The 111,505-nt window shown below is 62.8% G+C and carries 115 protein-coding genes, 1 tRNA gene, 1 other RNA gene and 1 pseudogene (2 of these 118 running past the window's edge); 41 read left to right on the top strand and 77 right to left on the bottom strand.

All coding sequences use genetic code 11. The features are described 5' to 3' along the window. The 5 genes from serA to glmM form a co-directional block, all read right to left on the bottom strand. Window positions 1-406: the 5' end (the start) of a phosphoglycerate dehydrogenase gene (gene serA / locus EJ075_RS12545; protein ID WP_126104547.1), read on the bottom strand. The gene continues 1,193 nt to the left of window position 1, outside the view; the window shows 406 of its 1,599 coding nt (coding positions 1-406); its start codon is at window positions 404-406; its stop codon lies beyond the left edge, outside the window. A gap of 178 nt (window positions 407-584) precedes the next feature. Continuing rightward, window positions 585-1,760 (bottom strand): phosphoserine transaminase, encoded by a 1,176-nt coding sequence (locus tag EJ075_RS12540; protein ID WP_126104546.1) that lies wholly within the window; start codon window positions 1,758-1,760, stop codon window positions 585-587. Window positions 1,761-1,961: 201 nt separating this feature from the next. Then, window positions 1,962-2,726: an outer membrane protein gene (locus EJ075_RS12535; RefSeq protein ID WP_126104545.1), complete on the bottom strand. Its 765-nt coding sequence runs from the start codon at window positions 2,724-2,726 to the stop codon at window positions 1,962-1,964. Between the two features lie 184 nt (window positions 2,727-2,910). Continuing rightward, the gene (locus EJ075_RS12530) at window positions 2,911-3,738 is read right to left on the bottom strand and encodes an outer membrane protein (RefSeq protein ID WP_126104544.1); all 828 of its coding nucleotides are present in this window, start codon (window positions 3,736-3,738) and stop codon (window positions 2,911-2,913) included. Between the two features lie 203 nt (window positions 3,739-3,941). Further along, on the bottom strand, window positions 3,942-5,294 hold the full coding sequence (gene glmM, locus EJ075_RS12525) for a phosphoglucosamine mutase (RefSeq protein ID WP_126104543.1): 1,353 nt from the start codon (window positions 5,292-5,294) through the stop codon (window positions 3,942-3,944). 541 nt (window positions 5,295-5,835) lie between these two features. Between glmM and EJ075_RS12520 the strand changes: the two genes are divergently transcribed. Beyond that, complete coding sequence (locus EJ075_RS12520) at window positions 5,836-6,816, top strand: hypothetical protein (RefSeq protein WP_126104542.1); 981 nt, start codon at window positions 5,836-5,838, stop codon at window positions 6,814-6,816. Window positions 6,817-7,320: 504 nt separating this feature from the next. On the opposite strand, the gene ftsH is transcribed toward EJ075_RS12520, so the two are convergent. From ftsH to ybgC, 9 genes are all read right to left on the bottom strand, one after another. Beyond that, window positions 7,321-9,249: an ATP-dependent zinc metalloprotease FtsH gene (ftsH, locus tag EJ075_RS12515; protein WP_065011263.1), complete on the bottom strand. Its 1,929-nt coding sequence runs from the start codon at window positions 9,247-9,249 to the stop codon at window positions 7,321-7,323. A gap of 123 nt (window positions 9,250-9,372) precedes the next feature. Next, window positions 9,373-10,746: a tRNA lysidine(34) synthetase TilS gene (gene tilS, locus EJ075_RS12510; protein WP_126107323.1), complete on the bottom strand. Its 1,374-nt coding sequence runs from the start codon at window positions 10,744-10,746 to the stop codon at window positions 9,373-9,375. 52 nt (window positions 10,747-10,798) lie between these two features. Beyond that, entirely contained in the window at window positions 10,799-11,884 is a 1,086-nt protein-coding gene (gene ybgF, locus EJ075_RS12505) for a tol-pal system protein YbgF (protein WP_126104541.1), read from the bottom strand. Between the two features lie 202 nt (window positions 11,885-12,086). Further along, on the bottom strand, window positions 12,087-12,593 hold the full coding sequence (gene pal, locus EJ075_RS12500; RefSeq protein ID WP_095487393.1) for a peptidoglycan-associated lipoprotein Pal: 507 nt from the start codon (window positions 12,591-12,593) through the stop codon (window positions 12,087-12,089). Window positions 12,594-12,861: 268 nt separating this feature from the next. Further along, window positions 12,862-14,172 carry a Tol-Pal system beta propeller repeat protein TolB gene (gene tolB, locus EJ075_RS12495; RefSeq protein WP_126104540.1) on the bottom strand — a complete coding sequence of 437 codons (1,311 nt, stop codon included), beginning with the start codon at window positions 14,170-14,172 and terminating at the stop codon, window positions 12,862-12,864. A gap of 40 nt (window positions 14,173-14,212) precedes the next feature. Continuing rightward, the gene (locus tag EJ075_RS12490) at window positions 14,213-15,370 is read right to left on the bottom strand and encodes an energy transducer TonB (protein WP_126104539.1); all 1,158 of its coding nucleotides are present in this window, start codon (window positions 15,368-15,370) and stop codon (window positions 14,213-14,215) included. A gap of 7 nt (window positions 15,371-15,377) precedes the next feature. Then, complete coding sequence (gene tolR / locus EJ075_RS12485) at window positions 15,378-15,836, bottom strand: protein TolR (protein ID WP_095487399.1); 459 nt, start codon at window positions 15,834-15,836, stop codon at window positions 15,378-15,380. A 9-nt stretch (window positions 15,837-15,845) separates the two neighbouring features. Continuing rightward, window positions 15,846-16,556 (bottom strand): protein TolQ, encoded by a 711-nt coding sequence (gene tolQ / locus EJ075_RS12480; protein ID WP_095487401.1) that lies wholly within the window; start codon window positions 16,554-16,556, stop codon window positions 15,846-15,848. Between the two features lie 293 nt (window positions 16,557-16,849). Then, window positions 16,850-17,320 (bottom strand): tol-pal system-associated acyl-CoA thioesterase, encoded by a 471-nt coding sequence (gene ybgC, locus EJ075_RS12475; RefSeq protein WP_126104538.1) that lies wholly within the window; start codon window positions 17,318-17,320, stop codon window positions 16,850-16,852. Window positions 17,321-17,453: 133 nt separating this feature from the next. Between ybgC and EJ075_RS12470 the strand changes: the two genes are divergently transcribed. Beyond that, a complete protein-coding gene (locus tag EJ075_RS12470) occupies window positions 17,454-18,704 on the top strand; it encodes a cellulase family glycosylhydrolase (RefSeq protein ID WP_126104537.1) in 1,251 nt (416 codons plus the stop codon). A gap of 6 nt (window positions 18,705-18,710) precedes the next feature. On the opposite strand, the gene EJ075_RS12465 is transcribed toward EJ075_RS12470, so the two are convergent. The 10 genes from EJ075_RS12465 to EJ075_RS12420 form a co-directional block, all read right to left on the bottom strand. Beyond that, window positions 18,711-19,619, bottom strand: coding sequence for a metallophosphoesterase (locus tag EJ075_RS12465; RefSeq protein WP_126104536.1), 909 nt, complete (start codon window positions 19,617-19,619; stop codon window positions 18,711-18,713). A gap of 123 nt (window positions 19,620-19,742) precedes the next feature. After that, complete coding sequence (gene ruvB, locus EJ075_RS12460) at window positions 19,743-20,780, bottom strand: Holliday junction branch migration DNA helicase RuvB (RefSeq protein WP_095487405.1); 1,038 nt, start codon at window positions 20,778-20,780, stop codon at window positions 19,743-19,745. Between the two features lie 43 nt (window positions 20,781-20,823). After that, window positions 20,824-21,444: a Holliday junction branch migration protein RuvA gene (ruvA, locus tag EJ075_RS12455; protein WP_095487407.1), complete on the bottom strand. Its 621-nt coding sequence runs from the start codon at window positions 21,442-21,444 to the stop codon at window positions 20,824-20,826. 27 nt (window positions 21,445-21,471) lie between these two features. Beyond that, complete coding sequence (locus tag EJ075_RS12450) at window positions 21,472-21,891, bottom strand: type II toxin-antitoxin system VapC family toxin (protein WP_095487409.1); 420 nt, start codon at window positions 21,889-21,891, stop codon at window positions 21,472-21,474. Beyond that, on the bottom strand, window positions 21,869-22,138 hold the full coding sequence (locus tag EJ075_RS12445; RefSeq protein WP_126104535.1) for an AbrB/MazE/SpoVT family DNA-binding domain-containing protein: 270 nt from the start codon (window positions 22,136-22,138) through the stop codon (window positions 21,869-21,871). Before EJ075_RS12445 ends, EJ075_RS12450 begins: the two co-directional genes overlap by 23 nt. A 159-nt stretch (window positions 22,139-22,297) precedes the next feature. Beyond that, entirely contained in the window at window positions 22,298-22,804 is a 507-nt protein-coding gene (ruvC, locus tag EJ075_RS12440) for a crossover junction endodeoxyribonuclease RuvC (RefSeq protein ID WP_126104534.1), read from the bottom strand. 288 nt (window positions 22,805-23,092) lie between these two features. Beyond that, on the bottom strand, window positions 23,093-23,623 hold the full coding sequence (locus EJ075_RS12435; protein WP_095487415.1) for a DUF1465 family protein: 531 nt from the start codon (window positions 23,621-23,623) through the stop codon (window positions 23,093-23,095). A gap of 389 nt (window positions 23,624-24,012) precedes the next feature. Further along, a complete protein-coding gene (locus EJ075_RS12430; RefSeq protein ID WP_126104533.1) occupies window positions 24,013-24,417 on the bottom strand; it encodes a hypothetical protein in 405 nt (134 codons plus the stop codon). Window positions 24,418-24,672: 255 nt separating this feature from the next. Beyond that, window positions 24,673-25,443 (bottom strand): sulfite exporter TauE/SafE family protein, encoded by a 771-nt coding sequence (locus EJ075_RS12425; protein WP_126104532.1) that lies wholly within the window; start codon window positions 25,441-25,443, stop codon window positions 24,673-24,675. A gap of 97 nt (window positions 25,444-25,540) precedes the next feature. Next, on the bottom strand, window positions 25,541-25,990 hold the full coding sequence (locus EJ075_RS12420; protein WP_095487421.1) for an Lrp/AsnC family transcriptional regulator: 450 nt from the start codon (window positions 25,988-25,990) through the stop codon (window positions 25,541-25,543). A gap of 133 nt (window positions 25,991-26,123) precedes the next feature. Here EJ075_RS12420 and EJ075_RS12415 point away from each other — a divergent pair, with 133 nt between their 5' ends. The 11 genes from EJ075_RS12415 (at window position 26,124) to EJ075_RS12365 (ending at window position 36,627) form a co-directional block, all read left to right on the top strand. Further along, window positions 26,124-27,053 (top strand): DMT family transporter, encoded by a 930-nt coding sequence (locus tag EJ075_RS12415; protein WP_126104531.1) that lies wholly within the window; start codon window positions 26,124-26,126, stop codon window positions 27,051-27,053. A gap of 134 nt (window positions 27,054-27,187) precedes the next feature. Then, window positions 27,188-27,835, top strand: a complete 648-nt coding sequence (locus EJ075_RS12410; RefSeq protein WP_126104530.1) for a thiamine phosphate synthase — start codon at window positions 27,188-27,190, stop codon at window positions 27,833-27,835. A gap of 61 nt (window positions 27,836-27,896) precedes the next feature. Further along, window positions 27,897-28,868 carry a tetratricopeptide repeat protein gene (locus EJ075_RS12405; protein ID WP_126107322.1) on the top strand — a complete coding sequence of 324 codons (972 nt, stop codon included), beginning with the start codon at window positions 27,897-27,899 and terminating at the stop codon, window positions 28,866-28,868. A 113-nt stretch (window positions 28,869-28,981) separates the two neighbouring features. Further along, window positions 28,982-29,548 (top strand): elongation factor P, encoded by a 567-nt coding sequence (gene efp, locus EJ075_RS12400; protein WP_095487427.1) that lies wholly within the window; start codon window positions 28,982-28,984, stop codon window positions 29,546-29,548. A 40-nt stretch (window positions 29,549-29,588) separates the two neighbouring features. Then, on the top strand, window positions 29,589-30,389 hold the full coding sequence (locus EJ075_RS12395) for an inositol monophosphatase family protein (RefSeq protein WP_095487429.1): 801 nt from the start codon (window positions 29,589-29,591) through the stop codon (window positions 30,387-30,389). Window positions 30,390-30,534: 145 nt separating this feature from the next. Then, a complete protein-coding gene (locus EJ075_RS12390; protein WP_126104529.1) occupies window positions 30,535-31,227 on the top strand; it encodes a hemolysin III family protein in 693 nt (230 codons plus the stop codon). A 105-nt stretch (window positions 31,228-31,332) separates the two neighbouring features. Then, on the top strand, window positions 31,333-32,358 hold the full coding sequence (locus tag EJ075_RS12385) for a MotA/TolQ/ExbB proton channel family protein (RefSeq protein ID WP_095487693.1): 1,026 nt from the start codon (window positions 31,333-31,335) through the stop codon (window positions 32,356-32,358). A gap of 1 nt (window position 32,359) precedes the next feature. Continuing rightward, window positions 32,360-33,391 (top strand): peptidoglycan -binding protein, encoded by a 1,032-nt coding sequence (locus tag EJ075_RS12380; protein ID WP_095487431.1) that lies wholly within the window; start codon window positions 32,360-32,362, stop codon window positions 33,389-33,391. 357 nt (window positions 33,392-33,748) lie between these two features. Then, a complete protein-coding gene (locus EJ075_RS12375; protein ID WP_348627368.1) occupies window positions 33,749-34,045 on the top strand; it encodes a hypothetical protein in 297 nt (98 codons plus the stop codon). 399 nt (window positions 34,046-34,444) lie between these two features. Then, complete coding sequence (locus tag EJ075_RS12370) at window positions 34,445-34,867, top strand: hypothetical protein (protein ID WP_126104527.1); 423 nt, start codon at window positions 34,445-34,447, stop codon at window positions 34,865-34,867. Between the two features lie 272 nt (window positions 34,868-35,139). Then, complete coding sequence (locus tag EJ075_RS12365; protein WP_126104526.1) at window positions 35,140-36,627, top strand: carboxypeptidase M32; 1,488 nt, start codon at window positions 35,140-35,142, stop codon at window positions 36,625-36,627. Between the two features lie 23 nt (window positions 36,628-36,650). Here the strand turns inward: EJ075_RS12365 and EJ075_RS12360 are convergent, their stop codons facing one another. Then, window positions 36,651-38,453, bottom strand: a complete 1,803-nt coding sequence (locus EJ075_RS12360) for an ABC transporter transmembrane domain-containing protein (RefSeq protein ID WP_126104525.1) — start codon at window positions 38,451-38,453, stop codon at window positions 36,651-36,653. Between the two features lie 200 nt (window positions 38,454-38,653). Here EJ075_RS12360 and rpmE point away from each other — a divergent pair, with 200 nt between their 5' ends. After that, window positions 38,654-38,875, top strand: a complete 222-nt coding sequence (gene rpmE / locus EJ075_RS12355; protein WP_006327661.1) for a 50S ribosomal protein L31 — start codon at window positions 38,654-38,656, stop codon at window positions 38,873-38,875. A 68-nt stretch (window positions 38,876-38,943) separates the two neighbouring features. Here the strand turns inward: rpmE and EJ075_RS12350 are convergent, their stop codons facing one another. Then, complete coding sequence (locus EJ075_RS12350) at window positions 38,944-39,585, bottom strand: TetR/AcrR family transcriptional regulator (RefSeq protein ID WP_126104524.1); 642 nt, start codon at window positions 39,583-39,585, stop codon at window positions 38,944-38,946. 124 nt (window positions 39,586-39,709) lie between these two features. Here EJ075_RS12350 and EJ075_RS12345 point away from each other — a divergent pair, with 124 nt between their 5' ends. Both EJ075_RS12345 and EJ075_RS12340 read left to right on the top strand, forming a co-directional pair. Next, window positions 39,710-40,543, top strand: coding sequence for an NAD(P)H-binding protein (locus EJ075_RS12345; RefSeq protein ID WP_126104523.1), 834 nt, complete (start codon window positions 39,710-39,712; stop codon window positions 40,541-40,543). A gap of 1 nt (window position 40,544) precedes the next feature. Next, a complete protein-coding gene (locus EJ075_RS12340; RefSeq protein WP_126104522.1) occupies window positions 40,545-41,024 on the top strand; it encodes an anthrone oxygenase family protein in 480 nt (159 codons plus the stop codon). Window positions 41,025-41,054: 30 nt separating this feature from the next. Here the strand turns inward: EJ075_RS12340 and EJ075_RS12335 are convergent, their stop codons facing one another. From EJ075_RS12335 to EJ075_RS12325, 3 genes are all read right to left on the bottom strand, one after another. Beyond that, window positions 41,055-41,366 (bottom strand): SelT/SelW/SelH family protein, encoded by a 312-nt coding sequence (locus tag EJ075_RS12335; RefSeq protein WP_126104521.1) that lies wholly within the window; start codon window positions 41,364-41,366, stop codon window positions 41,055-41,057. An 84-nt stretch (window positions 41,367-41,450) separates the two neighbouring features. Further along, window positions 41,451-42,200, bottom strand: coding sequence for a YebC/PmpR family DNA-binding transcriptional regulator (locus EJ075_RS12330; protein ID WP_126104520.1), 750 nt, complete (start codon window positions 42,198-42,200; stop codon window positions 41,451-41,453). Between the two features lie 225 nt (window positions 42,201-42,425). Beyond that, a complete protein-coding gene (locus EJ075_RS12325; RefSeq protein WP_095487445.1) occupies window positions 42,426-42,749 on the bottom strand; it encodes a metalloregulator ArsR/SmtB family transcription factor in 324 nt (107 codons plus the stop codon). 51 nt (window positions 42,750-42,800) lie between these two features. Between EJ075_RS12325 and EJ075_RS12320 the strand changes: the two genes are divergently transcribed. From EJ075_RS12320 to EJ075_RS12310, 3 genes are read left to right on the top strand one after another with little or no spacing between them, the layout of a single operon-like run. Further along, window positions 42,801-43,283 carry an SRPBCC domain-containing protein gene (locus EJ075_RS12320; protein ID WP_126104519.1) on the top strand — a complete coding sequence of 161 codons (483 nt, stop codon included), beginning with the start codon at window positions 42,801-42,803 and terminating at the stop codon, window positions 43,281-43,283. Window positions 43,284-43,299: 16 nt separating this feature from the next. After that, the gene (locus tag EJ075_RS12315) at window positions 43,300-43,662 is read left to right on the top strand and encodes a hypothetical protein (RefSeq protein WP_126104518.1); all 363 of its coding nucleotides are present in this window, start codon (window positions 43,300-43,302) and stop codon (window positions 43,660-43,662) included. Between the two features lie 28 nt (window positions 43,663-43,690). Continuing rightward, window positions 43,691-44,164 (top strand): SRPBCC family protein, encoded by a 474-nt coding sequence (locus EJ075_RS12310; RefSeq protein ID WP_126104517.1) that lies wholly within the window; start codon window positions 43,691-43,693, stop codon window positions 44,162-44,164. Window positions 44,165-44,253: 89 nt separating this feature from the next. Here the strand turns inward: EJ075_RS12310 and EJ075_RS12305 are convergent, their stop codons facing one another. Further along, window positions 44,254-45,147, bottom strand: a complete 894-nt coding sequence (locus tag EJ075_RS12305) for a LysR family transcriptional regulator (protein ID WP_164547275.1) — start codon at window positions 45,145-45,147, stop codon at window positions 44,254-44,256. 101 nt (window positions 45,148-45,248) lie between these two features. On the opposite strand from EJ075_RS12305, the gene EJ075_RS12300 reads away from it, so the two are divergent. Further along, window positions 45,249-46,106, top strand: coding sequence for an oxidoreductase (locus tag EJ075_RS12300; RefSeq protein WP_126104515.1), 858 nt, complete (start codon window positions 45,249-45,251; stop codon window positions 46,104-46,106). A 56-nt stretch (window positions 46,107-46,162) separates the two neighbouring features. Here the strand turns inward: EJ075_RS12300 and EJ075_RS12295 are convergent, their stop codons facing one another. The 4 genes from EJ075_RS12295 to ssrS form a co-directional block, all read right to left on the bottom strand. Continuing rightward, window positions 46,163-46,927, bottom strand: coding sequence for a TerC family protein (locus EJ075_RS12295; protein WP_095487453.1), 765 nt, complete (start codon window positions 46,925-46,927; stop codon window positions 46,163-46,165). 71 nt (window positions 46,928-46,998) lie between these two features. Beyond that, a complete protein-coding gene (locus EJ075_RS12290) occupies window positions 46,999-47,823 on the bottom strand; it encodes a YmdB family metallophosphoesterase (RefSeq protein ID WP_126104514.1) in 825 nt (274 codons plus the stop codon). Window positions 47,824-47,905: 82 nt separating this feature from the next. After that, a complete protein-coding gene (locus tag EJ075_RS12285) occupies window positions 47,906-48,493 on the bottom strand; it encodes a 5-formyltetrahydrofolate cyclo-ligase (RefSeq protein ID WP_126104513.1) in 588 nt (195 codons plus the stop codon). 97 nt (window positions 48,494-48,590) lie between these two features. Further along, window positions 48,591-48,746: non-coding RNA, 6S RNA (gene ssrS / locus EJ075_RS12280), on the bottom strand. A 182-nt stretch (window positions 48,747-48,928) separates the two neighbouring features. Here ssrS and EJ075_RS12275 point away from each other — a divergent pair. Continuing rightward, complete coding sequence (locus EJ075_RS12275; RefSeq protein WP_126104512.1) at window positions 48,929-49,768, top strand: MoxR family ATPase; 840 nt, start codon at window positions 48,929-48,931, stop codon at window positions 49,766-49,768. A 59-nt stretch (window positions 49,769-49,827) separates the two neighbouring features. On the opposite strand, the gene EJ075_RS12270 is transcribed toward EJ075_RS12275, so the two are convergent. Then, complete coding sequence (locus EJ075_RS12270; protein ID WP_126104511.1) at window positions 49,828-51,396, bottom strand: MFS transporter; 1,569 nt, start codon at window positions 51,394-51,396, stop codon at window positions 49,828-49,830. Window positions 51,397-51,535: 139 nt separating this feature from the next. Between EJ075_RS12270 and EJ075_RS12265 the strand changes: the two genes are divergently transcribed. From EJ075_RS12265 to msrB, 7 genes are all read left to right on the top strand, one after another. Continuing rightward, window positions 51,536-52,399 carry a LysR family transcriptional regulator gene (locus EJ075_RS12265; RefSeq protein WP_126104510.1) on the top strand — a complete coding sequence of 288 codons (864 nt, stop codon included), beginning with the start codon at window positions 51,536-51,538 and terminating at the stop codon, window positions 52,397-52,399. Window positions 52,400-52,465: 66 nt separating this feature from the next. Next, the gene (locus EJ075_RS12260) at window positions 52,466-52,912 is read left to right on the top strand and encodes a GNAT family N-acetyltransferase (protein ID WP_126104509.1); all 447 of its coding nucleotides are present in this window, start codon (window positions 52,466-52,468) and stop codon (window positions 52,910-52,912) included. A 62-nt stretch (window positions 52,913-52,974) separates the two neighbouring features. Beyond that, entirely contained in the window at window positions 52,975-53,169 is a 195-nt protein-coding gene (locus EJ075_RS12255; protein ID WP_126104508.1) for a type II toxin-antitoxin system HicA family toxin, read from the top strand. A gap of 9 nt (window positions 53,170-53,178) precedes the next feature. Continuing rightward, complete coding sequence (locus EJ075_RS12250; RefSeq protein ID WP_206437544.1) at window positions 53,179-53,583, top strand: type II toxin-antitoxin system HicB family antitoxin; 405 nt, start codon at window positions 53,179-53,181, stop codon at window positions 53,581-53,583. 9 nt (window positions 53,584-53,592) lie between these two features. Further along, entirely contained in the window at window positions 53,593-54,783 is a 1,191-nt protein-coding gene (locus EJ075_RS12245) for a VWA domain-containing protein (protein ID WP_126104507.1), read from the top strand. 32 nt (window positions 54,784-54,815) lie between these two features. Then, entirely contained in the window at window positions 54,816-55,613 is a 798-nt protein-coding gene (locus tag EJ075_RS12240) for an MBL fold metallo-hydrolase (protein WP_126104506.1), read from the top strand. Between the two features lie 108 nt (window positions 55,614-55,721). Then, window positions 55,722-56,126: a peptide-methionine (R)-S-oxide reductase MsrB gene (gene msrB / locus EJ075_RS12235; protein ID WP_126104505.1), complete on the top strand. Its 405-nt coding sequence runs from the start codon at window positions 55,722-55,724 to the stop codon at window positions 56,124-56,126. Between the two features lie 30 nt (window positions 56,127-56,156). Here the strand turns inward: msrB and EJ075_RS12230 are convergent, their stop codons facing one another. Then, window positions 56,157-56,495 carry a hypothetical protein gene (locus EJ075_RS12230; protein ID WP_126104504.1) on the bottom strand — a complete coding sequence of 113 codons (339 nt, stop codon included), beginning with the start codon at window positions 56,493-56,495 and terminating at the stop codon, window positions 56,157-56,159. Between the two features lie 216 nt (window positions 56,496-56,711). On the opposite strand from EJ075_RS12230, the gene EJ075_RS12225 reads away from it, so the two are divergent. Beyond that, window positions 56,712-57,221, top strand: coding sequence for an arsenate reductase ArsC (locus EJ075_RS12225; RefSeq protein ID WP_126104503.1), 510 nt, complete (start codon window positions 56,712-56,714; stop codon window positions 57,219-57,221). A gap of 26 nt (window positions 57,222-57,247) precedes the next feature. Here EJ075_RS12225 and EJ075_RS12220 read toward each other — a convergent pair whose 3' ends face one another. The 12 genes from EJ075_RS12220 to EJ075_RS12165 form a co-directional block, all read right to left on the bottom strand. Then, complete coding sequence (locus tag EJ075_RS12220) at window positions 57,248-57,703, bottom strand: hypothetical protein (RefSeq protein ID WP_095487471.1); 456 nt, start codon at window positions 57,701-57,703, stop codon at window positions 57,248-57,250. A 51-nt stretch (window positions 57,704-57,754) separates the two neighbouring features. Next, window positions 57,755-58,015, bottom strand: coding sequence for a DUF2312 domain-containing protein (locus tag EJ075_RS12215; protein ID WP_023800031.1), 261 nt, complete (start codon window positions 58,013-58,015; stop codon window positions 57,755-57,757). A 160-nt stretch (window positions 58,016-58,175) separates the two neighbouring features. Further along, on the bottom strand, window positions 58,176-61,634 hold the full coding sequence (pyc, locus tag EJ075_RS12210) for a pyruvate carboxylase (RefSeq protein ID WP_126104502.1): 3,459 nt from the start codon (window positions 61,632-61,634) through the stop codon (window positions 58,176-58,178). Between the two features lie 236 nt (window positions 61,635-61,870). Beyond that, on the bottom strand, window positions 61,871-62,989 hold the full coding sequence (locus tag EJ075_RS12205) for a branched-chain amino acid ABC transporter substrate-binding protein (protein WP_095487475.1): 1,119 nt from the start codon (window positions 62,987-62,989) through the stop codon (window positions 61,871-61,873). A 139-nt stretch (window positions 62,990-63,128) separates the two neighbouring features. Next, window positions 63,129-63,476, bottom strand: coding sequence for a DUF6867 family protein (locus EJ075_RS12200; RefSeq protein WP_126104501.1), 348 nt, complete (start codon window positions 63,474-63,476; stop codon window positions 63,129-63,131). A 17-nt stretch (window positions 63,477-63,493) separates the two neighbouring features. Then, window positions 63,494-64,222, bottom strand: a complete 729-nt coding sequence (locus EJ075_RS12195) for an ABC transporter ATP-binding protein (protein WP_126107320.1) — start codon at window positions 64,220-64,222, stop codon at window positions 63,494-63,496. Further along, on the bottom strand, window positions 64,222-65,682 hold the full coding sequence (locus EJ075_RS12190) for an ABC transporter ATP-binding protein (RefSeq protein WP_126104500.1): 1,461 nt from the start codon (window positions 65,680-65,682) through the stop codon (window positions 64,222-64,224). The genes EJ075_RS12195 and EJ075_RS12190 overlap by 1 nt, the downstream gene beginning before the upstream one ends. Beyond that, a complete protein-coding gene (livM, locus tag EJ075_RS12185) occupies window positions 65,682-67,277 on the bottom strand; it encodes a high-affinity branched-chain amino acid ABC transporter permease LivM (RefSeq protein WP_095487483.1) in 1,596 nt (531 codons plus the stop codon). Before livM ends, EJ075_RS12190 begins: the two co-directional genes overlap by 1 nt. A 4-nt stretch (window positions 67,278-67,281) precedes the next feature. Continuing rightward, entirely contained in the window at window positions 67,282-68,184 is a 903-nt protein-coding gene (locus tag EJ075_RS12180; RefSeq protein WP_095487485.1) for a branched-chain amino acid ABC transporter permease LivH, read from the bottom strand. Window positions 68,185-68,520: 336 nt separating this feature from the next. Continuing rightward, the gene (locus EJ075_RS12175) at window positions 68,521-69,522 is read right to left on the bottom strand and encodes a 4-hydroxyproline epimerase (protein ID WP_126104499.1); all 1,002 of its coding nucleotides are present in this window, start codon (window positions 69,520-69,522) and stop codon (window positions 68,521-68,523) included. 12 nt (window positions 69,523-69,534) lie between these two features. Further along, a complete protein-coding gene (locus EJ075_RS12170; RefSeq protein WP_126104498.1) occupies window positions 69,535-70,872 on the bottom strand; it encodes an FAD-binding oxidoreductase in 1,338 nt (445 codons plus the stop codon). A gap of 48 nt (window positions 70,873-70,920) precedes the next feature. Then, window positions 70,921-71,814: a dihydrodipicolinate synthase family protein gene (locus EJ075_RS12165; protein ID WP_126104497.1), complete on the bottom strand. Its 894-nt coding sequence runs from the start codon at window positions 71,812-71,814 to the stop codon at window positions 70,921-70,923. Between the two features lie 69 nt (window positions 71,815-71,883). On the opposite strand from EJ075_RS12165, the gene EJ075_RS12160 reads away from it, so the two are divergent. Beyond that, window positions 71,884-72,576, top strand: coding sequence for a GntR family transcriptional regulator (locus EJ075_RS12160; protein WP_245458143.1), 693 nt, complete (start codon window positions 71,884-71,886; stop codon window positions 72,574-72,576). A 31-nt stretch (window positions 72,577-72,607) separates the two neighbouring features. Here EJ075_RS12160 and EJ075_RS12155 read toward each other — a convergent pair whose 3' ends face one another. From EJ075_RS12155 to EJ075_RS12145, 3 genes are all read right to left on the bottom strand, one after another. Next, window positions 72,608-72,922: a hypothetical protein gene (locus EJ075_RS12155; protein WP_095487493.1), complete on the bottom strand. Its 315-nt coding sequence runs from the start codon at window positions 72,920-72,922 to the stop codon at window positions 72,608-72,610. A 294-nt stretch (window positions 72,923-73,216) separates the two neighbouring features. Next, on the bottom strand, window positions 73,217-73,516 hold the full coding sequence (locus EJ075_RS12150) for a hypothetical protein (protein WP_095487495.1): 300 nt from the start codon (window positions 73,514-73,516) through the stop codon (window positions 73,217-73,219). A gap of 223 nt (window positions 73,517-73,739) precedes the next feature. Then, window positions 73,740-75,236, bottom strand: a complete 1,497-nt coding sequence (locus tag EJ075_RS12145) for a CoA-acylating methylmalonate-semialdehyde dehydrogenase (protein ID WP_095487497.1) — start codon at window positions 75,234-75,236, stop codon at window positions 73,740-73,742. 380 nt (window positions 75,237-75,616) lie between these two features. On the opposite strand from EJ075_RS12145, the gene EJ075_RS12140 reads away from it, so the two are divergent. Further along, window positions 75,617-76,498, top strand: coding sequence for a LysR family transcriptional regulator (locus tag EJ075_RS12140; protein WP_095487499.1), 882 nt, complete (start codon window positions 75,617-75,619; stop codon window positions 76,496-76,498). 109 nt (window positions 76,499-76,607) lie between these two features. On the opposite strand, the gene EJ075_RS12135 is transcribed toward EJ075_RS12140, so the two are convergent. The 8 genes from EJ075_RS12135 to rsfS form a co-directional block, all read right to left on the bottom strand. Continuing rightward, window positions 76,608-77,864 carry a D-amino acid dehydrogenase gene (locus EJ075_RS12135; protein ID WP_095487501.1) on the bottom strand — a complete coding sequence of 419 codons (1,257 nt, stop codon included), beginning with the start codon at window positions 77,862-77,864 and terminating at the stop codon, window positions 76,608-76,610. A 165-nt stretch (window positions 77,865-78,029) separates the two neighbouring features. After that, a complete protein-coding gene (gene alr, locus EJ075_RS12130; protein WP_126104495.1) occupies window positions 78,030-79,172 on the bottom strand; it encodes an alanine racemase in 1,143 nt (380 codons plus the stop codon). Window positions 79,173-79,261: 89 nt separating this feature from the next. Further along, on the bottom strand, window positions 79,262-79,783 hold the full coding sequence (locus EJ075_RS12125) for an RNA pyrophosphohydrolase (RefSeq protein WP_095487505.1): 522 nt from the start codon (window positions 79,781-79,783) through the stop codon (window positions 79,262-79,264). A gap of 2 nt (window positions 79,784-79,785) precedes the next feature. Continuing rightward, entirely contained in the window at window positions 79,786-80,955 is a 1,170-nt protein-coding gene (locus EJ075_RS12120; protein ID WP_126104494.1) for a divergent polysaccharide deacetylase family protein, read from the bottom strand. A gap of 112 nt (window positions 80,956-81,067) precedes the next feature. Further along, the gene (locus EJ075_RS12115) at window positions 81,068-82,393 is read right to left on the bottom strand and encodes a S41 family peptidase (RefSeq protein ID WP_126104493.1); all 1,326 of its coding nucleotides are present in this window, start codon (window positions 82,391-82,393) and stop codon (window positions 81,068-81,070) included. A gap of 1 nt (window position 82,394) precedes the next feature. Then, the gene (locus tag EJ075_RS12110) at window positions 82,395-83,756 is read right to left on the bottom strand and encodes a murein hydrolase activator EnvC (RefSeq protein WP_126104492.1); all 1,362 of its coding nucleotides are present in this window, start codon (window positions 83,754-83,756) and stop codon (window positions 82,395-82,397) included. Between the two features lie 148 nt (window positions 83,757-83,904). Then, on the bottom strand, window positions 83,905-84,387 hold the full coding sequence (rlmH, locus tag EJ075_RS12105; RefSeq protein WP_095487512.1) for a 23S rRNA (pseudouridine(1915)-N(3))-methyltransferase RlmH: 483 nt from the start codon (window positions 84,385-84,387) through the stop codon (window positions 83,905-83,907). An 83-nt stretch (window positions 84,388-84,470) separates the two neighbouring features. Then, window positions 84,471-84,848 (bottom strand): ribosome silencing factor, encoded by a 378-nt coding sequence (rsfS, locus tag EJ075_RS12100; RefSeq protein ID WP_095487705.1) that lies wholly within the window; start codon window positions 84,846-84,848, stop codon window positions 84,471-84,473. Between the two features lie 238 nt (window positions 84,849-85,086). On the opposite strand from rsfS, the gene EJ075_RS12095 reads away from it, so the two are divergent. Then, complete coding sequence (locus EJ075_RS12095) at window positions 85,087-85,941, top strand: mechanosensitive ion channel family protein (RefSeq protein WP_095487707.1); 855 nt, start codon at window positions 85,087-85,089, stop codon at window positions 85,939-85,941. A 20-nt stretch (window positions 85,942-85,961) separates the two neighbouring features. Here the strand turns inward: EJ075_RS12095 and EJ075_RS12090 are convergent, their stop codons facing one another. The 3 genes from EJ075_RS12090 to EJ075_RS12075 all read right to left on the bottom strand — a co-directional run bounded on the left by EJ075_RS12090 (window position 85,962) and on the right by EJ075_RS12075 (window position 89,475). Continuing rightward, window positions 85,962-87,257 carry an MFS transporter gene (locus EJ075_RS12090; RefSeq protein WP_095487514.1) on the bottom strand — a complete coding sequence of 432 codons (1,296 nt, stop codon included), beginning with the start codon at window positions 87,255-87,257 and terminating at the stop codon, window positions 85,962-85,964. Between the two features lie 100 nt (window positions 87,258-87,357). Continuing rightward, window positions 87,358-87,945: a nicotinate-nucleotide adenylyltransferase gene (locus tag EJ075_RS12085; protein WP_095487709.1), complete on the bottom strand. Its 588-nt coding sequence runs from the start codon at window positions 87,943-87,945 to the stop codon at window positions 87,358-87,360. Window positions 87,946-88,194: 249 nt separating this feature from the next. Further along, the gene (locus tag EJ075_RS12075) at window positions 88,195-89,475 is read right to left on the bottom strand and encodes a glutamate-5-semialdehyde dehydrogenase (protein ID WP_126104491.1); all 1,281 of its coding nucleotides are present in this window, start codon (window positions 89,473-89,475) and stop codon (window positions 88,195-88,197) included. A 76-nt stretch (window positions 89,476-89,551) separates the two neighbouring features. Here EJ075_RS12075 and EJ075_RS12070 point away from each other — a divergent pair, with 76 nt between their 5' ends. Next, window positions 89,552-90,040, top strand: coding sequence for a hypothetical protein (locus tag EJ075_RS12070; RefSeq protein WP_095487517.1), 489 nt, complete (start codon window positions 89,552-89,554; stop codon window positions 90,038-90,040). A gap of 7 nt (window positions 90,041-90,047) precedes the next feature. Here EJ075_RS12070 and proB read toward each other — a convergent pair whose 3' ends face one another. Continuing rightward, the gene (gene proB / locus EJ075_RS12065; protein ID WP_126104490.1) at window positions 90,048-91,193 is read right to left on the bottom strand and encodes a glutamate 5-kinase; all 1,146 of its coding nucleotides are present in this window, start codon (window positions 91,191-91,193) and stop codon (window positions 90,048-90,050) included. A 2-nt stretch (window positions 91,194-91,195) separates the two neighbouring features. Then, complete coding sequence (obgE, locus tag EJ075_RS12060) at window positions 91,196-92,227, bottom strand: GTPase ObgE (protein WP_126104489.1); 1,032 nt, start codon at window positions 92,225-92,227, stop codon at window positions 91,196-91,198. 114 nt (window positions 92,228-92,341) lie between these two features. On the opposite strand from obgE, the gene EJ075_RS12055 reads away from it, so the two are divergent. Continuing rightward, on the top strand, window positions 92,342-93,211 hold the full coding sequence (locus tag EJ075_RS12055) for an endonuclease/exonuclease/phosphatase family protein (RefSeq protein ID WP_126104488.1): 870 nt from the start codon (window positions 92,342-92,344) through the stop codon (window positions 93,209-93,211). A gap of 217 nt (window positions 93,212-93,428) precedes the next feature. On the opposite strand, the gene EJ075_RS12050 is transcribed toward EJ075_RS12055, so the two are convergent. The 3 genes from EJ075_RS12050 to EJ075_RS12040 all read right to left on the bottom strand — a co-directional run bounded on the left by EJ075_RS12050 (window position 93,429) and on the right by EJ075_RS12040 (window position 95,158). After that, window positions 93,429-94,016 carry a GNAT family protein gene (locus EJ075_RS12050; protein WP_095487524.1) on the bottom strand — a complete coding sequence of 196 codons (588 nt, stop codon included), beginning with the start codon at window positions 94,014-94,016 and terminating at the stop codon, window positions 93,429-93,431. 119 nt (window positions 94,017-94,135) lie between these two features. After that, a complete protein-coding gene (gene rpmA, locus EJ075_RS12045) occupies window positions 94,136-94,405 on the bottom strand; it encodes a 50S ribosomal protein L27 (RefSeq protein ID WP_095487526.1) in 270 nt (89 codons plus the stop codon). 99 nt (window positions 94,406-94,504) lie between these two features. Beyond that, complete coding sequence (locus EJ075_RS12040; RefSeq protein ID WP_095487711.1) at window positions 94,505-95,158, bottom strand: 50S ribosomal protein L21; 654 nt, start codon at window positions 95,156-95,158, stop codon at window positions 94,505-94,507. Between the two features lie 324 nt (window positions 95,159-95,482). Between EJ075_RS12040 and EJ075_RS12035 the strand changes: the two genes are divergently transcribed. The 4 genes from EJ075_RS12035 to EJ075_RS12020 all read left to right on the top strand — a co-directional run bounded on the left by EJ075_RS12035 (window position 95,483) and on the right by EJ075_RS12020 (window position 97,987). Then, window positions 95,483-95,572 (top strand) — tRNA-Ser (locus tag EJ075_RS12035). A 474-nt stretch (window positions 95,573-96,046) separates the two neighbouring features. Then, window positions 96,047-96,763 carry a pentapeptide repeat-containing protein gene (locus EJ075_RS12030; protein ID WP_095487528.1) on the top strand — a complete coding sequence of 239 codons (717 nt, stop codon included), beginning with the start codon at window positions 96,047-96,049 and terminating at the stop codon, window positions 96,761-96,763. 189 nt (window positions 96,764-96,952) lie between these two features. Next, window positions 96,953-97,135, top strand: coding sequence for a hypothetical protein (locus EJ075_RS12025; RefSeq protein WP_126104487.1), 183 nt, complete (start codon window positions 96,953-96,955; stop codon window positions 97,133-97,135). Window positions 97,136-97,345: 210 nt separating this feature from the next. Further along, complete coding sequence (locus EJ075_RS12020; protein ID WP_126104486.1) at window positions 97,346-97,987, top strand: class I SAM-dependent methyltransferase; 642 nt, start codon at window positions 97,346-97,348, stop codon at window positions 97,985-97,987. Between the two features lie 25 nt (window positions 97,988-98,012). Here EJ075_RS12020 and EJ075_RS12015 read toward each other — a convergent pair whose 3' ends face one another. Continuing rightward, window positions 98,013-98,987 carry a Tim44 domain-containing protein gene (locus EJ075_RS12015; protein WP_126107319.1) on the bottom strand — a complete coding sequence of 325 codons (975 nt, stop codon included), beginning with the start codon at window positions 98,985-98,987 and terminating at the stop codon, window positions 98,013-98,015. Window positions 98,988-99,170: 183 nt separating this feature from the next. Between EJ075_RS12015 and EJ075_RS12010 the strand changes: the two are divergent. The 3 genes and pseudogenes from EJ075_RS12010 to EJ075_RS12000 all read left to right on the top strand — a co-directional run bounded on the left by EJ075_RS12010 (window position 99,171) and on the right by EJ075_RS12000 (window position 102,520). Further along, window positions 99,171-100,056 (top strand): annotated as a pseudogene (locus EJ075_RS12010) (alpha/beta hydrolase). 122 nt (window positions 100,057-100,178) lie between these two features. Continuing rightward, on the top strand, window positions 100,179-100,502 hold the full coding sequence (locus EJ075_RS12005; protein WP_126104485.1) for a hypothetical protein: 324 nt from the start codon (window positions 100,179-100,181) through the stop codon (window positions 100,500-100,502). Window positions 100,503-100,915: 413 nt separating this feature from the next. Then, window positions 100,916-102,520 carry a caspase family protein gene (locus EJ075_RS12000; protein WP_126104484.1) on the top strand — a complete coding sequence of 535 codons (1,605 nt, stop codon included), beginning with the start codon at window positions 100,916-100,918 and terminating at the stop codon, window positions 102,518-102,520. Window positions 102,521-102,629: 109 nt separating this feature from the next. Here EJ075_RS12000 and recQ read toward each other — a convergent pair whose 3' ends face one another. The 9 genes from recQ to uxaC all read right to left on the bottom strand — a co-directional run. Further along, the gene (gene recQ / locus EJ075_RS11995; RefSeq protein ID WP_126104483.1) at window positions 102,630-104,474 is read right to left on the bottom strand and encodes a DNA helicase RecQ; all 1,845 of its coding nucleotides are present in this window, start codon (window positions 104,472-104,474) and stop codon (window positions 102,630-102,632) included. Between the two features lie 446 nt (window positions 104,475-104,920). After that, complete coding sequence (locus tag EJ075_RS11990) at window positions 104,921-105,259, bottom strand: cupin domain-containing protein (protein ID WP_095487715.1); 339 nt, start codon at window positions 105,257-105,259, stop codon at window positions 104,921-104,923. A gap of 13 nt (window positions 105,260-105,272) precedes the next feature. Continuing rightward, window positions 105,273-106,040, bottom strand: a complete 768-nt coding sequence (kduD, locus tag EJ075_RS11985) for a 2-dehydro-3-deoxy-D-gluconate 5-dehydrogenase KduD (RefSeq protein WP_095487547.1) — start codon at window positions 106,038-106,040, stop codon at window positions 105,273-105,275. Further along, window positions 106,037-106,894 carry a 5-dehydro-4-deoxy-D-glucuronate isomerase gene (kduI, locus tag EJ075_RS11980; RefSeq protein WP_126104482.1) on the bottom strand — a complete coding sequence of 286 codons (858 nt, stop codon included), beginning with the start codon at window positions 106,892-106,894 and terminating at the stop codon, window positions 106,037-106,039. Before kduI ends, kduD begins: the two co-directional genes overlap by 4 nt. 27 nt (window positions 106,895-106,921) lie before the next feature. Beyond that, complete coding sequence (locus EJ075_RS11975; RefSeq protein WP_126104481.1) at window positions 106,922-107,698, bottom strand: FadR/GntR family transcriptional regulator; 777 nt, start codon at window positions 107,696-107,698, stop codon at window positions 106,922-106,924. 9 nt (window positions 107,699-107,707) lie between these two features. Next, entirely contained in the window at window positions 107,708-108,988 is a 1,281-nt protein-coding gene (locus EJ075_RS11970) for a TRAP transporter large permease (protein WP_095487552.1), read from the bottom strand. A gap of 4 nt (window positions 108,989-108,992) precedes the next feature. Next, complete coding sequence (locus EJ075_RS11965; RefSeq protein ID WP_091600171.1) at window positions 108,993-109,520, bottom strand: TRAP transporter small permease; 528 nt, start codon at window positions 109,518-109,520, stop codon at window positions 108,993-108,995. Between the two features lie 103 nt (window positions 109,521-109,623). Beyond that, a complete protein-coding gene (locus EJ075_RS11960; RefSeq protein ID WP_126104480.1) occupies window positions 109,624-110,601 on the bottom strand; it encodes a TRAP transporter substrate-binding protein in 978 nt (325 codons plus the stop codon). A 37-nt stretch (window positions 110,602-110,638) separates the two neighbouring features. Continuing rightward, a protein-coding gene (uxaC, locus tag EJ075_RS11955; RefSeq protein ID WP_126104479.1) for a glucuronate isomerase crosses the window boundary here: on the bottom strand, window positions 110,639-111,505 show its 3' portion. 543 nt of this gene lie beyond the right edge of the window; the window shows 867 of its 1,410 coding nt (coding positions 544-1,410); its start codon lies beyond the right edge, outside the window — the gene reads right to left on this strand; the stop codon is at window positions 110,639-110,641.

The following is a 111,505-nucleotide window of genomic DNA, read 5'->3' as shown; positions in this document are numbered from 1 at the left end:
TGAAGCGGTTCTTTTCCCATTTGCCGGCATGGGTCGAGGCATTGGCTTCCGGTATCTGGCGGGCCAGCGCAAAGATCATGGCGACGGCATGCTCGGCGGTGGTGATCGAATTGCCGAAGGGCGTGTTCATCACGATGATGCCCTTGCGGCTTGCCGCCGGGATGTCGACATTGTCGACGCCGATGCCGGCGCGGCCGACCACCTTCAATTTGGTGGCGGCGTTGATCAGCTTCTCGGTGACTTTCGTCGCCGAACGGATGGCGAGGCCGTCATACTGACCGATCACTTCAAGGAGCTTTTCCTTGTCCTTGCCGAGATCGGGCAGGTAGTCGACCTCGATGCCGCGATCCCTGAAGATCTGCACGGCGGTGGTGGAGAGTTTGTCTGAGACGAGAACGCGGGGCATGGGCTAGATCCTTTGCGATTGGCGCCCCTCCCCCTTGAGGGGAGGGTCGGCGCGAAGCGCCGGGGTGGGGTCGTTGCGGCCGGACGCGGCCGATTCTTTCTGGATGGTGGGGTCGTTGAGCTGGGTGGAGGCGACCCCACCCGGCCCTTCGGGCCACCCTCCCCTCAAGGGGGAGGGATCAGGCCGCTGCCTTGAGCGACGCCTTTTGCGCGGCAAAGGCCCAGTCGAGCCACGGCAGCAGCGCTTCGAGGGAGGCGGTCTCGACCGTCGCCCCGCACCAGATGCGCAAGCCGGGCGGTGCGTCGCGATAGGCGCCGATGTCGTAGGCGACGCCTTCCTTGTCGAGCGCCGAGACGATGCACTTGGCGAACGCCGTTTGCCCGTCGGCATTGAGTGCTGCGACATCCGGGTCGGTGAAGGAAAGGCAGACGGACGTGTTCGACCGCGTCGCCGGGTCGGTGGCCAGATGGCCGAGCCATGAGGATTTGCGGACGAAGCCGTCGAGAACGGCGGCATTGGCGTCGGCACGGGCAATCAGCGCGTCGAGGCCGCCGATCGACTTCGCCCAACGCAGCGCGTCGAGATAGTCCTCCACGCACAGCATCGACGGCGTGTTGATCGTCTCGCCCTTGAAGATGCCTTCGATGAGCTTGCCGCCCGAGGTCAGGCGGAAGATTTTCGGCAGCGGCCAGGCCGGCTTGTAGCTTTCCAGCCGCTCGACGGCGCGCGGGCTGAGGATCAGCATGCCGTGCGCACCTTCGCCGCCCAGCACCTTCTGCCAGGAGAAGGTGACGACGTCGAGCTTCTGGAAATCGAGCCTTTGCGCAAAGGCCGCCGAAGTGGCGTCGCAGATGGTCAGGCCGCGGCGAGCGGCCGGGATGAAATCGCCGTTCGGCACACGCACGCCCGATGTCGTGCCGTTCCAGGTGAAGACCACGTCGCGGTCGAAATCGATTTTTGTCAGGTCCGGCAGCGCGCCGTAACCGGCTTCGATCCTGCGCACGTCGGCAAGCTTCAGCTGCTTGACCACATCGGTGACCCAGCCGGAACCGAAACTTTCCCAGGCGACCATGTCGACGCCGCGTTCACCGAGCAGCGACCACAGCGCCATCTCAACCGCGCCGGTATCCGACGCCGGCACGATGCCGATGCGATAGTCTGCCGGAACCTGAAGTATCTCCCGCGTCAGCTCGATCGCCTGCTCGAGCTTGGTCTTGCCGATCTTGGCGCGATGCGAGCGTCCGAGCGCGGCATTGATCAGCGCCTCGACCGACCAGCCGGGGCGTTTTGCACAGGGACCTGAGGAAAAATTGGGATTTGCCGGACGGAGTCCGGGCTTCGTATGCGTCGTCATCGTGGTCTATCCTTCCAGATAGTGGCCCCTCGTTGGGGAGGGGTGGCCCACGGACGGCGATATGCGTTCAGGCGTCAGGCGTCAAGGGGAAAGTTTTTGTCGCTGGCAGGATACTGGTCACCTGTGGTGAGAATGTCATGGCCTAAAAACACGAACGGCGAACCCGAAGATCCGCCGTCTTGATTGTCGCCTGCGCGGCTCCTACCAGAGGTCGTAACGCAACCCGATCTTGACCTGATGATTGCTGATCCCTTTGCGGATCGGATACGAATCCAGATCCTCTGCGGTGGCATATTCGGCGTCGGGCGCGGAAAAATACTGATAGCCCAGATCAACGGAGACATTCTTGGACACTCGATAGGCAAGGCCCGCATTCAGCGTATAGGCAAGGGAATACTGGGTCTTGTTGTCCTGCAAAACGAAATCGTCGGCGGGGTCATCATTGTCGGTGAAATAGCTCGCCGAAAGCTTGCGCTTGCTCTGGACGACGCCGATACCCGCGCCGAGATAGGGCGTGATCCCGACATAGGTGCCAAGATCGACATAGCCATTGAGCATGCCCGAAAAGGCGTAGTTCTCCAGGGATGCTGATGCCACGGTCGCCTCTGCCGCAATCGCTGAATCGTCATAGCCGACGCCAATCTCGTTGCCGGGCAGATAGCCGAGATTGAGGTCGGCACGCAGATAGTCGTTGAAATGGTAACCGAAGCCGATGCTGGCAAAGATCGGATCTTCTTTGTCGCTGAAGCTCGCCGGCGTGAAGGCGAAATCCTCATTTTCGAAGCTCTCTTCCGGTAAATAAGCGACATCGCCGCGCAGATACCATCCCGAACCGACTTCGACCGGCACGTAGTCCGGCGCCTGGTCGACATAGATCGGCGGGTCGTAGTCGGCGCCGAGTGCCTGCGACAGCGGCGTCAGGGCGATTGCTGCAAGCGCCAGCGCTATGCGCGATTTGACTGTCATGATCCGGCTCCCGAAGGTGGCGCCATCGCAATCGCAAGCGCCGTTTGAGAGCATTGTTAACCATAGTGGTTAAGTGGCGGTTAAGGATAACAGGACGTTAGCGAATTGATTTTGATGAGCTTCCCGACACAAACGAAAACCGCCCGGCTTTGCCGGGCGGTCCGTAAACCTGCTGTCGAAGCGACTACTTGGTGTAGACCGGTTCGGGTTCATAGGCGATCGGTTCCGGCTGGGCGCAGCCGGAGTTGCCGAACTGATAGCGCAGACCGCCGCGCACTTCGTGCACATTGATGCCCTTGTCATGTCCGGGACCGACATCGCTGGCGAAGTCGAACATCTTGCCGCCTTCGATATGGCTGAAGCGGTAACCGAGATCGAGCTTGACGCGATCGGTCAGGCAGTAGGAGGCGCCCGCCATCGCCGCATAGGCAAAGCGCCAGCCCTTGCCGCCGCTATGCTCAAACGTATCGTCGTCAATGGTGTTGTGCAGCTTGTCCCACTTGACCCAGGCGCCGCCGATGCCGGCGCCGACATAAGGCGTGATGCCGTGCCAGGTGCCGATATCGACATAGGCATTGGCCAGGAGCAGCAGCGCCGTATAAGACGACGTGTCGGTCGAAGTGCAGGGGTTGATGCCGCAGAAGCCGCTGGTCGAGCCGCGGAAATCGGATTTGCTCATCCAGTCCGCGGTCAGGTCGGTGCGAAAATGCTGGTTGATCTGGTAACCGACGCCGGCACCGGCCGAGAAGGCGCTCTCCAGCTTGCCGCTGTCGAAGCGACCAGTACCGGGTGTGTCACCGTAGGTGATGTAGTCGGCGCCGCGAAACTTCGACCAATGATAGTCGATGTCGCCGCGAATGTACCAGCCGCCATATTCGGCCGGCTGCTCGTAGACGGCCGGTGGCGGGGCCGGCTCGATCACGGGCGGCTCGACGAAGTCGGCGGCGAACACTGGTCCGGCTACGCCCGCGAGCAGCGCGGCAAAGAGGGCCATTCTTGCTGTATTGAACATGCTTGTCACCCCTGAGAACCCTCGGCACAGCGAACGCGTCCGAATGTGATTGGCTTCAGTCGTGGATAATGAATTGGAAAAGTTAAAAGGCGTTTAACCGTATCGCTTAACCATGAATCTCTAGAATTCGAGGAAACTTGCGGCCATAGCTCAACGAAAAAGCCCGCCGAAAGGCGGGCTTCAGACTGGCAAAAGCTGCAGGATCAGGCGGCGCTGCGTGTTTCCGAGATGATCTCGACGATGTCGTTGACGACGGCCTCGACCAGTTGCTGGTCGTCGCCTTCCGCCATGACGCGGATGAGCGGCTCCGTGCCGGATGGCCGGATGACCAGGCGACCGGCCTTGCCCAGGCGGTGGCGTGCATCTTCGATCGCTGCCTTGACCGGGGCTTCCTCGAGCGGCTTACCGCCGGAAATGTGGACGTTCTTCAGAAGCTGCGGCACCGGCTCGAACTTCTTCGACAGCTCGCTGACCGGCCGGTTCTGCCGCTTGATGCAGGCGAGCACCTGGAGCGCCGAGACGAGGCCGTCGCCGGTCGTGGAAAAATCGGACAGCACGATGTGGCCAGACTGCTCGCCGCCGACATTCAGGCCGTGCGCACGCATGTGCTCGACGACGTAGCGGTCGCCGACCTTGGTGCGGTGCAACTGCAGGTTCATGTCGCCGAGGAAGCGTTCGAGCCCAAGATTGGACATCACCGTCGAGACGACGCCGCCGCCGGCCAGCCGGCCGCTCTGATGCCAGGACTCGGCGATCAGCGCCATGATCTGGTCGCCATCGACGATCGCGCCATTCTCGTCGACGATGACGACGCGGTCGGCGTCGCCGTCGAGCGCGATGCCGATATCGGCGCGCACTTCGTGCACCTTCTTCTGCAGGCCGGCCGGATGGGTCGAGCCGCACTCCTTGTTGATGTTGAAGCCGTTGGGCTCGACATTGATGGCGACGACCTCGGCGCCGAGTTCCCACAGCGCCTCGGGCGCCACCTTGTAGGCAGCGCCATTGGCGCAATCGACGACGATGCGGAGGCCGGAAAGCGACATCGATCGCGGCAGCGTGCGTTTGGCGAATTCGATATAGCGGTCATGGACGCCGTCGACGCGCTTGGCGCGGCCGAGCCCATCCGAATCGGCGAGCGCCAGGTCGATATCCTTGTCGAGCATCCCCTCGATGCGCTCCTCGATCTCGTCGGAGAGCTTGTAGCCATCCGGGCCGAACAGCTTGATGCCGTTGTCATAGTAAGGATTGTGCGAGGCCGAGATCATCACGCCGATGTCGGCGCGCAACGAGCGCACCAGCATGGCGACTGCGGGCGTCGGAATCGGGCCGAGCAGGAATACGTCCATGCCGGCGGCGCAGAGGCCCGACACCATCGCATTCTCGATCATGTAGCCGGAAAGTCTGGTGTCCTTGCCGAGCACGACGCGGTGGCGATGGTTGCCGCGCTGGAACGAAAGGCCGGCGGCCATGCCGACCCTCATGGCGATCTCCGCCGTCATTGGAAACCTGTTGGCGCGCCCGCGAATGCCGTCCGTACCGAAATAACTTCCTGCCATACTAGTCAGCTTCCCGATGGTTCTTTCCCGGCACGTCATGCCACAAATTGGCCCGAGCCCTATCATCACAATGCATGATTATATGCCTCCAATCCTTAGAAAATTGTTGTTTTGTGTGTTTTGTGTCACGCCACTGTATTGATTTTCAAGTTCCCTGCTCTGATTGCGGCAGCAGCGTTCAGGAACTTCAACTCAAACCGCATCTGGATTCTTGATGTGTGTGTCAGTATGGCTTTGAATTCGGAATCCGCGCGTCGTTCTGCTCCAGACCGAGGTGAATTCAGGATCCGCCGCACCAGCCGGTTCGACTGGCTGTCATGCGAGGCAGTCTCCTGACTGCGAACCGCTATATACGCGCTCTCCGTGCAAATGCACCCGGAAAAACTTGGCTGCGAGACAGCGCCCGGCAACGATTTCATCACCTTATCGGAAAGAATACACTTTCCGGCACTTTTTACGCTACTTGGCATCTGGCGCAACCAGCCGTTGAGCGCTATTGATTTGCTGGGACATATCATGAACCGCTGTAGGGAGAAAATGCATGCTCATCCATCGACTTGCCACTTTGACGGGTCTTGCCGTCGTGACCTTGTTCCTGGCGGCGCCTGCCAATGCGCTGACCATGGCCGAGTGCAGCACCAAGTATAACGCGGCCAAGGACGCCGGAACACTTGGCGGGCAGAACTGGAACCAGTTCCGCAAGGCCGAATGCGGCACCGACGCCAGCGCCACGGCAGAACCCGCCAAGCCGACGACCAAGGCGGCAGCAGCCACTGGCGATGACGTCGCGCCGGGCCTGACGGCGAAAGAGTGCAGCACCAAGTATCAGGCAGACAAGGCCGCCGGCACACTGAACGGCCTGACCTGGAACCAGTATCGCAAGACTGAATGCACCGCCGGCGCTACCGCTGCGGCAGCACCGGCCGCGGCAGCACCGGCTGCGACGGCAGCGGCCACTGATGACTCGGCACCGGGCCTGACGGCGAAAGAATGCAGCACCAAATATCAGGCTGCAAAGGCTGCCGGCACGCTGAACGGCATGAAGTGGAACGACTTCCGCAAGAGCGCATGTGCCGCCGGCGCCACTGCGACGGTAGAACCCGCCGCAGCGACGACCAAGGCAGCGGCAACTGCGGACGCCGGCAAAGGCCTCAGCATGGCGGACTGCAGCGCCAAGTATCAGGCGGCCAAGACCGGCAACACGCTGAACGGCATGAAGTGGAACGACTTCCGCAAGAGCCAGTGCGGTGCGGGTGCATCCGACGACGATACCGTGCCGGCTGCCGATGAGGCCAGCTACACCAGCGACCCGGAAACACCGACCGTCGGCGCTCCCCAGGGTGTGAAGTTTCCGAAGGCGATCTCCCAGAAATACAGCACCGAAACCCCGGCCAAAGGCCGTATGCATACCTGCCTCGATCAGTACTACGCCAACAAGGACGCCAATGCGCTGGGCGGCCTCAAGTGGATCCAGAAGGGCGGCGGCTTCTACAGCCTGTGCAATGCCGCACTGAAGAGCTAATAGATAGCAGCATCTGAAAGACGAAAGGCCCGCGAACCGCAAGGTTCGCGGGCTTTTTTGTTCGCCGCTTCAGGAGAGGCCACTCTTGCGTTGCAAGGAGGCGCCATCGACGACGCTGCCAATCTCCCCCCTCGTGGGGGAGATGCCCGGCAGGGCAGAGGGGGGCGCGAAGGATCGCTGCTTTCATTCTAGTTTGGATTCCTCGCCTCCCCGAAAATGGGGAGAGGTGGCTCGGCGAAACCGAGGCGATGAGGGAAATTCGAACTAACAGCCAGAGTGAAGTTCGCCCTAGCCCCAAGATGCCGGCGGGACAGTGCCCCCCTCTGTCCTGCCGGACATCTCCCCCACGAGGGGGGAGATTGGCCGCCACACCGGCTTTCGCCGATCGCCAACGTTGCAGGTCGGGTACAGGTCGCGGACAATTCCGCAGTCCTCTCCACCTCCTGAAAAAAAACGCCGCGGTCCAAGCCGCGGCGTTTTCGAATCAATCTCCTGGGCCGGACCCTAGCTTGACGGCTGAGGCTCCATGCCGCCTTCGGGCTCCGGACCTTTCTTGCGGCGGCTGCCGGACTTCGGCACGGCCGAGCCACGGCTCGGCGGCGTGTCGTCGCCGAGATCGCGGGCGGGCTTATGGCCGGCGATCAACTGCTTGATCTCCTCGCCCGACAGCGTCTCATATTCCAACAGCCCCTGCGCCAGCGCGATCCATTCCTTCTTCTTCTTGGTCAGGATGGATTTTGCCGTCGAATAGGCCTCGTCGATCAGCCGGCGCACTTCGGCGTCGATGATCTGCGCCGTCTCTTCCGAGACGTTCTGCGTGCGCGCCACCGAATGGCCGAGGAAAACCTCTTCCTGGTTGTCGCCATAGGCGACGTGGCCGAGCTTGTCGGAGAAGCCCCAGCGCGTGACCATGGCGCGCGCCAGCTTGGTTGCCTGCTCGATGTCCGAGGAGGCGCCCGAGGTGATGTTCTCCTTGCCGAACTTGAACTCCTCGGCGACGCGGCCACCCATCATGATGGCGAGGCGCGAGATCATGTATTTGTAGCTCATCGAATAGCGGTCGCCTTCCGGCAACTGCATGACCATGCCAAGCGCCCGGCCGCGCGGAATGATGGTCGCCTTGTGCAGCGGATCGGCCGACGGCACGTTCAGCGCCAGGATGGCGTGGCCGGCCTCGTGATAGGCGGTGAGTTCCTTCTCGGCCTGGGTCATGGCCGACGAGCGGCGCTCGGCGCCCATCATGATCTTGTCCTTGGCGTCCTCGAACTCGGCCATGGTGACAAGGCGCTTGTTGCGCCGCGCCGCCATCAGGGCGGATTCGTTGACGAGGTTCATCAGGTCGGCGCCGGAAAAGCCGGGAGTGCCGCGTGCGATCACCTTGAGGTCGACGTTGGGCGCCAGCGGCACGTTGCGCACATGCACCTTCAGGATCTTCTCGCGGCCGACGATGTCGGGGTTCGGCACCACCACCTGGCGGTCGAAACGGCCGGGCCTGAGCAGCGCCGGATCGAGCACGTCCGGTCGGTTGGTGGCGGCGATCAGGATGATGCTTTCGTTGGATTCGAAGCCGTCCATTTCGACCAGCAACTGGTTCAGCGTCTGCTCGCGTTCGTCATTGCCACCACCGAGGCCGGCGCCGCGATGGCGGCCGACCGCGTCGATTTCGTCGATGAAGATGATGCAGGGCGCATTCTTCTTGGCCTGGTCGAACATGTCGCGGACGCGGCTCGCGCCGACGCCGACGAACATCTCGACGAAGTCCGAGCCGGAGATGGTGAAGAACGGCACGTTGGCTTCACCGGCGACTGAGCGGGCAAGCAGCGTCTTGCCGGTTCCGGGAGGGCCGACAAGCAGCACGCCGCGCGGAATCTTGCCGCCAAGCCGCTGGAACTTCTGCGGATCACGCAGGAATTCGACGATCTCCTCCAGATCCTGCTTGGCTTCGTCGACGCCGGCGACATCCTGGAAGGTGACGCGGCCATGCGCTTCGGTCAAAAGCTTGGCCTTCGACTTGCCGAAACCCATTGCGCGGCCGGAGCCGGACTGCATCTGGCGCATGAAGAATATCCAGACGCCAAGGATGAGGATCATCGGCAGCCAGGAGATGAGATAGCCGAACAGCGAATTGGAGCCGTCGGATTCAGGGCGCGCATTGATGGTGACGTTCTTGTCCTGCAGCCTCGAAACCAGCGACGGATCTCCGGGCGAATAGGTCTGGAAGCCGGTAGAGGTGTCGGTATAGGTACCGGAAATGCGGGCACCCGCGATGGTCACCGTCTTGACCCGGCCGGCCGCGACATCCTGCAGGAACTGCGAATAGGGGACATCGCTCGCCGCCCCGCGCGTCTGCGGCGTCTGGAACAGATTGAAGAGAGCGATGAGCAGGACCGCTATGATCGCCCAGAGCGCGAGATTGCGATAATTCGGATTCATCAATTGTCCCGTTGGCGTCCGCTGGCGGACACGCGTCGTGAGAGGAAACTTGGGTCTAACATAGGGATGGCGTCCTCCCTTGCCAAGCAGAACAGCATGTCGCGGTTAAGCTTTCGCCCATCATCAACCGGCAGTGTGGCCGCTGAAAGGCGTGGCAGGGAGGAGCGGCGCGCCGATCAGCGCGGCGACAGTTCCGGCCGGCGCCAGGTCGAAGGACGGCAGGAAGCGGGCAAAAGGTGCGACGACCGGGCATGCCGCCATTCGTGGCAAGGCCGGGCTGTCCTGCACCGGACTAAGGCTTTCGCCAAGAGATCCACTTGAGCGCCACAACGCCGGCTCGGCCGCCAGGGCCGCGCGGACAAGGCTTGGCGGCGTGCCGTCTTCGGCAATTTCCCGTTTTGCGGCACGAGCCGCGCCGAGCGGCGCGATCAAAAATGCACCTAGCTCGTCGCCCAATGTGATCCTCCGGCGGCCGTCCCAGAGAGCATCGTCCACGGCAGGAGCAGCGGGCGGCAAGTTGCGGGTTTCGCGACGCAGGAAAATGCCGGCACGCCGTGCATCGACCACCGTCCGCGACAATGTGGCGCAAAATGGCGCGGCCCTCAGCCGGTCGAGCAGCGCCTCGCTGCGCGCCTGGTCGGGCAGAAAGGCGACGCCGCCGACAGTCGCCAGCAGGATACGCAGCGCGTAGACGGCCGCCGGCTCGTCGCCGGCCGTCGCAAACCCCGGATCGAGACGGATAAGGCCATCAGCCGGCCTGCTGGCAAAGCCACGGATCAACGCGGCCGCGCGATGGCCAAGCTGTTCGCGCTCCACCGCAGCCCGCGCGGCCAGCGCCACCGCATCTGCCACGCGCTGCGCGCCATTGTCGCCGGCAAGCGCTGCGCGGATGCGCGGGCGCTCGAAAGCCTCGTCGTCATTGGTCGGGTCTTCGGCCCAGCCGACGTTCGCGCGTCGCAGGACTTCGCGCAGCGCCGCACGCCGCGTGCCGAGAAGCGGCCGAGCGATCCAGATCCGCCAGTCGTAAAGGGTTGCGGGCGCCATGCCGGCAAGGCCTCGCCCTGCCTCTCGCGGCCCCTCTTGGCGCGCGTGCCGCATCAGCACGGTCTCGGCCTGGTCGTCGGCAGTGTGGCCGGTCAGGATCAGGCCGATGCCCTCCGCCTGCGCTGCCTCGGCCAGCAGCCGGTAGCGGGCCTCTCGCGCGGCAGCCGGCAGGCCGGTCGACGGCTTGCGCCCGGACCAGACCAGAATGCGGTGGGCAATGCCGCGCGCGGCGCAAAGCCTGGCCACGGCTTGCGCTTCTGCCGCCGAGCCCGGCCGCAGATTGTGATCGATCGTCACAGCCAGCAATTTCGTTGCGGGCGCGCTGCGGTCGAGGTGATCTTTGATGAGAAGGAGAAGGGCGGTGGAGTCGCTGCCGCCGGACACGGCCGCAACAGCGCCGTTGGTAAAGTCGATCCGCGAAAAAATCGAAAGGTCAGGCTCGGTTTCGAGCATCAATGCATGTCGCCCAAAAGTGGGTCCGGGGCAACGACATGCAAGAAAAAAACTAGCACGCCGCGAGCGCCCTTTCCTGCTTGACGCGTTCCCTAAGCGCGCCGGAAACGTTGGGATACCGCTTGCCGATCTCGCCGAAAGTGGCGCAGGCCACGTCGCGCTGGTTCAATCCAACCAGCGACACGCCGAGCTTCAGCAGCATGTCGGGAGCCTTCTTGGCCTTCGGATAGTCCTTGCTGGCGGCGAGGAAAGTCTCGGCCGCGTCGCGGTATTTCTGCTGCCCGAGTAGCGACTCACCCAGCCAGTAATGCGCGTCCGCCGCCTTGGCGTCCTTGGGGAAGCGGGCGATGTGGTCGCGAAAGCCCTGTTCGGCAGTGCTGTAGTCGCCCGACAAGATGAACTGGTAGGAGTTGCGGTAAAGTTCCTCCGGGTCGTCGGTGGCAGGCAGCGCCGCAACCACCGTATTGTCGGACTTGCCAGCCTGCGTGCCGGCTTGATCGTTAGTGGCTGGGGCGGTGTTCTGCGCCGGTGCATGTGCCTGCGTGTTGCCGTCGGCGTCGACCACATTGCCGTTCTTGTCGACGGTGATGGTGCCGAACGTCTTCGGAGGCGTGCCCGGGATCACCCTGCCGGGTTCGCCAGTCGGCGATTCGACGATGACGTCCTCGCCCTGGGCGCCGGCGGGCGGTGTGCCCGTATCGGCCGGCGCATGCGTCGCCGGAGCCTCGGCGACGCTGCTGTCGGTGTTGGTGGTGGCGTCCGACTTTTTCTGCTCCGCTGGTTGCGGCGCGCCTTGCGAACCGCCTTCCAGCTGCTGGAAGCGGAACTCGTTGTCTTCCTGCTGCTTGCGGATCTGCTCCTGCATCTGCAGGACCTGGAAGTTGAGCTCCTCGATCTTGCCGTTCATTTGCCGGAGCTGCTCCTGCAGTGCGGTAGTGCCGGTGCCATCCTGTGCGAACTGAACCTGATCCGGCTTTTTCTTTTCACCGAAAATGCCGAGCGTCGGCAGGTGGAAAGAAAAACCGCCTTTCGACGGTTGTTGCTCGTTGCCGCTTGCCCCGGTACCGGCAGCAAGTGCGGCGACGCTTGATACGAGCAGCAGCGCAAGCGTGCCGCTCAAGACCGATCTGAAATGCATGTGCCTCTCGCCGTGAAATTGTTTGCCTGTTGCATGCCTTCCGATCGGAGTGGGACCGTCAGGCGCCTTGGCTCTTAGCAGGACGCAGGACTTCGGCCAAATTTTGTTTCAAGTCTCATATCCGGGTGCCGGACATGAAAAAGGCGGCCGTCGCCGCCTTTCGCACATATGTGTTGCATTTCTGCCGATCAGGAATTGCCGATCAAGAACCGGCGCCGCTGAGCGTGGTGACGGCGCGGCGGTTCTGCGACCAGCAGGAGATGTCGTCGCAAACCGCGACCGGACGCTCCTTGCCGTAGGAAATGGTCTTCAGGCGCTGGCCGGAAACACCCCTGGCGACGAGGAAGTCGCGGGTGGCGGCGGCACGGCGGGCACCGAGCGCCAAATTGTATTCGCGCGTGCCGCGCTCGTCGGCATGGCCTTCGATGACGATGGCATACTGCCCATACTGGTTCAGCCACTGCGCCTGGCGCGAAAGCGTCGTCTGCGCGTCGGCGCGGATCGAGGACGAATCCGTGTCGAAGAAGATGCGGTCGCCGATGTTGACGGTGAAGTCCTGGGCCGATCCGGGCGTTGCCGCGCCGGCGCCGCTGAGGCCGAGATCGGCGGCGCTGTTCGGGGTCTTCTTCGAGGCGCAACCGGCGATGGCGAGCGACGCCACCAGCGCGATCATCACCGGGTTTCTGGTAAGTGCTGCGATACGGCCCATGCCGCCTCTCCTTCGCAATTCGAGTGATTTCGTTGATCGTCCAGTAACCACGTTTGGGTTAACCGGCGTTCAAGAAACACGGTTAAAATTTGGTTTCGGCTGCCGTCCGCAGCCGTTTTGCCAGGGGCCGCCCAAGGGGTCCACAATGTGCGCGGACCCTAGGCGGAAATGCGGCTAAAACGCGACCAAGCCGTGGAAAGGAGTGAATTGAAGAGTTGAGGAATCCCGTTTTCTTCATCTCTTCAATTCTTCATTTCTCCAATTCCTCTCACTCGAGCAGCGGCGACCAGGCTGGATCCGACGCGAAATTCGCGGTCGGGATCGACTGTTCGTTGCGGCCGGTGAGATCGACCGAAACGAGTTTCGGACCGCCGGCTGAATCGCGGAAGAACATCAGCACCCGGCCGTTGGGCGCCCAGGTCGGCCCCTCCTGCTGGAAGCCGGTTGAAAGGATGCGCTCACCCGAACCGTCGATGCGCATGACGCCGATCTGGAATTCACCGGCGGTCTGCTTGGTGAAGGCGATCAGATCGCCGCGCGGCGACCACACCGGCGTCGAATAGACGCCGTCGCCGAAGGAGATGCGGGTCTGGCCCGAACCGTCGGCGCCCATCACATAGATCTGCGCGCGGCCGCCGCGGTCGGAAGTGAACACCACCTTGCTGCCATCAGGCGAATAGGACGGCGAGGTGTCAATGGCCGCCGAATTGGTGAGCCTGGTCGTCGAGCGGCTTCTCAAATCCATGGCGAAAATGTTGGAATTGCCGTCGTCGCGCAGCAGGCTCATGATCACCTTCTGGCCGTCGGGCGAGAAGCGCGGTGCAAAGGTCATGCCGGGAAAGTCGCCGACCAGCTCGCGCTGCCCGGTCTCGATCTGCAGCAGATAGACCTTCGGCTGGCCGCTTTCATAGGACATGTAGGTGATTTCCTGCCGGTTCGGCGAGAAACGCGGCGTCAGCACGATCGACTTGCCGTTCGACAGGTAGCGGACATTGGCGCCGTCCTGGTCCATGATGGCGAGGCGCTTCTTGCGCGCATTCTTTGCGCCCGATTCGTCGATGAAGACGACGCGCGTGTCGAAATAACCCTTCTCGCCGGTCAGCCGCTCATAGATTGCGTCGGCGATGATATGGGCGACCCGCCTTGTATTGGCGTCGTTGGCGAAGAACTGCTCGCCCGACATCTGCTGGCCGGCAAAGGTGTCCCACAGCCTGTACTGGGCGCGAACGCGTCCGTCGGCCTCCTTGCTGACGCTGCCGGTGACCAGCGCCTGGGCATTGATCACTTTCCAGTCCTCGAAGCGGGGCGTGGCATCCGGGTTCGAGATCTTTTCGATGAAGGCGCTCTTGTCGATCGGCGCGAACAGGCCAGAGCGTTTCAGGTCTGCGCTGACGATACCGGAAATCTCCGCGCCCAGCGCATCGCCACCCTGGAAATCGGTAATGGCGATCGGCAGCGGCTCGACATTGCCTTTGTTGACGTTGAGCTCAACGAGCGCCCACGCCGGCAAAGTGGCGGCGGCAGTCATGCCCAGCGCCATCGCTGCGATCATCAGGAGCGGCTTGAGGATGGATTTCATGTCTTCTCGCTTCTCTTCAATGATTTTGGGGGCGCCCAGCCTATAGGCCCAGCATCTCTCTCGGATCGAAAGTGACCCGAACGTCGGCCCAGATGTCTTGTTTGCCCGCGGGAACCTGCAGGCCGGCCACATCGCATTTCTGAACCGCGCGCACGGCACTTTCGTCGAACGGGCGGTTTCCGCTCGATTTTTCGACGGACGGCCGGCCGTCCAGCTTGCCGGAGGCATCCAGGTTGAACCGGACCACGACGATGAAATTCTCGGAACCCTCGAGCCCTGCCGGCAGTGTCCAGCAGCCGCCAAGCTGGGCCTCCAATGCCCCCTGCTCCGATCTTGAAAGCTTCTGGCCCTGATCCTTGTCGCCCCCGAGAGACGCCTGCTGGGTCGAGCGCTTGGCGCCGCCGCCGGACGGTTTCCGCTTGTCGAGCAGCGCCGAAATCTCGTCGGCGTTGAACTGCTTGTCTTCCGACTTCGGTTTGGACGAGGCTTCCTTGACCGGCTTGTCGGCGTCCTTGCGCTCCGGCGCCTTGGCGCTTTCGGCCTGGGCCGGCTGCGGCTTTGGCCGTGCCTGCGGGGCGGGCGCAGAATCCGGAAGCTGCGTCGTCTCGGTGGGCTGCTCTTTCGTTATTGCCTCGGCGACGGCGTCCGGCTTGACCTCAGGCTGCGGGTCGATGGCGGCGGTCTTGTCCTGCGGCGGCGTCGGCGCCGGCTCCTTGGCCGGTGTCGGCTTAGGCTCCGCCTGCTTGACCGGCTCCGGCTTCACCTCTTCCTTCGGCTGCGGGACCGGTGCGACCTCCGTCGCCGGAACAGGCTTGGGCTGCTCCTTCGGCTTCGGCACGTCCTCCGGCTTCGGCTTCTCTTTCGGCGTCGGCGCGGGCGGTGGCGCGGCGGCCAGATCGACCGGGTTCGGCTTGGCTTCTGGCGTTATCGGCTTGTCGGTGTCGACGCTGTTCTCGCCGACTTTCTGGGCATCGGGAACGATGTCGGGACGCTGTGTCGGCACCGGCGCCGGCTTCTCGTGCATCACAGCCTTCTTGTCGCCTTGCAGAATCTGCGCGGTCGCTTCCATCGGCACGATGTCGACCGACACCGATTCCACGTCGGACGCGGGCATGGCAGGCGGCGACGACAGCGTGAACAGCCCGAAGGCCAACGCTACCGTATGCAAGATCACCGATGTGGTGAGGCCCGTCCTCATCTTGCGTCTACTGATCCTGTTCCTGCAGCGAAACCAGGCCGATGTTCTTGTAGCCCGCGGCCGAGATGCGGGCCATCACCTTCATGGCCGTGCCATAGTCTGTCGACTTGTCGCCACGGATGAAGATGCGCTCGTCATAGCCAGTCTTCGAGATCGCCTGCAGTTTCGCCACCAACTCCTCGATCGGGATTTCGGTCTCCTGGAGGTATATCTGGCCGGCCGGATTGATCGAGACGGTGATCGGCTGCGTATCGACGTTCATCGCCTTGGCCTGCGTGTCCGGCAGGTCGATCGGCACGCCAACCGTCAGCAATGGCGCGGCGACCATGAAGATGATCAGCAGCACCAGCATCACGTCGACCATCGGCGTGACGTTGATTTCCGATATCATCGCGTGATGGCGGCCGCGCCGCCTGTGGCCACGACCACCGCGTCCACCACCACCCGCGCCTACAGACATTCCCATGATTGTTCCTCAGGTCTTCTGCGCGACTTTTTCATCGATTTGGCGCGAGAGTATGGCGGAGAACTCGTCCGCGAACCCCTCCATGCGCACCGCTATCTTGCTCGCGTCCGACGACAGCTTGTTGTAGGCGATGACGGCGGGGATGGCCGCGAGCAGGCCGATGGCGGTGGCCAGCAGCGCTTCGGCAATGCCGGGCGCGACCACCGCCAGGCTGGTATTCTTGGATGCGGCGATCGCCTGGAACGAGGTCATGATGCCGATGACGGTACCGAACAGGCCGATGAAGGGCGCTGCCGAGCCGGTGGTGGCGAGAAAGCCAAGCCGTCCTTCCAGCTTTTCCATTTCGCGGGTCAGCGCTAGGTCCATCGCCTTGTCGATGCGGTTCTGCAGGCCAAGCGGCGATTTCGCGCCCTTCTCGAAGCTCTTCTTCCATTCGCGCATGGCGGCGACGAAAATGGCGCCCATGCCGGTGGTCTTGCGATCTGCGAGCGTGCGATAAAGCTCTTCCAGCGATTGCCCCGACCAGAACACCTGTTCGAAGCGATTGAGCGCGAGCCGCATGCGGCCATAGGCGACGAGCTTGTCGACGATGATCGCCCAGGTCCAGATCGAGGCGCAGAGCAGCCCGATCATGACCAGCTTGACCACCCAGCCGGCCTGCATGAACAGCGCCCAAATCGACAAATGCGCGCCCGGTTCGGCGAGTGCGATATTTTCCATGGTTACGTCCTTAAGATTTTCCGGGCACGGCTGGCGGCTGGCCCATGGGCATCCCTTGTGGTCCGTTCGCGCAAAGCTTCCGGAATAACCCCAAAATGCACCGTTGGCGGCCTTTTCGGGGCAAATGTTGGTGAAAGGAAGGCGCTGGATTCCTCCAATCTTCACCACTCTCTTCATGAACCGTTATGGTTAAGGATGGGTTAGGACGTACAGCGCGGCGCATTGCCGCGCCTTGGGCGAGCCGCCAGCCATCGTCAGCGGAGCATCGGCGTCGGTAATTTGCCGATTTGAACTTATCGATTTGTGGGCATGAAGGCCGCGATCCATTCCTTCGGAAAACGTCTTGGCCGGCCATTCTCGCCGATGATCGCCGCCTCGACCCGCGCCTCGACCAGCACCTCGCCACCGCGCTTCAGCTGCTGCGCCATGAAGATGCGGGCGCCCGAAATGTCCTCGGTGCGCGTCTCGATGGTCAGGATGTCGTCCATGCGGGCGGACCCGCGAAAGTCGATCTCCATGCGCCGCACCACCCAGACTATTCTTTCGCCATGCTTGCCGTTGGCGAGCTCGGTGTGATGGACGCCGGCAAGCCTGAGATAATCGGAACGGCCACGCTCGAAGAATTCGAGATAGCGCGCGTGGTAGACGACGCCGGAGAAATCGGTGTCGGCATAATAGACCCGCGCCATCAGCCGGTGGCCGAATTCCGTCAGCGCGCCGGAAAGCCCGGCGCCGAGCGCCGCCGATTCACCATGATCGTCCATCGCGCTTTCCTTTTTGGGCCTGACCGGGCACCTAAAGCGCGACGCGCTTTAGGTAGTTGTTTCCGTGCGTGTCGTTGTCCCAAAGCCGCTACACACTTTTGGGCGACACTCATTAGCTTGGCGCATGAACCCGATGGCACTGTTGACGGCGATGATCAAGACCTTGATGGCGGCGCTGCTTGTGCTGACCGCGCTGGCGCTGCCGGGCCAGGCGGCGAGCTTTTCGGTGAAGCGCGGCCTCAATCTCGACCAATGGACGACTTGGCCGAGCGAGGACAAATGGGGCGACCGGCAGGCAATCCTGCCCTATCCGGAATGGCGCAAGTTCCTTGGCGATGATGGCCTCGAGGCGCTGAAGGGCGCCGGCTTCGATTTCCTGCGCATGCCGGTCGATCCGTCGCCGTTCCTGTCGGACGAGACGGCGGCGCTGCGCGACGAACTCTATGCCAGCGTGCTGGACTCGGTGCGGATGATCAATCGCGCCGGCTTGAAGGTGATCGTCGACATGCATCTGATCCCCAGCGGCAGCAGCCGCAAGATCGGCATGGGCGAGGTGATGGACGAGCCGAAAACCTTCGAAGCCTATGTCGAAATGGTGCGCAAGATGGCGCGCACGCTGGCCGATGAGGATCCGCGCCAAGTCGCCTTCGAGCCGATGAATGAGCCGGTCGTCGACTGCGACAGCGACGTCACCAGCCTCTGGCCGGAGCGCCAGCAGAAACTGTTCGCGGCTGCGCGTTCGTCGGCCACCAAGCTCACCCTGATCCTGACCGGCGCCTGCTATTCCAATGCGGCATCGCTGGCAAAGATCGATCCGAAGGCGATCCCCGACGACAACATCATCTGGACCTTTCACTCCTACGAGCCGTTCCTGCTGACCCACCAGGGCGCGACCTGGGCCGGCGACTTCATCCCCTACGTGACCGGCCTGCCCTATCCGCTCAGCGCCGTCCCGCGCGCCCAGCTGGATGCTACGCTCGATACGATCCGGGCAAGGATCAAGGCCGAGGCGCCATGGGCGCGGCAGAGCGGTCTGCTTGCCTATCTCGACGAGCAGGTCGCCAGCATGGACACGGATGAGAAGCTGCTCGCTGTCATGGACACGCCGTTCAAGACTATCGAAGCCTGGGCGAAGGCCAATGGGATAAAACCGGAGAACATCACGCTCGGCGAGTTCGGCATGATCCTCCAGGAATACGGCAATGCCTATGTGATGCCGGCCAAATACCGCGCCGCTTATGTCAGGGACATGGTCGCGCGCGCCGAAGCTCATGGCTTCTCTTGGTCGGTCTGGAGCTATGGCGGCGCCTTCGGCATCGTCGACGCTTTTGACAGAGAAAAAGCCGAGCCGGATGTGATGGAGATGATCAAGTCGCTTCATTGAAGCGGTTCAGGCTGAACCCAGTTCGATCGAAAGAATCTCTGGGCGCACCCCAAAACGCACCGGCAGGATGCTGAAGCCGAGCCCTCCGGAGACGATCAGGTTGCGGCTCTCCTCCACGACATGGCCATAGGCAAAACGGTTGCCGAAGCGGGATGGCACGACCGGAGAATAGCCGAGCAACCGCACCTGTCCGCCATGGGTATGGCCTGAAAGAGTCAACGAAACCCGTGACGGGACCTTCGGGAATATATCCGGCTCATGCGCGAGCAGGATAACGGGAGCCTTGTCGCTCACCTTTGCCAGCGTGCCATGCAGGTCGTCCAGTCCTTTGAATCTGCTACGGCCCCAGGCTTTGCCCGGCCGCAGCGCAAGTTGGTCCGCAAGCCCGGCGACCCAGAAGCCATGCCCGTCCTTTTCAAGGCGGACGACATCGTTTTCTAAGACCGGGATACCGGCGCTCTCGAGCGCCCTGCGCGCCACCGTCGGCCCGAACCCGGCCTTTTGCGCGGAAAGGTCCTCCCACCAGTCATGATTGCCGAGGATCGACCACACGCCGAGCGGCGCCTTCAAATCGGACAAGGCCGGCGCCCATTCAGAGGAATCCACCCAGTCCGTCACCAGGCGCGTGCCGGATGCATAGTCGCCAAGCAGGACAATCAGATCCGGCTGCAGGGTGTTCGCCCGTTCGGCAAGCGACCTGATCCGCTCCGGCGTCATCCATGGCCGGCAAGCATGAATATCGGCGAGAGCGACAACGCGAAGCCGCAATCCTGCAGGCCAGTTTGGCGGCGTCAATGAATAGCGCTTTACATGCGTCAGCAACATCGGCTCCAGGCCAACCGCATAAGCGCTGAGCGACACGGCGGATAAGAACGAACCGCCGATGAGGCGCAGGAAGCCACGTCTGGTGATCATCGCTCAGCTCCGTCGTTCGTGGGATCGACGGTCCCACAGCGCGAGGCGTTAGAGCCCGCAAATGCGCCGGCAAGCTGACCGGGATTAGGAGATTTTGCGCAGGAACGAAGGGCCGCGCGGACGCTACTCTTCCTGGAACAGGCTGATCTGCTGCTGCGCAAGGTCCTTCGGCGCGTCGAGGCCGAGATGCCGCCAGGCATTGGCGGTCAGCACGCGGCCGCGCGGCGTGCGCTGAATAAAACCCTGCTGGATCAGATAGGGCTCTATGATGTCCTCGATGGCATCGCGCGGCTCGGAGAGCCCTGCAGCGATGGTCTCGATGCCGACAGGCCCGCCGCCAAAATTCCGCGCGATCATCGAGAGATAGCGGCGGTCGAGCGCGTCGAGGCCGAGTGCATCGACCTCGAGCCGCGTCAGCGCCTCGTCGGCGATCTGGCGATCGACATGACCGTCGCCGGCGACGGAGGCAAAATCGCGCACGCGGCGCAACAGCCGGCCGGCGATGCGCGGCGTGCCGCGCGCCCGCCGCGCGATCTCCAGCGCGCCATCGTCGCCGAGCGGCATGGCAAGGATGCGGGCGCCGCGCCGCACGATCTGCTCCAGTTCCTCGACCGAGTAGAAATTGAGACGAACCGGAATGCCAAAACGGTCGCGCAGCGGATTGGTCAAAAGACCGAGCCGGGTGGTTGCGGCGACCAAGGTGAAGCGGGCAAGATCGATCTTGACCGAGCGCGCCGCCGGCCCTTCGCCGATGATCAGGTCGAGCTGGAAATCCTCCATCGCCGGATAGAGGATTTCCTCGACCGCCGGATTGAGCCGATGGATCTCGTCGATGAACAGCACGTCGCGATCTTCGAGATTGGTGAGCAGCGCTGCGAGATCCCCAGCCTTGGCGATGACCGGACCGGAGGTCGAGCGGAAATTGACGCCGAGCTCGCGCGCCATGATCTGCGCCAGCGTCGTCTTGCCGAGGCCGGGCGGGCCGACGAACAGCACGTGGTCGAGCGCCTCGCTGCGGCCCTTGGCGGCCTCGATGAACACTTTGAGATTGGCCCGCACCGCCGCCTGGCCGACGAACTCGCCGAGCGTCTGCGGCCGCAAGGTCTGCTCGGCATCCTCGCCGCGCTTGTCGGGAGCAATGAGGCGTGGCGAAAGGCTCATGCCGCCTTCCTTGCACAGGGCAGGGAGCTGGACAAGCGTAGACTCACCGCGCCAGTTCCTTCAGCCCGAAGCGGATCAGCTTCGACGCATCCGCGTCCCCACCGGCGCTTTTCAGCGCTGCCGCCACCGCATTGGCGGCGGTATCGCGCGAATAGCCGAGATTGACCAGCGCCGAGACGGCGTCGGTGATCGGCGCCGGCGCGACGCCTTCGCCGAGCTCCTGCTTCAGGCCGATGGTGCCGGAGGCAGTGCCCGCGTAGGCCGGCGCCTTATTCTTCAGTTCGGTGACGATGCGCTCGGCCACCTTTTTGCCAACGCCCGGCGCGCGGCTAACCATGGCAATATCACGTAGCGCGATGGCATTGGCGAGATCGGCCGGCGCCAGCGTCGACAGGATGGCCAGCGCCACCTTGGCGCCGACGCCCTGCACATTGCTCATCAACAGCCGGAACCACTCGCGCTCGAGCACCGACTGGAAACCGTAGAGCCGCAGCATGTCCTCGCGCACATAGGTCTCGATGAACAGCACCACCGCCTCGCCGGGTGCCGGCAAAGCGGCAAGCGTGCGCGCCGAGCAGTGGGCGACATAGCCGACGCCGTGCACATCGACGATGCAGAAATCCTCGTCGATCTCGTCCAGCGTGCCTCTGAGCTTGCCGATCATGCCAAGGCTCTCATGGATGCAAGGCCCTCATGGATAGGTTTCCGGAGACATGATGTCGAGGTCCGGGAAGTAGCTGCGATAGCGCGCGGCATCGCGTGTCAGCAGACGATGTCCCGCAACGACGGCGTGGGCTCCAATAAAGAAATCCGGCAGCGTTCGTTCGCGGAGCCCCCCTGCGCGGCGATAGCGGGAATGCGTGACGCCGGCAAGGAACGCCGCTTCCCATGGCAAGAGTTCGCGATCCATCTTGAGCGTCTCGACTGCTTTACGAAGTGCGGCTTCCGTCGCTATCAGCGGCGCGAGTTCGGACCAGACGATTGTGTTGATAACGAGTGCGCCATCGCGCCGGCATGCGGTGATCGCCGACGCCGACCACTTCGTCTCCCGTCCGGCAGGACCCCAAACGTCGATCAGGACATTTGTGTCAATCAATGTCGAGATCTTCACGTGGACCCCTCAGCCACTCGATGTACTCGTCTGCCGTCATCCCTCCCAGATCCAGCGTGCCGGCCATCTGATCGAGCAGCCGGCTGAAGCTACGGGAAGCCTCCTCTTCGGAAATGTTTTCGTTGACCGCAACGACACGAACTCCATCGTCAGTGGGCAAGAACTCCACCTCCGAGCCTGGGCCGATGCCCAGGCGATCCCGTATCTCTTTCGGGATCGTCACCTGTCCTTTGGTTGTCACCCGCATGGTAATACCTCTCAGGTATTACTTATTGCCAACCCTGAGAACAAGTCAAGAACAAACTTATCGTATCGTTCCGAAATCGGAATCGATTTTCGGAAAGCACGATGCGTAGATTCAAAGTGCTAGAACGTGCTTTGTGCGTCCAAATGGACGCTCGTCGCTCTAGGCGAGCGCCATCCTATAGGCAACACTCTGCCGGTGATGCGCATGGCAGATGGCAATGGCCAGCGCGTCGGCGGCATCGTCGGTATCGAAAGTCGCCTTCGGCATCAGCACCTTGACCATCATGTGGATCTGCTTCTTGTCGCCATGACCGACGCCGATCACCGCCTTCTTGACGGCGTTGGGCGCATATTCGGCAACGACCAGGCCTGCCCGCGCCGGCACCAGCATGGCGATGCCGCGCGCTTGGCCGAGCTTCAGCGTCGCTGCCGCATCCTTGTTGACGAAAGTCTGCTCGACCGCCGCCTCGTGCGGCATGGCGGCATGCAGGATCTCGGCGAGCCCATCATGCAACTGGCAAAGACGCGTCGCCAGCGCCGCCTTGTCGTCGGAACGCACGGTGCCGGAGGCGACGAAGCGCAGCGAATTGCCGAGGCTCTCGACGATGCCCCAGCCGGTGCGCCTCAGCCCCGGATCAATGCCGATGATGCGAATCGCTTCCCCCATCCGCCAAGTCTACCCCTAGCGGACAGCGATGCCAGCGAAATGTGAACAAACCAGAAACAGGTCCGCTACGTCCCCAGGAGAGCCCCTAAGAGACTGTTTCGAAAGTCGCTCCGGCGCGTCATATGGTGGCGGTTTCGAGAACCGGAGCGCAGCGGACATTTGGGTCCGTGAGCCCGCGCATGACCCCGAAAATCGGAAAGATTTCGGAAAGGATCATGCGCAAAATCAAAAGCGCTACAGCGTCGCGTCCAAAGGACGAGCGGCGCTGTAGAGTTTCCAAACAGTCTCTTAGCCGCGGGCGAAAGCCGTGTTGAGCAGCGTGATCTGATCGGAAACCGGATTGACGCGGCGGCCGGATGGCGACACGTCAGGCACGGCGCCGCCGTAGATTTCCTCGTCCATGCGACGCACCAGCGCCTGCAGGCGCAGCGAACGGTTGATGAGGTCAAGAAAATCCTTGGGCAATTCGACCCAGCCTGCGGCATCGTTGTTGGCGGAAGCGGTGTCGAGACGCACCTTGGATTTTTCGGAAGCAACCTGATCGCGGGTCATCTCTCCGGAATTCGCCGCACGCTGCAAGAGCAGCCAGGAAGCGACCTGCATCAGCCTTGTGGTCAGTCGCATCGACTCGGCCGCATAGAGCGTCGCCGCCAGCCTGGACAATTTCTTCGCCTCGGCCCGGCCCTTGCCGTCCAGATATTCGGCCGCCTGCTCGACCAGGCCCATGCCTTCCTGGTAGAGCGGCTTGAAGGATTGGGAGAAAACCCGGCGCTCCGCCAGCTTGATGGTTTTCGCGCTTCCCTTCGAAGTCTCGTTCATCGATACGCCCTGCACTTGCCTTACAGCCGGCCGAATCGGCGTCATCGCCGTCACGTCCTGCACCCTATATGACCGAGGCTTGAAAATGCGCTTCGGAGCGGGTGAAGGCAAGCACATGTTTAACAAACGGTTAACGGCGGCGCAGACGCCCGGGCAATCCGGATTGCGGGCAAAAAAAGAGCCGCGGATAAGGCGGCTCTCAGGAGTTTAACAGGGAGGCGTCAAACAAAGTGGCTCCAACCACTCGGTAAGAATCCAGATCACTGGATGCACATAGTAAACGCCTGTAAAGCTTAATGAAGCCTTAACGGCGCGGATATTTTTTGAGCTAGCGCCGCCCGCCTGTGCCGTAACAGCACATGCTCAGGCCCGGGCTCAACCCTTTGGGCTCAGGCCTTTTGCGCCTCAGGAAGCCGCTCGGCTTTCCAAACCACCGGCAGTGCGATGTAGGCAAACAGCAGCAATCCCGCGTAAAAGCCCATCGAGGACGTTGCCACCAGTGGCTCGATCGCCGGGTTTCCGCCAAGCATGATGTAAAGGCCGATCAACAGGCCGATGCCACTGATTGCCGTCAACCAGAAATGGACAGTAGCGAGCGTCTTTTGCCCGACTGCCGGAAACAGATGGTAAAAGAAGGCGAACACCGCCGACATCAGCCATCCGGCCACCATGATGTGGGCGTGGGTCGGCATCTGCGCATGGTCTTTGCTGATCGCCATCTCAAGGCCAAGCGCCATCCCGAACATCGCGTAGATGACGGCCAGCGTGAAGAAATTTCGTGCTACCTTTTGCATAGTATCCCCCGATTTGCCTTTTCCCGTTATGGGAATGGGTTGAATTCAGGCGGTCGACCCGCCACCGGGGTCCCCGGCATCGGCGCATTAGCATCGGCAATGTTTCTGGACGATGTCGCGTGGCGCCCGACCCTTCCCGGCGCTGTCAGAATAGCAGAAAACAGCGTGACGCGCTTGCGCAATCGTTGAACGATGCCGGTGCCGAGTGCCGCCCGAACTTTGCCGTGAAGCTGACGGCAACTCGGCCACGGCGATCTATAGAAGGCCGGCGATCCCGTCCCACAGAAGCTTGACCGCGACGACCGCCACGGTCGCGTAGGTGAAGGGGTAGAACAGTTCCGGCCGCATCCGCCGCACCAGCCAGGCGCCGGCGATGGTCGAAAGCGGCGCCAGCGGTACCAGAACCGCCGACGCGGTCAGGTTGGTGGTGTCGAACTGTCCGAGCGCGAAATAGGGGATGAGCTTCAAAGCATTGGTGGCGGCAAAGAAGATTGCGGCGGTGCCCGACAGCACTTTCGGATCGAGCCGGATCGGCAGCGCATACACTTGGAATGGTGGGCCGCCGACATGGGCGACGAAGCTGGTGAAGCCGGCGACCGTCCCCCAGAAAGCGGCAGCGGCGCGGTTGGGCTCGGCTGAGTGGTTTGCACCGTGCCGCATCTGTAGATAGACCCAGCGAAGCACGAAGATAATCGCCACGGCGCCGACGATCAGCCGCACCATTTCCGCTGTCACCAGCGCCGCGGTCAGCCAGCCGAGGCCGATGCCGATCACCGCGCCTGGCATCATGTCTATAAGCATCTTGCGGTCGTAGACACGCCACCATGTCCACACCGAGACGATGTCCATCAGGCACAGTATAGGCAGCAGGATGGCGGCGGCCTGCACCGGCGGCATGGCCAGCGCCATCAGCGGCACGCCGACGAAGCCGACCGCACCGCCAAAGCCGCCCTTGGACAGACCGACCAGGATGACGGCTGGAATGGCGGCGGCATAGAACCACGGATCGAGAAGCAGGCCTGACATCGGAGGGGAGCAGTTGGAGGGAAGGTCGGGCTCTGGAATAGACCAGAAATGGTCACGCCGCGACCGCAAAATATGTACGCGATGCCACCGGAGCCTGTCAGATGTTTGGCATGTCGAGCGGTGGCGGGCGCCTCCGGATCGGCTGCGCCTTGATGATGGCTGTGCTGGTTTCGGCCTTGTCGGCGATACGGTCGAGGAGCTTGTCGAGATCGCCGATCGAGCGCACGAACAGCCGGGCAACAAAGCAATCGTCGCCCGTCACCTTGTCGCATTCGCCAAACTCCGGGATCTCCTCGATCAGCTTCTGGACGATATGCAGCTTGCCCGGCAAGGGCCGGATGCGAACGATCGCCTGCAAGGTGTAGCCGAGCGCTTGGGGATCGATCTCGACGGTGAAAGCCCTGATAACGCCGCGATCCTCGAGACGTCGGAGCCGCTCCGAAACGCTTGGCGACGACAACCCGACCTGCTGGGCCAACTCCTTCAGCGAGGTTCGTGAATCCCGGATCAGGATGTCGAGAAGCTTTTTGTCCAGGTCGTCCAGCATTTTACGATCCTCAATCGAAAACGAGATTTGCCTCACTTAATTAGGCAAAGCAGGGATAACACCTTCTGCAAATCATGGAAAGCGCCGGAACCATGTGAGATTATCAAGTCTCAACAGATCTCAGGGGTATTTCATGGACAGCACGGTGCGTGGCACGATCGAAATGACGGCCGCAATGACGATCCTGGGCACGATCGGATGGTTCGTCGTCATGTCGGGCCAGCCCATCATGGACGTCGTCTTCTGGCGCTGTGCCTTCGGCGCGATAACGCTGCTGATCATCTGCGCTGCCTTGGGGCTGCTGCGCGGCAGGCTGTCACTGCGCATCGTGGCGATCGCGGCTCTGGGGGGTGCTGCCATCGTCGTCAACTGGCTGCTCCTGTTCAGCTCGTTTTCCCGCGCCTCGATCTCGATCGCCACGGCTGTCTACAACACGCAGCCCTTCATGCTGGTCGGCTTTGGCGCGCTCTTCTTCTCAGAGCGGCTGACCATGACAAAGCTGGCCTGGCTTGGCATCGCCTTTGCCGGCATGCTGCTGATCGTGCAAGGCTCGCCTGATGCCGGCTCCGATGCAGGCCCCAATACAGGTAATGTCGGCACGGATTATTTTACCGGTATCGCGATGGCGCTGGGTGCGGCTTTCTTCTGGGCCGTCGCCGCCATCGTCACCAAGAAGCTCAAAGGCACGCCACCGCACCTGATCGCCCTGATCCAGGTCTGCGTCGGCGTCGTCATGCTGGCACCCTTCGCCAATTTTTCCCAACTTCCCGCCGATGCGTGGAGCTGGAGCATGCTGGCGACGCTTGGCGTCGTCCATACCGGTCTGATGTACATCCTGATGTACGGCGCCATTCAGAAACTGCCGACGCATCTGCAGGGGTCGCTGTCCTTCATCTACCCCGTGGTCGCGATCCTGGTCGATGTCGTCGCCTTCGGCCACCGGCTGCATCCGGCCCAGATCGTCGGCGCCGCCGCCATCCTGATCGCCGCCGCCGGCATGAATCTTGGCTGGACGCTGTGGAAATCGAAGACCCCAGCCGGGAGCACTCAGGCAATCAAGTGAGGCAAGAACGTCGCCGGACGACAATCCTGCGCCAATGATCCTGCCCCGCCCGCCTGTTCAAGGCCGGCACTTTGCTCTATGCCGCAATGCAACCATCTTCGCCCGGCATAGGCGAAAACCGGGATCGAAAACCAATGAACGACGCAACGCCTCCAAATCGCTGCCGCATCGTGCTGATCGCGCCGCCGGGCGTGTCGGCTGAGCGCATCGTTGCGGCGTTCGAGGGCGGCGACGTCGCCTCGCTTATCCTGCCCGAGAACGGCATGGACGAGGCCTCCTTCCAGGCCTTCGCGGAACAGATAGTGCCGGCGGCGCAAGCGGCAGGCGTTGCCGTCGTCATTGCCGGCGACACCCGCATCGCCGGCCGCGTTCAGGCCGACGGCATCCATATCGAGGTCGGCAAGGCCGAACTCGCCGAGACGATCGAACGTTTTCAGGAAAAAATGATGGTCGGCACCGGCGGCGCCAAGACCCGCGACGATGCGCTGGAACTCGGTGAGCTCAGGCCCGACTACATCTTCTTCGGCCGTTTCGGCTACGACAACAAGCCGGAGCCGCACCCACGCAACCTGTCGCTGGGGCAATGGTGGGCAGATGTGATCCAGATTCCTTGTATCGTCATGGCCGGGTCCGACATCGCCTCGGTGGAAGCGGTGGCTGCCACCGGCGCCGAATTCGTGGCGCTGTCCAGCGCCATCTTTGCCGAAGGCGTCGATCCAAAGATGGCAGTCGCCAGCGCCAATACGCTGCTCGACGAGGCCGCGCCGCGTTTCGAGGACTGACGTGCCCACGCGGACAATCCTTTTCGGTGCTTTGCTTGTGGCGCTCGCGGTGCAGACCGCCATGGCGGAAACCGTCCCATTGCCGCAAGCCAAACCCAACGTCGGTGCAAAGACGGACAAGCCGATCGCCACGCCGCTGCCGCAGCCTGCCACCACGGCCCCGCTGCCGTCGGCCGACGCCATCAATCCGGATCGCTTTGGTGCAAAGCCGTCGGATTCTGCCTATGGCGCCTTCCAGCGCGGCCTTTACAAGACGGCCTACAACCTCGCCTTGGCCCGCGCCCAGAACGGCGATCCGGCGGCGCAGACGCTAGTCGCCGAGATATTGTCGCGCGGTCTTGGCATGCCGGTCAACGCGGCGGAGGCGGCAAAGTGGTACGCGCTTGCCGCCGAGCAGGGCGTACCGGAATCGCAGTTCCAGTATGCGCTGATGCTGCTCGACGGCCGCTACGTCAAGAAGGACGAAAAGGGGGCCTACGCGTTGATGCAGGCCGCCGCCGAGGCCGGAAATCGTCTGGCGCAGTTCAATTTCGCGCAGCTGCTGGTCCAGCAGGATCCCGGCGATGCCGGTATCGCAAAGGCCGTGTCCTACTATCAGCGCGCCGCCGCTACCGGCCTTGCCGACGCGCAGTATGCGATGGCGCAGGTCTATGCCAATGGCGTCGGCGGCAAGCCGCGCGACGATGTCCAGGCGCGAGGCCTGCTGGCACAGGCAGCACGGCAGAACTACGATACGGCACAGATCGATCTCGCCGCCTGGATGATCGAAGGACGTGGTGGCGCCCGCGACCTGAAGTCCGGCTTCGGCTGGATGAAGCAGGCCGCCGAAGGCGGCAATGTCGCTGCCCAGAACCGCCTCGCCAAGCTTTACATGGGCGGCATCGGCACCGATCCGGATCCGATCCTTGCCGGCGCCTGGTACGTCGTCGCCCGCCGTGCCGGGCTCATCGACCCGCAGATGGACGATTTTCTGCAGGGCCTGACCGACGACCAGACGAAGCAGGCACTGCAGAAGGCCAACCGCCTGCCGTAGAGCGCCACGGGATGGCTGTGCGCCCGCCACTCCCTTGCCTCTCCCGGAGATTTGTGGTCTTGGAGGCACCAAATCGCTTTCATTGCGAAAATCTCATCCCGGATCACATCCTCATGGCCAAGATCAATGGCAACGAAATCCGTCCCGGCAACGTCATCGAGCATGATGGCGGCCTTTGGGTGGCGGTCAGGACCAATCACGTCAAGCCCGGCAAGGGCGGCGCCTATAACCAGGTCGAGCTGAAGAACCTGATCAACGGCACCAAGCTCAACGAGCGTTTCCGCTCCGCCGAAACCGTCGAACAGATCCGGCTGGAGATGAAGGACTTTTCCTTCCTCTACGAGCAGGGCGAAGCGCTGGTATTCATGGATACCGAAAGCTACGAGCAGCTTGAATTGCAGAAGGACTTTGTCGGCGACCGCGCCGCCTTCCTGCAGGACGGCATGATGGTGACGGTCCAGCTCTATGACGAAAGGCCGATCGGCATTTCGCTGCCCGACCAGGTAACGCTGACCATCACCGAGGCCGATCCGGTGGTGAAGGGCCAGACCGCGGCCTCGTCTTACAAGCCGGCGATACTTGAGAACGGCATCCGCGTGCTGGTGCCGCCCTTCATCGGTTCGGGCGAGCGCATCATCGTCGACACCAACGAAATCACTTACGTGCGCCGCGCCGACTAAGGCGCCGGCAGCAGGAAGAAGCGCAGCAGGAAGAAGCACAATGGCGCGTTCCGCGATCCTCAATGTCATGGTCCAGGCCGCCATGAAGGCCGGCCGCTCGCTGTCGCGCGATTTCGGCGAAGTGCAGAACCTGCAGGTCTCGATGAAGGGCCCAGGCGACTATGTCAGCCAGGCCGACCGCAAGGCCGAAGACATCCTCTTCACCGAGCTGTCGAAGGCGCGGCCGGGCTACGCCTTCCTGATGGAAGAGCGCGGCCTGATCGAAGGCGATGACGGCCAGCACCGCTGGATCGTCGACCCGCTCGACGGCACCACCAATTTCCTGCACGGCATTCCGATGTTCGCTATCTCGATCGCGCTGGAGCGCCAGGGCCAGATCGTTGCCGGTGTCGTCTACAATCCGGCGATGGACGAGCTCTACACCGCCGAGCGCGGCGGCGGCGCCTTCATGAATGATCGCCGCCTGCGGGTCGCCGGCCGCACCAAGTTGATCGATACTGTGATCGGCTGCGGCGTGCCACATCTCGGCCGCGGCCAGCACGGCAATTTCCTGGTCGAGCTGCGCAACGTGATGGCCGAAGTCTCGGGCGTGCGCCGCCTCGGCTCCGCCTCGCTCGATCTCGCCTACGTAGCGGCCGGCCGCATGGACGGGTTCTGGGAAACCGGCCTGTCGGCCTGGGACGTTGCCGCCGGCATCCTGCTGATCCGCGAGGCGGGCGGCTTCATCTCCGACTTCGCCGGCGGGCAGAACATGCTGGATGGCGGCTCGGTCGTCGCCGGCAACGAGATCATTCAGCGGGCGTTGTTGAAGACCGTCCGGAAGCCGGTGGCGCCGCGCTAGATCAAAAAGATAGAGCCCATCCCGATTCTATCGGATCGGGCTCTAGCGGACTTGGCGCGCTGAACCGCCGCAGTCGCAAAACCGCAACCAAAGCTTGAAATACTGTCCTGCATCCGCCCAGATAAGAGGTGATGCAGGATTGTTCATGACGGACATCGGGCCAGAATCCCAGATCGAAATCCCCTTTATGGGACGCTGGCACTATTCGCGCGCCGAAATGATCGCCGACGGCATCGTCCATGCGGTCGGCATCGTGCTGGCCATTGCCGCCGGCTCGGCGCTGCTGGCGCTGGCCGCCTTCCATACCGGTCCGGGCGAATACATTGCCGCCGCTTTCTACGTGGTTTCGCTGCTCACCGTGCTGTCGGTGTCGATGGCTTACAATCTGTGGCCGGTGTCGTCGCCAGCCAAGTGGATATTGCGGCGCTTCGACCATGCCGCGATCTACCTGCTGATCGCCGCGACCTATACGCCCTTCCTCGCGCAGCTCGACGGCTCGCCGCTGACCATCTCGATGATCGTCCTGGTCTGGGCTGCTGCAGCGATCGGCATCGCCATCAAAGTGCTTCTTCCCGGCCGCTTCGACCGGCTGGCGATCGTCTTCTATCTCGCCATCGGCTGGAGCGGCATCGTTCTTGTCGAGCCGCTCGTCCAGACATTGCCGACGACATCGATCGCGCTGATCGTTGCCGGCGGGATCGTCTATTCCTGCGGCGTCATCTTCTTCGCCTGGAAGGGCCTGCGCTTCCACACTGCGCTGTGGCACGGCTTTGTCGTCACCGGCGCCGGCCTGCATCTGGCAGCCATGGTCGACTGCCTGGTCATCAATCGACTCTAACGCCAATGATCCGGTCGGCAATATTGCCACACGCCATTCAATTTCGTCATAATTCCGTTTAGAGTCGCGCTCAACGTGATCGGCGGCATCGGAAACGGCACACGGATGACTTTTTTCAAATCTTTCGGCATGGGCAAACGCTCCGACGTTCTGATGTACGACCCGCACAAATTGTCGAGCCCGCAGGTCTTTCTCCTGACCATGGTCATCTTCCTGATGATCGTCGCCTTCATCGCCGCCATCCTGACCCGTCAGATCTCGAGCGCCTTCGTCACCAATCCCGGCCTCAACGGCCTGATCATCGGCGTGCTTGTCGTCGGCATCCTGCTGGCCTTCGTGCAGGTCGGCCGGCTGTTTCGCGAAGTGCGCTGGGTCAACTCATTTCGGGCCGGCTCCGAAACCACCGAACCGGTGCTGCTGGCGCCGATGAAGGCGATGATCGGCCGCTCGTCGACGATCGCCTTCTCGACCAGCTCGATGCGCACCATGCTCGATTCGATCGCCACCCGCCTTGACGAGACCCGTGACACCTCGCGCTACCTCGTCGGGCTGCTGGTGTTCCTTGGCCTGCTCGGCACCTTCTGGGGCCTGCTCAACACGATCGGCTCGATCCGCGAAACCATCGAGTCGCTCGATCCCGGCACCGGCGATGCCGCCGCCGTGCTCGAATCGCTGAAGCAGGGGCTTTCCGCGCCGCTGGCCGGCATGGGCACCGCCTTCTCGTCCTCGCTGTTCGGCCTGTCCGGCTCCCTGGTGCTCGGCTTCCTCGACCTGCAGGCTGGCCGCGCCCAGACGCGCTTCTACACCGAGCTCGAAAACTGGCTGTCCTCGGTCACCGACCTGTCGTCCGACATCGTCGTCGCCGATCCGGCCAAGACCGAATCCTCCGACGAGATCCGCGTCCTGTCTGAAAAACTGCGCAACATGCAGGAGAATGGCGGCGGCGCCAATCCGCGCGTCGCCACCGCCATGGCCAACCTTGCCGACGGCATTTCGGGCCTGGTCAAGAACATGCGCTCGGAGCAGCAGATCATGCGCGACTGGGTCGAGGCCCAATCGGACGAGCAGAAGGCGATGCGCACCACGCTGGAGAAGATCGCCGACGCCCTGAAGAAGCCTGGAGTCCATTAGCATGGCTCTCGCCAGGGGCCGGCGTAACGATCGCCGCATCGATTACTGGCCGGGCTTCGTCGACGCGCTGTCGACGTTGCTGCTGGCGATCATGTTCCTGCTCACGGTCTTCGTGCTGGCGCAGTTCCTGCTCGGTCGCGAAATCTCCGGCAAGGACACGGTGCTCAACCGCCTCAATTTGCAGATCAACGAACTGACCCAGCTTCTGGCGCTGGAGCGCTCGACGACGCAGGACAAGGAAGATTCGCTCGCCAATTTGCAGGCGTCGCTGTCGGCGTCGGAGGCGGAAAAGAGCCGGCTCGAGCAATTGCTGGCGCAAGGTGCGGGTGCCGGCGACGCGGCCAACCAGCGCGCCACGGCACTTTCGGGCGAACTCGACAGCCAGCGCCAGATCAGCCAGCAGGCACTGAGCCAGGTTGAAATCCTCAACCAGCAGATCGCAGCGCTGCGCAGGCAGATCGGAGCGCTCGAAGAAGCGCTCAACGTGTCCGAAACGCGCGATCGCGAGTCCAACACCAAGATCGCCGATCTCGGCCGCCGCCTGAACGTCGCACTGGCGCAACGTGTGCAGGAACTGAACCGCTACCGGTCCGACTTCTTCGGGCGCTTGCGCGAAATCCTCGCCGACCGCGAGAACATCCGCATCGTCGGCGACCGCTTCGTCTTCCAGTCGGAAGTGCTTTTCCCAACAGGCTCCGAAGTGATCAACGACGCCGGCAAGGTCGAGATGAAGAAGCTCGCCGACGCCATTATCGACCTGCAGAAGGAGATCCCGCCGGAGATCAGCTGGGTGCTGCGCGTCGACGGCCACACCGACGACAAGCCGCTATCGGGCACCGGCCGCTATCGCGACAATTGGGAATTGTCGACTGCGCGCTCGACCTCGGTGGTGAAGTTCCTGATCGAGAACGGCGTGCCGGCCAACCGGCTGGTTGCGGCCGGCTTCGGCGAATTCCAGCCGCTCGACCCCGCCGACACCGAAGACGCGCGCAACAAGAACCGCCGCATCGAGCTGAAACTGACCGAGCGTTGATCCAGACCGGGCAGGCTCAGGGCGAACGCGCGGATTTAGCGTGCCAGCGCAGACCGTCAAGGTCTGAAAAGATTACCTTTTTTTGATTACACTTTGCAGAGAACCGCTCCTAGGTTGTACCAAGGGGCCGAGAACCGCCGGCGGTGGAACCGCCCATCGCGACGCGACGGAACCGGACGGCCCACGGCCGGAAGGTGAGCGTCCCAACCGCCGCCTTCCCCAGTAAAAGGAGACGCAACCATGCGCTCTTTCACTCCCAAAACCCTCAGGCCCAAAAGCCTCAGGACTGCAACGCTTGCCGCACTTCTCGTCGCCGTTCCGTTTGCTCGCGCCTACGCCGGCCCGCGTGAGACAGCTTTGATCAATCAGATCCAGAGCGTGGATACGGGTATCCGGGCCGCCATGCAGGCGAACCAGCTCGAGCCGGGCGAGGCGCGTGACTTGCGCACGCAGATCACCCAACTTGATCGGGCCGCCCAGAGGGCGGCGCGAGATGGAACGATACCGGTCACGCAATATCAGCAGTTGCTGGCGCAGCTCGATGATGTGAGCCAAAAGCTGCGGGCTGCCACCGGCAGCGCCTTCCTTATCGGCAACGGCGCCGATGGCGGATATTATCCAAACGGCTACGGCCCAAATTATCCAAGGGGCTGAAATCATCCATTACAGCGCCGCAATTTGATCTTGCGCACGACCCTTTGATTTTGCGCATGATCCCTTCCGCAACGAAGGCCCGCTGATGCGGGCCTTCGTTGCTTGTCGGCAGGCTTTTATCTCGAATGCTGTGGGGAATGCGGGACACCAGACATCGGTCCGGGGGGCGATTTGTGGCGGAGCGGCGCCAGCTAGGGCGCCGGTTCGTGGTCAACAAGGCCTGAAAAGATTATCTTTTTTTAATTACACTTTGCTGCGGCCCGCTCCTAACTTCCGTTGCAAGGCCGAGAACCGCCGGCGATGCCCTCCCTCATCGCGACGCGACGGAACCGGACGGCCCGTGACCGGAAGGTGGAGCGACCCAAGCCGCCGTCTTCCCCGATAAAAGGAGACGCCGCCGTGCGCTCTTTCAAAACTCTCAGGACTGCAACCCTCACCGCATTTCTCATCGCCGTTCCGTTCGCGGGCGCCTACGCTGCCGGACATCACAAAAGCGCCCTCGACGAGGCGACGCCGACCGTTTTCTACGGTCCGCGCGTGACAAGCTTGATCGATCAGGTTCAGGGCGTGGACAAGGGCATCGCGGACGCGAGACAGGAGAACACGATCACGCCGGCCGAGGCACAAAGGCTGCACATGCGGGCGGCCCATATCAGCCAGGCCGCCGAGAGAGTGGCTACGACAGACCATGGCAGGATACCGGGCGCGCAATACCGGCAGTTGTTGCGCCGGCTCGATAATGTCGACCAGGCGCTGCTGTTCGACACTGGTAACGCCTTCAACATCGGCGACTACACCGATGGCGGAAATCCAAACGGCTGATCATATCGAGGAATGGACTGCCCGGCGCCCGCGGGGCTTTTGCCCCGCGGGCGCCTCTTTCATGACAGCGCCGCGCATCCTTTTGGGACGCGCAAAGGCCGGCGAGGCGATATTGATCACGCCGTCCTCGCTTCCGCAGGATGCCCCTTGCTTCCGCCAGATCACGTCGAGGTATGGCGCGATCAAAGCGCCCGTCGCAAAACGGCCTTCAGGGTTGCCAATGCCCGCGCATTGGTATCTTTTCCCGCCGTTCAAATTCAGCGGTACCTGCCATGTCCTTTCAAAAACTCGACGACCTCGGCCACAAGCTCGAAGCGCTGGAACATGCGCTCGCCATTCTCGGTGCTGACGAGGCGACCCACATGGCCGTCGGCGGCGGCGAGAAGCGCGCCGAGGCGATGTCGGCGCTGGCCGGCATGCATCACGCCAGAGCGACCGCGCCGGAGATCGCCGACTGGATCGCGGCGGCCGAACAGGAAACGCTGAACGAGGAACAGCAGGCAGCGGTCAAGGAGTTCCGGCGGCAATACACCAACCTGACCTGCCTGCCGGTCGAATTCGTCGAGCGCCAAACGACGGCGCGCATGCGCTCCGAGCAGCTCTGGCGCGACCTGCGCGCGAAAAACGACTGGGCAGGGTTTTTGCCGGCGCTCGAAGGCGTCGTGGCGCTGGTGCGCGAGGAAGCAGCGCTTCGCGCCGACGTGCTCGGCCTCGATCCGTATGACGCGCTGATGGAGCAATATGATCCCGGCAACCGCGCCGCCGACATCACCCCGGTCTTCGCCGAGTTGAAGACCTTCCTCAGGGATTTCGTGCCGGAGGCACTGGCCGTGCAGGAGGCGCGGCTGACGAAGCGCCCGCTGAAGCCACTTTCGGGCAGCTATGCGATCGAAAAGCAGCGCGAGCTTGGCCTCGCCATGATGGCGGCGGTCGGCTTCGACCTGACGCACGGCTCGCTTTCGGTGTCGCATCATCCGTTCTGCGGCGGCGTGCCGAGCGACGTGCGCATCACCACCCGCTATAAGACGACCGACTTCCTGTCGGCGCTGATGGGCGTGCTGCACGAGACCGGCCACGCGCTTTACGAGCAGAACCTGCCGAAGTCGTGGGCGCACTGGCCGCTCGGCAAGGCGCGCGGCATGGCCGTGCATGAAAGCCAGAGCTTGTTCGTCGAGAAGCAGATCGGTCGCAATCCGGAATTCTGGCGCTGGGCGCTGCCGGTGGTCGAAAGGCACCTCGGCGAGGCCTGGTCGATCGACGACATCCTGCCGCATGTGCATCGGGTCGAGCGCGGCCTGATCCGCGTCGACGCCGACGAGGTCACCTATCCGCTGCACGTCATCCTGCGCTTCGAGTTGGAGCAGGAGCTTGTCTCGGGGCGGCTGGAGGCTGCCGACCTGCCCGAGGCCTGGGACGCCAAGATGCGCGACTATCTCGGTCTGTCGACATCGGACAACCCGGCCGACGGGCCGATGCAGGACGTGCACTGGCCGGGTGCCGCCTTTGGCTATTTCCCCTCCTACACGCTGGGCGCCATGATGGCGGCACAGCAATGGGCGGCGCTGACCAGAGACCATCCCTCCGCCGACGAGGATCTCGCCAAGGGAGATTTCGCGGCGATCAACGACTGGCGCCGGCAAAAGATCTGGTCGCAAGGCTCGCGCTGGTCGACGCCCCACCTGCTCGAACGCGCCACCGGCGAGAAACTGAACGCCGTGTATTTCACGGAGCACCTGAAGAAGCGCTACGGAGCGGTGTGAGGTTACAGTAGAATAGCTCCTGCCTACTCGGCAGCACCTCTGAAAGCACTCGCCCCGGTTTCGAACTGCAGCTTGGCCAGCCGCGCATAGATGCCGCCCTTGGCGACGAGGCTCTGGTGGGTGCCTTCCTCGACAATGCAGCCGCCATCCATGACCAGGATACGGTCGGCCTTGAGCACTGTCGCCAGCCGGTGGGCGATGACGATCGTGGTGCGGTCCTTCATCAGCCGTTCCAGCGCCGTCTGCACCAGCGTCTCGCTTTCGGCGTCGAGCGCCGAGGTCGCCTCGTCGAGCAGAAGGATCGGCGCATCGCGCAGAATCGCGCGGGCGATCGCCACGCGCTGGCGCTGGCCGCCGGACAGCGTCACGCCGCGCTCGCCGACCTGGCTGTCATAGCCTTTTTCGAGCTTGAGGATGAATTCGTCGGCAAGTGCATCCTTGGCCGCCGCCTCGATCTCGGCGTCGCCGGCGTCCGGACGGCCGAAGCCGATATTGTCACGTGCGCTGGCCGCGAAAATGGTGACATCCTGCGGCACGATGGCGATGCGCTCTCGTATGGCGACGGGGTCGGCCTCGCGCACGTTAACGCCGTCGATCATGATCTTGCCCGTCTCGGGATCATAGAAGCGCAGAAGCAGCGAAAAGACAGTGCTCTTGCCAGCGCCGGAGGGGCCGACGATCGCCACCGTCTCGCCGGGCTTGACCTGGAAACTCAGGCCGTGGACGGCGGCGCGGTCGGGCCCAGCGGGGTAGGAGAACGATACGTCGTCGAAACTTATTGCGCCTCTGGCCGTCGCCGGCAGCAGTTTCGGATGCGCGGGGGCCTGGATCGCGGGCTTCTCGGCCAGGATCTCGGTCAGCCGTTCGGCAGCACCCGCCGCCTGGGAAAGCTCGCCCCACACTTCTGACAGCGCGCCGAGGGCGCCGGCGGCGAACACCGAATAGAGCAGGAACTGGCCGAGCGTGCCCGGCGACAGCGTGCCGTCAAGCACGTCGCGCGAGCCGAACCACAGCACCGCCACCACCGAGGAAAAGATCATGAAGATGGCGAAGAAAGTGAGGAAGGAGCGGGCAAAGATCGAGGATCGCGCCGCTTCGAACGCGGTTTCCACGGCAGATGAAAAATGCCCAGTGACGAGCTTCTCGTTGGTGAAGGCCTGCAGCGTGCGCACCGCGCCGATCTGCTCGCTGGCATAGGCCGTGGCGTCGGCGAGCGTGTCCTGCGCCAGCCGGGATTTGCGCCGCACCGAACGGCCGAAGGCGACGAGCGGCAGCACGATCACCGGAATGGCGGCGATGACGAGGCCCGACAGTTTCGGGCTGGTGAAGACCATCATCGCCACGGCGCCGAGGCCGAGGATGACGTTGCGCAGCGCCACCGAAGCGGTGGCACCGACCGCCGACTTGACCTGCGTCGTGTCGGCGGCGAGCCGCGACACGATCTCGCCCGACTGGGCGGTATCGAAGAAGGATGGCGACAGCGTCGTGACATGGCGGAACACATCGCTGCGGATGTCGGCGACGACGCGCTCGCCGAGCGTGATGACGAAATAGTAGCGGCTGGCTGACGCCGCAGCGAGCAAGGCAGCCATCACCACCAGCATGGCGAAATACTCGGCGATGAAACTGGAATCGGAAGCGGAAAAGCCGTGGTCGATCATCCGCCGCACCGCCAGCGGCAGCGCCAGCGTCGTCGCCGCCGCGACGGTCAGCGAGACGACCGCGCCAATGACCGTTTTCCGGTAGCGGGTGATGTAGGGGAACAGGCGCCGCAGCGGCTTGAGCGAGCGCCTACGCTCGTCTGCATCGCCGCTAGTGTGCGCCATGACCGTTTCCTCTGGCTCTTATGGGTATGCGCCTCAATATGCGCTTACCGCGGCCTTGTGATTCAATTCCGGCTGATGTATAGGCTCGCCGACCGTTTTAGAAGCCGTGGCTCCTCAATAGCTGCGGCTTCGAGTTTTAAAAAGGGGCGCATCGACGCAGGCTTTATGCCCGTCAGCGCCGGCGAACCAGGAATAGCACAATGAAGACCGACATCCATCCCGACTACCACACCATCAAGGTCGTCATGACCGACGGCACCGAATACATGACCCGTTCGACCTGGGGCAAGGAAGGCGACACGATGAACCTCGACATCGACCCGACCACCCATCCGGCCTGGACCGGCGGCCAGCAGACCCTGCTCGATCGCGGCGGCCGCTTGTCGAAGTTCAAGAAGCGTTTCGAAGGTTTCGGCCTCTAAGCCGCAGGCCTTTCTCGGATCGAAGAAACCCGCCCTCGTGGCGGGTTTTTTTGTTGCCGAAATGCGGCCTATTCGCCGACCAGTTCGCGCAGCGCCAAGCGCTTGTAGGCGGCGACCAGGTCGTCGCCTTCTTGCCGCGCGACCGAGATTGCCAGCCGCATGGTGGCCTCGCCCATCTGCCAGATGAGAAATGCCGTCGTTTCCAACGCCGCCGGATCGGCGGCAGGCCGCAGCCGCTTCAACACGGCGGTGAGGAAGTCAGCGTTGGCCCGGCTGTCGGCGAGCTCGAGTTCGCGCAGCGCCTTGTCGGCCTGCGTGCCCGACCAGATGTCGCGCATGACAGGCGACGCTAGGAACAGCCGGTAATAGATATCCACCAGCTCCGAAAATGCCCGCCGCAGCCCTTCGGCATCGATGACATCTGCCAGCGCCGCTGAGATGCAGGCCTGGCTTTCGGCGGTGTAACGCTCGGCCAGCGCCCAGATGATCGCCCGCTTGTCCGGGAAGAACTGGTAGAGCGATCCGATCGACACGCCGGCCCGTTCCGCCACTTCGCCCATGCGCATGGCATCGCTGCCTTGCTCGGCGATCAGCGCGGAGGCGGCAGCCAGCATCCGCTCGACCCGCTCGCGGCTGCGCTGTTGGCTTGGCGCCCGGCGCGGCAACGCGATCTGGCCATCCTGTGAACCCGATACGGTCGAGCCTTCCATCACTGTCTCCTGGCGAATGATCCAACAAATTGGCCAACAAACTGGCTTGACTCACAAAATACGAGGGTTTATCACGTTTTGCAAATGTGAGGAAAACTCATCTTTTCAAGCAAGGAGAACCACCATGAACGACACAGCGAAAAAACCGACTTTGATCCTCGGCGGCACAGGCAAAACCGGCCGTCGTCTCGCGGACAAGCTGGCGGCGCAGGGCCTGCCGGTGCGGATCGGCTCGCGCTCGGGCACGCCGCCCTTCGACTGGGAAAACGACACGACCTGGGAACCTGCGCTTGATGGTGTCGGCGCCGTCTACATCAGCTACTATCCTGATCTTGCGGTGCCCGGTGCGGCCGAAGCGGTCGGCGCCTTCGCCAACCTTGCCGTGGAGCGCGGTGTGCGCCGGCTGGTGCTGCTGTCGGGGCGCGGCGAAACGGAAGCGCAACGTGCCGAAGAGATGCTGAAAGTCTCAGGCGCCGACTGGACGATCCTGCGCTGCGCCTGGTTTTCCCAGAACTTCAGCGAGAGTTTTTTGCTCGATCCGCTGCTCGCCGGGGAGGTGGCCTTGCCGGTCGGCAATGTCGGAGAACCATTCGTCGACGCTGACGACATTGCCGACGCCGCCGTGACGGTGCTTACCAAGCAAAGCCATATCGGCCAGCTTTACGAGCTGACCGGGCCACGGCTGCTGAGCTTCGCCGACGCGGTCGCCGAGATCGGCAAGGCGAGCGGTCACGACATCCGGTTTGTCAGGATTTCGCATGCCGAGTTCACCGCAGCTGTAGCCGGGTACGAGCTGCCGGCCGAGTTCGCCTGGCTGCTCAACGAGCTGTTCACCGAAGTGCTCGACGGCCGCAACGAGGCGCTGACCGACGGCGTCCAGCGCGTGCTCGGCCGAGCCCCAAAAGATTTTTCCACTTATGTAACCGAAACCGCCGCTACGGGCATCTGGAGCAACTGACATGATCGTGAAACTGCTTCCCACTCTCACCTTCATCGCCGCGCTCGGCTCGGGCGTCGTCGCTGGTGTCTTCTTCGCCTTTTCCAGCTTCGTCATGCCGGGCCTCGCCCGCATGCCTGCCGCGGGAGGCATCGCCGCGATGAATTCGATCAACGTCACCGCGGTGACGCCGATATTCATGACCGCGCTTTTCGGCACAGGGCTGATCTGCCTTGTCCTCGCCGTCGGCGCCATCCTCGGCTGGAACCAGCCGGGTTCGTTCTGGCTTCTCGCTGGCGCCCTGATCTATCTCGTCGGCAACCTGATCGTGACCATGATTTTCAACGTGCCGCTCAACAACGCTCTGGCCGCCGTCGATCCGGCAAGCGCCAACGGCGCCGCGGTGTGGACCACCTATCTCAGGGACTGGGTGATGTGGAACCACGTCCGCACTATTACCGCCATCGTGGCGCTGGCCTGCTTCATCATGGCGTGGCGGTGAATGCAGGGTAGAAACGCAAAAGACCCTACGTCAGGCAGGGTCTTTTGACTTATGGCCCTTCCGGTCGGCATGGCCGAGATCTCGGTCCGGATCGATGACGTCGCGAATCAGCTGCTTGAGCTTTGCGGCATCGGGAAAGCCGCCGTCGCGCTTGCGGTCCCAGACCAGCGTGTCGTTGCAGGAAATGGTGAAAATGCCGCCGGTGCCGGGCACCAGCGTGACCTCGCCCAGATCCGTTCCGAAGGTCGAGAGCAACTCCTGCGCCATCCAGCCGGCCCGCAGCAGCCATTGGCACTGCGTGCAATAGGTGATGCGGATGGTCGGCAGCGGCTTTTCGGTCATGTCACATTGAGCTCCGCTCATATGTCAGATTGAGCTCCGCTCATATCTCGGACTGAACTCCGCTCATGCCGGGCTGACCTGTGCTCATGCCGCGCTGAGCTTCGCCATGGTCTCGTCGTCGACCTCGAAATTGGCGTAGACGCTCTGCACGTCGTCATCGTCCTCGAGCGTCGCGACCAGCTTCATCAACGACTGTGCCCGCTCCTCGTCGACCGCGATGTTGGTCTGCGGCTTCCAGATCGGCTTCACCGACTCTGCCTCGCCGAGCGCGCCTTCCAGCGCCTTCGACACCTCGCCGAGATTCTCGAAGGCGCAATAGATCGTGTGGCCTTCCTCGTCTGACTGGACGTCGTCGGCGCCGGCCTCGATCGCCGCGTCCATGACCTTCTCGGCGCTGCCGACTGACGCCGGATAGAAGATCTCGCCGACACGGTTCCACATGAACGACACCGAGCCGGTTTCCCCCATCGCCCCGCCGGCCTTGGTGAAGGCGGCGCGCACATTCGACGCCGAGCGATTGCGGTTGTCGGTCAGCGCCTCGACGATGAGCGCGACGCCACCGGGTCCGTAGCCTTCGTAGCGCACGGCTTCGTAAGTCTCGGCGTCGCCCATCGATGCCTTGTTGATGGCGCGCTGGATATTGTCTTTCGGCATCGACACCGCCTTGGCGTTCTGCACGGCCAAGCGCAGGCGCGGGTTCATCGACGGATCCGGCGTGCCGCTCTTGGCGGCGACGGTTATTTCGCGCGCCAGCTTGGAAAACATTTTCGACCGCACCGCGTCCTGGCGGCCCTTGCGGTGCATGATGTTCTTGAACTGTGAATGGCCAGCCATGGCACCCCTGTCGTCTTCTTGGCAGAGCATTCTGCAGCAAGGTAGTCACCTCGCCATTTGCCAAAATGCTCGAATTCAAAATTTCAGAACGTCCCTGGTGCGTCCGGATGGACGTACGGCGCTCTATGTCGGAATGGCCGGCTTATAGATAAATCGGCTCAATTCGTCCAGCCGCGCCGTAACGGTGGCGCGCAATGCGCCCGCCAGCTGCATTCCTGCGGCCATTCATTCTTCCAGATCGGATTTCAGCCGGTCGAGAATGCTGATCGCGTGCGTGGCGTATTGGCTGATCCAGCGGTCGTGGATCTGCTTGATCGGCAGCGCGTTGAGATGGTTCCAGCGTTCGCGGCCCTCGCGCCGCGCCACGACTAGGTCGGCTTCTTCCAGCACTTTCAGATGCAGCATGACGGTGCAGCGGTCCATGTCTGGAAAGGCATCGCACAGCATGCCGGTGGTCCGCGGCGCGTCCTTCAGCTCGTCCAGCAGCGCACGCCGGCGCGGATGCGCCAGCGCCTTGAAAACATTGTCGTCCTGCGCTTTGCTTGACATGTTATATTTTTATAACATAATATCGGCCTGATCAAGGAAGGAGCTGTGGATATGTCTCTTGGATTCAGAGTTTCGGGCCGCATCGGCAAACCGGTCGCCGAGGTCTTCGACGCAGTCGTCAATCCGACCAAGCTCAGCGGCTATTTCACCACGATCGGCGGCGCCAGCGCGCCGCTGGTGGCCGGCGCCGGCGTCGTCTGGTGGGGCAAGGTTCCCGTCGAGGTCGATGAGGTGGAGAAAGACAGTCGCATCGTGCTGCGCTGGGACGCCACCGACGCCGACGGCAAGCCGGCCTACAAGACGCGCATCGAGATGAATTTCGAGCCGCTGGATGACGGCGGCACCTTCGTCACCATCGCCGAGACCGGCTGGCACGAGGACGCGGTCGGCCTGAAGAAGTCCTACCTCAATTGCGAGGGCTGGTCGCAGATGCTGGCCTGCATGAAGGCCTATGTCGAATACGGCATCAACCTGCGCGACGGCTATTACCGCAGCGAGATGAAGGGCGAGCCGGCCAGCGAAGACAATATCTGAGAAGACGGAGGAAAGAATGCCTGCGAAAATCACCGGCGGCATCAACATCGCCATGAAAGTGCCGCCACACCAGTACCAGGACACGATCGCCTTCTACCGGGACGTCGTCGGCCTGAAGCCGTTCACGGCCAAGGCGCCGGCTATCGGCTTCGAACTCGGCCCCAATCGCCTATGGATCGACGAAGCGCCGATGCTGAGCCAGGCAGAGGTTTGGCTGGAGTTGTTCACCGACGATTTTCCGGCCGCAGCCGATCATCTCGCCAAGGCCGGTATCGTGCGCTGCGACGCCATTGAGGCGCTGGGTGAGGGTTTTCGTGGCGGTTGGATCACCAATCCGGCCAACATCGTTCACATGGTGCGCGAACCCGACGCCTGGTGACGGAGGCCTGTTCGGAAAGGAGGACGATATGGAAATCCGTGAGACACCGACCGCCGAAGCCGGCATGCTGATCCGGCGGCCGGTCGCAGAAATGTTCGAAGCCATCGTCGATCCGGCGATCACGACGAAATTCTGGTTCACTCATGGCAGCGGCAGGCTGGACAGCGGCAAGGAGGTTCGCTGGGAATGGCGCATGTACGGCGTCTCGACGCCGGTCACGGTCAGCGAATTCGTCAGGAACGAAAAGATCGTCATGCAATGGAGCGATCCGCCGACCACGGTGCTCTGGACCTTTACCGAGATGCCCGGCGGCACGACCTTCGTCGAAGTTCGCAATTTCGGCTTTGCCGGCAGTGCCGACGAGCAGGTCAAGCAGGCGATCGGCTCGACCGATGGCTTCGCGTTGGTGCTCGCCGGCGCCAAGGCGTGGCTGGAGCAAGGCCTGACGCTTGGCCTGATCGGCGACCGCCACCCGAAGGGTGTTCACGAGCAGACTGTATAAAAAGCCGCCCTGTACCGTCAGACCACCCGGTCGCTCACTTGAATCCGTGAGCAGCCGCTTTTTCATTGGCCTTAACGCGTATCACCTAGTCAGATGCGGCCACGCACCGCCTGTATGAACGCCGCCAACACCGGACGCATCTGTCGCCGCGACGAGTAGTAGAGGTGGAAGCCTGGGAATGGGGGCGTCCACTCTGATAACAGCCGGACAAGTCGGCCGTCCTTCACATAAGGCGCAACCTCATGGGTGAGCAGATACCCGATGCCTAACCCGTCCAGCACCGCTTCGAGCATCAGTTCGGGCTCATTGAATGTGAGCGGCCCGGAGACACCTACGTCCAGAGCCTGTCCGTCGCGCTCAAATTCCCAGGCGTAGATCGTGCCGGCTGTGACCATCCGGTAATTTATGCACCGGTGTTGCGTCAGATCGCTTGGATGGATGATGGGGGCCGAGTTCGCGACGTGATCGGGTGTCGCGACGATAGCCATGCTGAGTTCGGGCCCGACTTTGAGCGCGATCATGTCCCGCTCCAGCTTTTCGCCAAGGCGAATGCCCGCATCGAACCGGTCGGCGACGATGTCACGGTAACCATAGTCGATCAGGACCTCGACCGTTGCATCCGGATGCGCGGTCGTGAAAGCCGGCAGCGCGGGCCGGACCACCGCCTCATAGGCCTGCCGCGTCGTTGTCAGACGCAGCGTTCCCGAGACACGGTTTCGCCCCAGGTCCAACGCATCCAGCGCCCCATCGATGCTTTCCAGTGCCGGCCCCAGCGTCCCCAGCAGCGTCTCGCCCGCCTCGGTCACGGACACGCTTCGGCTGCTGCGCTGGAGAAGACGGTAACCGAGCCGCGCCTCAAGCCGGCGGATCGTGTGACTGAGATTTGAGGTGGATGTCGCCAGCGTCACGGCGGCTCGCGTGAAGCTTCGTGCACGGGCGACGGCTGCGAAGGCGGCGAGGTCGTCCAGGCTGGCGCGCGTCATCATGTAATCCTGTTCAACGACCCTTCCAATCAATTCAGTCTAATCGAACGCCGTGTTGATCGCCATATCTGATGGTACCAAAGGATGGATGGAGATAGATCATGATCATGAAGGACGCCGTTTGGCTCATCACGGGCTGCTCCAAAGGTCTCGGCCGCGCGCTGGCGGAGCAGGCGCTCACCGCCGGCTACCGCGTCGTCGTCACCGCGCGGAGCACCGCAGACATTGCCGACCTCGTGGCCGCGCACGGTAAAGCGGCGCTTGCCGTCGAGCTCGATGTCACAGCCGCGCACCAGATCGATGAGGCGATCGCGGCAGCCGAGGATCGCTTCGGTGGCATCGACGTGCTCGTCAACAATGCCGGCTATGGCTACCTCGCCGCGATCGAGGAGGGCGAGGATGCGGACATCCGTACCTTGTTCGAGACCGACCTGTTCGGCCCGGTTAACCTGGTGAAGGCCGTGCTGCCTGGGATGCGTGCACGCCGGCGAGGGCATATCGTCAGCGTCAGTTCCATCGGTGGCCTGGTTACCTATCCCGGCGTTGGCTACTATCACATGGTGAAGTTCGGTATCGAGGCGATGTCGGACACGTTAGCCAAGGAGTTGGCGCCGCTGGGTATCGGGGTCACGGCGGTCGCGCCTGGCGCATTTCGCACCGACTTCCGCGGACCTGCCTCGATCAAACAATCGGCAACACGCATCGACGAGTATGCCGACACCGCTGGCAAATCGCGCGACGGGACATTGGCCGGCCACCGCAAGCAGGCAGGCGACCCCTCGCGCGGCGCTCGCGCGATCATCGCCGCCGTCGAGGCGGAGAATCCTCCTGTCCATCTTCTGATCGGGGGCGACGCTTTGGACCAATTCCGTGGCAGGCTCGACGCGTTGCGGCAGGAGACCGACATCTGGGAGACGGTAACTCGAAGCACTGACATCGTCCCCGACAAGACAGCCTGATTGGATGCGCGGTACGGCCCTCCGAGGTCTGCACGAAGCAGGTGTCTGCTTACAACTCAGTGCCCGCCAGCCTTTGCCTTCCTCCGGCGTCGCGCCAGCATGTTGAGACCCTCGACAAGGGCGGAAAAACCCATGGCGGCGTAGATGTAGCCCTTCGGCACATGGAAGCCCATGCCGTCGGCGATCAGCGTCATGCCGATCATCAGCAGGAAGCTCAGCGCCAGCATGACGATGCTGGGGTTCTTGGCGATGAAGTCGGCGAGCGGCCCAGCCGCCAGCATCATCACGGTGACCGCCACAATGACGGCGATGTACATGATGGCGATCTCGTCGGTCATGCCGACCGCGGTGATGATCGAATCGATCGAGAAGACGAGATCGAGCAGCAGGATCTGAAAGATCGCGCCGGCCAGCGAAAGCTGCAGCGTCTGGCCCATCATCGTGTCCTGGTGATCCTCGAGATCGACCGTGTGGTGGATCTCCTTGGTCGCCTTCCAGACGAGGAACAGGCCGCCGGCGATCAGGATCAGGTCGCGCCAGGAAAAACCATGGCCGAAAGCGGTGAATACCGGCGCTGTCAACTGGACGATGATCGAGATGGTGGCAAGCAGTACCAGCCGCATGATCAGCGCGGCAGAAATGCCGAGCCGCCGGGCGCGGGCCCTTTGTGCCTCCGGCAATTTGTTGGTGAGGATCGAGATGAAGATCAGATTGTCGATGCCGAGCACGACCTCCAGCACGATCAGCGTCAGCAACGCGACCCACGCGGTCGGATCGGAGACAAAGGCGAAGTGTGGCGCCAGGAATTCGATGAGCTGCATGGAGGTCGTTCCCTCTTACGATCTAGAGCAGTGTCGCCGGCAGTTAGGTATCGCAGGCGTTGATATCAATGTCACGACCAGAAAGATGGCGCAGTTTCCTCGAGCCGCGGTCCGCGACGAAACGGCGCAATCCGCTCGGTCAGGCCACTGCGATCCGAAATGTCGACGCCGACGCCGCACAATGTCGCCGGGCCGGTCGCGGCCTCGAACCGTCCTTTCGGCACCTTCGACAGAAACCGGTTGAGCGGCTCCTCCTTATCCATGCCGAGCGAGGAATCATAGTCACCGCACATGCCGGCGTCGGAGATATAGCCGGTGCCGCCATTGAGGATATGGTGGTCGCCGGTCGGCTGGTGCGTGTGGGTGCCGACGACGAGGCTGGCGCGGCCGTCGACGAAATGCGCAAAGCACATTTTTTCAGACGTCGCCTCGGCATGGAAATCGATGACCACCGCATCGGCCTGCTCGCCGAGCGGGCAGGCGGCAAGCTCGCGCTCACCGGCCTGGAACGGGTCGTCGAGTTCGGGATGCATGAACACCCGGCCCATGATGTTGGTGACCAGAACGCGCGCGCCATTCCTGGCGATGTAGACGCCGGAGCCGCGGCCCGGCGTGCCCTTGGGGAAATTGGACGGGCGCAGGAAGCGTTCCTCGCGCGGCGCGAAAACCAGCGCGTCGCGCTGGTCCCAGACATGATTGCCGGTGGTGACGACATCGGCACCCGCCGAGATCGTTTCGCGAAAGATCTCTTCGGTGATGCCGAAGCCGCCGGCGGCGTTCTCACCATTGACGATGACGAAGTCGAGTTTGAAATCTGAGATCAGGCCGGGCAGTTGTTCCCACACTGCCGTGCGCCCGGTCTTGCCGACCATATCGCCGAGGAAGAGAAGTCTCATCTAAACATGATCCCGAACCAAAGGTCAGCGAAGCACAAAAGCTGCATGACTTTCGGAAAAGACCATGCGTCCAGGAACTTATCTACAATTTCGGCGCGAACTGGCGCAACCCGTTCTCGGTGAGTATTTCCGGGATGACCATGTCGTGCGGCTCGTCCGGCACCAGCGCCACCTCCTGGCAGTCGAAAGCAATCCCGATCAGCCGGGGCGGCTGCCCCTTGTCGACCAGCCGCGCGATCGCGCGGTCGTAATAACCGGCGCCGTAGCCGATGCGGTGGCCGCGCGCGTCGAAAGCCGCGAGCGGCACCAGCATTACCTGGGGATCGAGCACCTCGGCCTCCTCATGCGGCCCGACGGTGCCGAACCCCATATCGACCATCGGCGCCCCACGCACCAGTTCGCGAAAGACGATGGTGGTCTTGTCGAGAATGGCAGGCAGGCAAAGCCGTGCCCCGTTTTCGCGCAAGGCAAACATCAGCGGCCGGACGTCGACTTCCGAGCGCATCGGCCAGAAGCCGGAGACGATCTGGCCAGGCTCTATCGCAATGCTGTCCCGCGCCGTCTCGGCCATTTCGAGCGCTGCCTCCACACGCCAGAACGGATCGAGCGCGTCGCGGCGTCCGAGTGCTTCCTTGCGGAGATGTCTTTTCAGTTCTTTTGGAGAGGTCATGGGGCCAAGGTAGAAAAGGTCGGATCTGATTGGAGTTTTAGGAGCGACGTTTTCCACCGCATGATCCACCGAATTTGAGTGGATCTTTTGCGTCGAGTGACGATCCACACAACCGGTGGAGAGAGCGATCCCGGGAACCTACAAAGTAGGTGGGCGCCGTATGAGAAAACCCACGGGTCTTCCCAGGGACAGCTCCCTAGGGATCATTAAGGCCCCGGGGAAAATGTTCTCCTGCCGGGAAGCGCAGACCGTCACAACCAATATAGGCTGGCGATCGGCCAAGCGCCAGAGAGACGGCCATGCTCCGCGGCTTAATTCGTCACAAAGACCCGCCTGGGAGCTGCGCGGCATGAGGTTTCACCGTGCCCTCGCTGCTGCGCCTTGCACAGGCTGGACCGTCTCCTTACGGTTGCTATGAAAAACCGAGGAGCAAGAATGCGTTTCGAAGGCACGGCGGCCTATGTCGCCGACAAGGACCTGATGGTGGCGGTCAATGCGGCAATCGCGCTGGAGCGGCCATTGCTGGTCAAGGGCGAGCCCGGCACCGGCAAGACCGAGCTGGCGAGGCAAGTGGCGGCAGCGCTCGGCCTCGAGCTGATCGAATGGCACGTCAAGTCGACGACAAGGGCGCAGCAGGGCCTCTACGAGTATGACGCTGTCTCGCGGCTGCGCGACAGCCAGCTCGGCGATATCAGCTTCAACGACATCAGGAATTATATCAAGCGCGGCAAGCTGTGGGATGCCTTCGCGACGGCCAATAGGGTGGTGCTTCTGATCGACGAGATCGATAAGGCCGATATCGAATTCCCCAACGATTTGTTGCAGGAACTCGATAGGATGGAGTTCTTCGTCTACGAGACTGGCGAAACGATCCGCGCCGAAGTCAGGCCGATCGTCATCATCACCTCCAACAACGAGAAGGAACTGCCGGACGCCTTCCTGCGTCGCTGCTTCTTCCACTATATCCGCTTTCCCGACGTCGACACGCTGCACAGGATCGTCGACGTGCACTATCCCGGCATCAAGCAGAACCTGGTGCGCGCCGCGCTCACCCAGTTCTACGAGATCCGCGACGTGCCGGGCCTGAAGAAGAAGCCGTCGACCTCCGAGGCACTCGACTGGATCAGGCTCTTGGTCGCCGACGACATCGCGCCTGAGGATTTGCGCGCCGACCCGAAGAACGCGCTGCCGAAATTGCATGGTGCGCTTTTGAAGAACGAACAGGACGTGCATCTGTTCGAGCGACTGGCCTTCATGGCGAGACGGCAGGGGTGAGGAGCGGTCATCCTGGGCCGCAGGAACTCGGCCTCTGACGCCGAGCTGGGAGGCAGTCGCTACGAGCGGGCTTCGCCTGCGCTGTGAGCAGTATGATGGCCTCTTGCCTCCTGCAGCGCGACGTTTTTGGGGCCGAAGATGATGAAGCTGATGACGGCAAGAGCAAGAACGCCGATCCCGCTATAGAGCATGACCCAGCCAAAACCGTTGACCAAAGCGGCATGCGCGATGGCGCCGGACGGATCGAGTATCGCGAGCTTGGGCGAGTGTTGCGAGAGGCCGTCGAGATTTCCGGCGGCGATCTTCTCCGCCAGCGCGCGCAGCTCATTGGGATCCAAGGCCGTGCCCAATGCTTCGCGCAGATAAGAAACGATCCCCTGCGTCAACAGCAAGCCCAGCACCGCGATATTGATGGCGAGCGTGATCAAGCGCGCGCTGATATCGATGCCCGAAGCCATGCCGGCACGATCCGGCGACACTGAGCCGGTCGTGGTGTTGGTGGTCGGCGAATTGGTCAGGCCGATGCCGATGCCGGCAATCAGCGTGCCGGGCAGCATGGTCAGCCAGTTGGCCCCCTCGAGCCCGGAGCCTACCCTCATGGCGATGAAGCCGATCCCCAATGTCAGCAAGCCAAGCGGGATCGCTACCCGCGCCTGATAGCGTGCGCGCAAGCGCTCGGCTATCGAGGACATCAGCATGAGGGGAAGCGTGTAGACGAGCAGCAACAGACCGGTCGTGGTGCTGTCGTAGCCGAGCACTCCCGAAAAATAGATCGGCAGATAGATGATGAACGGCCAGTAGCTGAAATTCATGCCAATGCCGCCCATGATCGCTCCCGAAAATTGGCGAATGCGGAACACCGAGAAATCGAACATCGGATAGGGGTTGATCTTTTCGGCAACAAGGAACGCGATGAAAGCCAGCACGGCCGCGCTTGCCACGCCGATGCGGGCGCCAGAGCCGAGATCAGCCCCTTGCGTGATCAGATAGGAGAGGCCGAACACCGCAAACGAGAGCGTGAGGATGCCGGCCCGGTCAAGCTTCTGGGCGTTGCGATCGAATGATTCGGTGACACCGGCACTGATGAAGACCAAGGCAAGAATGGCGAGTGGCACATGGATGAGGAACACCCACTGCCAGCTCGACAGCGTTACGATCAATCCGCCAATGGCTGGACCAAAACCAAGCCCGATGCCCGAGACGATACTCCAGGCAACGAAGGCCTTGCCGCGTTGACTGCCGTCTTGGAACTGGTGGGACAGCACCGCCACACTGCAGGTGAACATCGCGCCCCCCGCAAGGCCTTGCAGAAGGCGCGCGACGATCAGAAGTGGAGCGGTCGGTGCGAGGCCGCACAGCAGAGATGCCAGGCCGAAGGCTACGGTGGTGATCACCATCACGCGTTTGCGGCCGAAACGGTCGGCCAATGTTCCCGTCGCCATCAACACCGTGGTGCAGGCAATGGTGTAGGCGTTCATGATCCATTGCAGATCCTTGAAGTCGGCGACGAGCACGCTTTCCAGTTTCGGAAGGATCACCGGCACACTGGAGATTTCGAGGCCGAACAGCAGCGAGGCAAGGCAGACGCCCACGAGCGCAACGGTGTTTCGGTCAATTTGAAACGTCATATCGATCACTTTCCATCGGAGCATTCACAGGGGCTGCGAGCGGCGCCCTTAACTGCGGCCGACATGACATAGACGAGCCTTGACTATGAAAAAAGGCTATGCGTTTCTATTTCAGAAATGACAAAATGGAATGATCGCGATGACCAGCCTTGATGTCGACGCCGTGCGCACCTTCGTCATGGTGGCCGACCTGCAGAGTTTCACCCGGGCGGCTGCCGCGATGGGGAGCACCCAGGCGACGATCAGCGTCAAGCTGCGCCGGCTCGAAGAAAAGCTCGGCGCGCGTTTGATCGAACGGACTCCGCGCCGTGTGGCTCTATCGGCAAGGGGAGCGGTTTTCCTTCCCGCGGCCCGTGAATTTCTTGCCGCCCATGAACGCGCCGTCGCGGAATTTTCCGCAGCGCCGTGTCGGCTTGCTCTCGGTTTTGTCGATCATGTCGCGGGGCCTAAGCTTTCCACGCTGATAGCCCAGCTTCATGCCCATGATCCGTCGCTCGCGCTCAACATAAGGATCGACACCAACTCCATGCTGGAAGGAGCTTTCGATCGCGGCGAGCTCGACGCTGTGATCGTGCACCAGGAAGATGACATCCGACGCGGCGAAGCCCTGTCGCGCACCCACTATGGCTGGTTCGCGGCCCCTGCCTTCGAATGGCGGCCCGGAACGCCATTGCGCCTGGCCCTTTTGAGCACCGTATGCAATTGCCCGGACCGCCTGAGGGCGGTCGAGGCGCTGGATAGGGCAGGCATCGCCTGGAGTGAGGCTTTCGTGGGCGGTGGCGGCGCGGCCGTCAACATCGCGGTATCGGCCGGCTTCGCCATTTCCGCCCTCGCCCACCGTGTCGTTCCCCCCGGCCTTGTCGACGTGGGCCGCAAACTCGGCTTGCCGCCAATTCCGTCTTCGGAGATCGTTTTGCACTCGCACGCTTTGGCGCCGCGGGCACGAGAGGCGCTGCGCATGCTCGCGACCGCTTTTCGCGAGTATAATTTGCCGGCGGGATAGGCAAAGATATTCGTGATGCCGATTCTATTGGGATGGATCGGGTTGCAGACCTCAGAGGGAAATGAAATGACCGAGATCACCGTCCGCCCACTTGCACAATCTGACCATGCCGACTGGCAGCGTCTGTGGACCGCCTACCTCACCTTTTACGAAACCAAGCTGCCGGAGGACGTCTACGCCCTCACCTGGAAGCGCCTGTTCACGACAGGCGAGTTCGAGCCGAAAGGTTTCATCGCCACCCTCGACGGCAAGGCGGTCGGCTTGACGCACTATCTCTACCATCGCTCCTGCTGGTCCCAGGTAAACAACTGCTATCTCCAGGACCTGTTCGCCGACCCGGACGTGCGCGGCAAAGGCGTCGGCGCCGCACTGATCGAGGCGGTCAAGCAGGAAGCCGGCAAGATCGGCGTCAAGAACGTCTACTGGATGACCCACGAGACCAACACCACCGCGCGCAAGCTCTACGACTACGTGGCGCGGCGCACGGGCTTCATCGAGTATGATTTGATGTGATGGCTGCCGACGATTGAAATAACTGCTGTTGCGCAATATATTGCGCATGATCAGGACTGCTCGTGCCACTGATCGAGACCAACACACGCAAGATCGTCACGAGGCTTTTACGCGATGGCTGGGTGAACGTAGGCGGCGGCAAGCATGAGAAGTATGAGCATCCGGAGAGGCCGGAGATCATGATCATCGTGCCGCGGCATCGCGAACAATCTCTGGGTGTCGCGCGGTCGATCGCCCGGCTTGCTGGATGGATTTAGGGACGAATCATGATGCACTATGTCGGAATTCTTGACGGCGCAGATGAGGTCTGGGGGGTGCGGGTGCCCGATCTTCCCGGGTGTCACGGCGGTGGCGCAAGTCCCGAGGAGGCGATAGCCGATGCGACTTCCGCCGTTCGCGAATGGGCCGAGGCACGAATGGCGAAGCACTTGCCCTTGCCCGCCGCGCGCACGGTGGCAGATCTGCTCCGACTGGGCGAAATCGATAGCGCTGCCGGCGAATCTGCCGTGATGATCCCCGTGCTGATCGATTCCGGCCGGCCTGTCCGGGCCAATCTGTCGCTCGACGCAGGCCTTTTGGCGGCAATCGATGCCGAAGCGAGCCGACGCGGCCTCACGCGTTCCGCTTTCATCGCCAGCGCCGCACGGGAGAAGATCGAAGGTCACAGATAAAGTCGTACGATGTTCATCCCCTTCTTCCTCGAACTGAAAGCCGCGCGGGTTCCCGTCTCGCTTCGGGAATATCTGTCGCTGCTGGAAGGGCTGGAGGCGGGGCTGGTCGACTATGACGTCGAGGGTTTTTACTATCTCGCCCGCTCCGCACTGGTGAAGGACGAGCGCCACATCGACCGCTTCGACCAGGTCTTTTCGCACATCTTCAAAGGCGTCGAAGCGCTGACTGGCGAAAACGAGGTCGACGTCGAGAACATTCCGGAGGAATGGCTGCGGCGGCTTGCCGAAAAGCACCTGACCGATGAAGAAAAAAAGCTGGTCGAGGCGCTGGGTGGTTTCGAAAAGCTGATGGAAACGCTGAAAAAACGGCTTGAGGAACAGAAGGGCCGGCATCAGGGCGGCTCGAAATGGATCGGCACCGGCGGCACCTCGCCTTTCGGCGCTTACGGCTACAATCCCGAAGGGATTCGCATCGGCCAGCATGAGAGCCGCAACCGCCGCGCGGTGAAAGTCTGGGACAGGCGCGAATTCAGGAATTTCGACGATACCGTCGAGCTCGGCACCCGCAATATAAAGATCGCGCTGAAGCGCTTGCGCCGCTGGGTGCGCGAAGGCGCCGAGGAGGAGTTCGACCTGCCCGGCACCATCCACGCCACGGCCGAACATGGCTATCTCGACGTGCAGACACGGCCCGAGCGGCGCAATGCCGTGAAGCTGCTGATGTTCTTCGATGTCGGCGGCTCGATGGACGATCACATCAAAAGCGTCGAAGAGTTGTTTTCGGCCGCCCGTGCCGAATTCCGCCAACTCGAATACTTTTACTTCCACAACTGCCTTTACGAAGGCGTTTGGAAGGACAATCGCCGCCGCCATGCGGAGGTGATCCCGACCTTCGACCTCCTCCACAAATATGGCCCGGACTACAAGGTGATCGTCGTCGGCGATGCCTCGATGAGCCCCTATGAGATCGCGCATCCCGGCGGCTCGGTCGAGCATTGGAATCCGGAAGCCGGCGTCGTCTGGCTCAACCGCCTGCTGCAGCAATGGCCAAACGCGGTATGGCTCAACCCGGAAAATGAGAAACACTGGGGCTATACTCATTCGATCGCCATGATTTGCGATATCTTCGGCGGCCGCATGTTTCCACTGACGCTCGCCGGGCTCGAAGCCGCGACGAAACAGCTTTCAAGGAAGCACTGAGTGGATTTTCGGAACGCAAGACAGGAAGGCCGATGACCTGTTTCCTTTGCCTGCAGTGTGGCATCCAATTCGCGGCAACAGCCGCGCCGCCGGACCATTGCCCGATCTGCGAGGACGAGCGGCAATATGTGCGCTGGGAGGGCCAGGCCTGGATCACGCCGGAGGAACTCGCTGCCGGGCATCGGATCGTGATGAAAGACGACGCCGGCGTGCTCGCCTTCGGCATCGAGCCGCGCTTCGCCATCGGTCAGCGGGCGCTGCTGGCGCAAACGCCGCACGGCAATTTGCTGTGGGACTGCATCTCGATGGTCAATGACGAGGCGGTGGCCGAAATCAACCGACGGGGCGGCCTGGCCGCGATCGCCATTTCGCACTGCCACTATTATTCGGCAATGGTCGAGTGGAGCGAAGCGTTTGGCGGCGTGCCGATCTACCTGCACGCCGATGATCGCAAGTGGATCATGCGGCCGCATCCGGCTGTTATCAGTTGGGAAGGCGAGACGCGCGCCCTAAACCCCTCGCTGACACTTATCCGTTGCGGCGGCCACTTTGCCGGCGGCCAGGTGCTGCACTGGAAGCGCGACGGCGGCGACGCCATCCTGGCCGGCGACATCTTGCAGGTGACGCCTACGCGCCGCCATGTCAGCTTCATGTACAGCTACCCGAACTACATCCCGCTCAATGCGGCGAAAGTGCTCGGCATCAAGGCCGCGCTGGAGCCTTTCGCGTTCGACCATATCTATGGCGCATGGTGGAACCAGAACGTCATCGGAGACGCAAAGGCGGCATTTGCAGCGTCGGTTGCGCGGTATCTCGCGGCGATCGCCTGAGGAATTCTTCGCGGCATCGAAAATATGGGCAAACGCCGTAACGAATGCCTATTTTAGGCGAACTTGGGAAGGCAACCCAAATAGCGGCATGAGCTAAGAGGCAAAAAGATGGATAGCCATACCTACCCAGTCACCCGCACCGATGCCGAATGGCGCGCGCGCCTGTCGCCAGAGCAATATGCGGTGATGCGCAACCACGGCACCGAGCGGCCAGGCAGTTGCGCCTTGCTCCACGAGAAGCGCGCCGGCACCTTTTCCTGTGCCGGCTGCGACCAGCCCTTGTTCGAGTCCAAGCTGAAATTCGAGAGCGGCACCGGCTGGCCGAGCTTCAACGACCCGGTGCCCGGTTCGGTCGAGACGACCGTCGACCGCAGCTACGGCATGGTCCGCACAGAATGCCACTGCGCTCGCTGCGGCAGCCATCTCGGCCACGTCTTCGAGGACGGTCCGCCCCCGACCGGCCTGCGCTATTGCATCAATGGCGTCGCGCTGAAATTCGAGCCGGCTGCCTGACTGGAATTCGACGTTGGCAGCACTGTCCTGTCAGACCACCACCACCAGTATCAGCCACAGCACAGCCCCCAGCGTCATCAGCGAAGCCTTGATGCTGGGGGATTTCTCGGCGGTCCGCCACACCGCAAAAGTCAGAAAGAAGTTGTACGGCACCGGCGCGAAATGCACCGCCAGAACGAGAGCGAGCGGCAGCTTTAGCCCGAGCAAGATCAGCGCCAGCACCGACACTGCGATGTTGATCGCCGTGCCGACAAGGACAAGATCGCGCCAGAACAGCCGATCGAGCGGGGCCGTGCCTTGCCAGCGCGAGCGGAAGAAGCCCAGAGCGCGGCTTGCCTCACCGCCTTCGCCTTCGAAGGGAGCACTCATAGGCGCGGCCTTCTCTCTTTCGACAGCCGCAGAAATGTCGAACGCAGCAAGCCTGTCAACGCAAGTCGATCATCGGCACGCAAGCATATGATTTGACAGATTGTCATCAAACGGTCGTGAAACCTTTCTACGTCGCCCTTGCCGGCATCTTGGCAGAGATAAGTTGCCGGAATCTGCCGCCCCCATCATCCAGTCGCCTGTCAAGGAGGTCTTGAGATGAGCGATAATGTCTACAACGTGCTGTTTCTTTGCAACGCCAATTCGGCGCGATCCATTATGGCCGAAGCCATCCTCAATCGGATTGGTGTCGGCAGGTTCAAGGCCTTTTCCGCCGGTTCGCGGCCGAAGGGCGAGGTCAATCCCTACGCACTGCAACTGCTCGAAAGCCTCAACTGCGATACGAGCTTCGCCCGTTCGAAAGGCTGGGACGAGTTTGCCGAACCCGACGCGCCGGAAATGAACTTCATCTTCACGCTTTGCGACAGCACCGCGAATGAATCCTGTCCGATCTGGCCGGGTCATCCGATGACCGCGCTCTGGTCGATACCGGACCCAGCCAAGGCAGACGGCACCGAGGCCGAGCTGCACCTTGCCTTTGCCGATGCCTATCGCATGCTCAACAACCGCATCTCGCTGTTCACCAATCTGCCGATGGGTGCGCTCGACCATCTGGCGCTGCAACAGCATATCGATGCGATCGGCCGCGACACGCCGAAGCCGAACTAGCTCAAGCGGCCAACAAGCAGATGAAGTCACGAACCGGCTGCGCCGTCGTCTCCCAGAACCTCGGCTACGGCGCATTCGAAACGCGATGCTTCCGTCACCAGCCAGTCGGCCATGGCCGGCCAATTGTCCTCGGCAAAACAGTTCACCCGCCACATCGAATTGATGCCGAGGCCCTCGCAACTCTGTTCCGGCCTGAGTTTCAATCTGCCTTCGATCGCCGGCTGGAACGGCTTCAACCGCGACCAGGCTTGCGTGGCACCGAACTTCTCGTTGCGGCCGAAGAAGACGCCGACATGGTTCTGCGCCGGCGCGACATACATGGAAAGGACCAAGGCGAAGTCGGGCAGCCCGCGCTGCCAGAACCAGGGTCCGCGCCGCGCCATCAGAGCCCTTTCTTCCGGATGCCGTTCCGCGAACAGCGTCCAGAAGCCGCGTTGGCGGAATTCAGAAGCGCGGCGGACGCCAAAGTCGAATTCGCTCATGCTTCGACCCATTGAGGGTGCCGCAACCGGCGCCCAGGGCTGTTACCAGCCTTACACCATGCCGAGCGCGGCTTTGTAGAGGTCGAGGATGGTTTCCTCCTCTTGCCGCTCGGCCTGGTCCTTCTTACGCAGCCGGATGATCGACCGCATCGCCTTGGTGTCGAAGCCGGTGCCCTTGGCCTCGGCGAACACTTCCTTGATGTCGTCGGCGATCGTCTTCTTCTCTTCTTCGAGCCGCTCGATGCGCTCGATGAAGGCACGCAACTGGCCGGCGGCAACAGTCTGGCTGGTCTCGGTGATGTCGTCGGCCATTTTTTTCTCCGCGTCGTTTTCCATGCCGCGACTCAGGAACGTGTCGCGGCGAATTTGCAGCGGTTCGATGCCCGACCGGGGGCGACCGGTCAAGCTGTTATCGATGCGGCATGAAAGGCTGCCGCCAAGCACGGACAACTCTGCCTGGGATAGTCCTATCTCACCCGAATGCGATCAGCAGATCCTTGGCGTCGATCTGGTCGCCGGCCTTCACCAGCACTTCGGCGATTATGCCGTCACGCTCGGCATGCAATGCCGTCTCCATCTTCATCGCCTCGATCGACAGCAGCACGTCGCCGGCCTTGACCGCCTGGCCGGCGGCGACGGCAAGTGCCGAGACCACGCCCGGCATCGGCGCGCCGACATGCGCCTCGTTACCCGGCTCGGCCTTGCGCCGCGCCTTGGCGGCGGAAGCACCATGCGCGCGATCCGGCACTTTGATCCGGCGCGGCTGGCCGTTGAGCTCGAAGAACACGGTGACCATGCCTTTCTCGTCGACATCGCCGATGGCCAGGCAGCGCACCACCAGAGTCTTGCCTTTCTCGATGTCGACAAAGATCTCGTCTTCCGGCTTCATGCCGTAGAAATAGGTCGGCGTCGGCAGCACGCTGACCGGCCCGTAGGTTTCCTGGGCTGCGGCAAAGTCGGAAAAAACCTTCGGGTACATCAGCCACGAGGCGAATTCGAATTCGCTAAGCTTGCGCTCGAGCTTCTCCTCGATCTCCTTGCGGCTGGCCTTGAGATTGGCTGCTTTCAACAGCGAGCCAGGTCGCACAGTGATCGGCTTATCGCCCTTCAGCACCTTCTTCTGCAGCGCCTCCGGCCAGCCGCCGGGCGACTGGCCGAGATCGCCGCGCAACATCGACACGACCGAGTCCGGGAAGGCGATATCCTTGGCCGGATTTTCGACGTCGGCGACCGTCAGGTCCTGGCTTACCATCATCAGCGCCATGTCGCCGACAACCTTGGACGACGGCGTCACCTTGACGATGTCGCCGAACATCAGGTTGACGTCGTGATAGGTCTGCGCCACTTCGTGCCAACGCGTCTCCAGCCCGAGCGAGCGCGCCTGCTCCTTGAGATTGGTGAATTGCCCGCCTGGCATTTCGTGCAGGTAGACTTCCGAGGCCGGCCCCTTCAGGTCGCTCTCGAAGGCTGCATACTGGTTGCGCACCGCCTCCCAGTAGAACGAGATGTTCCTGATCCATTGCGGGTCGAGGCCCGGATCTCGCTCGGTGCCCTTCAGCGCCTCGACGATCGAGCCCAGGCAAGGCTGCGAGGTGTTGCCCGACAAGGAGTCCATCGCCGCGTCAATGGCGTCGACACCGCTGTCCACCGCCGCCAGCACCGTCGCCGCCGACAGGCCTGACGTGTCGTGCGTGTGGAAGTGGATCGGCAGATCGGTCGCCTCGCGCAGCGCCTTGAACAGTGCGCGCGCCGCCGTCGGCTTCAAGAGCCCTGCCATGTCCTTGACCGCGATGATATGGGCGCCGGCCGCCTGCAACTCCCTGGCCAGCGCGACATAGTATTTGAGGTCGTATTTGGCTCGCGCCGGGTCGAGTATGTCGCCGGTGTAGCAGATCGCCGCTTCGATCAGCTTGCCCTCGGCGCCGACCGCGTCCATGGCGACACGCATGTTGTCGACCCAGTTCAAACAGTCGAAGACGCGGAACAGGTCGATGCCGCCGGCGGCGGCCTGTTTGACGAAATGCTGGACGACATTGTCGGGATAGTTGGTGTAGCCGACGCCGTTGGCGCCGCGCAAAAGCATTTGCAGCAACAAATTGGGCGTTGCCTCGCGCACCAGCGACAGCCGTTCCCATGGGTCTTCGGTGAGGAAGCGCATGGCGACGTCGAAGGTCGCCCCGCCCCAACATTCGAGCGACAAAAGCTGCGGCAGCGCGCGCGCATAGGTGCCGGCAATGCCGGCGATGTCATAGGTGCGCACGCGCGTCGCGAGCAAGGATTGGTGCCCGTCGCGCATCGTCGTGTCGGTGACCAGCACCTCTTTCTGCGCGCGCATCCAGGCCGCGAATTTCTCCGGCCCCAGCGCGTCGAGCTTCTGCTTGCTGCCATCAGGCACATTGCCGTTGAGATAGGGCACCATGGGCGCCGCCGCATCCGCCTTCGGCTGCGGCCGGCCGCGCGTCTCGGGATGGCCGTTGACGCTGACGTCGGCCAGGTAGTTGAGCAGCTTGGTGGCGCGGTCCTGCCGCTTCACGCTGGCGAACAGTTCCGGCGTCGTATCGATGAACTTGGTCGTGTAGGAATTGTCGGCGAAACTCGGGTGATTGATGATCGCTTCGAGGAAGGTAAGGTTGGTCGCCACGCCGCGGATACGGAACTCGCGTAGCGCCCGGTTCATGCGGGCGATGGTCTCGGCCGGCGTCGGTGCCCAGGCCGTCACCTTCTCCAGCAGCGGATCGTAGAAACGGGTGATAACCGCGCCCGAATAAGCGGTGCCGCCATCGAGGCGGATGCCGAAACCGGTGGCGCCGCGATAGGCGGTGATGCGGCCATAGTCGGGAATGAAATTGTGCTCGGGATCTTCCGTGGTGATGCGGCACTGCAGCGCGTGGCCGTTGAGCCTGATATCCTTCTGCGCCGGCACGCCCGATTCAGGCGTGCCGATGGCGAAACCATCGAGGATGTGGATCTGCGCCTTGACGATGTCGATGCCCGTCACCTGCTCGGTGACGGTGTGCTCGACCTGGATGCGAGGGTTGACCTCGATGAAGTAGAATTTGCCGGTGTCGGCATCCTGCAGGAACTCGACCGTGCCGGCCCCGATATAGCTCGTCTCGCGGGCGATCTTCAGCGCATGATCGCAAAGCTCTTCGCGCCGTGACATTTCGAGATACGGCGCCGGCGCGCGCTCGACCACCTTCTGGTTGCGGCGCTGGATGGAGCAATCGCGCTCGAACAGGTGCACGGCATTGCCGTGTGTGTCGCCCAGCACCTGCACCTCGACATGGCGGGCGCGCTCGATCAGCTTTTCGAGATAGACCTCGTCCTTGCCGAAGGCGGCTTTCGCTTCGCGCTTGCCCTCCGTCACTTCGCGGGCGAGATCGGTTTCCGAGCGGATGGCGCGCATGCCGCGGCCGCCGCCGCCCCACGATGCCTTCAGCATCACCGGATAGCCGATCGTCTTGGCGAGCGCCTTCACCGCCTCCATATCGTCCGGCAACGGCTCGGTAGCGGGGACCACCGGCACACCAACCTCGATCGCCAGGTTGCGCGCGGCGACCTTGTTGCCGAGCCTGCGCATCGTATCCGGCTTGGGTCCGATAAAGACGACGCCGGCCTTGGCGCAGGCTTCGGCGAATTCGGGGCTTTCCGACAACAGCCCATAGCCCGGATGGATGGCATCGGCGCCCGAAAGCCTGGCGACGCGGATCACCTCCTCGATCGACAGATAGCTTTCGATCGGTCCCATATCCCTGGTCAGATGCGGCCCGCGCCCAACCTGATAGCTTTCGTCGGCCTTGAAGCGGTGCAGCGAGTATTTGTCCTCCTCGGCCCAGATCGCCACGGTTTTGAGGCCGAGTTCGTTGGCCGCGCGGAAGACGCGGATGGCGATTTCGGACCGGTTGGCGACAAGGATCTTCGAAATTGCCAAGGACAAGGCTCCGGACGCTGACGGGGAAGGAAACTGGCGCCATGATTAACGCGAAAATGCTGCAGCGCAAACAAAATCGGGCGGCGATTAAACCGATTTAAATCGATTCTTTTTGCTCTGAGCGCCGCGTGTTTCCCTCGAATGCGCAAAGGACGCTTTAACAACGGGTAGCACATCAAACGAAAAATGCCCGGCGCGAAGCGCCGGGCATTCCGGAACTGCCGTCGTCGACAGGCTTACATTTTCTGGATGTAGGTGTACTTGCCGTCGTCGCCCTTCTTCCATTCGTACATGACGTAGCCAGGCAGCGTCGGATCGCCCTTCGCGTCATAGGAAAGATCGCCCAGCACCGTCTTGAACGGGCCATTCGCCTTGAGAGCCTTGGCAACTTCCATCGGATCGTTCGACTTGGCGGCTGTGGCGGCTCCCGCGATAGCCTGCATGGCGGCGTAGGAGTAGAGCGTGTAGGCCTCCGGCTCGAAGCCCTGCGCACGGAACTTCTCAACGAGTTCCTTGTTCGCCGGGATCAGACGCGGATCCGGGCCGAACGTGTTCAACGTGCCCGCAACCGCGTCGCCCGCGATTGAGGCCAGCTCGTTCGACACGATGCCGTCGCCGGAAACCAGCGTGGCCTTGAGGCCCTGGTCAGCCACCTGGCGGATGATCAGGCCGGCTTCGGTGTGCAGACCACCCCAATAGATGATGGAAACGCCGGCTTGCTTCATCTTGGCGATCAGCGCCGAGAAGTCCTTGTCGCCGACATTGACGCCTTCGTACATGACTTCCGTCACGCCGGCAGCGTTCATCGCCTTCTTGGTTTCGTCGGCAAGACCTTGACCGTAAGTCGTCTTGTCGTGGATGACCGCGATCTTGGCATCCTTGAAGTTCGACGCGAGGTAAGCGCCGGCGATGCTGCCCTGCTGGTCGTCACGTCCGCAGGTGCGGAACGTGTTCCACATGCCGCGTTCGGTGAACTTCGGATTGGTCGCGGCCGGTGTGATCTCGAGGATACCGTTTTCCGCGTAGACTTCCGATGCCGGGATCGAAACGCCCGAGTTGAAGTGGCCGACCACGAACTTGACGCCGTCGCCGACGAACTTGTTGGCGACCGAGATGCCCTGCTTCGGATCGGAGACGTCGTCGCCGACGGTGAGCTTGATCTGCTCGCCGTTGATGCCGCCGGCCGCATTGATGTCGGCGACAGCCTGTTCGGCGCCCTTCTGCAGCTGCGCGCCGAAGGCGGCATTCGGACCGGTGATCGGACCGGCGACGCCGACCAGGATGTCAGCCCACGCGCTTCCGCTGAACGCGACGAGCGCGGTCAGGGCGACGGCGGACAAAAGTGATTTTCTCATGTAAAACGCTCCCATTTACAGAGTGGGCGTGGATGATGCTTTCATGCGATGCCCACTTTTACTCGCAGAAAACGTACTTTGCCGATTTTCAGGCACTTGTCACGCCGATTCATCCCCGAAACGGCGTTAATGATGAACATCAACCTTTTGGTTTCCAACTCAAAAGCGATGCTCTTTCGTAGAGCCAGCTATACTGTGTCACCATCTGATTGGTGCGCGTGTATTGATAGCCGATGAAGCCCAATATCATCAGGACGATGGTATCGACGATGTAGTACTGCAGCGAGAACATCGTGCCGTCGAACAGCGCGTGATGGATGAACCTTACGGCGATGCCGAGGCCGAGCATGTAAGCGAACAACTGGACGAAGCTGCGCCATGTCTGGGCGCAGGCCTTGCCCGTCATCCAGGCCGCCCAGCCGCCAAGCAGGCAGGTGACGAAGAAGAACTGCCAGACCGAGGGTTCCTCATAGAGAATGCCCTGCATGATGAAGACTCCTGAACTCAGTGATGGCCGCCTTCGAGATAGGCGGCACGCACGTCCGGATCGGCGAGCAGCTCCTTGCCGGTGCCGCTCATCGTCACATTGCCGTTGACCATGACATAGCCCCGCGTGGCGAGTTTCAGCGCGCCGAAGGCGTTCTGCTCGACCAGGAACACCGTCAGCCCCTGCGTGCGGTTCAACTCGCGGATGGCGTCGAATATCTGCTTGACGATCAGCGGCGCCAGGCCCAGCGACGGCTCGTCGAGCAGGAGCAGCTTCGGCCGCGCCATCAGCGCGCGCGCGATCGACAGCATCTGCTGCTCGCCGCCCGACAGCGTGCCGCCGCGCTGGGCAATGCGTTCCTTCAGGCGCGGAAACAGCGTGAACACCTTCTCGGCGTCCTCGTCGTAATGCTGGAGGTTGTCGAGGCTGGCGCCCATCTGCAGGTTTTCCATCACCGTCATGCGCGGGAAGATGCGCCGGCCCTCCGGCGACTGGGCGATGCGCATGCGCGCGATCTCATGGGTCGGCAGCTGGGTGATGTCGGTGCCGGCGAAGGTGATGGTACCCGCCCGCGCCCGTGGAGCACCAAAAATGGTCATCATCAGCGTCGACTTGCCGGCGCCGTTGGCGCCGATCAGCGCCACGATCTCGCCCTGCTTGACGGTGACATCGACGCCGTTCAGCGCCCTGATGTTGCCGTAGTAGGTCTGGACACCCCTAATATCGAGCAGCGTTGTGCCGGCCATCACTTGCGCCCTCCGCGCTTGCCCGCCGCAGGCGTTGCAGAGACATGGCTTGTCTCCACCTTCCCAGCATCGACGCGACGCGAAAATTCCGTCTCCTTGCCAGCGGCAAGAATCTTGGCCTGGCCAACCCAGTCCTCGCGCGCAATGCGCCCGTCGAAGGCCAGATAGGCTTCGACGGCGACGACGTCGGCCTTCTTCCATGCCGCGATCTGGTCGAAATGGAAGATGCCGTGCTGGTTGAGCTTCTTCTCGTTGACCGTGCCGATGCCCTTGATGCGGGTCAGATTGTCGGCCTTGCCGCCGCGCGGTGCTGTGAGGCGGTTCGAAACGCCCGCGGCCTTTTTGGCCGGTGCCTTGGTGGCTGGCTTTGCAGCGGCAGAAGATTTCGCGCTGGGTTTGGCTGCGGCAGGCTTCGAGCTTGGCTTGCTTGCTGCGGCACTCGACCTTGCATCGAGCTGCCCGGCTTTCGAGGCGCCCTTCGACACCGTGACGCGTTCGCCTTCGCTATGGCCGACCGTGTCGGTTACCGGCCCGGCGAGATACGAAGATGATGTGCCCGGCCCGTGCGCCGAATCCGGGCCCGTATCCAGTTGCTCGATGACGTCTTCGTCGCCGACCTCCGTCAGCACAGTCTCGACTTCCTCGTCTTCGACCCCGAGATAAGCGGCGATGACACGCGGGTCGGTGCGTACCGCTTGCGGACTGCCGTCCGAGATCTTGCGCCCGTATTCGAGCACCACGACATGGTCGGAAATCTGCATGACCACCGCCATGTCGTGCTCGATCAGCAAGATTGAGGTGCCGGTGTTGTCTTTGATGTCCATCAGGAGCTCATTGAGCGCCATCGATTCCTTCGGATTGAGGCCGGCGGCCGGTTCGTCGAGGCAGAGCAGCTCCGGACCCGTGCACATGGCCCGCGCGATCTCCAGGCGCCGTTGCGCGCCGTAGGGCAGATCGCCGGCCGGATCGTCGGCTCGGTCGACGAGATTGGCCTTTTCCAGCCAGTGTCTCGCCACGTCGACCGACTCGGCCGACGCTGTCCGGTAGCCGGCGAAGCCGAACAGGCCGAGGATGGTGTAGCCGGATGCCTTCATCAATTTGTTGTGCTGCGCCACCAGCAGGTTCTCCAGCAGCGTCATGCCCGAGAACAGACGAATGTTCTGGAAAGTGCGCGCCACCTTGGCGCGCGCCGGGATCTCATGATTCGGCAGGCGTTCAAGCAGATAGCTCGAGCCGTCGCGCCGATTGAGCGTGAGCATGCCTTCCGACGGCTTGTAGAAACCGGTGATGCAGTTGAACACGGTGGTCTTGCCGGCGCCGTTCGGCCCGATCAGCGCGGTGATCTCGCCGCGCTTGGCCTGGAAGGTCAGGTCGCCGATGGCAACGAGACCGCCGAACTTCATCGACAGATGCTCGACCTGCAGGATGGCATCGTTCATGGATAGGCTCGCATCACTCATCAGCCGTGGCCTTCCTTGGTGAAGGAGCCGGATACAGCCCTGCTCTCCTTGAGGAAGGCTGTCGGTTCACGGCTGCCGACGAAGCCGCGCGGCTTCCAAACCATGACGATGACCATGGCTATACCGAACAACAGCATGCGGTAGAGTTCCGGGGTGAAATCTGGACCGAAGACCTGCTTCAGGAAATCGAGTTCGCGCAGCGCCTCGGTGCCGCCGATCATCACCATGGCGGCGACGGCGATGCCGACCAGCGAGCCCATGCCGCCGAGCACGACGATGGCGAGGATGATCGCCGATTCCAGGAAGATGAAGGATTCCGGGCTGACGAAACCTTGCCGCGCGGCGAAGAACGAGCCGGCAAAGCCGCCGAACATGGCGCCGGTGGCAAAGGCGGTGAGCTTGGTGGTGGTGGTGTTGATGCCGAGCGAGCGGCAGGCGATCTCGTCCTCTCGCAGCGCTTCCCAGGCGCGGCCGACGGGCATGCGCCTGAGCCTTATAGTGACGAAGGCGGTGAGCAGGCAGAGCCCGAGGATCAGGTAGTAGAGGAAGATCTTGTAGTAGGCGCCCGACTGGGCGATGTCGAGCACCTTGGCGATATAGTTTTCGTCCGCGACGTTGAACGACATCAGCCCGAAGAAAGAGACCTTCGGGATACCGGAAATACCGGCCGAGCCGTTGGTGACCTCGCGCCAGTTGATCAGCACGAGACGAATGATCTCGCCGAAGGCCAGCGTCACGATCGCCAGATAGTCGCCGCGCAGGCGCAGCACCGGAAAGCCCAAAAGCACGCCCCAGAAGGCGGCCATGGCCCCGGCGGCCGGCAGCAGGATCCAGAACGACAGACCAAAATGCGTGCCGAGCAGCGCATAGGCATAGGCGCCGACGGCGTAGAACGCGACATAGCCGAGGTCGAGCAAGCCGGCGAGGCCAACGACGATATTCAGCCCCCACGCCAGCATCACATAGATCAGGATCTGGATGCCGAAATTGTCGACCCATTTCAGCGAGCCCTGAAAGCCGCCCACCATCGATCCGCTGTACACCGCAAGCACCAGCACGACGACGACAGGATAAATCGCCAATGCGGCGATGCCCAATGCCGAGAAGTGGGCATGGATGAAGCTGCGGAAATAGAACAGCACCGAGGCGAGGGCATAGATGATCGCCAGCGCTCGCGCGAACCGTGCGTAACCGGCAAGACCCGGCCCCAGCAAATCATCGAGGGAGCCGGCCAGAAGAGCAAGCACGGCAACAATCACGATGGCCGCGATGAAATACGGCAACCGGAAGAACCGCGTCGCCGCGCTCTCCGGCAACAGGCCGGTGGCGATGTCGACGACCTTCTGGCTGGCCAGGAAGGGTTGGCCATAGGCGACATAGACAAAGCGCCCGACCATGGTCAGTACAACCACGGTAAAGAGAAGCCACCAGCGCTGTACGAGGATCAGTTCGTTCGAGATGTTCTGATCGGTCCTCAGGCCAATGAACAGCACGAACAGGCCGAGCGCGATGGCGCCGGCATAAAGCGCCTCGCGCGTGGCGCGCTGCACAGGGGTGGCGACGATGTCGCGCTCCGGAGATACGGTGCCGACCATGATCTCAGACCTTTTCGACTTCTGGCCGGCCCAGAATGCCGGAAGGCAGGAAGATCAACACGATCGCCAGGATGGAGAAGGCGGCGACGTCCTTGTAGTCGATCGAGAAATAGGCCGACCACATGCTCTCGATGAAGCCGATCATCAGCCCGCCGAGCACGGCGCCGGGCAGCGAGCCGATGCCGCCAAGCACGGCCGCGGTGAACGCCTTCACGCCGGGCGTGAAGCCGTCGGAGAAGGCAATGACACCGTAATACATCAGGAACAGCGTGCCGGCGACGGCGGCAAGGGCCGCGCCCATGACGAAGGTGATCGAGATGGTGCGGTCGACGTCGATACCGAGCAGCGCCGCCATCTTGCGGTCCTGCTCGCACGCTCTTTGCGCTCGACCAAGCGAGGTCTTGTTGACCAGGTACCAGAACAGCGCCAGCAGCAGCGCGGTGACGACGACGATGATGATCTGCTTCAGCGATACGCTGATGCCCTCGATATTGTAGACCTTGGACACCATCGGCGGGATCGGCTTGTTGCGCGGCCCTTGCGTCACCTGGACGAAGTTGGACAGCGCGATCGACATGCCGATAGCGGTGATCAGCGGCGCCAGCCGGAACGAGCCGCGCAAGGGCCGGTAGGCCACCTTCTCGATCGTCCAGTTATACAGGCTGGTCAGCAGCATCGCGACGATCATCATGACCAGGAGCGCGATCACCACCGGCACCGAATAGAACAACGCACCGAGGATAAGGAAAACGATGAGGGCGGTGAAGGCGCCGATCATGAAGATGTCGCCATGGGCGAAATTGATCATGCCGATGATGCCGTAGACCATCGTATAGCCGATCGCTATCAGTCCATAGATCGATCCCAGCGTCAGCCCGTTGATAAGCTGCTGGACAAAATACTGCATGCTGTCGTGGCTCCCCTGGAATGTCGCCCATGCAGACGCATTCCTTTTCGTATTTCCCCTAGTCGTAAAGTTTCGAGCCCGGATTGCAACGTCATTTTTTAATCGTCATGCGTGATTTTGAAGCACGCCACTCGGATTGCCCGTTCTTTCCCTTCCGGCCTCTGGACTATCGCGGACCCTATCATTGGCATAACGCAATGTCTTTGACGATTCGGCGTCAAAATGCACGTCGTTTCGAAGGAATCGCCGTCAAAATAAGTTGATGAGCGGGATCGTTGCGCCGCCGACGCAGTCGATCTTTGCGTTCCATTCGTTTCCCTTGGGTCAAGATCCTCTCTATTTGACGACGAATCCGTGCGCGAACGGATCGCGGTCGTCGATGAAGATCGTGTTCAATCCGGTCATGCGCGCCCAGCCGCCGATCGAGGGAATGATCGCCTGCTTGCCTGCCACCGTGACTTCCTTCTCGACCCTGCCCTTGAACAGCGAGCCGATGATCGATTCATGGACGAAATCGTCGCCGGCTCTAAGCTTGCCCTTGGCGTGAAGCTGCGCCATCCGCGCCGAGGTTCCGGTGCCGCAAGGCGAGCGGTCGATCGCCTTGTCGCCGTAGAAGACGGCGTTGCGCGCATCGGCTTGGCTGTCGGTCGGCGCCCCTGTCCACAGCATATGCGACAGCCGGTCGATGCCGGGATTGTCGGGATGCACGAATGAGTATTTCTCGTTGAGCCGCTGCCGCACCACCGGGCTCCAGGCGATGAGGTCGCCGGCGGAATGCTCGGCCATGTCGCGATAGTTCTTCTGCGGCTCGACGATGGCGTAGAAATTGCCGCCATAGGCGACATCGACACTGATCTCGCCGAGCTGCGGACATTCGACCGTCAGACCCTCGGCATAGAGGAAGGACGGCACGTTGGTGATGCGCACCTCCTCGACATAGTCGCCGACCTGTTTGTACTCGGCGGTGACCAGGCCGGCCGGCGTGTCCAGCCTGAGCAAACCCGGCGTCTTCGGCTTGATCAGCCCATGCTCGATGGCCATCGTCACCGTGCCGATGGTGCCGTGGCCGCACATTGGCAGGCAGCCCGAGGTTTCGATGAACAGGAGGGCGATGTCGCAGTCGGGCCTCGTCGGCGGATAGAGGATGGAGCCGGACATCACATCATGGCCGCGCGGCTCGAACATCAGCCCGGTGCGGATCCAGTCATATTCGGCCAGGAAATGCGCGCGCCGCTCCATCATCGTCGCGCCCTGGAGCAGCGGCCCGCCGCCGGCGACAAGCCGCACGGGATTGCCGCAGGTGTGACCGTCGATGCAAAAGAAGGAGTGGCGCGCCATTTCGAGATCCCGTCAGAAGCGGTTCGGAGAAAACGGAGAAAGATCAAACACCGGATTTTGGCCGAGAATGAGATCGCGGATCAAGCGTCCGGTGGCAGCCGCCTGGGTCAGGCCGAGATGGCCGTGGCCGAAGGCATAGACTATCGTGCCGGTCTGCCTGGCGCCACCGATCACCGGCAGCGAATCCGGCAGCGACGGCCGAAACCCCATCCATTCGCGCCCCCCGGCCGGATCAAGCCCCGGCAGGAATTTTTGTGCCTTGTCGAGCAGCGCTTTCGAGCGGGCGTAGTTGGGCGACCGCTTAATGCCGCCGAGCTCGACCGCACCGCCGACGCGCACACCGGTTTCAAGCGGGGTGACGACGAAGCCATGGCCGGAGAAGATCAGTTGCCGCTTCACGTCGAAGGCGGTCTTCGGCAGGGTCGTGTTGTAGCCGCGCTCGGTTTCGAGCGGGATGCGGTCGCCGAGATGTTTCGCCAGGAGATGCGACCACGCGCCAGCGGCGATGACGAGGCATTTTGCCTGCCGCGCCGTGCCGTCGGCCAGCGTCAATGTCGCGCCATCCTGCCCCGCTCCGACACGGTCGATCCGAGCCTTTTCGAAACGCGCGCCGTTCTTCTCGGCATAGGCCCAGATCGCCTTGCCCAATGATTTCGGGTCCGTAACGGTCTTCCATCCCGGCACGAAAGTGCCCTTGACGAAGCGCGGCGACAGGCCCGGCTGCAAGGCGGCGAGCGCATCGCCCTCGACATGGCTGAAGCCGATGCCGAAGCGCTGCCTCGCCGCCCAGCCGGGCAGCGACGCCTTGAACTCGGCCTCGTTCTCGTAAAGTTCGAGCGAGCCGTCCTCGCGCAGCATGTTTCCGGTGCCCGAGCGCGCCATCAGCCCGGCCCATTCGGCCTCGGCGAGCCGCATCATGCCTGCCTGCGCCGCGAGGCTGGCCTCGTAGCGGTCGGTTCGCCCGGCGCGCCAGAAGCGGACAAGCCAGGGCAGCAGCTTCGGCAGGTAGGCGGGCGGGATGCTGAGCGGGCCGAGCGGGTCGGCAAGCCATTTCGGCAGATGCCTGATCATGCCCTTGTGGGCCAGCGGCAGCACATCGGAAAAGGCCAGAGCGGCGGCATTGCCAGAACTCGTCTCCTCGCAGATCCCCGTCCGATCGAAGATCGTGACGTTTCGCCCTGCCTCGGCCAGATAGGCGGCGACACAGACGCCGATGATGCCGCCGCCGATAATGGCGATGTCTTCCCCTTCTCCCCGTTCACGGGGAGAAGGTGCTCGAAGGGCGGATGAGGGGCGGCTCCCCGCTTTTGCCGACTTGGAAATTCCTTGCACGTGGGCGCTGCCCCTCATCTGGCTGCCGCCATCTTCTCCCGTAAAACGGGAAGAAGAGAGCTTGCCTCAAAACGTCGGCAGCTCCGGCCTTGCCGCCAGCGCATCCCTGACGATCTTTTCGACCGTCCTGCGGCGCTCGCCCGACAATGGCTGGCGCGGCATGCGCACGCGGTCGTTGGTGCTGATCGCCAAGACTTCGGCGAGCTTGATGTTCTGCACCAGATAGGTCGAGACGTCGAGGTCGAGCAGCGGCCGGAACCAGCGGTAGATTTTCAGTGCCTCCTCGCGGCGACCCTGCTTCATCAACTGGTAGATGGCGACCGTCTCGCGCGGAAACGCGGTGACCAGCCCCGCCACCCAGCCGATGGCGCCGACCGACAGCGCCTCGAACGCCAGATTGTCGACGCCGGTGAACAGGTCGTAGCGGTCGCCGAAGCGGTTGATGATCTCGGTCGAGCGGCGGATGTCGTCCGAGGATTCCTTGATGGCGACAAAGCGCTTGTCCTTCGCCAGCTCCTCCATCTGGTCGACGGTAACGTCGACACGATAGGCAAGCCGGTTGGAATAGATCATCACCGGCAGGTCGCCGGCCTCGGCGACAGCGCGCAGTGCGGCGACCGTCTCCTCCTCATTGGTGTGGTAGATCGGGCTCGGCACCACCATCAGCCCGTTGGCGCCCTCTTTCGCGGCGCGGCGCGCGATCGCCGCCGCCTCGCGCGTGCCGGCTTCGTTGACCGTCAGCAGAACCGGCTTGTTGCCTGCGATCTTCTGCGCGGTCTTCAGCACGTCGATCTTCTCGTCATGTGACAGCATCGGCCCTTCGCCGAGCGAGCCGCAGACGATGATGCCGTCGCAGCCGGCCTCCATCTGCAGCGCAAAGCAGCGCTCCATCTCGCCATGGTCGAGACGATCGTCCTCAGTGAATTTGGTCGTGACGGCGGGGAAAACTCCGGTCCACATGGTGGTCGCTCCATCTGATATATCAGTCGTATATTTATTAAGAAACGGACTGTCAACACGGATTTCGCTATGATATATCGAAAATATATCAGGAGCTCACCTTTGATATTCAGTGACACAAGCCCGGCATTCGAGCCTGCGGCGGCGAAAGCCTACCGTGTGCTCGAGCATATGATCGTGACGCTCGAACTGGCGCCTGCAAGCTTCATCACCGAGGGCGCCCTGATCGACAGGCTCGGGCTTGGCCGCACGCCGGTGCGCGAGGCGATCCAGCGACTGGCTTGGGAAGGACTGCTGGATGTCCGGCCCCGTGCCGGCATCGCCATTGCCCCGCTCCATCCCGGCGACTGGTTGCGCGTCCTCGATGCGCGGCGTGGCATCGAGGTGGTTCTCGCCCGCTCGGCCGCCCGCTTCGTCACCCGTGAAGCCGCTGACCTGTTTCACGATGCGGCACTGGCCATGCAGAAAGCGGTGATATCAGGCAATGTGCTGGCCTTCATTCAAGCCGACAAGGCGCTCGACGAGGCGCTGGCGCTGGCTGCCGACAACCCCTTCGCCGCACGGCTGGCCGCCCCCTTGCAGACCCACAGCCGCCGCTTCTGGTTCCGCTACAAGGCCGAAACCGGGCTCGCCGAATCGGCCGAGCACCACGTCGCGCTGATCCGCTCGATCCTCGCCGGCGACGAAGATGCTGCCGCTAAAGATGCCAAGCGCCTGATGGCGCTGCTACGCGGCCATGCCGAGACGGCCGCTACGCGCTGAGACCGCTCATCCGATCAATGTGTCCTGACCGTCATGCGTCCTGGTCGGCCGGGATCACCACGTTTTCCCAATGTTCGCCGGCCGCGACGATGCAGCTTCTGCCGGCGACATCGGTGACGATGATCGTCCAGCTTCCGGTCTCGGCGACAAAAACTTCCATGATCGCCACTTGACCGATCAGCCCGAAAGCAAACTGTCTTTCCTGGAAATTCTCAGTCAGGTGGGCGACGAGATCGCCATGTTCAACGCAGTACTGATATTGGGCGCTTGCGGCGTTCGTACCCGCCGCCAATGCGCCAGCAAGAACCAGGGTTTTCACCCAACCCAATAGCGATTTGCGTGCCATAGGGCACCTCCTTTGCCATCACGTCCGGCAAAGGGAGACGCCTCATTTTGCCGAAACGATCCAGGCCGGTTCCGACGTCATCACCATCGCGTCGTTCCTTTCCGTGTTCCGGTCTGTCATCAGCGGGGACGATTTTTGATGTTCCCACTATGTTCCATATATGGTGTCGGCAACGAAAAAGCGCAAGCAGGCGCCCGCAGCGGGCGCCTGTGGATCCGTTTCAAGGTGATCGCAGAGAACCGCGGCCTGCGCGGCTATGCCGAAACCGCGGCCGCAGCAAAAAAAGGGCCACGCTCAGGTGCCTGGCAGCGCCGCTGTCGTCACCGCGCTCTCCCAGCCTTCACCCACCGAAACCACGCAGCTTTGACCGCGTGTGTCGCTGGCGAGGATGGTCCAGGTGCCTTGGTCGGAAACGAAGACTTCAACGATCACATTCCGATTGACGACGCCGAGCGCGGTCGGATTTTCACGGAACTTCTCGCCGAGCGCCTTGATCATGTCGGCTCGTGCCGCGCATTGTTCGGCCGCCATTGCCGGGGCGGCGGAAAACGCCGCCGCGGCGGCGCAAAGTATCGTCACCATAAGACGTGTCATCTGACACCTCCCTTGCGCCGACCGATGCCCCCGCAGCTGTCGCCAGCGCCGTTGGTTGATCTGCCGCGCCTCCTTCGCGGCAGGATTGCAAGTTAAGACTTCTGCTGCCCGCCCGGTTCCATCACATTAGCGTTCAGGAATATATGGGCCGCGACCGGTCAGCAAAAAGGCCCGGTCTCTAGCCGGGCCTCTTCGTCTTCAATCTGAATCCGGAACCGTCCGGCTAGTTCATCGTCGGGATGACGAACTCTGCCCCATCTTTCACACCTGACGGCCAGCGCGAGGTCACCGTCTTGGTCTTGGTATAGAAACGGAACGCGTCCGGTCCGTGCTGGTTGAGGTCGCCGAAGGAGGACGCTTTCCAGCCGCCGAAGGTGTAGTAGGCGATCGGCACCGGGATCGGCACATTGACACCGACCATGCCGACCTGGACCCTCGAGGCGAAGTCGCGCGCCGCATCGCCGTCGCGGGTGAAGATGGCGACGCCGTTGCCCATTTCGTGGTCGTTGGCGAGTTTGATCGCGTTCTCATAGGTCGGCGCGCGCACCACCGAGAGCACCGGCCCAAAGATCTCTTCCTTGTAGATGCGCATGTCTGATGTCACGTTGTCGAACAGGCAGCCGCCCATATAGTAGCCGTTCTCGTAGCCCTGCATGGAAAAGCCGCGGCCGTCGACGACCAGCTTAGCGCCTTCCTTGACACCGGTGTCGACATAACCTTTGACCCGCTCCAGCGCCTGCGCCGTCACCAGCGGGCCGAAATCGGCGGATGAATCCGTCGAGGGACCGACCTTCAGGCTTTCCACCCGCGGCACTAGCTTTTCCATCAGCCGGTTGGCGGTATCGTTGCCGACCGGGACAGCGACGGAAATCGCCATGCAGCGCTCGCCGGCCGAGCCGTAGCCGGCGCCGATCAGTGCGTCGACGGTCTGGTCCATGTCGGCGTCGGGCATGATGATCATGTGGTTCTTGGCGCCGCCGAAGCACTGCACGCGCTTGCCCGAGGCGGTGCCGCGCGAATAGATGTAGTGGGCGATCGGCGTCGAGCCGACAAAGCCGATGGCCTTGATATCGGGGTCGTCGAGGATGGCATCGACCGCCTCCTTGTCGCCGTTGACGACGTTGAGGATGCCCGCCGGCAGGCCGGCCTCGATGAACAGCTCCGCGATGCGCAACGGCACGCCCGGGTCGCGCTCCGAAGGCTTCAGGATGAAGGCGTTGCCGCAGGCGATGGCCGGCGCGATCTTCCACAACGGGATCATCGCCGGAAAATTGAACGGCGTGATGCCGGCGACGACGCCGAGCGGCTGGCGCATCGAATAGACGTCGATGCCGGGGCCGGCGCCATCGGTGAACTCGCCCTTCATCATATGCGGCGCGCCGATGCAGACCTCGACCACTTCCAGCCCGCGCTGGATGTCGCCCTTGGCGTCGGCGATGGTCTTGCCGTGCTCGCGCGCCAGAATGTCGGCCAGCGAATCATACTCTTTGGCGACCAGTTCGAGGAACTTCATCAAGACGCGCACGCGCCGCTGCGGGTTGGTCGCTGCCCAGCCGGGCTGCGCGGCCCTGGCGTTTTCCACCGCCGCGCGCAGTTCCGCCTGCGAAGCCAGCGCCACCGTGCCGCGCACCGTGCCGTCCATCGGCTGCATGACATCCTGCTTGCGGCCGCTGGTCCCAGCGACACGCTTGCCGCCGATGAAATGACCGTATTCGATCATGATCTCTCTCCCTGTATTTGTGATGCGGCATTGTCCGCCTTTGCGCGACCGATGGCAACGCGAGCGAAAACGCAACCGTTGTGCGTAAAATAGATAGCAATTGACGGCAGAACATCAATTCTCGCAAATAGTAAGGATGCAGGTCCCTAGCAGCAAGGATTGAGAGATGAGTTCCTTCGCGCCCCCCTCTGTCCTACTGGACATCTCCCCCACGAGGGGGGAGATTGGCTGTCATCCCCGCTTTCGCCAACCCGCAACGCTGCAAGAAAGTCGCCGCCGGAGCGGCCGGCCGATCTCCCCCCAAGTGGGGGAGATGTCCGGCAGGACAGAGGGGCGCGCCCTAGAGCGCTGCCGTAATCGGCGTCATACGGACCATTCCCATGAACTGGGATGACGTCCGCATCTTCCTCGCCGTGGCGCGGGCCGGCCAAATCCTCGGCGCGGCTAAGCGGTTGGAGCTCAATCACGCCACTGTCTCGCGCCGGATCGCCGCACTTGAGGATGCGCTGCGCACAAAACTCTTTCGCCGGCTTACCACCGGTAGCGAGCTGACGCCGTCGGGCGAGCGCTTCCTCGACATCGCTGAGCGCATGGAAGGCGATATGATCGCCGCGCGCTCGACCGTGGCGGGCGAAGGCGACGATGTCTCCGGCACCGTGCGCATCGGCGCGCCTGATGGCTTCGGCGTCGCCTTCCTGGCCAAACGCCTCGGCGCACTGACGGCGCTTCACCGCGAACTTACCATCCAGCTGGTGCCGGTGCCGCGTTCCTTCTCGCTGTCCAGGCGCGAGGCCGACATCGCCATCACCGTCGAGCGGCCGACCGAAGGCAGGCTGGTGGCGGGCAAGCTGGTCGACTACACGCTCGGCCTGTTCGCGTCCCAGGCCTATGCCGAAGCGCATGGCCTGCCCCAAACGCCCGCCGAGCTCGGGCGGCACACGCTGATCGGCTATGTGCCGGACCTCATCGTCAGCCCCTCGCTCGACTATGCGGCCGAGTTCAGCGCCGACTGGCGCACCAGCTTCGCCATCTCCTCGGCGCTCGGCCAGGCCGAAGCGGTGCGCTCCGGCGCCGGCATCGGCATCCTGCACACCTTCGTCGCCCGCTCGATGCCGGAACTGGTGGCTGTCGACATCGTCGCGCCCATCCGCCGTGCCTACTGGCTGGTCTATCACGAATCGGTCAGGCCGCTGCGCCGCGTCCAGATCGTCGCGAGCTTCATCACCAAGGCAGTGGAACGGGAGCGGGGATTGTTCGTCTGACGAGATTCACCCGACCCATTGAAATTGTGATGTCCCCAAAACACTGCGCAGTTTTGGGGCGAAGTCACCGCCCTCAAAGGCCGGGCTCGATGAAGGAAGCCTTCTGGTCCTACCGCTGGTATCGCTCCGGTCCGAGATCGCGGACATTGATGTCCGGTACCCGGTTGGAGATGATGTCGGCCAGCACCTTGGCCGAGCCGCAGGCCATGGTCCAGCCGAGCGTGCCGTGGCCGGTGTTGAGATAGAGGTTGGAAAATTCGGTGCGGCCGATCAGCGGCGGCCCGTCCGGCGTCATCGGCCGCAACCCGCACCAGAAACTCGCTGACCGCATGTCGCCGCTGCCTGGAAATAGGTCGCCGACCGAATGTTCTAGCGTGCGCCGCCGCGTTTCATGCAGCCTCAGGTCGAAGCCGGAAATCTCCGCTGTGCCGCCGACCCGGATGCGATCGCCGAGCCTGGTGATCGCCACCTTGTAGGTCTCGTCCATCACTGTCGACACCGGTGCTGCGACAGCATCCTTGATCGGCAGGGTGATCGAATAGCCCTTGACCGGATAGACCGGTATGGACCGTCTCAGCATGCGCATGAACTTGGCCGAATAGCTGCCCATCGCCATCACATAGGCGTCGGCAGTCTTCCAGCCCTTGCTGGTATTGATGTTGGCGATACTGTTGCGCTTGCGGATGATGCGCCTGATCGACATGTCGTATTCGAAGGTGACGCCGCGCGCCACGCAGAGCTCGGCCAGACGGTCGGTGAACATCTTGCAGTCACCGGTTTCGTCGCCCGGCAGCCGCAGGCCGCCGACGAATTTTTCACGCACCCCTGCCAGCCCCGGCTCGGCCGCTATGCAGCCGTCGGGATCGAGAATCTCGTAAGGAACGCCATATGTCTTGAGCACCTCGACATCGCCTGACGTGCCGTCGAGCTGCTGTTGCGTGCGAAAAAGCTGCAGCGTTCCCTTGGCGCGTTCATCATAGGCGATGCCGGTCGCCTCGCGCAGCGCCTTCAGCGTGTCGCGGCTGTATTCGGCCAGCGGCACCATGCGCGCCTTGTTCACCGCATAGCGCTCGGCCGTGCAGTTGCGCAGCATCCTGACCAGCCATAGCCACATATGCGGATCAAGAGTCGGCCGCACCACCAGCGGACCATGCTTCATCAACAGCCATTTGATCGCCTTCAACGGGACGCCGGGACCGGCCCAGGGCGAGGCGTAGCCGGGCGAGATCTCGCCGGCATTGGCAAAGCTGGTTTCCAGCGCCGGGCCCTTCTGGCGGTCGATCACCGTCACTTCATGGCCGGCCTCGGCGAGATAATAAGCGGTGGTGACTCCGATAACGCCGCCGCCCAGCACGAAGATCTTCATCGCATAGCTCTCCAGAACGACGTCTCGTCAGGGGTTTGGGGCGCGGCATCGTGGCTTCTGTCTGCCGGATTTTACGGCGTCCGCCAAGTGCCCAAGCATGTCGCCCAAAAGTATGCAGCGGTTTTGGGACAACGGCATGCATAAAAAAGCCCGCGCGCTATCCATTCACATAGCGCCGGTCACATAGCGCCGGTGAAAGCGGTGTCCGAGGCTGGTCAGGATTTCATAGCCGATGGTGCCGGCATGGCCGGCCGCCTGATCCACCGTCTGCGACGGCCCGATCAGCTCGACGAGATCGCCCGCCTTTAGCCTGTCGGGCGGCAGGGCCGAAATGTTGAGAACGATCGAATCCATCGATACGCGTCCGAGGAAGGGCAGCGGCACATTTTCGAACCAGGCGGCTGAGGCCGCGCGACGATGCCAGCCATCGGCATAGCCAAGCGAGATCGTTGCTGCGGCCAGCGGTTCGGTCACGTGAAAAATATGGCCATAGCCGACGCCGGCTCCCCTATCGAGGCTGCGCGTCTGAATGACCTTTGCCTGAAGCCGCACCACCGGCAGCATCGGATTTTCCTCCGCTGGCATCGGATTGATGCCGTAGAGCGCCGCACCGGGCCGGGCGAGGTCGTAATGAAAGGGCTGCCCAAGAAAGATGCCGGAGGAATTGGCGAGCGAGGCCGGCGCCTTTGGCAGCATCCTGCGCAGCCGCTCGAATTCCAGCCGCTGCTGCTCGTTGGCCGGATGCTTGGGCTCGTCGGCGCGAGCAAGATGGCTCATCACAAAGGTGACGTCGATACCGTCGAACGCCTGCGGATCGGCAGCGACGGCCTCCACCTCCGCTGCCGCCATGCCGAGCCGCGACATGCCGCTGTCGACCTGGATTGCAGCTTTAAGCGTGCGGCCGGCCCGCTGCGCCGCCGCGCGCCAGGCGGCGAGTTGGCCGACGCTGTTGATGACCGCGCCCAGCTTCGCTTCGACCGCTTCGCTTTCAGCGCCCGGCTGAATGCCGTTCAGCACATAGATCGCCGGCCGTGAGCCGAGCGCCTGGCGCAGCAAGACACCTTCGACCAGATGCGCGACAAAGAAAATGTCGCAGCCCTCGGCCGCCAGCGCTGCCGCCACTTGGGGCCCGCCGAGCCCGTAGCCGTCGGCCTTGACGACACCCGCGCAGCCGACGCCGCCCAGCCGCGCCTTGAGCCGCCGGTAGTTTTCGCGGATGGCGCCGAGATCGACGGTCAATATGGCGCCGGCCGCTGTCTCGCTGACGGCAACCTTTTCAGAAAGAGATTTTTTGGAGGCGTCGTTCATGCCAACCCCGTCTGCGGCGGATTGGCCATCAATAAGGCCACCGCGCTGACGCGGCAACCGTGGTCGGCGCGACCGCGGCTAGCGCCAAGCTACGCAACCAGATGCCGGAACGCCGCAACCACGTCCTCATAAACCTTGCGCTTGAACGGCACGATCAGGTCGGGCAATTCCTGCATCGGCCGCCATGCCCATTTGTCGAACTCGGCGGTGTGGCCGCCCGGTGGCGGATTGATCTCAATCTCGCTCACGTCGCCGTGAAAGCGGAAGGCGAACCATTTTTGCGTCTGGCCGCGATATCGCCCTTTGAAGGCGATGCCGACCAGATCGGCCGGCAGGTCGTAATATATCCAGTTCGGCGCCTCATCCAGCAGCGAGACCGAGCGCATGCCGGTCTCTTCATACAGTTCCCGCTGCGCCGCCTGCAGCGGTTCCTCGCCCTTGTCGATGCCGCCCTGCGGCATCTGCCAGAGCTGCGTCGTGCCGGCGAATTCGCTATCCGGCTCGGCAATGCGATGCCCGACCCAGACCAGGCCGTCACCATTGAGTATCATCAGTCCGACACAGGGGCGATAAGGCAGCGTCTCGGGATCGACCGGTTTTCTCTTCGCCATGCTCAACCTTTTTCCGGATCCACCGCCACTGCCGAAATCGGCACGATCTCGATGCCGCGCTTCTTGGCCTCGATCACCCAGGACGACACGGTGTCGACCGTCAGGTCGAAGGCCGAGCCGATGCCGACGGCAAAGCCTTTCGCCCGCGCGGTGGCTTCCAGCCCGTCCAGCTTCTTCAATATGGCGCCCCGGTCCTGCACGGCGTCGATCGACGTGTCGCCGGCAATGAAGGGCACGCCGTCCTTCAGTGCTAGGTCGGACGCGAGGCTGCGCGCCGACGAGCCGTCGTCGAGATAGGCCAGGCCGCGCCTGCCGAGTTCGGCCATGAATGGCGCCATCGCCGCCGCATCGGCCGAAAATCGCGCACCCATATAGTTCATGACGCCGGTGTAGTTGGTCATCCGCGACAGCGCCCAGCGCAAGTTCTTCAAATTCTCGTCCGGTGTCGCCGCGACCGTCAGCGTGTTGCGGCCCGGATTGACGTTCGGATAGTCGAACGGTTCGAGCGGCACCTGCATGACGATCTCATGGCCTCTCTGCCGCGCCGCCTGCATCCAGCGGCTGATGCTGTTGCCCTGCGGCGCGAAGCCCAGCGTCACTTCGGCCGGCAGCTTGGCGATGGCCGCCTGCGTGCCGGTCTGCGACACGGCAAGCCCGCCGATGACGATCGCCACGCGCGCGCCGCGCGCACCGGACCACGGCCGCGCATAGACATCGAACGGCCGCCTTCCGTCGGCGGCGCGAACCGGCAACGGGCCGGTCTCACTGGTCTCGATCAGCGCCCTGTCGGGAATATGCGCGATCCTCAGGTTCTGGCCGATCGTCGAAGGGTCGTGGATGACGATGGCCGCGTTGGGCGGACCACCGTCCGCTTCGGTCGGCATATGGATGATCTGCGGCCCACTTATCTTGGGTCCCGCTTGCGCCTGCGGCGCGGGCTCAGTGGCCGGCGCTGCGGATTCGACCACCGCGGTCGTCTTCGGCGTCGAAACGGCGACTTCTTCCGGCTTTCGAAACGGTCTTTCACGCAGCGCAATCGCGCCGGAGACGCCGATCACGGCCAGCACCAGGAGAGTGGCCGTGACCACGCCGGCGCTGATCCTGCGGGCCGCGCGCGGCGGCCGGACGGCCTGTCCGAGCGGGCGTTCGATGTCATTGCCGATGTCAGCCAAGCCGCATCCCCAGCCGCGGTTCCCCCGAATCAAACTGCCGAGGCCTTGCGGCCCCGGCAGCATTACATCGCTTCGATCAGGCGGCCAGACCTGTTTGCCCGGCCGATCGACGTTACTGGTTCAAAACAGCCTTGTCCGGATTCGGCGGGAACGCCGGATCGGTCTTCTCGCCGCGCAGCAACTGCTCGGCAAAGATAAGCTGCAGATCATCCTTCGGCTCCGGCGGCACATAGGCTGCCGAGCCCGAACCGGTATCGCCCTCGTCGGTACCCTTGATGTGGCCCTTGAGGTCCGACTCGCCGCGCGTCAGGTCCCTGCCCTGCAGTTCCGGCGGCAACGGCTGGTCGACCTTGATGTCGGGCGTGATGCCCTTGCCCTGGATCGACTTGCCGGACGGTGTGTAATAGAGCGCCGTCGTCAGGCGCAGCGCGCCGTTCTCGCCGAGCGGGACGATGGTCTGCACCGAACCCTTGCCGAAGGACTGCGTGCCGACCACCGTGGCGCGGCGCAGATCCTGCAGCGCACCAGCGACGATTTCGGACGCACTGGCCGAGCCGCCATTGACGAGCACGACCAGCGGCTTGCCGTCGATGTCGTCGCCGGGCCGCGCGTCGAAGCGGGTGACGTCCTTCGGATCGCGGCCGCGTGTCGAGACGATCTCGCCACGGTTGAGGAAGGCGTCGGACACGCTCACCGCCTGATCGAGGAGGCCGCCCGGATTGAGGCGCAGATCGAGCACGTAGCCCTTGAGCTTTTCGTTCGGCACCTGCTTCTTGATGGTGTCGATGGCATTCTCGAGGTCGTCATGGGTCTTTTCGGTGAAGGAGGTGATCTTCATGTAGCCGATGTCGTTCTCGACCCGGAACTTGACCGCCTTGACCTTGATGATGTCGCGCACCACCGTCAGCTCGATCGGCTTGTCGGCGCCCTGGCGCAGGATGGTGAGCTTGATCGGCGTGTTGACCAGCCCGCGCATCTTCTCGACCGCGTCGTTGAGGCTCAGGCCGCGAACCTCCTCGCCGTCGATCTTGGCAATATAATCGCCGGCAAGCACGCCCGCCTTGGCGGCCGGCGTATCGTCGATCGGCGTGATCACCTTGACCAGGTCGTTCTCCATCGTGACCTCGATGCCGAGGCCACCGAACTCGCCCTTGGTCTGCACGCGCATGTCCTGCGCCTCTTCGGCGTTCATATACGAGGAGTGCGGGTCTAGCGACGTAAGCATGCCGTTGATGGCGTTTTCGACCAGCGACTTGTCGTCGGGCGGCGTCACATACTGCGCCCGCACCCGCTCGAAGATGTCACCGAAGATCGCCAGCTGCTTGTAGGTCTCGGAGCCCGCAGCGTTCGCCGTCGAGCCGGGCGCTCCATAGACCAGGCTCATCGCGGATGCGCCCATTAGCGCACCGGCAAACAGAAGCGACAGTTTCCGCATCATCTCACGTCCTTCCAGACAAACGGTCCGCCCACCATGGGGTCGGATCGACGGGTTTTCCATCCTTGCGGAACTCAACATAGAGCTCCGGCGTGGCATTTCCATTCTTCGATGCCGAGGTGCTCGCCACCCGGGCCTCTCCCATCGCGCCGACCGGCTCTCCTGCGAGCACCGACTGGCCAGACGCGACGCTGATTCTGCTCATCCCCGCCAGAACGACATGATAGCCGTCACCCGCATTCAGGATCAAGAGTTGACCATAGGAGCGAAAAGGTCCCGCATAAAGCACATTTCCGTCCGCTGGCGCGGTAACGATGGCTCCCGATTGTGTCGCAACCATGTCACCGAGCATCACTGCGCCGTTACCGTCGCTGGCCCCGAACCGCCGCTTGATCTTGCCGGTGACGGGCAGCGCGATCTGCCCTTGAAGCGCCGAAAACGGTGCAGCGGCGGTGAGCCGGTTGGCTTCCGGAACAGGCAACGCCGCCAGTTCCGTCTGTGCTGGGGCCGTCTGTGCCGGGCCCTCCTGTGTCGGGGCCTTGTCGGCATCCGCGGTCTTCTGCTCCGCTGCCTTCGCCGCATTGGCCGCCTTGCGGGCCTTGTCGGCCTCGAGCGAGGCGATCAGTTCCTTCAGGCTGCCGGCCTTGGCCGCCAGTGCTGCGGATCGCTGCTTTTCCTCGGCCAGCGCCGTTTGCGTCTCGGCCTCAAGCTTCTGCTTGGCTTCAAGTAGCATGCCGAGCCGCTTCTTTTCCGCCGTCTGCTCGCCGACTGCCGCCGTCAGCCGCGCCCTCTCCGCCTCGATCGAGGCCGTCACCCGCGACTGCTCCTTGAGGTCCGCCACCAGTATCTCGGTCTGCTGGCGCAGTTCCGGCACCACGGCGCCGAGCAGGATGGCGCTGCGTACCGACGACAGCGCGTCTTCCGGCTTGACCAGGATGGCCGGCGGCGGATTGAGCCCCATGCGCTGCAGCGCGGCCAGCACCTCGGCCAAAACGTCGCGTCTAGCGGCCAGCGACGCGCGGATTTTCTGCTCCTCGCCTTTCAGCCCTTCCAGCTTGGCGCCGATGTCCTCGATGTCCTGACCAAGTTTCTGCTCGGTCATCGCCGACTGGATCAGCGCCGCGGTGATAGAGGCATGATCCTTCTTGACGGTCGCCATGTCGGCGGCGAGCTTGGCCAGCCGCTCGGACGAAAGCGTGATCTCCTTCGACACCCGTTCGTATTCGGCGCGGCTTTGGTCCGGATCAGGCGTCATGTCGAGCCTGTTCTGCGCCCGCGCGGCACTGAACGACAGCACGAGCGCCGCCGCTGCCAAGCCGCAGCGTGCGCGCCAAAAGCCCGTTCGCGATTTCCAACCTTCAGACATTGAAGCCCGACTCTATGTGTGGCTTCGTTAACGAACCATCAACCATGTTCGAGAGCCCTGCCGACCGCAAACAGCCTCGTGACGCATTGAGGCGAAAATCCGGGCGGCTCACGCCAATCCACCGGTTTCGGGTGGGAACCTGCAAAGCTCACGAGCGATGATAGGGATGGCCGGACAGGATCGTGGCCGTCCGGTAAAGCTGCTCGCCCAACATGACACGGACCAGTTGGTGCGGCCATGTCAGCGCGCCGAACGACACCATCAGATCGGCCTGATCGCGCAGCGACTGGTCGTGACCGTCGGCACCGCCGATGGCGATGATAAGCGCCTTGCGGCCGCCATCACGCAACAGGCCGATGCGGCCGGCGAAATCCTCGGAGGAAAAGTTCTTGCCGCGCTCGTCGAGCAGCATGAGCGCGGTACCAGGCTGCAACTGCGCCTGCAGTTTCTGGCCTTCCTCGCGCCGGCGCTCGTTGGCGGTCTGGGCGCGGCCCTCCGGAATCTCGACCACACCTGAGAATTCGAGACCCACGGCCGGCCCGCTCTTGGCGAAGCGCTCGAAATATCGGTCGGCGAGCTGCTTCTCGGGGCCGGCTTTCATCCGGCCCACGGCATGAACTGTAATTTTCATCCCTGCCTCGAAGAGCCGCTAATGCATGTCACCAAAAGTGGTCACCGGTTTTTGGAAACGACATGCATCAATCAAATTACGGCTCAGTGGAGGGTCTCTTCCTCGAGGTCCGGCGCTTGCCACATCTTTTCGAGATTGTAGAAGTCGCGGACTTCGGGACGGAAGACATGGACGATAATATCGCCCGAATCGATCAGGACCCAGTCGGCGCCGGCCAGTCCCTCGACGCGCGCCGTGCCGAGGCCGGCATCCTTGAGCGCCTTGAGGAGATGATCGGCGACAGCCGAGACATGACGGTGCGATCGGCCGGACGCGATGACCATATAGTCACCGAGGCTCGATTTTCCCTGAATGTCGATTGAGACGATGTTTTCGGCCTTGGAGTCTTCCAGACTGACAAGGACTGTGTTGATGGCGCGGGACACGGCGTCGTTTACGCTGATCCCGGCCGGCGAAGGCACGATGTCGGCCTTCTTCCGCAGTGCTGTTCTCAGTGTATTTCCTTTCGCAGCAAGAACAACCAAATCACCCTTCAAAGCAGGTGACACTCCTTAGATAGGCAGAGTTGGGTTGCAGTTTCAAGACGGCAACCCTGCCGTGGTCCACGAAGTGCTGTTTCTTCCGGTTCCGCAGAAGAAAAATCGGAACTCTTGCCGCCTTGCTGGGGTTATCGGCGCATTGACCAATCGGATTCCCGCCATGCCTATCGACCCTGAGAATGCCGTTGACACCGTGCAGGCCGGCCTTGCGCAGCTCAGCGCGCTGATCGTCTCGTACTCATTCTCCGCCATCGGCGCCGTCATCCTGCTGGTCCTCGGCTATATCGTCGCCGGCCTCGCGCAGCGCTCGATCTATGCCGGCCTCGGCCATATCCATGGCTTCGACGTGACGCTGCGCCACTTCTTCTCGAGGATCGCCCGCTACGCCATACTGATCCTCGTCGTTATCATGGTGCTCGGCCAGTTCGGCGTCCAGACGGCCTCGATCATTGCCGCCATCGGCGCCATCGGCTTGGCCATCGGCCTGGCGCTGCAGGGTACGCTGCAGAACATTGCCGCCGGCATCATGCTGCTGGCGCTACGGCCATTCCGCATCGGCGAATATGTCGAGGTCGGCGCCATCGCCGGGACCATCGAGGAAGTCGGCCTGTTCGCCACCACGCTGAGAACGGTCGAGGGCGTCTACGTCCTCGCCCCCAATTCGACGCTGTGGAACCAGCCTGTCCGCAACTATACGCGCAACGGTGCCCGCCGTGGCGACATCACGCTGACCATCGGCTCCTGGAACGATATCGATCTCGCGCAGAAGACCATGCTTGGCGTCGCCGCCGCCGAGCGGCGCGTCAGGCGGGAGCCGGCGCCGATTGCGTTTGTGGCGACCGTCGGCGACAGCAACGTCGCCATCACCTTGCGCTACTGGACCTCGGCTGCGGATTTCTTCGCCACCCAGATCGATCTCACCAAACGCGCCAAGCAGGCTTTCGACAGCGAAGGCATTTCTATACCCGCGCCGCCGCCGGAAGCGCCGCGGCAGGAAGCGGCCACCAGACAGTGAGATGATCAATTCCCGCAGGTCTACTTGTCCGCGCGGCGCTGCTCTTCGGACGGAAAGGCCAGTTCCACCGGCAGTGGGGCCTGCGCGCTCATCGGCGCGAAATTGCCGGTCTCGGCGGCGGGAACAGGCGACATCGCCACCACACGCCACAGCACGAACAGGCAAAAAACAGCGGCAATGACGATGGCCACATAGATGAAGGCCTGCGTTCCATAGACAGCGGAAAGCCCGGTGACGATGCCGGGCACGATGAAGCCGGACAGCGACCACGCAAACAGAAGCGAACTGGACAGCGCCACCATGTCGTCCTTGCCGGCGCGGTCTGCGGCATGCGCGCTGGCCAGCGAATAAATCGATTCCGACGCGCCATCCCAGACCACATAGATGACGACCAGCGCCGCCAGCCCACCGCCGTCGAAGCCCAGCGCAAACAGACCCGCCGCCAAGGCAAGCGCCGAAGCGGCGACCAGCACAAAGCGCCGGTCGGTGCGGTCGGAAATCCATCCGAGCGGGATCTGCAGGATCAATGTGCCGACCGGCATCGCCGACAAAAGCAGTGCCACGTCTGCCTGGCTGTAGCCCTTGGCCGTGGCATGGATCGGCGCGAAGCCCGAAATCGTCATCGACAGGCCGCCGACGGCAAGCATGCCGGCGACGCCGACCGGCGAAATCCGCCAGGCCCGGCCAAGCGCGACCGATGCCGCCTGCGGCGGCGGTGGCTGGGCGAGCCGCGTCAGCCCGACCGGAAGGATCGACAGCGCGGTGAAGGCAATGCCGATCAGCGGCGCGTCCGCAGCCCTTATATCGATCAGCGCCAGTGTGGCGTAGCCGACACCGAGCCCGGCGACATAGGCGACGTAGAAGAAGGCCATGACCCTGCCGCGAATGGCGTTGGCAATGACGTCGTTCAGCCAGCTTTGCGCGACGATGAACAGGCCGCATATGGCAAAGCCATAGAGCGCGCGTGCCGCGATCCACGACAGCGGGTGCGGCCCGGCTCCGACAGCGGCGTTCGACAGCACAATCAACGCCGACAGCACCATGAACGCGCGAGCATGGCCGACGCGCCGCACCAGCGGACCGGTCAGGATGCAGCCTGCCAGGCCGCCGGCCGAAAGGCCGGTGACGATCAGCCCGGCCCAGGTCGGATCGAAGCCCTCGGCGCCGAGCCGGACCGGGATATAGGCGAACATCAGTCCGTTACCGACCGCAACCAGCGCCATCGACAGGACGACGCTGGCGATGGCGATCGCCGGGGTTGGCGGGCTGCCTTGCGCCGGATCGCGTCTGGTCTGGTTTTGCTCGAGAATCGCCATGCGCGCGCAGGATCGCCCACGGATCGGGGAAAAGCAGCCGCAAATGCGACATGGCCGGACTTGCCTCCTCTGCTTGTGGAGAAGGGAGGTCCGTGCAGGCTCAGCCCTTCGCCATGTTGCGGATCGCGGTCGACGACAGCGACGAGCGCGGGCCGTGGATGAAGGTCCAGGCCGGCGCCTTCATGCGGGCGAGCCGCGGCGCGTCGCCCTCGTCGACACGTGCATAATCGAAGGTCTTGGCAACGACCGAGGACAGGAAGGACAGCGTCGCGCCAGGGCGGTCGATCACCGCGATCGGGAACGTCATGACGATCTGGCGCCAGCGCTGCCAGCGGTGGAAGTCGCGCAGACTGTCGGCGCCCATGATCCAGACGAAGTCGACGCCGGGATTGCGCGCCTTGACTAGCGCCAGCGTGTCGGCGGTGAAGCGGACGTGATGCGCGGCCTCGAAGGCGGTGACCTTGATCTTCGGGTTCCTGGCGATCTGCTCGGATAGGCGGAGCCGCTCAGTCAGCGGCGTCAGTTCCCGCTTGTTCTTGAGCGGATTGCCGGGCGTCACCATCCACCACAACTGATCGAGCGCCAGACGTCTGAGCGCGATCTCGGCGACCAGGCCATGGCCGGCATGGGCGGGATTGAACGAGCCGCCGAACAGCCCGACGGCCAGGCCCTTTTCGGCATGCGGCATTTTGAGGTAGCGGGAGGGAACGGGATGCTCGGGCGAGGAAAGCATGCGTCAGGCGCCCCCCTCTGTCCTGCCGGACATCTCCCCCTCAAGGGGGGAGATTGGCGGCTTCATCGCAGGCGCAAATCTTGCAGCACCGGCGATTGGCGAAATCAGAAATGACAGGCAATCTCCCCCCTTGAGGGGGAGATGTCCGGCAGGACAAAGGGGGGTGGCTGGGCGCAAAGCTTCAGGTTCTTCGAGCAAGTAGCGTCAAGGCCGCACCTGTCCCGTTCCGCGCACGCGGTATTTGAACGAGGTCAATTGCTCGACACCGACCGGGCCGCGCGCATGCATTTTGCCGGTGGCGATGCCGATCTCGGCGCCCATGCCGAATTCGCCGCCATCGGCGAATTGAGTCGAGGCATTGTGCAGAAGGATCGCCGAATCAATCTCGTTGAAGAAACGTTCGACTGCACCGGCATCCTCGGCGACGATCGCCTCGGTGTGGTGCGAGGAGAACGTCTCGACATGCTCGATCGCGCCCGCAACGCCATCGACCAGCCTCACTGCGATGATCGCGTCGAGATATTCGGTAATCCAGTCGGCGTCGGTCGCCGGACTGGCGTCGAAGAACAGCTTCAGCACTTCGGCGTCGGCATGGATCTCGCATCCAGCCGCGCGCAACGCGTCAAGGATCGGCACCAGATGGGTGGAAGCGACGGCACGGTCGACCAAAAGCGTTTCGGCCGCACCACAGACACCGGTGCGCCGCATCTTCGCATTGACGGCGATCTTGACCGCCATGTCGAGATCGGCCGAACGGTCGACATAGAGATGGCAGATGCCTTCGAGATGGGCAAAGACCGGCACCCGAGCTTCGTTCTGCACACGCTCGACCAGGCTGCGACCACCGCGCGGAATGATCACGTCGAGATTGCCGCCGAGGCCCTTCAGCATTTCGCCGACGGCGGCGCGGTCGGTGGTCGGCACCAGCTGGATGGCGTCCTGCGGCAGACCGGCCGTCTTCAGCCCCTCGACCAGGCAGGCATGGATCGCCGCCGAGGACTTGAGCGAATCCGAGCCGCCGCGCAGGATCACCGGATTGCCGGCTTTCAGGCAAAGTGCGCCGGCATCGGCCGTCACGTTCGGCCGGCTCTCATAGATGACGCCAACGACGCCGAGCGGCGTGCGAACGCGTTCGATATGCAGCCCGTTCGGGCGGTCCCATTCGGCAATGACATCGCCGACCGGATCACTGAGTTCGGCGATCTCGCGGATGCCGTCAGCCATGGCGCGGATGCGGGCGGCATCGAGCTTCAGCCGGTCCATGAAGGAGGCGGAAAGCCCCGACTCATGGCCATTCGAGATGTCGATGGCGTTGGCGTCGAGAATATCCTGCTCGCGGCGGACAATCGCCTCCGCCATGGCGACAAGCGCGGCGTTCTTGGCGGCGGTCGTGGCGATGGCCAGCGGTCGGGCGGCAGCGCGCGCCCTGCGGCCTATCCGTGCCATCAAACTGGCTACATCATCGCCTTGGTGTTTGTTCAGCATTTGACCGATCCAGTGAAGCTGGTGGATTTACACGCGGCCGGCCTTCGCGGCAATGGCCGTAAATTTGAGGAAGCGAATGAAGAGAGTCATAATCCTCGTTGCTCTCGGCGCGATGCTCATACCAACAGGCCTCCGTGCCGCCGACTACTGCGACGACAAGTTTGAACCCGGCGAGAGCCCCGACGGCAAGGCCATGACTATGGTAAGCTCGATGATGTCCCTCGCACTTGCTGAGCGCTATTGCGGCGCGTCACCGACACCGCTTTCCCAGATCGACGTCGTTATTGAAGAGCTGCATGGATGTGGGCCGCGCTCTCGGCTTGAGGCAGAATTCAAAAAAAGGATGGAAGAGGAAAAAGGGGCAGAAGCAATGACGACTGACGCGCTCATCCGTGATCTCGTCGTCGGAGACGACAAGGATGTTCCCCAAGCCGAAGTGGATCGACGTGCCAGGGCTGGCATCGAAGCGGAGTTGGGAGGTTGCAGCGAGCTTCTGAAGATATACCAGGACTTTCAGGATCGATATCGCAACCCACCCAAATGGCCGCGTGAGCCTGACCAGTAGCGCGCCGTCAATGGCGGGCCGCATCTCCGTCGGCCGCGCCGCTCACCACAAGGTCGTCGCGGTGGATCATCGCCGATCGCGCTTCGTAGCCAAGCACCGTTTCGATCTCGGCTGTCTTCAAGCCAGCGATCCTTACGGCATCGGCGGCATCGTAGGCAACCAGTCCGCGCGCGATCTCGCGGCCCTCGGGCGACAGGATCGCCACCGTGTCGCCGCGCGAGAAATTGCCGCTGACCAGCTTGACGCCGGCCGGCAGCAGCGACTTGCCCGACAGCAGCGCACCGATGGCGCCGGCGTCGACAGTCAGCCGGCCAGCCGGCTCGAGCTGCCCGGCGATCCATGTTTTGTAGCCCTTGACCGGATTGGCGCTCGGACGGAAGAAAGTCGCCCGCTCGCCCCGCTCGATCGCCATCAGCGGCGACAGTCTCGTGCCTGATGTGATGATCATGGCGGTGCCGGCGGCGGTGGCGATCTTGCCGGCGTCGAGTTTTGTCCGCATGCCGCCGCGCGACAATTCGGACGCCGCCGCACCGGCCATTGCCTCGATATCAGGGGTGATGCGGTCGACGACCGGAATGAACTTTGCGCCAGGGTCTTTGGCCGGCGGCGCCGTATACAGCCCGTCAATGTCGGAGAGCAGCACCAGGAGATCGGCGCCCATCATGGTAGCGACGCGCGCGGCCAGCCGATCATTGTCGCCATAGCGGATTTCGGAGGTCGCCACCGTGTCGTTCTCGTTGATGACCGGCACTGCCTTCATCTTGAGCAACGTCGAGATCGTCGCCCGCGCATTGAGATAGCGGCGGCGCTCTTCGGTATCGCCGAGCGTCAGCAGGATCTGGCCCGATTTCAGGCCGCCCTTGCCGAGCGCATCCGACCAGGCGCCAGCCAGCGCGATCTGCCCGACGGCAGCCGCCGCCTGGCTCTCCTCGAGTTTCAGTGCCCGCTTGCCGAGGCCGAGAATGGTGCGGCCCAGCGCGATGGCGCCGGACGACACGACGAGGATTTCGGCGCCGCCTTCGGCCAGCACGGCGATGTCGTCGGCAAGCGAGGCCAGCCAGTCGCGCTTCAGGCCCGTCGTGCGGTCGACAAGCAGCGCCGAGCCGATCTTGACGGTAATGCGCCGGTATTTTCTCAGCGACTGCGCGGCCATCGCTATTTGTTCCAGCGCGTCTCGACCGGCGTGGCGACAGCTTCGCGTGCCTCGGCCACGACCGTCATCAGCGCGCGCAGAACGGCCTCGACGCCTTCGCCGGTGACGGCGGACAAAAGCATCGGCGCGCGGCCGGCGGCGCGTTTCAGCGAAGCGACCTTCTTCTTGCGGGCGTCGGCATCGAGCGTGTCGACTTGGGAAAGTGCTACGATCTCGACCTTCTCGATCAGCCCATGGCCATAGGCATCGAGCTCGGTGCGCACGGTCTTGTAAGCCTTCCCCGGATTTTCTTCCTGCGCGGAGACGAGGTGCAGAAGGACGCGCGTGCGTTCGACATGTCCGAGGAAACGGTCGCCGATGCCGACGCCTTCATGCGCGCCTTCGATCAGGCCGGGAACGTCGGCGATGACGAATTCGCGCCCGTCGATGCGGGCCACACCGAGGCCCGGATGCAGCGTGGTGAAGGGATAATCGGCGATCTTCGGCTTGGCCGCGGTCACGGCAGCCAGAAAAGTCGACTTGCCGGCATTGGGCAGGCCGACCAGGCCGGCATCGGCGATCAGCTTGAGCCTGAGCCAGATGTTGAGCTCTTCGCCCGGCAGTCCGGGGTTGGCGCGGCGGGGCGCCTGGTTGGTCGAGGTCTTGAAATGCTGGTTGCCGAAGCCGCCATTGCCGCCCTTGGCAAGCAGGAAGCGCTGGCCGACCACCGTCATGTCGCAGATCAGCGTCTCGTTGTCCTCGGCAAAGACCTGCGTTCCCGCCGGCACTTTCAGCGTCACGTCGGCGCCCTTGGCGCCGGTCATGTTGCGGCCCATGCCGTGCGTGCCGGTCTTGGCCTTGAAATGCTGCTGGTAGCGATAGTCGATCAGGGTGTTCAGCCCATTGACCGCCTCCACCCAGACATCACCGCCGCGGCCGCCGTCGCCACCGTCGGGACCGCCGAACTCGATGAATTTTTCGCGCCGGAACGACACCGAACCGGCGCCGCCGTCGCCGGAGCGGATATAAACCTTGGCTTGATCGAGAAATTTCATCGGATTGCTGAGTTTCTGTTATTGGCCTTGCGGCATTGCTCTAAACCTTTGGCACTGCTCTAAACCAAGGCGGGGCGAAGGGCGAGGCTGTTTATGAACATGGCCGGAGTCGCAATGAAGCTCGTAACCTACAACGTCCACTACGGCGTCGGTCTCGACGGCCGCTACGATGTCGGCCGCATTGCTGACGCCGTGCGCGGCGCCGATGTGATCGCGCTGCAGGAGGTCTCGCGCAACAACCCCAACAATGGCGGCCGCGACATGGTGGCCGAGCTCGGCGAGGCACTGCCCGAATACTTCGCCGTCTACGGCAGCAATTTCGAGGCCAATATCGGCTCGCGCCTGGAAAACGGCCGCGCCATCACAACCACCTTCCAGCTCGGCAATATGGTGCTGTCGAAAACGCCTGTTCATCTGTCGCGCAATCTCCTCTTGCCGCGCAGCCGCAGTTTCGAAGTGATGAATTTCCAGCGCGGCGCGCTGGAGGCGCTGATCGAGACGCCGCGTGGTTTCATCCGCTTCTATTCCACCCATCTCGACCATCGCAGCCCGCTCGAACGCTTGAGCCAGATCCGGTTTCTGCGCCAGCGCCTGTTGAACTATGCGATCGAGGGCGGCGCGCTGTCCGGCGTCGCCGAGGTCGGCCTGCCGGACCTGCCTTGTCCCGAAGCCTTCGTCGTCATGGGCGACTTCAACATGCTGGCTGGATCGCCGGAATATGTCGAACTCGCCGGCCGCCCGGATCACGAATTCGGCATGCCTGTGACCGCCGATCTTGCCGTCGATGTTGCCTTGCGTCTTGCCACCGCAAGCCCCGATCTCGTCACCTGGGTCGACCCCAAGCGGCCTGACGACGCCAGCCGCCACAAGCGCATCGACTATGTCTTCACCAGCGCCTCGCTCGCCAAATCGCCGAAGGCCCTGTGGGTCGACCGGCAAGCGGTCGGCTCGGACCACCTGCCGGTCTGGGTCGAGATGGCCTGACCCCGAGTTTGGTTCGCAACTGACTTTTTGAATTCACAATGATCCTTTCGGAGCCTTTGGTTCGAGGCCATGCGCCGAGGTGTGTTGAGATTCAGGTCAGGCCGTGCCGAGAGTGGTGGCTTCCGAGAACCGGAGCGGAGCGTACCTAAAGTACGTGAGCACCGGAAGCGCAGGAAGCCGCCATTCGCAGGCCGGCCTCACCTGAATATCGACACGCCTAGAAATGCACCCAGTTCCTGAGGCTGGTCCAGGTCTTGCGGTCGAGACGGTAGCGCTCGACAGGCACCTGGCCGGCGACGATTGAGTTCAGCATGCCCTGGCCGGCATATTGGAAGCCGCATTTGTGGATGACCCGGCGCGAGGCCGGATTGATGACCCGCGTCGAGGCATGCAGCACCTGTATCGCCGTCTTCTGGAAGGCGAGATCGACCAGCGCATGCGCGGCCTCCGTTGCATAGCCGCGCTTCCAGTAGGGCTCGCCGATCCAGTAACCGAGTTCCAGCCCGCGATCGGTGGTGTTGAGGCCGGCGCAACCGACGAAGGTTTCGGTCCCGGCCAGCGTCAAGGCATAGGCAATCCCGGCCCGGCGCGAGGCCGTCATCGCGAGGAAAGCACGCGCCTCGGCCTCACCATAGGGGTGCGGCATGCGGGCCAGCATTTCGGCGACATGGCGATTGTCGGCGAGCACCACCAATTGCTCGATATCGCTTTCGCGAGGCGCCCGCAGCACCAGCCGCTCGGTCATCACGACCGGGCAATCTATCGCGTAGCTTTCACCGTCTGTGTCTTCCGCTTCGGCAACCATGTCAGTCCTCCAGGCACAAGAAAAAGGGGAGATGGAAAACCCATCTCCCCTGATCCATTTCCTGGCTTGGCCAGACACCGGTTCCCGAGATGGGTGCCGGTGTTCTCGTACGGAACCGGCTACTCCGCGGCCTTCGTCATCGGGTTCACCGATACGTAGGTTCGGCCATTGGCTTTTTTGTTGAAGGTGACTGCGCCAGCTTCGAGCGCAAACAGCGTGTGATCCGTGCCAATGCCGACATTGACGCCGGGATGCCACGTCGTGCCGCGCTGACGAATAATGATGTTGCCCGGAATCACGGCTTCGCCGCCGAACTTCTTCACGCCGAGCCGCTTGGAATGCGAGTCGCGACCATTGCGCGACGAACCGCCAGCTTTCTTGTGTGCCATCTAACTAACTCCGATGCGCCGCAAGGCGCTTAAAAGGTCTTATGAACGCGTTCGCGTTCCGTTTCAAGTCCGATCCGGCGACGATTGCGCCGGCGCGCTTTACTTCTTCGCCAGTTCCTTGGCCTGCTCACGCCAGTCCATGATCTGGTCGGCGCTGAACGGCATATGCTCGTCGATCTTGGCGACATCCTTGTCGGACAGCTTGGCGATCTGGGCGAACGTCGTGATGCCCTGTTCGTTCAACTGGCCGGCCGCGACCGGGCCGATGCCCTTGATCACGGTCAGATCGTCCGGTTCGCCCTTCGGCGCCTTGAACAGCGGAGCGGCGGTTTCGGTTGCCTTGGCCTCGGCTTCCTTCGGCGCAGCTTCTGCCTTGGCTTCCTTCTTCGGAGCAGCCTTTGCCTCGGTCTTGGCCGCGGCCTTCTTCGTCGGCTTGGCACCATCCAGCAGGATCTCGGCGATCCGCACGGTGGTCAAAAGCTGGCGATGGCCGATCTTGCGGCGCGAATTCTGCCGGCGGCGCTTCTTGAAGGCGATGACGGTGCGGTTCTTGCCCTGTTCGACGACTTCGGCGGTGACCAAGGCGCCGTCGACGAACGGCGCGCCGAACGTGACATTCTCGCCCTCGCCATGCGCGAGCACGTGGCCGATCTCGACGATATCGCCGACCTGGCCTTCGACTTTTTCGATCTTCAGGAGATCGTTGGCGGCGACGCGATACTGCTTGCCGCCCGTTTTGATGACTGCGAACATTTTTTGCCTTTCGCTGTTCGGTCGGCCTTGATGAACCGCTTCAGGCGGTTCGGCCGTCTTTTTGTCAGTCTGCGGGTTCAAAAAACAAGCGGCGCGGAAGAACCCTCCACGCCGATTGCGCGCTGTCCCTAACCGAAGGTTCGGCGCGAGTCAAGGCGAGCAGTCAGCCAGCGAGCCACGAACGCATTCAAGCCAAGCGCCGACACCACGGAGCGGGACGGCAAGTCCGACAAGAAGCCGGATCGTCGGGCAGATTGGCCCTTGTAACCTGTCCGCCCAGCCGTTATCTAGTGCGCCGCGCCGGCAACGGCGGACCATGACCGCGGAGAGGTGGCAGAGTGGTCGAATGCACCGCACTCGAAATGCGGCATGGGTGCAAGCCCATCGGGGGTTCGAATCCCTCCCTCTCCGCCATATGGCATTGTTTACATTAATAAAAATCAAAGAATAGGTTGCGCGCCGCCATAAAGCCCGCCTACCGAGAACGGCGTATTCGCGGCACGTCAGCTTACGACACAAATATGCGGGGTTCATGCCTCGACCTGATAGATGGCAGAGATCAACTTTCGGCCTCGCTAAGCGAAGTCGTGGGGTTCATGCGACAGCGGAATGAGGGTACGCGACTAGCCCCCGTGCCGGGTCAACCTCGCCGTCGGGAAGTACCGATCGGTGCGGACCCAAGCGGATTCACGCTTGTCGGCAGCGGACGCCGGCGGTGGCGGTCAGCACCCGAGCAGGCTCCCCATTGTTGACGTCCGCTGCGCATCTGCGGCGACCGTCGCCATGTCCTCTGCTCCCGGGTTGACGGTGGTGTAGACGAGGAGCACTCTCGGATGTCAGCAGATGTGGTCAGGTTGAGTGTCGGCGAGTAGCAGAGGTTCAGCAACAATGACTTTGAGGCGAACCAGAGCTTACGCCGCATCCGGCCTGGTTCTAGCGGTTTGCACTATGTTTGCTTGGCAGAACGCCACTGCTGCTCACAATTGCCACGCAGCCGCGACGCCTGGCGTCAATTGGCACGAGTGTGACAAGAAGCTTCTCATCCTAGAAGGACAGGACCTGAGCGGGGCGAACCTGTTCGGTGTTGATTTCACTTCGACCGACCTCAGGAACAGCAATCTCCTTGGGGCAAATCTTGAGAAGGCAACGCTTGTGCGTGCTTCCCTGGCCGACTCGACCGCCAAAGGCGCCCGGTTCGACAGAATCGAGGCCTACAGGACCGACTTCAGCCGTATGGACGCGCAGGGCGCTGTGTTTGCGAGCGCGGAAATGCAGCGCTCGAATTTCCAGGACGCCAATCTGACCAACGTTGATTTCACAAAGGCAGAATTGGGGCGTGCGCAGTTCCATAACGCCGATATCAGCGGCAGCCGCTTCTCGTTTGCCAATCTCGCACGGGCGGATTTCCGAGGAGCGACGTTCACCGCGTCGATAGACTTTGACCGCGCCTTTTTCTTTCTGACCCGTATCGAGGGCGTCGACCTTTCCAATTCGGCGGGTCTGTCCCAGTGGCAGCTCAACATGGCTTGCGGAGACGCCCGGACCGAGTTGCCTTCTGGCTTGACGAGGCCTGAAGATTGGCCCTGTCAATTCCAGCAGGAATAGTTGTCGGCAAGCGAACTGCGGCAATGCTGCACCCGACAGGATTCGAACCTTTCGGCAAGCCGCCTAACCCGAATGCCCTGCCGTTCCCGAGCGGTTGGGTTTTGCGTCTCGACATGCATGAACTCGTGCTTTCCGCATTGTTCGCAGAGGTGGCTAGTCCACCTCCTGCTCAGAAGGAAGGATCATAGCATGAGTGACATACTGATCCGCCGTCCGGATGCGATGGAGCCCGTCACGCGCCCCGGCATTATACGCCATCGGTGCCAGCATCCCGGCTGCGCCAAGAATGCGGGATGGAGCTTTGCCAAGCCGAGGCAGACGCCGCACTGGCTCTGTTTCGAGCACCGCGCCAACGCCGAGCGATATCTGTGAGGAAACCTTAATGCCCAGACAGTTGGACCCCTCCCTCTCCGCCAGTTCCGCCGAGTCTACGCTATTCTGCGAATAACTGCCCAATCACCGCATCTAGCCGAACGAGCTTCTGCGGGACTTGACTTGAGCGGACACGACTCGCCTCAGATCATTCTTAATGCCGAACTTAATGCGGATTAGGGCGAGGCCGCGATCTGAGGAGCAACCATCATGAGCATAGCGAGCGACGCCCGCTTCTGGGACCGCAGTTCACGGAAATACGCCATGGGCGCGATTGCGGATCAGGCCGGATATGAGCGCACGCTGGACCGGACCCGCGCCCTGTTTGGACCAGGCGACAGGGTGCTGGAGCTGGGTTGCGGAACAGGAACAACCGCGCTCCGGCTCGCGGGCGATGTTCAAAACTATCTTGCGACGGATATTTCCGCCGGAATGATCGCGATTGCCAACGAGAGACACGCCGCTGGCCCCATCCCGGCGCTTGTCTTCCGCACCGCGACCGTAGACGCGCTTGCGCCTGACGACGAGCAGTTTAACGCGGTTCTGGGATTCAACTATCTCCATATGGTCCGCGACCTGCCTGGCACTCTGCGCCGCATCCACGCCTTACTTGCAGCGGAGGGCTTGTTCATCTCCAAGACACCCTGCGTCGGCGATATGAACCCACTCATCCGGCTTGCCTTGCTACCCGCAATGCGCGCGATCGGCAAAGCACCCTATGCAGGCGTCTTTCGGGCGGCAGACCTGAGCCAGCATATCTGTGCCGCGGGCTTCGACGTTCTTGCCACCGAAAGCCACGCAACGAAGGGCAGCGACAACCGCCCTTGCATCGTGGCTCGCAAGAGGACGTGAATGGGCCGAGGCAGCAGCGTATCGGTTAAGGCTGCTGGATTGCTGCGAGCTTCCAGTCGCCACCGTTCTGACGTGTGAAGGTCCACAGTTCGGTCGTTTCCGTCGGCCGACCGGCTTCGCCCGCGACGATCTTGCCGCTGGCGCGATCGCGCATCACGTCGAGAGACTCGTAGCGCAGCGCAGCCGTCGCGTAGTCGCGATCGTCTTCCCGCCAGCTCTCCGCAATATCGGCCTCCAACAGGCTGACGTCAGACACGTCGTTCCTGATGCCCTTTTTGGCATTATCGGCAAGTTCCTCGGACAGGTACGACACCATCTCGGGGGTCGCCAGCCGGCGCAGGCCAGCATGATCTTCGCGTCCGAACGCTTCCTGAACCTCCGTCAACCGTTGCTGGAATGTGTCGAGGTCGGCCGGCGTCATTGTGATTTCATCGGAGGCTTGAGCCGTCCGGCCAAATCCAGACCCGATGCCTGGAATGGGGAAAGACGACACGTTGCCCGTCTCGGGCTGGCCTGCCGCGTTTCGCCCGAAGTTGCCCATGCTCCGCGGAACACCGGCCATGGCGGGCGCTTGGTTGCGTGCCGATTGCGACCGGAAAAAGCGGATGGCCAACATGATCGCGCCGCCGATCAGCAGACCTTGAAGCAGCAGGCCCAACATGCCAGCCAAGCCGCCGAACCCTTGACCCAAAAGAAGTCCGATCAGACCGCCGAGCAGCAGGCCACGCATCATCGAACCGCCGAGGCCGCTGAAGATCCCTGGTCGTTGGGATGCCGGCGTCTGGCGGGCCGCATTGTTCGTCGCGGGCGTCATCGAGCGCTCGACCGGCGCGGCCGGATGTGGCGCCGTCCTGGTCGGCGGGACCGACTGGAAAGTGCGCGTGCCGCGGCTGCCGAAGCTGCCGCCACGGCGCGCCTCGGCGTAATCGGCCGTGACCATGGAAAGTGCCAGGAACAGTCCTGCAAACAAAACTGCAAACCGGCTCGAACGCGAAATCATCATAGCAAACCCTTAAGCGACACTCTTGCCGCTCATATGGGGTGCGCCGATCGAAATATCAGTGACCCGCACCAGCCATTGAGGAGAATTCCGTTACCGCCTCTCCACCAGGCACGGCAGCTGACGTGATCCTTCTGCTAAATTGTGCGTTGTTGCCTGAGGGCACGCCGAGGGAGACGAACAATGTTTGCAGGTTTCAGCGCCACCAGCTTGCAACTGGACGAGACGACCATTTTCGCAAGGGTCGGCGGAACGGGTCCGCCGCTGCTGCTTCTTCATGGTTTTCCCGAGACACATCTGATGTGGAGAGATATCGCCACAGCATTGGCGCCCCGCTTTACGGTGATCGCCGCCGATCTTCGGGGCTACGGGCACAGCGGGTGTCCGATTTCCTCTGCCGATCATAGTCCATACGCCAAACGCGCCATGGCCGGCGACATGGTTCAAGTCATGAAGCGGCTGGGGTTTGAGCAGTTCATGGTTGCCGGACATGATCGCGGCGGGCGGGTCGCCTATCGTCTGGCGCTCGACCATCCCGGCAAAATCTCCAAAGTCGCCGTCCTCGACGTCATCCCCACCGCCGCCGCGTGGGATAGGGCGGACGCCAGGCTGGCTCTGAGCTTCTGGCCCTGGAGCCTTCTCGCGCAACCGGAGCCGCTGCCGGAGCGGCTGATAGGCGCGGCGCCCGATGCCATCGTCGACAATGCGATTGTGCAGTGGGGGTCGCCGGCAGAAATGTTCTCTACGGAGGCCAGGGACGCCTATGTCGATGCGCTTCGCGATCCCGTACATGTTCACGCGATATGCGAAGAATATCGGGCCGCCGCCATGATCGATCGTGAACATGACGCGGCGGACCAGGCAAACGGTCGTCGCATTGAGTGTCCGCTCCTGGCGTAGCGAAGGCGCCCTGGAGAACTGGTATGTCGAGGAAGGCGGACCGCTGGCTATTTGGAGAAAATGGGCCGACAGCGTTGAAGGAGGCCCAGTCCGGGGCGGCCACTTCTTTCCAGAAGAGCACCCTCGCCAGACCGCAGCGGCTCTCTCGAAATTCTTCGAGGACAATTAGGGGGAATGACGCGTAGAACAGAGTATTGTAGGGGTTCACATGGCAGGATCTCGGGAATGCTCGGCGGTCCGGGATCGAGGATCTCTCTTCGCCCGTTCGGCGTCAAACATGCTTGATAAAAAATGAAAGCCAACTCTATAGCCACGCTTCTGATAGGCAGCTTCGTATTTGTCGGAGGTTGCGCATCGCCCTTCCAGACATCCTTTGATGCCGCGAAATACGACAAGATGAGTTGCGTCGAACTCAACGTAGCCATGGGCGAAGTCGCCAAGGAGATGTCGGCGACGGCGATCACCCGGGGCAAAGTCGCGAAAACCAATATCCCGGATTGGCTATGGGGGGCCCGGCGTGTCGCCTCTACCGTCACTGCCCGCCAGAGCGCGAGAATCGAGCGCTTGCGGCAGCAGGAGGCTGCGATCGCGGCGGCGAGACGAAGCAAGTGCTGATTGCGCCGACGGCGTGAGAGCGATGGCTCTGAGGCTGTTTGGCGGCTCCTAAAGCCCTTGCCACACCCCATGACAACTCGCTGCGACGCTGGCCTCCGCCTCTTGCCAATCGCCGCATTGGTCTGGGCGATTGTCGCGATACGTCAGTGGGTGGCTGGCTATAGGTCGAAGAGATCTTCCTTCACCTCGAGCAGATCAGGCGATTGTGACCGATCTTCCAGTTAGCGAGAACGGCTTCATCAGATGTTCCGGCTGGATGCGCCAGCCAAATTACCGCAGCTTCTCGAAGTGATAGCCGGAGGCGGCACGTGCAAGTCCTGATCGGTTGATTGTCCTCCAGAAGCGTAGACTGTTCCATAGACGAAATTCGGAGTACGTTGGTAAGGGCCGCAACTTGATTGTGGATACGACCGATGAGGTTCTGGGCCGTCATTGTTGGGTTGCTGTTGCTGAGCGCAGCCGACTTGCTGCGGGCAACGGCTTTCGCCGCCGACGGCAATCGGATCGCCCTTGTCATCGGCAACAGCAAATATGTCTATGCGCCCACGCTGGCCAACCCCGCCAGCGATGCCCGGCTGATGGCTGAAACACTGCGCAGGGCTGGGTTCAAGGTCGTCGAAGGCATCGACCTTGACTATGCGGGAATGCATGACCGGTTGAACCGGTTTACCGAAGCCTCATACGACGCGGAAGTGGCGGTGATCTACTATGCCGGTCACGGCATGCAGGTGAACGGAAAGAACTATTTGGTTCCGGTCGATGCCGAATTGACGGCTCCGGCGCATCTCAGGACCCGCACCATTCAGATCGATGAGCTGCTTGTCGCCCTTCCGCCCGACCCGGGGGTCGGCGTCGTCATCCTGGACGCCTGCCGCGACAATCCTCTCGCCAGGACTCTCGCGGCTTCGCTGCCGAAGAGCCGATCGACCACCGCCCCTGGGCTGGCACCGGTCGATATCGCCTCGACGGATATCGGCACTGGCGGCGTGCTGATCGCCTACGCGACCGACCCCGGCGCGGTCTCCTACGACGGCACTGGCGCCAACAGCCCCTATACGACCTCTCTTGCTAAACATCTGGCGGAGCCCGGCGTCGATATCCAGAGCGCACTGACGCGTGTGCGGGGTGAGGTGACGGCCGAGACCAATGGACGCCAGCGGCCCTGGCACAACGCCTCGCTTGGCCGCGAGGTCTTTATCGGGCCGCCTGAAACGGCGGCTGCGCCAGCGCAGGCTCCGGGCAGCAACTCGGCGAACCATGCCGCCGAACCGGACTCGCGCGGATGGGAAGTCGAACAGCGCGTGTGGGACGAAGCCTCGAAGCGCAACACCGTCGCCCACTACGAAGCCTATCTGCAGCAATTCCCGAATGGAGCATTCGCCTATCTGGCGCGTCTCAACCTGGACCAACTCAAAAAGGGACCGCCAGTCGTTGCCACGGTGGAAAACGATACGTCGAGATCCGCCACCGCGGCCGAGTCTCCGGCAGCGACCGCCGATCCCGACAGCGAAGCCGGTACGGAATTGACGGAAAGTGCCATTGGGCTCGATCGTCAGGAAAAAGTCGATCTGCAGGAGAGGCTGTTGGCGATTGGCTATGATCTCGGCGACGCCGATGGCACTTTTGGCGCCGCGACGCGCCGAGCTATTGGCCTCTGGCAGAAGGAAAACGCTCTGTCCCCGACCAGCTTTCTTACCCGCAAGCAGTATGTTCGCCTGAAACTTGATTCCGACGACGCCGTAAAGAGCTATCGCGCCCAGCGAGCGACGGAAGCAGACGCGAAAAAGCAGGAAAGCGCCACGTCGCAAAAGACACGCAAGCCTGCGCCGGTCGTCCGCGCGAAGCCGAGACGTGAACAACGCGAGGCGACAAAACCGCGGCCAGCAGCAAAGTCAAAGGCGGCCTCGCAAGCCCCTGCGGCGCGCCAGTCCAAGTTCCGCAACTGCAGCGGCATAGACGGCACCTTCCAGGTTCCCGCTTCCCAAAAATGTCCGTTGAGCGGCTACGCGCATTATTGAGAATCTCTTCGGACGAGGCACGCCCGAAAATTTCATGCCAGACATGCCTTCCTCTCAAGACCGCCACGCCGTCGTTCCAAAGCCGCTGCACACTCGTGGGCGGCACGGTCTAGGCCGACGTCTCTGACTGATGCGCGGCGATTGCGCTCAGAAAAATCTGGCCGAATTCTCTGAGCTTCGCGGCGCCGACGCCGTTGACTGCGGCGAAGGCGTCGAGGTCGCGCGGGTAGCGTTCGGCCATGTCGATCAGTGTACGATCGGAGAAGATCACGAAGGCCGGCACCTGGCGCTCCCGGGCAAGACGCAGCCGTACCGCCTTGAGCGTGGCCAACAGCGCGGAATCCAGCCCTTCCGTGCCCGCGATAGCATCCGGGGTGGGACGTGTCTTACCGCGCGATGCGCGGCTCCGCACCTCTACGCGATACCGGAACGGCACATCGCCACGGGCCAGCTCACGGCCCTTTTCGGCTATGGCGAGGCCGCCATGACCGCCTGAGTCCAACGTCAGAAACCCTCCCGCGACGAGCTGGCGGACCAGCGACAGCCACACATCCTTCTTGTGCGCCACACCGGTCCCGAAGCTGGCAAGCCTGTGGTGGTTCCTGGCCAGGACCTTCTCGGTTTCGTGGCCGATCAAAACATCGACGACATGGGCAGCACCAAAGCGCTCGCCGGTCTGGGCGATGGCCGCGAGGATGATCCGTGCCTCCACCTCGCCATCCGCATGCGGCGTCTGGTCAAGGCAATTGTCGCAATTGCCGCAAGGCACTGCTGTTTCGCCGAAGTAGCCAAGCAGGATCTGGCGGCGACACTGCGCCGTCTCGCAATAACCGATCAGCGTGTCGAGGCGGCCATGCGCGCGTCTTTTATGCTTCGCCGGCGCATCCTCGTCTTCGATGAAAAGCCGGCGCATGCGGATATCGCCGAGACCGAAGAGCATATGTGCCTCGGCAGCCCGCCCGTCGCGGCCCGCGCGCCCAATTTCCTGATAATAGGCTTCGAGGCTGCCCGGCAGATCGGTATGGAAGACATAGGCGACGTCAGGCTTGTCGATGCCCATGCCGAAGGCGATGGTCGCCACCATCACGACGCCGGACAAGGTCATGAAAGCGTTTTGATTTGCTTCACGCGCGTCCTTGCTCATGCCGGCATGATAGGCCAGGGCACGCACGCCGTTCTTCTCGAGGAACGCCGCCATCTCCTCGGTCTTCTTGCGCGACAGGCAATAGACGATCCCGCTGCGGCCGGCATGACGCTCTACGAAGCTCAGCAATTGGCGCTTGCTGTCCTGCTTGACCTCGATGCCAAGCTTGATGTTCGGCCGGTCGAACCCCAGCACCAGGCTTTCGACACGCCCGGCGAACAGCTGCGCGGCGATGTCGGTGCGCGTCGCCTCGTCCGCCGTCGCCGTCAGCGCAATGATCGGCACGCCAGGGAAAATGTCGCGCAGCCGCGACAACTCTTCATATTCGCGCCGGAACGCCGGGCCCCACTGGGAGATGCAATGCGCCTCGTCGACGGCGATCAGCCGGATATCGAGCCTGGCGAGCGCCTCGAGCATCCGCGCGGTCATGAGCCGTTCCGGCGCAAGATAGAGCAGGCGCGTCTGGCCCGCCGCAACGCGGCGCCATGCGGCGACATTGGCATCGCGGTCGAGTGAGGAATTGATCGTATCGGCCGCCACGCCGGCAAGACGCAATGCGGCGACCTGGTCCTGCATCAACGCCACCAGGGGCGAAACGACGATGGTGAGCCCGCCCAGGACCAGCGCCGGGACCTGATAGCAGAGCGATTTGCCAGCGCCGGTCGGCATCACAGCCAGCACATGACGCCCGGCCAGCAGCGCCTCCGTCACAGCGTCCTGGCCGGGCCGAAAATCATCGAAGCCGAACACGTCCTTCAGGACGCGCCGCTTAGGATCCTCCGCCCGGACGCTCGCCGTCGATACCTGCATCAGGGAATTTCTATGATCGGCGCCGCCTGAAAAGGCAGGGCGGGAACGGTCAGGAGCAGCGGTGGCATGACCTGCCAAAGCTCCCCGGCGAATCTCCAGCTGACTGCCTTGACCGCGGGTTCGAACACTTGATCCCCCTTCAAGTCCTGTCTCCGTCGGCGCCAACTGAAAGAATATCTCCCTCATTGGCGGATATGGGATCGTGATTCCAGCCCCTATTCGCTTTGGCTGTGAATATCGCGTCGACTCTGGCCGGTTAATCCTATCTTCATCATAATTCGGCAGGTTCAGGTTCTGCGGTGATGTTTTGAGTACCGCGGCGCCACAAGCGCCCAGGCAACACGCCCGCGTCTCTCCGGAGACGCGGGCTTTTCGTTTGCGGGATATGCTGGAAGCGCCTGCCCCTCGGCCGGACACACGCCGCGATGACCTGCCTTCACGCGGCTTCAGTCGATAAAATCGGCGCGGTGCGGCGTAAAGCTGTCCACCAGGCGCCCGGCCTCGAGCGCCCTGACGCCATGAACCAGGTTGGAAGGGACAATGAAGCTGCTTCCCGTCTCCAGGATCTCGGTCCTGCCGTCGATGGTGACCTCGAAGCGGCCTTCGGCGACGTAGCTCGCCTGGACATGCGGGTGCGAATGCAGCGCGCCGACACCGTCCTTGTCGAACCCGAACTCGACCATCATCAGTTCGTCCGTGTGCAGCAGCACACGCCTGCGATTGCCGTCCGGCGTCGGCGTCCATGCGCCCTCGCCGGCGTGCGAGAAGATCTTCGTTCCGGTCATCGCCAAATCCTCCTCATCGCGCCAGCCAGCCGCCGTCCACCGGCACCACCGCGCCATGCATATAGTTGGACGCCGGCGCCAGCAGGAAGACAGCCGCGTCGCCGATGTCTTCCGGACCGCCCCAGCGCCCGGCCGGAATGCGCGCCAGAATGGCGGCGCTGCGGTCTGGATCGGCACGCAGCGCCTCGGTGTTGTTGGTTTCGATATAGCCGGGCGCAATGCCGTTGACGTTGATGCCTTTCGACGCCCATTCGCAGGCGAGCAATCGGGTGATGCCGAGCACGCCGTGTTTCGAGGCGGTATAGGAGGCGACGCGGATGCCGCCCTGGAAGCTCAGCATCGACGCGATGTTGACGATCTTGCCGCGCCGCCCCGGATCGGCAAGCACGCGCCGGGCAAAACTCTGGCCGAGAAAAAAGACCGTCTTCAGATTGACGTCCGTGACGTCGTCCCAATCGGCTTCCGTCAGATCGACGGCGTCGGCGCGCCGGATGATGCCGGCATTGTTGACCAGCCCATCGAGCGGCCCGGTTTCGTCCCAGACGCGATCGAGCATCGCCTGGGCGGCGGCATGATCGGCAAGATCGCAGCGTTCCGCCTCGAACCGTCCGCCCACCGCCGCGACCTTTTCCGCGGTCTCATCCATCGCAGAACGGCCGACGCCGACCACAGCACCACCGGCGCGCGCGATCGACAAGGCGATGCCTTGGCCGATGCCGGTGTTGGCGCCGGTGACGAGGATACGCTTGCCGGCCAGGCTGAAAGCCGAGAGGTCGCTCACCGCAGCTCGTCCATCGCCACCGGATCGACATCGGTATAGTCGACATTGTCGCCGGCCATCGCCCAGATGAAGGCGTAGTTGGACGTGCCAGCGCCAGAATGGATCGACCATCCCGGCGACAGCACCGCTTCTTCATTGCGCAGGACGAGGTGACGGGTCTCGTCCGGTTCGCCCATGAAATGGAACACGCGCGCCGCTTCCGGCAGGTCGAAATAGAGATAGGCTTCCATGCGCCGGTCATGCACATGGCACGGCATGGTGTTCCAGACCGAGCCTGACGCAAGCTGGGTCATGCCGACGACGAGCTGGCAGGTTTTGACGCCTCCGGCATGGATGAACTGGAAGATCGAGCGCTCGTTGCAGGTCGCCTGGCTACCGAGGTCGAGCCGCTTGGCATCGCCGATGCGGATCAGCTGGCTGGGATGGCTCTGATGCGCCGGCGCGCTGAGTAGATAGAACTTGGCCGGCTCGGCCGGATTGACTGAGGCGAACGACACCTCATTGGCGCCCATGCCGAGATACAGCATGTCGCGCGGCTGCAGCTCGTAGGATTGGCCGCTCGCCTTCACCATGCCGGCGCCGCCTATGTTGACGGCGATCATTTCGCGGCGATCGAGAAAGTTCTTGGTCCCGGTCGGCTTGATCGCCTCCAGCGGCAGCGGCGTGCCCGCGGGCATGGCGCCGCCGACGATCATGCGGTCGTAATGCGTGTAGGTCAGGCCGATGCGGCCTAACTGGAACAGGCCTTCGATCAGGAAATTGTGGCGAAGCTCGTCCGTCCCCATCGCCGCGGCGGTAACAGGGTCGATGGCGAAGCGCGAGGTGAAGTCCGTGTGATTGTCAGTGTGATTCATTGCTGTCCCATTGGGCTGCCTCATTGGTCATTCGGTTGCCGCGGCCTTAACCGACTCAGCATAAAAACTTTGACGTGCGTGCAGCCGCTCACGATAGCGCTGCTGGCTAGCGGTGAGATGCGCGCGCATGGCTTCGCGCGCGGACTCGGCATCGCCTGTCGTAATGGCATTCAGGATCACCAGATGCTCGCCTTGCAGTCCCCGCTGGTAGACGTCGGATTGGGCGAGCTCGGTGGACCACGGTGACGTCACGTCGCAAGGAATGGCGCGCCGGCCGAGCACGTCGAGCATCTCGACATAGAACGGGTTGTTGGTGGCGCTGGCGATCGCGCGGTGGAAGGCAAGGTCGGCCGGACCCGTCGGCTCGCTGTTCAAGAGCAGCCTCTCGAACTCGAAGAACGCCTCCTGGATCGCCGCTTCCTGCGCGGCATTGCGACGGATAGCGGCGAGCCCGGCGGATTCGATCTCGATCGCCAGGCGCACTTCGAGCACGTTGAGCGCGATCGAATCCTTGCTGCCCATGTCCGCGGCCAGCGCGCCGAACATCGTCGATATATGCTCGGTGACGAAGACACCGGCGCCCTGGCGCGGCTCAACCAGACCGTCGGCAGCGAGCTTGGCCAGCGCTTCGCGGATGACGGTGCGGCTGACCCCGAAGGTTTCGGTCAGCTGACCCTCGGTCGGCAGCTTTTGGCCTGGCTGGATCTCGCCCGCCTGCAACTGCTTGCGGATCGCCGCGACCACGGTCTCCGACAGCTTGGGCTTGCGTTCGACCTTCAGGCTGATCGCCGTATCCGATGCCATTGCCAACCCCTATTTGAAGACGCTCGGCAGCCATAGCGAGATGGCCGGAATGTAAGTGACGAGCCCCAGCACCACGAGGCCTGCCCCATAGAATGGCCAGATCGAGCGCATCGCTTCCCAGACGGATATTTTGCCCACCGCGCACGCCACGAACTGCACCGCGCCCACCGGCGGCGTGTTCAGCCCGATGCCGAAGTTGAGGATCATGATGACGCCGAAATGCACCGGATCGACGCCGTAGGCCTGTGCCACGGGCAGGAAGATCGGCGTGCAGATGATGATCGTCGGCCCCATGTCCATGAACGTGCCGAGAAACAGCATCAAGAGGTTGAGCAGGAGAAGCACGACCAGCGGATCTTCCGAGATCGCGTTCATCGAGGCTATGAGCGCCGCCGGCACTTTCAGGAAGGCCATCAACCACGAGAACGCCGCCGCCATGCCGATGATGAGCAGCACCATGGCCGTGGTGCGCACGGCGCCATGGGTGGCATGAACGAAACCTTCCCAAGTCATCTGCCGGTAAACCAAGACAGTCACGAGCAACGCATAGATGACTGCGATGCAGGAACTCTCGGTGGCCGTGAAAATACCCGATCGCACGCCGCCGAAGATGATCGCGATCAGCAGCAGGCCGGGCACCGCGACGGCGAAGAGATGCGCGACGGCGGCGAAACCCGGAAACGGCTCGGTCGGATAGCCGCGGGAGCGCGCCACGAAATAGGCGGTGACCATCAGTGCCAGGGCCAAAAGCAGGCCCGGGATGATGCCGGCCGTGAACAGGTCGGCGATCGAGATCTTTCCGCCTGCCGAGATCGAGTAGATAATCATGTTGTGCGACGGCGGCAGGAGCAGCGCGATCAGCGCCGCCATCGACGTGACGTTGACGGCGTAGTCCGCTCCATATCCACGCGCCTTCATCTGCGGGATCATCAAGCCGCCTACCGCTGCCGCCTCCGCCACCGCGGAGCCCGAAATGCCGCCGAACAGTGTAGCGGTCGCGATGTTGACCTGCCCGAGACCGCCACGCATGTGGCCGACGAGCGAGCCGGCGAAGGCGACGATCTTGCTGGCGATGCCGCCGCGCACCATCAAGTCGCCGGCGTAGATGAAAAACGGAATGGCCAGCAGCGAAAAGACGCTCATGCCGGAATTCAGGCGCTGGAACACGATGAGCGGCGGCAGGCCCATGTAGAGGACGGTGGCAAAGCTTGCGACGCCGAGGCAGAAGGCGATCGGCGTGCCGATAAGCATCAGAACGGTGAAGACGCCGAAGAGTATCCAGAGTTCCATGGCGTCAGACCTTCACGTTCGCTGTGTCGAGTTCGGCTGCGACTTCCGCCGGCGGCAGCTCATCGAGCGCATCGTCGATCGGCGCACCGGAGAGGCGAAGCACGATCCGCTCCAGCGTGAAAAGCACGATGAGCGCGCCTCCCGCGACAAGCGGGACGTAGTCCCAGCCCCCTGATATGCCGAGCGACGGCAAGGTGGCGCCCCAGGTCAAGGCGACCAGCTGGCTGCCATACCAGATCATGCCGATGCCGAAGGCGAGCGCGACGAGGTCCGAGATCATCCTCAGCCAACGCTTGCCGCCTTTCGGCAGCACGTAGAGCAGGACGTCGAAGCCGAGGTGATAGTTCTCGCGCACGCCGACGGCGGCGCCGAGGAAAATGAACCAGCTCATCAGCATCACCGAGCCCTGCTCGGTCCAGCTCGGCGAGCGGTTCAGAACATAGCGGCCGAACACCTGCCAGGCGACGAAGGCGGTCATCAGCACCAGCCCGATGCCGGCGATCCACAGCGCCGCCGTGCTGACGCGCGACATCACGCGCGCGATGCCGGCAAGGGGCGGTCTCTGTTCTGGGCTGAAGGTCACCGGTTCTCTCCGCAAGAGGATGGCGGCGCGGAATGCCCGCGCCGCCGCTTGATCACTGCGCGGCCTTGATGGCCTCGACCATGGCCTTCAGCTTGTCGTCCTTGACGTGCTTCTCGTAGACCGGGCCCATCGCGTCGATGAAGGGCTGCTTGTCCGGCGTCGTGATCTGCGAACCGGCCGCCTCGACCTTGGCACGCGATTCCTTGACCTTGGCGGCCCACAGCTCACGCTGCTTGGCGACGCTTTCCCTGGCGGCCGCCTTGAAGATCGCCTGGTCTTCCGGCGTCAGCTTGTCCCAACTCGACTTCGCCATGACGAAGGCTTCCGGCACCATCGTGTGCTCGTCGAGCGAATAGAACTTGGCGACTTCCGCATGTTTGGCGGTGTCGTAGCTCGGAAAATTGTTCTCCGCGCCGTCGATGACCCCGGTCTCGATCGCCGAATACACCTCGCCATACGGCATTGGCGTCGCGTTGGCGCCGAGTGCCGCCACCATGTCGACGAAGATGTCGGACTGGATGACGCGGAACTTCATGCCGGCCAGATCGGCTACAGAGTTGATCGGCTTCTTCGAATTGTAGAAGGAGCGCGCACCGCCGTCATAAAAGGCGAGCAGCACCAGCCCGACCTGTTCGAACGCCGTCGCGATCTGGTCGCCGACCGCTCCGTCCATGACCTTGTGCATATGGTCTTCCGAGCGGAAGATGTAGGGCAGCGAGGGCACGGTGGTTTCGGGGATCAGCCCGTTGAACGGCGCCATCGAGACGCGGTTTAGGTCGATCACGCCGGAGCGCACCTGCTCGATCGTGTCCTTTTCCTCGCCGAGCTGCGCGGAATGATAAAGCTCGACCGTATAGCGGCCGGCCGTCCGCTCCTTCACAAGCTCGCCGAAATATTTGACCGCCTCGACTGTCGGATAGCCGTCCGGATGCGTGTCGGACGAGCGCAGAACCGTCTGGGCGCTTGCCGTTCCAGCCATCAGTGCGGCGGCAAGCAGCGTAGCTCCCGCCAGTTTAGAAAAATGCAGCATTGGTTTCCTCCCGTTTGAACGATGGCGGCAAGCGCCGTTAGAGCCGGTACGCCTTTTTCGCGAGCGTATAGGCCAGATCCTGCGCCAACTCGTGCGCCTCGTCCTCGCGGAGTCGGTGCTCGGCGACGAGACGCGCAAGAAAGGCGCAATCGACCCGACGCGCCACGTCGTGGCGAGCCGGGATGGATGGAAAAGCGCGGGTATCGTCGTTGAAGCCGACGGTGTTGTAGAAGCCGGCCGTCTCGGTCGTCATCTCGCGGAACCGGCGCATGCCCTCCGGGCTGTCGTGGAACCACCAGGCCGGCCCGAGTTTCAGCGCCGGGTAGACGCCGGCGAGCGGCGCCAGTTCGCGCGCATAGCTGGTCTCGTCCAGCGTGAAGAGAATGATGGTAAGGTCGCGCTCCAGCCCGACGCAGTCGAGCAGCGGCTTCAGCGCCGTCACATAGTCGGTTCTGGTCGGGATATCGAAACCCTTGTCCCTGCCGAACTTCCGGAAGACGGCAGGCGAATGATTGCGAAAGGAGCCGGGATGGATTTGCAGGACAAGCCCATCGTCGCGGCTCATCTTGGCCATCTCGGTCAGCATCTGGGCACGAAACAGTTTTCGCTCGCGCTCGTCATCCGAGCCCCGGCGGATGCGGTTGAACAGCTCCTGCGCGGCGGCATCCGACAGATTGGCGGTCTCCGCCGTTGGATGGCCGTGATCCGACGCGGTCGCGCCGAAACTCTTGAAGAAGGCTCGTCTCTGGCGATGCGCATCGAGATAGCCGGCCCAGTTACCGGTATCGCAGCCGGTGATTTCTCCGAGCTGGTCGAGATTGGCCGAAAACCCTTCGAAATCGGGATCGACGACCGCGTCCGGCCGATAGGCGGTGACGACGCGCCCATCCCAGCCGCTGTCGCG

The sequence above is a fragment of the Mesorhizobium sp. M6A.T.Cr.TU.016.01.1.1 genome (genome assembly GCF_003952585.1).
GTDB lineage: Bacteria > Pseudomonadota > Alphaproteobacteria > Rhizobiales > Rhizobiaceae > Mesorhizobium > Mesorhizobium mediterraneum.
This window is presented reverse-complemented; position numbering and strand designations above follow the sequence as displayed.

Bases quoted from the DNA above. Each gene is read 5' to 3' on its own strand.
- EJ075_RS12385 (WP_095487693.1), top strand. From the start codon at position 31,333: ATGACTTTTTTCAAATCTTTCGGCATGGGCAAACGCTCCGACGTTCTG.
- EJ075_RS12380 (WP_095487431.1), top strand. From the start codon at position 32,360: ATGGCTCTCGCCAGGGGCCGGCGTAACGATCGCCGCATCGATTACTGG.
- efp (WP_095487427.1), top strand. From the start codon at position 28,982: ATGGCCAAGATCAATGGCAACGAAATCCGTCCCGGCAACGTCATCGAG.
- EJ075_RS12175 (WP_126104499.1), bottom strand. From the start codon at position 69,522: ATGGCGCGCCACTCCTTCTTTTGCATCGACGGTCACACCTGCGGCAAT.
- EJ075_RS12240 (WP_126104506.1), top strand. From the start codon at position 54,816: ATGACCTGTTTCCTTTGCCTGCAGTGTGGCATCCAATTCGCGGCAACA.
- EJ075_RS11965 (WP_091600171.1), bottom strand. From the start codon at position 109,520: ATGTCGCGCGTCAGCACGGCGGCGCTGTGGATCGCCGGCATCGGGCTG.
- EJ075_RS12000 (WP_126104484.1), top strand. From the start codon at position 100,916: ATGAGGTTCTGGGCCGTCATTGTTGGGTTGCTGTTGCTGAGCGCAGCC.
- ruvC (WP_126104534.1), bottom strand. From the start codon at position 22,804: ATGGGGGAAGCGATTCGCATCATCGGCATTGATCCGGGGCTGAGGCGC.
- EJ075_RS12070 (WP_095487517.1), top strand. From the start codon at position 89,552: ATGAAGAGAGTCATAATCCTCGTTGCTCTCGGCGCGATGCTCATACCA.
- EJ075_RS12095 (WP_095487707.1), top strand. From the start codon at position 85,087: ATGCCTATCGACCCTGAGAATGCCGTTGACACCGTGCAGGCCGGCCTT.
- EJ075_RS12435 (WP_095487415.1), bottom strand. From the start codon at position 23,623: ATGAACGAGACTTCGAAGGGAAGCGCGAAAACCATCAAGCTGGCGGAG.
- EJ075_RS12410 (WP_126104530.1), top strand. From the start codon at position 27,188: ATGAACGACGCAACGCCTCCAAATCGCTGCCGCATCGTGCTGATCGCG.
- proB (WP_126104490.1), bottom strand. From the start codon at position 91,193: ATGGCCGCGCAGTCGCTGAGAAAATACCGGCGCATTACCGTCAAGATC.
- EJ075_RS12090 (WP_095487514.1), bottom strand. From the start codon at position 87,257: ATGGCGATTCTCGAGCAAAACCAGACCAGACGCGATCCGGCGCAAGGC.
- EJ075_RS12110 (WP_126104492.1), bottom strand. From the start codon at position 83,756: ATGTCTGAAGGTTGGAAATCGCGAACGGGCTTTTGGCGCGCACGCTGC.
- EJ075_RS12390 (WP_126104529.1), top strand. From the start codon at position 30,535: ATGACGGACATCGGGCCAGAATCCCAGATCGAAATCCCCTTTATGGGA.
- EJ075_RS12020 (WP_126104486.1), top strand. From the start codon at position 97,346: ATGAGCATAGCGAGCGACGCCCGCTTCTGGGACCGCAGTTCACGGAAA.
- alr (WP_126104495.1), bottom strand. From the start codon at position 79,172: ATGAACGACGCCTCCAAAAAATCTCTTTCTGAAAAGGTTGCCGTCAGC.
- EJ075_RS12230 (WP_126104504.1), bottom strand. From the start codon at position 56,495: ATGAGTGCTCCCTTCGAAGGCGAAGGCGGTGAGGCAAGCCGCGCTCTG.
- EJ075_RS12430 (WP_126104533.1), bottom strand. From the start codon at position 24,417: ATGCAAAAGGTAGCACGAAATTTCTTCACGCTGGCCGTCATCTACGCG.
- EJ075_RS12520 (WP_126104542.1), top strand. From the start codon at position 5,836: ATGCTCATCCATCGACTTGCCACTTTGACGGGTCTTGCCGTCGTGACC.
- livM (WP_095487483.1), bottom strand. From the start codon at position 67,277: ATGGTCGGCACCGTATCTCCGGAGCGCGACATCGTCGCCACCCCTGTG.
- EJ075_RS12160 (WP_245458143.1), top strand. From the start codon at position 71,884: ATGATATATCGAAAATATATCAGGAGCTCACCTTTGATATTCAGTGAC.
- EJ075_RS12270 (WP_126104511.1), bottom strand. From the start codon at position 51,396: ATGACGTTTCAAATTGACCGAAACACCGTTGCGCTCGTGGGCGTCTGC.
- ftsH (WP_065011263.1), bottom strand. From the start codon at position 9,249: ATGAATCCGAATTATCGCAATCTCGCGCTCTGGGCGATCATAGCGGTC.
- EJ075_RS12290 (WP_126104514.1), bottom strand. From the start codon at position 47,823: ATGAGACTTCTCTTCCTCGGCGATATGGTCGGCAAGACCGGGCGCACG.
- EJ075_RS12490 (WP_126104539.1), bottom strand. From the start codon at position 15,370: ATGAGGACGGGCCTCACCACATCGGTGATCTTGCATACGGTAGCGTTG.
- EJ075_RS12250 (WP_206437544.1), top strand. From the start codon at position 53,179: ATGATGCACTATGTCGGAATTCTTGACGGCGCAGATGAGGTCTGGGGG.
- EJ075_RS12005 (WP_126104485.1), top strand. From the start codon at position 100,179: ATGAAAGCCAACTCTATAGCCACGCTTCTGATAGGCAGCTTCGTATTT.
- EJ075_RS12030 (WP_095487528.1), top strand. From the start codon at position 96,047: ATGACTTTGAGGCGAACCAGAGCTTACGCCGCATCCGGCCTGGTTCTA.
- obgE (WP_126104489.1), bottom strand. From the start codon at position 92,227: ATGAAATTTCTCGATCAAGCCAAGGTTTATATCCGCTCCGGCGACGGC.
- EJ075_RS12050 (WP_095487524.1), bottom strand. From the start codon at position 94,016: ATGGTTGCCGAAGCGGAAGACACAGACGGTGAAAGCTACGCGATAGAT.
- EJ075_RS12330 (WP_126104520.1), bottom strand. From the start codon at position 42,200: ATGGCTGGCCATTCACAGTTCAAGAACATCATGCACCGCAAGGGCCGC.
- EJ075_RS12300 (WP_126104515.1), top strand. From the start codon at position 45,249: ATGATCATGAAGGACGCCGTTTGGCTCATCACGGGCTGCTCCAAAGGT.
- EJ075_RS12220 (WP_095487471.1), bottom strand. From the start codon at position 57,703: ATGAGCGAATTCGACTTTGGCGTCCGCCGCGCTTCTGAATTCCGCCAA.
- msrB (WP_126104505.1), top strand. From the start codon at position 55,722: ATGGATAGCCATACCTACCCAGTCACCCGCACCGATGCCGAATGGCGC.
- EJ075_RS12540 (WP_126104546.1), bottom strand. From the start codon at position 1,760: ATGACGACGCATACGAAGCCCGGACTCCGTCCGGCAAATCCCAATTTT.
- EJ075_RS12165 (WP_126104497.1), bottom strand. From the start codon at position 71,814: ATGTGGACCGGAGTTTTCCCCGCCGTCACGACCAAATTCACTGAGGAC.
- EJ075_RS12190 (WP_126104500.1), bottom strand. From the start codon at position 65,682: ATGAGTGATGCGAGCCTATCCATGAACGATGCCATCCTGCAGGTCGAG.
- EJ075_RS12530 (WP_126104544.1), bottom strand. From the start codon at position 3,738: ATGTTCAATACAGCAAGAATGGCCCTCTTTGCCGCGCTGCTCGCGGGC.
- EJ075_RS12275 (WP_126104512.1), top strand. From the start codon at position 48,929: ATGCGTTTCGAAGGCACGGCGGCCTATGTCGCCGACAAGGACCTGATG.
- pal (WP_095487393.1), bottom strand. From the start codon at position 12,593: ATGGGCCGTATCGCAGCACTTACCAGAAACCCGGTGATGATCGCGCTG.
- EJ075_RS12215 (WP_023800031.1), bottom strand. From the start codon at position 58,015: ATGGCCGACGACATCACCGAGACCAGCCAGACTGTTGCCGCCGGCCAG.
- EJ075_RS12225 (WP_126104503.1), top strand. From the start codon at position 56,712: ATGAGCGATAATGTCTACAACGTGCTGTTTCTTTGCAACGCCAATTCG.
- EJ075_RS12200 (WP_126104501.1), bottom strand. From the start codon at position 63,476: ATGCAGGGCATTCTCTATGAGGAACCCTCGGTCTGGCAGTTCTTCTTC.
- EJ075_RS11990 (WP_095487715.1), bottom strand. From the start codon at position 105,259: ATGACCGGAACGAAGATCTTCTCGCACGCCGGCGAGGGCGCATGGACG.
- ruvA (WP_095487407.1), bottom strand. From the start codon at position 21,444: ATGATCGGCAAGCTCAGAGGCACGCTGGACGAGATCGACGAGGATTTC.
- EJ075_RS12085 (WP_095487709.1), bottom strand. From the start codon at position 87,945: ATGCCGCATGCCGAAAAGGGCCTGGCCGTCGGGCTGTTCGGCGGCTCG.
- tolR (WP_095487399.1), bottom strand. From the start codon at position 15,836: ATGGGAATGTCTGTAGGCGCGGGTGGTGGTGGACGCGGTGGTCGTGGC.
- tolQ (WP_095487401.1), bottom strand. From the start codon at position 16,556: ATGGAAAATATCGCACTCGCCGAACCGGGCGCGCATTTGTCGATTTGG.
- EJ075_RS12310 (WP_126104517.1), top strand. From the start codon at position 43,691: ATGGAAATCCGTGAGACACCGACCGCCGAAGCCGGCATGCTGATCCGG.
- EJ075_RS12405 (WP_126107322.1), top strand. From the start codon at position 27,897: ATGGCGGAAACCGTCCCATTGCCGCAAGCCAAACCCAACGTCGGTGCA.
- EJ075_RS12305 (WP_164547275.1), bottom strand. From the start codon at position 45,147: ATGACGCGCGCCAGCCTGGACGACCTCGCCGCCTTCGCAGCCGTCGCC.
- EJ075_RS12345 (WP_126104523.1), top strand. From the start codon at position 39,710: ATGAACGACACAGCGAAAAAACCGACTTTGATCCTCGGCGGCACAGGC.
- ybgF (WP_126104541.1), bottom strand. From the start codon at position 11,884: ATGCATTTCAGATCGGTCTTGAGCGGCACGCTTGCGCTGCTGCTCGTA.
- EJ075_RS12150 (WP_095487495.1), bottom strand. From the start codon at position 73,516: ATGACACGTCTTATGGTGACGATACTTTGCGCCGCCGCGGCGGCGTTT.
- EJ075_RS12205 (WP_095487475.1), bottom strand. From the start codon at position 62,989: ATGAGAAAATCACTTTTGTCCGCCGTCGCCCTGACCGCGCTCGTCGCG.
- tolB (WP_126104540.1), bottom strand. From the start codon at position 14,172: ATGAAATCCATCCTCAAGCCGCTCCTGATGATCGCAGCGATGGCGCTG.
- EJ075_RS12180 (WP_095487485.1), bottom strand. From the start codon at position 68,184: ATGCAGTATTTTGTCCAGCAGCTTATCAACGGGCTGACGCTGGGATCG.
- EJ075_RS12075 (WP_126104491.1), bottom strand. From the start codon at position 89,475: ATGCTGAACAAACACCAAGGCGATGATGTAGCCAGTTTGATGGCACGG.
- EJ075_RS12325 (WP_095487445.1), bottom strand. From the start codon at position 42,749: ATGTCAAGCAAAGCGCAGGACGACAATGTTTTCAAGGCGCTGGCGCAT.
- EJ075_RS12285 (WP_126104513.1), bottom strand. From the start codon at position 48,493: ATGACCTCTCCAAAAGAACTGAAAAGACATCTCCGCAAGGAAGCACTC.
- EJ075_RS12365 (WP_126104526.1), top strand. From the start codon at position 35,140: ATGTCCTTTCAAAAACTCGACGACCTCGGCCACAAGCTCGAAGCGCTG.
- EJ075_RS12465 (WP_126104536.1), bottom strand. From the start codon at position 19,619: ATGATCACCAGACGTGGCTTCCTGCGCCTCATCGGCGGTTCGTTCTTA.
- EJ075_RS12145 (WP_095487497.1), bottom strand. From the start codon at position 75,236: ATGATCGAATACGGTCATTTCATCGGCGGCAAGCGTGTCGCTGGGACC.
- EJ075_RS12025 (WP_126104487.1), top strand. From the start codon at position 96,953: ATGAGTGACATACTGATCCGCCGTCCGGATGCGATGGAGCCCGTCACG.
- EJ075_RS12260 (WP_126104509.1), top strand. From the start codon at position 52,466: ATGACCGAGATCACCGTCCGCCCACTTGCACAATCTGACCATGCCGAC.
- EJ075_RS12470 (WP_126104537.1), top strand. From the start codon at position 17,454: ATGGCACTGTTGACGGCGATGATCAAGACCTTGATGGCGGCGCTGCTT.
- EJ075_RS12360 (WP_126104525.1), bottom strand. From the start codon at position 38,453: ATGGCGCACACTAGCGGCGATGCAGACGAGCGTAGGCGCTCGCTCAAG.
- EJ075_RS12245 (WP_126104507.1), top strand. From the start codon at position 53,593: ATGTTCATCCCCTTCTTCCTCGAACTGAAAGCCGCGCGGGTTCCCGTC.
- glmM (WP_126104543.1), bottom strand. From the start codon at position 5,294: ATGGCAGGAAGTTATTTCGGTACGGACGGCATTCGCGGGCGCGCCAAC.
- EJ075_RS12415 (WP_126104531.1), top strand. From the start codon at position 26,124: ATGGACAGCACGGTGCGTGGCACGATCGAAATGACGGCCGCAATGACG.
- EJ075_RS12315 (WP_126104518.1), top strand. From the start codon at position 43,300: ATGCCTGCGAAAATCACCGGCGGCATCAACATCGCCATGAAAGTGCCG.
- ybgC (WP_126104538.1), bottom strand. From the start codon at position 17,320: ATGGACGATCATGGTGAATCGGCGGCGCTCGGCGCCGGGCTTTCCGGC.
- EJ075_RS12395 (WP_095487429.1), top strand. From the start codon at position 29,589: ATGGCGCGTTCCGCGATCCTCAATGTCATGGTCCAGGCCGCCATGAAG.
- EJ075_RS12425 (WP_126104532.1), bottom strand. From the start codon at position 25,443: ATGTCAGGCCTGCTTCTCGATCCGTGGTTCTATGCCGCCGCCATTCCA.
- EJ075_RS12015 (WP_126107319.1), bottom strand. From the start codon at position 98,987: ATGATTTCGCGTTCGAGCCGGTTTGCAGTTTTGTTTGCAGGACTGTTC.
- rpmA (WP_095487526.1), bottom strand. From the start codon at position 94,405: ATGGCACACAAGAAAGCTGGCGGTTCGTCGCGCAATGGTCGCGACTCG.
- ruvB (WP_095487405.1), bottom strand. From the start codon at position 20,780: ATGAGCCTTTCGCCACGCCTCATTGCTCCCGACAAGCGCGGCGAGGAT.
- EJ075_RS12140 (WP_095487499.1), top strand. From the start codon at position 75,617: ATGAACTGGGATGACGTCCGCATCTTCCTCGCCGTGGCGCGGGCCGGC.
- EJ075_RS12295 (WP_095487453.1), bottom strand. From the start codon at position 46,927: ATGCAGCTCATCGAATTCCTGGCGCCACACTTCGCCTTTGTCTCCGAT.
- EJ075_RS12125 (WP_095487505.1), bottom strand. From the start codon at position 79,783: ATGGCGAAGAGAAAACCGGTCGATCCCGAGACGCTGCCTTATCGCCCC.
- EJ075_RS12155 (WP_095487493.1), bottom strand. From the start codon at position 72,922: ATGGCACGCAAATCGCTATTGGGTTGGGTGAAAACCCTGGTTCTTGCT.
- EJ075_RS11975 (WP_126104481.1), bottom strand. From the start codon at position 107,698: ATGGCATCGGATACGGCGATCAGCCTGAAGGTCGAACGCAAGCCCAAG.
- rpmE (WP_006327661.1), top strand. From the start codon at position 38,654: ATGAAGACCGACATCCATCCCGACTACCACACCATCAAGGTCGTCATG.
- EJ075_RS12335 (WP_126104521.1), bottom strand. From the start codon at position 41,366: ATGACCGAAAAGCCGCTGCCGACCATCCGCATCACCTATTGCACGCAG.
- EJ075_RS12535 (WP_126104545.1), bottom strand. From the start codon at position 2,726: ATGACAGTCAAATCGCGCATAGCGCTGGCGCTTGCAGCAATCGCCCTG.
- recQ (WP_126104483.1), bottom strand. From the start codon at position 104,474: ATGCAGGTATCGACGGCGAGCGTCCGGGCGGAGGATCCTAAGCGGCGC.
- EJ075_RS12420 (WP_095487421.1), bottom strand. From the start codon at position 25,990: ATGCTGGACGACCTGGACAAAAAGCTTCTCGACATCCTGATCCGGGAT.
- EJ075_RS12135 (WP_095487501.1), bottom strand. From the start codon at position 77,864: ATGAAGATCTTCGTGCTGGGCGGCGGCGTTATCGGAGTCACCACCGCT.
- EJ075_RS12320 (WP_126104519.1), top strand. From the start codon at position 42,801: ATGTCTCTTGGATTCAGAGTTTCGGGCCGCATCGGCAAACCGGTCGCC.
- EJ075_RS12170 (WP_126104498.1), bottom strand. From the start codon at position 70,872: ATGAGGGGCAGCGCCCACGTGCAAGGAATTTCCAAGTCGGCAAAAGCG.
- EJ075_RS12115 (WP_126104493.1), bottom strand. From the start codon at position 82,393: ATGATGCGGAAACTGTCGCTTCTGTTTGCCGGTGCGCTAATGGGCGCA.
- EJ075_RS12040 (WP_095487711.1), bottom strand. From the start codon at position 95,158: ATGTTCGCAGTCATCAAAACGGGCGGCAAGCAGTATCGCGTCGCCGCC.
- EJ075_RS12350 (WP_126104524.1), bottom strand. From the start codon at position 39,585: ATGGAAGGCTCGACCGTATCGGGTTCACAGGATGGCCAGATCGCGTTG.
- EJ075_RS12265 (WP_126104510.1), top strand. From the start codon at position 51,536: ATGACCAGCCTTGATGTCGACGCCGTGCGCACCTTCGTCATGGTGGCC.
- EJ075_RS12340 (WP_126104522.1), top strand. From the start codon at position 40,545: ATGATCGTGAAACTGCTTCCCACTCTCACCTTCATCGCCGCGCTCGGC.
- kduI (WP_126104482.1), bottom strand. From the start codon at position 106,894: ATGAATCACACTGACAATCACACGGACTTCACCTCGCGCTTCGCCATC.
- EJ075_RS12195 (WP_126107320.1), bottom strand. From the start codon at position 64,222: ATGGCCGGCACAACGCTGCTCGATATTAGGGGTGTCCAGACCTACTAC.
- EJ075_RS11960 (WP_126104480.1), bottom strand. From the start codon at position 110,601: ATGCTGCATTTTTCTAAACTGGCGGGAGCTACGCTGCTTGCCGCCGCA.
- EJ075_RS12445 (WP_126104535.1), bottom strand. From the start codon at position 22,138: ATGCGGGTGACAACCAAAGGACAGGTGACGATCCCGAAAGAGATACGG.
- EJ075_RS12055 (WP_126104488.1), top strand. From the start codon at position 92,342: ATGAAGCTCGTAACCTACAACGTCCACTACGGCGTCGGTCTCGACGGC.
- tilS (WP_126107323.1), bottom strand. From the start codon at position 10,746: ATGCTCGAAACCGAGCCTGACCTTTCGATTTTTTCGCGGATCGACTTT.
- EJ075_RS11970 (WP_095487552.1), bottom strand. From the start codon at position 108,988: ATGGAACTCTGGATACTCTTCGGCGTCTTCACCGTTCTGATGCTTATC.
- rlmH (WP_095487512.1), bottom strand. From the start codon at position 84,387: ATGAAAATTACAGTTCATGCCGTGGGCCGGATGAAAGCCGGCCCCGAG.